The following is a 112921-nucleotide window of genomic DNA, read 5'->3' on the forward strand; positions in this document are numbered from 1 at the left end:
CAACCTCGCCATTGCCCGCGAGGTACTGCGCTCGCACGCCGACGATATCAACTGATTGCGGTAGTTTTTTTGCCTGGAAAAGCCCGTTCGCCGTTGTGAACGGGCTTTTTACATGAAAGGCCAAGTGGAGCCCGGGCGAGTAGCAGCGTGGTGGGCTTAGCCGGCACCCGGAAAATTTCGTTAAGCGAAGCTCAACTATCCTCGCCATGCAGAAGACTTTGAAACGCTATTCCGCCACGCCTGTTCGTCGCGCCGCTACCTTTTGGCCCACCGTCGGCTTTGCCACCCTGGCCGGCATGCGCAGCATGAGCGCCCCGGCCTTTCTGAGCCATTACCTGTCGCGCCAGCCCCACGCAGGGCTGGCGGGCTCGCGGCTGCACTTTCTGCAAAAGCCCGTCACGGCCGGGGTGCTCAAGGTGATGGCGGCCGGCGAAATGGTGGCCGATAAGCTGCCCAACACGCCCAACCGCATTGCGCCCGAGGTGCTGGCCGGCCGGCTGCTGTCGGGGGCGCTGGTGGGGGCGGCCTGGCACCGGTCGCGCCACGGCAGCGCGTTGGGCGGCGGGCTGCTGGGGGCCGCGGTGGCGTTTGCGTCCACCATCGTAAGCTACGCGCTGCGCACGGGCATCAGCGAAAAATCGGGGGTGCCGGTGGCGCTGGTGGGCGTGGGCGAAGATGCCCTGGTGCTGGCCGGCGGCGCGGCCTTGATTGGCTCGCGGCGTCCGGCTGCCAGCGAGTGGCGCCCGCTGTAAGGCGCGGTCAGGCCTTTTGCCGGCCGCCCAGCACCACCAGCACCACGGCCACCACGATGAGCGCGGCGCCGCCCAGCATTTGGGGGTTCAGCACCTCGCCGGCGAAGGCCCAGCCCAGCAGCACGGCCACCACGGGGTTGACGAAGGCGTAGGTGCCGGCCAGGGCCGGCTCTACCACGCGCAGCAGCCAGATGTAGGCCGTGAAGGCTACAATGGACCCGAACGTGACCAGGTACGCAAACGCCACCCACGACTTGGCCGTGACCTGCGCCAGCTCGAAACCAGCCGCCTCGCCCTTCAGCAGGCCCACCACCAGCATGGCCAGGCCGCCGCACAGCATCTGCATGCCGCCCGAGATGAAGGGCGACGCCGCGGGGCGGTGGTTTTTGGCGTAGAGCGAGCCGATGGACCACACCAGCGAGGCCAGCAGCACCGCAAACACGCCCAGCCCGGTGTGGCCGGGCTGCTTCACGGCCGCGGCGTGGGTGTGGGCCACCAGCAGGTACATGCCCGCCATGCCGGCGGCCAGCCCCAGCGTCACCCACTTGGTGGGACGGGGCGAAAGGCCGCTGGCCCAGCCCAGCACGGCCAGAAACATGGGCACCGTGGCCACCAGCAGCGCCGTGATGCTGCTGGGCAAATACACCACGCCCAGCGTGGTGCCGCCGTTGCCGAACCCCAGCAGGCACACCCCAATCACGGCCGCAAAGCCCCAGCCCTGCCAGGTAGGGGCCGGCTCGCCACGCCAGCGCATGAACAAGTAGAGCAGCCCGCCCGCCAGCGCGTAGCGCGTGCCGGCCATGAGCAGCGGCGGCATGCTGGCCACGGCAAACTTCATAACCAGATAGGTGGAGCCCCAGATGAGATAAACCAGCAGGAAAGCGGAAATCAGCGCGGCCCGCGAAGGCGCGGCCGGAGTAGTATCGGACATGAATAGGTTGGAAGGAAATGGGAGCAAAAGTACGGCCTGCCCTTCCTGTCATCCTGAGCGTCGCGAAGGACCTTCTCACATCAGAACGACTGCTGCCTAAGCGTGAGGAGGTCCTTTGCGGCGCTCAGGATGACAGAAAAGATGAACGGATACCTTGTCGGGCGCTTATTCCTGCCGCTCGTTGTTGCTTTGTGTAATGAAGAACAACCTCCTGCTGGCGCTGCTGCTACTGACCGGTGCGGCGCGCCCCGCCGCCGCCCAGCTGCTCCAACCCAAGCCCGCCTTCACCCGCGCCGACTCGCTCCGCGGCAGCCTGACCACGCCGCTGCGCACTTGCTACGACCTCAACTACTACCACCTCGACGTGAAGCTGGACCCGGCCAAGCGGTTCATCAGCGGCTCTAATCTGTTTCGCTTCACTGCCACGCAGGATTTCACGCGGCTGCAGTTCGACCTGTTTGCCAACCTGCAGGTGGAGAAGGTGCTGTACCACGGCAAAGAAGTGCCCTTCACCCGCGAGGCGAATGCGGTGTTTGTGACGTTCCCGAAATCCATTGCCAAGGGCAGCCGCGACGAGTTCACGGTCCAGTATTCAGGCAATCCCACGGTGGCCAAAAAAGCGCCCTGGGACGGCGGCATGGTGTTCACGCAGGATGCCGCCGGCAAGCCCTGGGTGGCCACCGCCTGCCAGGGCACTGGCGCCAGCATCTGGTGGCCCACCAAAGACCAGCAAGCCGACGAAGTAGACTCCATGCTCATCAGCATCAGCGTGCCCACCGGCCTGAAGGACGTATCGAACGGCCGCCTGCGCAAAACCACCAAGCTCAAGGACGGCTACACGCGCTTCGACTGGGCCGTGCGCAACCCCATCAACAACTACGATGTGGCCCTGAACGTGGGCGACTACCAGCACTTCTCTGACTCATACCAGGGCGAGAAGGGACTGCTCACGCTCGATTATTGGGTGCTGCCTGAGAACGTGGCCAAGGCGAAAACTCAGTTTGCGGCCAATGTGAAGCCCATGCTGAAATCGATGGAGCACTGGTTCGGGCCCTACCCGTGGTACCAGGACGGCTACAAGCTGGTGGACGCCCCGCACTTAGGCATGGAGCACCAGAGCGCCGTGGCTTACGGCAACAAGTACCAGAACGGCTACCTCGGCCGCGACCGCAGCAACACCGGCTGGGGCGCGAAGTGGGACTTCATCATCATCCACGAGAGCGGGCACGAGTGGTTCGGCAACAACATCACCACCAAGGACATTGCCGACATGTGGGTGCACGAGGGCTTCACCTGCTATTCCGAAGGGCTGTTTGTGGAAAGCCAGTTTGGCAAGCAGGCGGGGCAGGAGTACATCCACGGCCAGCGCCGCAACATCCAGAACGATGGCCCCATTATCGGGCCCTACGGCGTGAACCAGGAAGGCTCGGGCGACATGTACGACAAGGGCAGCGCCATGCTCAACACCATTCGCACCCTCCTGAACAACGACGAAAAGTGGCGCCAAACCCTGCGCGGCCTTTCCCGCACCTTCTACCACCAGACCGTGACCGGCCAGCAGGTGATGGACTACCTCAACCGCGAAACCGGTCAGGATTTCACCAAAGTATTCGACCAGTACCTGCGCCACGCCAGCATTCCGACGCTGGAAATCCGCCTCGAAGACGGCAAAACGCTGGCCCGTTGGGTGAGCGAGGTCGAAAAGTTCGACATGCCCGTGCGTGTGCGGCTGAAAGGCGGCGAGTACCAGTTCATCAAGCCCACCGCCCGCTTTGCGGAGATGAAGGAGCTGGCCGGCGCCACCCGCGAGACGCTGGAAGTCGACATGTTCAACTTCTACATCGGGGTGTTGGTGGATTAAGTCGACCCGACAAACAGAACGTCATGCTGAGCGCAGCCGAAGCATCTCGCGTGAGTAATCAATACCGATTGCAACGAAGCGAGCGAGATGCTTCGGCTGCGCTCAGCATGACGTTCTTTTATTAAGCACACTTCTCAAACTTACTTCCCCCGCCGCCGCTGTGCCGTACCTTCGCCCGAGCGTACAATCATAGAATATCCCCTCATGAATCAATACGACGTCACCGTCATCGGCTCCGGCCCGGGCGGCTATGTAGCGGCCATCCGTTGCGCCCAGCTCGGCCTCAAAACGGCCCTCATCGAGAAATACCCCACCCTAGGCGGCACCTGCCTCAACGTGGGCTGCATCCCCAGCAAGGCCCTGCTCGATTCCTCCGAGCACTACCATAACGCCCACTCGGCCTTCGCCGACCACGGCATCGGCCTCGACAACCTGCGCGTCGACATGAACCGCATGATTGACCGCAAGGCTGGCGTGGTGAAGGCCAACGTCGACGGCATCGCCTACCTGATGAAGAAAAACAAAATCGACGTCCTCACCGGCGTCGGCTCGTTTGTCGACGCAACCCACATCAGCATCGCGCCCCGCGAGGGCGGCGAGGCCCAGCAGATTGAAACCAAAAACGTCATCATCGCCACCGGCTCCAAGCCCACGGTGCTGCCGTTCATTGCCCAGGACAAGGAGCGCATCATCACCAGCACCGAGGCCCTGAACATCCGCGAAGTGCCCAAGCACATGATTGTGATTGGCGGCGGCGTCATCGGCCTCGAAATGGCGTCGGTGTACGCCCGCCTCGGCGCCAAAGTGTCGGTGGTGGAGTTCATGGACAGCATCATCCCGACCATGGACCGCGGCCTGGGCAAGGAGCTGAAGCGCGTGCTGGGCAAAATCGGCATCGAATTCTTCTTCTCGCACAAGGTGACCGGCGCCACCCGCGACGGCGACAACGTGACCGTGACGGCCACCAACGCCAAGGGCGAGGAAGTGAAATTCGAAGGCGACTACTGCCTGGTGGCCGTGGGCCGCGTGCCCTACACCGCCGGCCTCAACCTGGAGGCTGCCGGCGTGCAGATGGAAGAGCGCGGCCGCATCAAGGTCGACGAGCACCTGCAAACCAACGTGCCCGGCATCTACGCCATCGGCGACGTCATTCGGGGCGCCATGCTGGCCCACAAGGCCGAGGAAGAAGGCGTGTTCGTGGCCGAAACCATCGTGGGCCAGAAGCCGCACATCAACTACCTGCTCATCCCCGGCGTGGTGTACACCTGGCCCGAAGTCGCCGGCGTGGGCTACACCGAGGAGCAGCTCAAGGAGCAAGGCAAGGCCTACAAAGTGGGCTCCTTCCCCTTCAAAGCCAGCGGCCGCGCCCGCGCCAGCGGCGACACCGACGGCTTCGTGAAGGTGCTGGCCGACAAAACCACCGACGAAATCCTGGGCGTGCACATGATTGGCCCGCGCATCGCCGACCTCATCGCCGAAGCCGTAACCGCCATGGAGTTCCGCGCCTCCGCCGAGGACGTGGCCCGAATGAGCCACTCGCACCCCACCTACGCCGAGGCCATGAAAGAAGCCTGCCTGGCGGCTACGGAGAACCGGGCCATTCATATGTAATTGTTGACGCCCTGCGGCAGAAACGGCAAGAGGCTGAAGCTACGGGAGCTTCAGCCTCTTGCTGTTTCTAGCAAAGTAGATTGCTATGCCAAAAGCCAGAATCGCCAGTTTTCCCAATACCGGTTGTAATGTTTAGTAAAAGATTCGAATTGGGTTTCTACTGGTAAACCTAGCTTTTGGGCAGTTGAATTATAAGCGGTGCTGTCGGCAAAGGGTTGGTAGTGTCTTGCCGCTAAGTCATAGGTGAAGTATCGACCGTCATTCATTTTTGCACAGAGTATATCGTTGGAAACCTGGTAGGAAACAACCTCAGTAATTACATCCGATTGTTTAGTCATTGAAACAGGTTCAAAATAGGCCGTTCTACCATTCAACTCCTCCATTGCCAGGCCATGCCCTAAGGGAATCCGAGCGTAATCGCCCAAGCCGTGATTACCCCAAGGAGTGTTTGCAATTAAGCAGAGGGCCAGAGAAGCCGCTAATCCGGTTTGCCACCAAACCCGCTTGCCATTAGAAGTGAATTTTGCCAGCCCTGAATCTGGCGAGAACCTAGCCCACACGCTGATTAGAACGAGGAATAACGTGGCGTAAACCGACGCCTGTACCGCAACCTTAAACAGCGTAAAAATCAGCCCAAATACGTATTCCATTAGGCAACTGTAGTGAAGGGCTTAGAAAGCAATGCCACAGACGCAAATGTAGAGTCAGGCTAACCGCATCCGAACCACCAGCGGCTTCCGGATGCCCGCCAACCGGTTCCGGACTACAAACCTTTGCTTCCGGACGCTCGCCAATCGTTTCCGGACGCCTGCCAACCGCTTCCGGACCGCAAACCTTAGCATCCGGAGCCTCGCCAAACGCTTCCGGATGCCCGCCAACCGTTTCCGGACACTTGCCAGTCGTTTCGGGACCACAAACCTTCGTTCAGGACGACAAACCTTTCATCAGGACGATAAACCTTCGGCCCGGACCACAAACCTTCGGCCAGGACCACAAACCTCCGCACGATTTGATATGCTTACTTTTGAAGCATGTCGCCCCAGTCCCTCACGCCCGCTAACGCCCCCGTCGCCATGGGCAGCTTCAACGTGTACGCCCGCGAGCAATTCATCAGCGACAAGGTGGCGTTTGGGCGGCGCGACTACTACAAGATTTCGCTGCTCACCGGCAGCAGCCGCTACAACTACGCCACCCGCGGCGTGCTGATTGACCGGCCCGCGCTGGTGTTTTCCAACCCGCTAATTCCTTATTCCTGGGAGCCCGTTTCGGAAGAGCAGGGCGGCTATCTGTGCATGTTCACCGAGGAGTTTCTCATCGTGAACGACCGGGCGGCCAGCCTGCAGGAGTCGCCGCTGTTCCGGCTGGGCTCCGACCCGGTGTACCTGGTAGACGAGACGCAATACGCCGACCTGAGCTACTTCTTCCGCAAGATGCTGCAGGAGATGAATTCGGGCTACGTGTACCAGCAGGAAGTCATCCGCAACTACCTCAACCTGCTCATCCACGAGGCGCTGAAGCTGCAGCCGCAGGCTAGCTACTACCAGCACCCCAACGCCGCCACGCGCATCGCGGCCCTGTTTCAGGGGCTGCTGGAGCGGCAGTTTCCCATCGACTCGCCCGCCCACGGCCTGAAGCTGCGCACGCCTGGCGACTTTGCCCGCCAGCTCTCGGTGCACGTCAACCACCTCAACCGGGCCGTGCGCGACCTCACCGGCAAAACCACCTCCGTGCACATCGCCGAGCGCGTCGTGCGGGAGGCCCGCGCCCTGTTGCAGCACACCGACTGGAGCACCGCCGAAATCGCCTACAGCCTGGGTTTCGAGTATCCGACCTATTTCAACAACTTCTTCAAGAAGCAAACCGGCACCACGCCCTCGGCCCACCGGGCACTGGTGGGCCAGCGGCCGGTAGTTTGAATTTCTTACTCTTTCGTTTGAATCCCGTTAGGGCGCCGCGGCGGGGGAGGGGATTTTTGTGCTGTTCTACTAACCCAGTCAAAACCCTCTCATGAAATACGCCCTCATCACCGGCGCTAATAAAAGCATCGGCTTCGAAACCGCCCGCCAGCTGCTCCAACACGGTTTTTACGTGTACCTGGGCAGCCGCAATCTCGAAAACGGCCAGCAGGCCGTGGCCCGGCTGCACGCCGAAGGCCTCAGCCAGGTCGAGCCCGTGCAAATTGACGTCACCGACGCCGCCTCGGTAGCCGCTGCCCGGCAGTCCATCGGCCAGAAGACTTCCGGCCTCGACGTACTCATCAACAACGCCGGCATCAGCGGCGGCGGGGTGCCCCAAACCGCCATCGATACCAGCGTGGCCACGTTCAAGGAAGTGTACGACACCAACGTATTCGGCGTGGTGCAAACCACGCAGGCCTTCCTCGACCTGCTGCGCGCCGCGCCGGAGCCCCGCATTGTGAACGTGACTTCGGGCCTGGGCTCGGTGAGCCTGAACGCCGACCCCACCTGGAAATACTACGCCGTGAAGACGGCCGCCTACGGTTCCTCGAAGGCCGCGCTCAACATGTACACCATCGTGCTGGCTTACGAATTGCGCGATACCCCGTTCAAAGTAAACGCCGTAGACCCCGGCTACACCGCCACCGATTTCAACCACCACAGCGGCCCCGGCACCGTGCCCGATGCGGCTGCCCGCGTGGTGAAAGCCGCCCTGTTGGCTTCGGACGGGCCCACCGGCCAGTTTTTCAGCGACGACAACGCGCCCGAAACGGGCATAAGCCCCTGGTAATTCTAGCTCAGAGCGCAACGAAAAGCGGCCGAAGCTTCTGTAGTTTCGGCCGCTTTTCGTTTTAGAAAAGGCAGTGCTTAGAACGCTAGGACGCGGCCTTTGGGGTCTTCGCCGTATTGGTTTGGGCCGGGCGTACCTTCGGTGCAGGCCAGCACCAGCAGCCAGATAGCGCCCACCAGCGGCACGAAAACAATGAGTGTGAACCAGCCGCTCTTGCCCACGTCGTGCAGCCGCCTAACGCCCACGGCCAGGCCCGGGATGAACAAGGCCACGGCCAGTAGTCCGGAGATGGCGCCGCCGTTTGCGCCCGTGAGTGCGTAGTCGGCCACGGCGGCCACAATCGAGAAAAGGAAGTTGAACTAGACGAACATCCAGTATTCTTTGCGGCGGGAGCGGCCGGTGAACACGGCGTATTTTTTTAAAGCGAGTAAGAAGTAGTCCATTGGCAATCTGGGGTAGCAAATCCTACTCGTAAGGCTTTTCGGTAACGCCCCGTTTTTTTGCGTGGGTTCTGGGCTCCACTGCCTCAACCGGCCGAGGCGCCGGTTGAATGCCGGAGAAAAGTACGCAACCGAATTCAGTTCGCAATATTGTGTCCCGTCGTTATCACGATTTGTTAACCAGCCCGGCCCCATGTCCCGCACCGATGCCTTCGCCCAAACCCAGCCCGCTAGCCGCGCCGCGTGGCGGCAGTGGCTGGCCGATAACCACGCCAGCGCCCCCGGCGTGTGGCTGGTGTACTGCAAAAAAGCCAGTGGCCTGCCCAGCCTGAGCTACGCCGAAGCCGTGGAGGAAGCCCTGTGCTTCGGCTGGATAGACTCGCACCCGCGCAAGCTCGACGCCGACCGCACGCAGCTGCTCTTCACCCCGCGCAAGCCCCGCAGTGGCTGGAGCAAGGTAAACAAAGAGCGGCTGCAGCGGCTCGAAGCTGCCGGCCAGCTCATGCCCGCCGGCCTCGCCGCCATTGCCCGTGCCCGACAGAACGGCGCCTGGGAAAGCCTCGATGCTGCCGAAGCCGGCGATGTGCCGGAGGACCTGGCCGCCGCCCTGGCCTCTGATGCGGCCGCGGCCCGGCATTTCGCCGGCTTCGCGCCCTCGGCCCGCAAAGCCATTCTCACCTGGGTGCTGAGCGCCAAGCAGCCCGAAACGCGCGCCCGCCGCGTGGCCGAAACCGTGCGGCTGGCCGCCTTGGGCAAGCGGGCGAATATGGACCGGGAGTAGGGCAGAAGATTGAGGCAGAACGTCCTGCCGAGCGCCGCCGAGGCATCTCGCGTGGGATGGTAATCAAAAACGTCAGACGATTGGTTTACTGCTGCACGCGAGATGCCTCGGCGGCGCTCGGCAGGACGACTTTTAGCTTCCCGGCGTTCCTTTGGCTTCCTTTTCCCCCGCCGCACCCGCTTCCCTTGCCGCTCCCGTCCCTCATGCTTTCCGAACCCACCTACCTCACGGCGCGCATGGCCGCGCCCATGATTGAAGCCCACTTTGCCCGGCACCACGCCGCCAGTCTGGAAGATGCCGACCGGCTGGCCGCGCCGCCCGAGGCGCAATGGGTAGAGGCCGTGATTGACGTGGCTTTTTGGGCCAGCCTGCGCCGCGAGGAAGGCCACCCGCCCCGCATTTCGCTGGCTTTGCTGCCGCCCGAGCAAATTCGGCGGCCGCTGCTGTTTGGCCACAAGCGCCGCCTCACGCCCTACAACCTGCTCAAGCTGGCCCCGGCCGTGGAGCAGCCCGGCATTCACCTCGGGGTGTGGCATGATGCCGATGGCCTCTACATCTGGGGCACGGCCAACACCATTCCGTCGCTCTGCTTCGTGCTCGAAGTAGTGGAGCCGGGCCTGCTGGTGGTGAAGCACCGCCGCCTGGGCGGCTTCGGCAAGTACGTGAACGTGGCCGTGCTGCGCGGCGACCACCTGCAGCTGGTGGATGAAGAGCACGGCGGCCTGGCCGATTGCCCCGCCCTGCGCGCCTTTCTGCCCGGCCGCAGCCTGCCCTCAGCCGGTTCCGGCGAGGTCGACAACGTGCTGCTGGAGCTGGCTGCTACCATGCGCGCCCACGGCCGCGGCGGCCTGGTGCTGGTGGTGCCCCCCGGCTCCGACAAGTGGCAGGAATCGGTGGTGCACCCGCTTTCGTACCCGGTGGCGCCGGCCTACAAGGGCATCACGCTGCGGCGCCGGCCGGGGCAGTCGCGCCGCCGCCGGCAAGACCAGCTGCACCGTAGCATCGGCGTGGTGGGCGGCTTCACGGCCGTGGACGGGGCCACCGTCATCACCCAAGACTACCACCTGCTGGCCTTCGGGCCAAGGTGACGCGCGCCGCCAGCAGCACGCCCGTGGAGATGATGACCCTCACCGAGCCCGTGGTGGGCAGCGAGCCCCGGCAGTTGCACCCGGCCCAGAACGGCGGCACCCGCCACCTGGCCGCGGCCCAGTTTGTGCACGACCAGCACGACGCCATTGCGCTGGTGGCTTCCATGGACGGCTTTTTTACGGTCTTCGCCTGGTCGGAAGATTTGCAGCAGGTGCACGCTCACCGCATCGATGTGCTGCTGCTTTGAGGCAGCACAGGCGAGCTGCATCCGGCGCTTTTGTGGTTAGCTTCGCTGCCTGATTTCACGCCCGAGCTCTACTGTCCGATGCCTTTTTCTACACGCCGCTACGCTCTTTCTGTATTGATGCTGTTGGCTGCGCGCCAGGGATTTAGCCAGGCCGCCGCTCCGGCCGCGCTGGCGCAGGCTGCTAAGCTGGAAGCCGAAAAGAAATACGAATCGGCCTACCAGGTGCTCGACAAAGCGGACCCCAAAAACCAGCAGCCCGCCGTGGTGCTGCAAAAGGAAAAGCTCCTGCTCAGCTATTACCTCATTGCCCTCAACTTTCAGGGCTTCGGGCTGAAGGACCTGGCCGCCGGCGAAACCGTGGAGCGCCTGCGCGGCAAGGAGGGCAACTACAGCATGCACCTGCTCGACATTCCGCAGACGCTGACGCGGCTGCAGAAACAGTTTCCGCAGGATTACCGCCTCAGCCAGGGCCTGGGCGACTATTATTACCGCGCCACGCTCTGCCACTGCGGCGAGCAGGACAAGACCGAAGCGCAGCTGCTGGATTTGGTGATTGAGCACTACGGCCGGGCCCATGCGCACCAGCTGGGCGATTTCATGACGTATTATGCCGTGGGCTACGGCCACCTCGCGCAGGGCCGGGCCCAGCCCAGCGTGGCCCCGTTTGAAAAGTCCATTGCCCTCAATCCGCAATACCCCGACGCGCCCTATAACCTGGCGTATGCCCTGCTGCAGCTGAAAAAGCCGGCCGAAGCCATTCCCTACGCCCAAACCTCGCTCCGGCTCTACACCGACCCCGCCCTGAAGGCCGACGCCGCCCGCATGCTCGGCGAACTCTACCAGCAGCAACAGCAGCCCGCCGAGGCCAAAAAGGCGCTGCTGCAAAGCCTGGACCTGCAACCCCAGCACTACGCCACGGTGCGCAGCCTGCTGGAGCTCGCCGTGACCACGCACGCGGCCGACGCCACCGCCTGGGCCACCCGCCTCTACCGCCTCAATCCGGCCGACGACCAGATGTTTTCCGACATCATGGACATCTACCAGGCCCAAAACCAGTGGGCCGAAGCGGAAGCGTTTTTCAGCAGCCAGCTGCCCGCAGCGCCGAAAACGCCCGCGGCGCAGGGCCTGCTGCACATGTACCTGGCCATCCTCAACATGCAGCTCAAGCGCCCGCAGGTGGCCCGCCCGCATTTTCTGGCTGCCCAAACCCAGCTGAAAAAAGTGGCCAAGCCCGACAACCCGCTGTTTCAGATGATTGAAAAAGGGCTGGCCGAGAGCAAGCCCTAGCCGCAGCTTTGCCTCAAGCCAGCAGCCAAAAGCGCCAGCCGCCCCAGTACTGCGCGTAGTGCGCAGAAAACGGCCGTAACTGGCGGCTGAGCGGCAGCTGATGCCCCGCGGCGTAGGCATTGTAAACCGTGCTGTCGGGAAAGGTTTGGCGAAGGTTCGAGCCGAGGTCGTAGGTATAGAACAGGTTGTCGTCGGCTTGGGCGCAGAGCACGTCGTCGGCCAGTTGATAGGCCACAACTTCGGATTGGTCGATGGCGCGGACAGGCTCGAAGTAGGCCATGGTGCCGTTGATTTCTTCCATGGCCTCGCCGTGGCCCAGTGGGATGCGGGCGTAGTCGCCCAGGCCGTGGTTGCCCCAATACGTGAGCGAATACAGGAACAAGCCCACCGAAATCAGAAACCCGTAGCGCCACCAAAACCGCTTGGGCCGAGTGCTGGCCCGGGCAAACGGGCTGGCAGGGTCCACCGTGCGCACAAACCTGGCCACTTGCAGCAGCAAGGCGGCGTAGACCGAGGCCAGCACCGAAATTTTAACTACCGTGAAAACGAGGTGAACGAGAACTTCCACGCGAAGGCAATGAATTATGGAGCAGCAACGGCACTCGCCAGACCAGATAAGCCAACTGCCAACTGCCGGCGGCGCAAATAAATCGGAAACATTACGGGCCCTGCTTGCGAATACACTAATTCGCCGGCCGCGTCCCAGCCCCCGGTGTTGCGTTTACTACGCCATGGCTTTCCCACTGCAGTTTTTTCTGGAAACCGTTGTTTTACCGAACCTTCTCATGGCCAAGAACAAAAAGAAAAAGCACAAAAAAGACGACGCGTCAGAAGATATTCTGGACGTCGCGGCCTTGTCCATCAGGAAGTTTCGCAAGGTGACCAAGGAAATTGGCAGGCTCAGCACCGGCCAGAAGCTGGTGGGGGGCATTGCGCTGGTGGCCGCTGGGCTGGCCTACCTGGCCTCACAGGAGGAAGAAGGCGCCAGCCCCGAGCAGGCCGATGAGGCGGCGGCGCCGAAGCTGCACGCCCACCGGCCCGAAGCCGACGATGATACCGACGACTACGAAACCGAAGGCCCCCGAGGCACCACAAACCCCGCAAAATCACCAAAGTCCGCCCCAAGCCCGGCCCGGAAGTCTAGCCCCGCCGGTCCTCACGCGTAAGTCATTCGTTCTAACCCAACCCCGTCATGAAAAAGACCAAGAAAAACAAAGCCGCCAAGAAAGCCACCCTGCTGGGCGGCGCCTCCAAGTCGCTCAAGAAGCTGGGCAAAGGCAAAGGCCTCGGCAAGCTCAGCACCACCCAGAAAGTGGTGGGCGGCGCCGCCCTCGTGGCCCTGGGCCTGAGCTACCTCTCGAAGCGCCGCGCCGGCAAAGCCGCCGAAGCCACTGCGCCCACCAGCAGCACCAGCGCCACCTCCGACGCCCTGGCCGCCGAAGAAAGCCTGGCCGCCATGGACGGCAACGCCTAAAGCGGTGCAAAGACGCACTATTTTGCGTCTTACCGGCCCAAACGCAAAAAGGCTGACGCTCCGCGAGCGTCAGCCTTTTTCTATTCATCGAAGTACGGCGCTATTCGGCGGCCGGTGCGGCAGGGGGCGGCGTGGCGCCGCCGAGGCGCACGCGCACGGCGTTGGGGCCTTTAGGGCCCATTTCCACCTCAAACGTCACTTTGTCGTTTTCGCCGATGGTGATGCCGCCCAGGCCGTTGGCGTGCACAAAAATGCTTTCCTGCGTTTGCGAGTCGCGAATGAAGCCGTAGCCTTTCGAGGTATTAAAGAACGTTACCGTGCCAGTGCGCAGGGTGTCCTCGGGCTCGCGGTCTTCCTGCTTGCGCACGCTGATTTGAATCTCCTCGTCCTTGATGACGCGCTTCTTGGTGGGGTCGGGCGGGGTGGAGGTGATGTTGCCGTTTTCGTCAACGTACGCAAACATCTCTTCCAGGGCCGCGCCGGATTTGGCGTTGGCCTGGCGCTCGGCTTTGCGCTCCTCCTTCTCGGTTTTTTTCTTGGCGCGCTTCTTCTCGTTGTCTTTCTTACCAAATGTCTCTTGAGACCTACCCATAGTGTTGTGCTGCTAAATCATTGTGACTGTTTCCCGCCTCGGCACGAAGCGAGGAACAGCGGAGTGGATTGCGACGAAGATACGCAATAATTGAGGCGCATCCGCGGCCCCGCTTACCGGGGCGAATGCCACCGTGCCTTTCGCCAGGCTTCCTGCTGCGGGGGCTTGAGGAACGTCCAGGCCACGAGGCGGCTTTTTTTCTGGCCCTGGGCCATGTCGATGGTCCGCACGTCGGTGGCGCCGGCCGTTTTCAGGGCGCGGTACACACCGGGCAGGGTATCTTTTTTCGAGACTAGCGTGGTGTACCAGTAGGCGGAAGTGGGCCGCCGGGCGCTCTCCTGCACCATGCGGCGAATGAAGCCCGCTTCGCCGCCCTCGCACCACAGCTCGTTGTTCTGGCCGCCAAAGTTCAGGGCCGGGCGGGGGCCGCGGCCGGTGCCCAGGCCCGTGGCTTTGCGCTGGCTGCCGGCCGCGGCCTCGGCCGCCGAGGCGTGAAACGGCGGGTTGCACATCGTGAGGTCGAACACCTCGCCGGCCTGGATGAGGCCGTCGAAAATGCGGGTGCGGGCGGGCTGCAGGCGGGCCTCGATGGCGCCGGCCAGGCTGGGGTTGGCGGCTTCAATCTGCTGGGCGGCCCGCACAGCCACACCGTCCACGTCGGAGCCCACGAAGTGCCAGCCGTACTCGCGCCGGCCAATGATGGGGTAAATGCAGTTGGCGCCCACGCCCACGTCGAGCACCGTGATGTCCTGGCCGGGCGGCATCACGCCGCCGTTGCTGTCGGCCAGCAGGTCGGCCAGGTAATGCACGTAATCGGCCCGGCCGGGAATGGGCGGGCACAGGTAGCCTTTGGGAATATCCCAGAATTCGATGCCGTAGAACTGGCGCAGCAGGGCCTTGTTCAGGGCCTTCACCGCCGCCGGGTTGGCAAAGTCGATGGAGAGGTTGCCAAACTTGTTGGGCTGCACAAACGCAGCCAACTCGGGCGAGGCCGTGCGCAGCGCCGGGAAGTCGTAGGGCGCGCGGTGGGGGTTGCGCGGGTGCAGTTGGTCTTTTTCGGTGGGCGCCGCGGGGGCGGCAGGAGTGGGAGCAGGTTTTCTCATGTCAGGGCGTGCCAGCGGCAAGCGTTACGTTAGGTCGTTTTGTATAAATACCAGCCCTCGCCCAAGGGCCGCAGCATGATGAGGCGCTCGGGCGTCATGGCCGGCAGCTGGGCCGGCTGGGGCTGGTAGAGCAAGCCTACCGTGCTGTTCACCTTGCCGCCGATGACAAACTCCAGACAGCTGGCGCAGCCGGTTTCGCGGCGGGTCACGCGGCTCAGGTACAGCTTGCGCAGCAGGGCGTGCACGGCGGGGGCGGCGTTGGCGGCTTTCTCGCCGGCGGCAAGGCTGTCAGCAACAAAGTAGTTGCCGGCCTGCACCAGGCGCAGCAGCTTGCGAAAATCGGCCTTGTTTTTCCGAAAGTGGGCGGCGATGTCAGCATCGGCGGCCGTCCACAGGCGCAGGTTGCCCACCGTGAAGGCGTGGCTGGCGTCGGGGTGCTTGCGGTCGTACTCGGCCACTTCGGCGGGGGGTAGGGCCGAGAGCAGTTCCACCATGGGCGGCCCCAGGTGCGTCATGGCCAGGTTGCGAATGGCTTGCAGCTTCCAGGTAGTGCCTTCTTTGGCAAAGTGCAGATAGAAGTCGCGGTGTTCGGCGGAGTCGCGCAACTCCACGGCCACCACGGCGGTGCTGTCGGTCTGGTTCAGCAGCTCGCAGCTGCGCTGCAGCCGGGCCGGAATCTGCTGGCCCAGGGTTTCCTGTTTGGCCTGGCCGGCGGCCTCACAGCAGAGGTAGTCCTTCATGTCGGCCCAGCCGGCGGGGGCCACAAACCGCTCGGCAATTTGCAGCGGTTGGAGGGGCGCCGGTGGGGCCGTCGGGCCAGGAAACCACAGCCACAGCAGCAGGAATACGTGTTTCATTGGAAAGCCTAACCCCAAAGTAGAACGGGAAAATTCCGCCGGGCCCGGCGGGCACCACGCTAGCGCCGGCCGGCCGGGCCCGTGCCGCGTCCACCGGTCTTGCCGGTCCGGGGCGGTCGGCTGCCCCCCGCCGACGGCCCCGGGCGGCCGCTCGCGGGCCGCGCCGGGCCGGCTTTGGCCGGGCGCTTGCCGGCTGCCCCGGGCCGGGCGCCCGCGGCGGCGGGCTTGTCGGGGCGGGGGCCCCACCAGCCGGTGCCGGAGGGGTTTTGGGGCGAAGGCGGCGGTTTTTTGTAGGGGCGCCGGGGCGCGGCTTCGCCGGTGGGGGAGGGCGCGGCGGCGTTGGCTTTGGTGGCCGGACGGGGGGCGGCCGGGCGCGGCGCGGCGGGCCGGCTGCGGCGGCCGCCGGATGCTTCTTCGGTGCCGCTCGACTTCTCCACCATTTTCATGATGCCGGCCAGCTCCTGCGGGGTCAGCTCGCGCCAGTCGCCCACGGGCAGGCCTTTCACCGTTACGTTCATGATGCGCACGCGTTCGAGCTTGGTCACTTCGTAGCCAAAATGCTCCACCATGCGGCGGATTTGGCGGTTCAGCCCTTGCACCAGCGTGATGCGGAAAATGTAGGGCGTTTCCTTCTGAACGACGCAGGGCTTGGTGACGGTGCCCAGCATGGGGATGCCGCGGCTCATTTCGTCCAGCATCTGGTCGGTGAGAGTGCGGTTTACCGTTACCACGTATTCCTTTTCGTGCTGGTTGCCGGCCCGCAGAATCTTGTTCACGATGTCGCCGTCGCTGGTCAGGAATATCAGGCCCGACGAGTCCTTGTCGAGCCGGCCGACGGGGAAAATGCGCGCCGCGTGGTTCACGTAGTCCACGATGTTGCCGCGCACGCCGGGCTCGGTGGTGCTCGTGATGCCCACCGGCTTGTTGAAGGCCAGGTACACGGCGTCTTCGGCCTGCCGGGGCTCCAGCTTGTGGCCGTTCACGCTCACGCGGTCGCGCGGGCGCACCTGGTCTCCTACTTTGGCGGGCTTGCCGTTGAGCAGCACCAAGCCCTGCTCGATGTAGCGGTCGGCCTCGCGGCGCGAGCACAGGCCGCTTTCGCTGATGAACTTGTTGAGGCGGATGGCGGAGGCGGCGGGCATGCTACTGAAGGGGTTCGTGGGCTGGCAAAGGTACGGCCACGCTACCCGGCAACCCGGCCGGGGCCGGGACGTTAGGAAAAGCTCATCCTTTCCCCAGTCACCTTATCACATGTCTGATAAACCCACCATTTTCCCGCCCCAAAGCCAGGACGCGGGCGCCGGCAAGCCCGGCCTCGAATACAAGATGACCCCCGAGCCCGAGTTCATCCGCGACGGCTATAAAGGCGCCGACAAACTCAAGGGCAAAGTAGCACTCATCACGGGCGGCGACTCCGGCATTGGCCGGGCCGTGGCCGTGCATTTCGCCGTCGAAGGCGCCGACGTGGCCATCAGCTATTTCCCCACCGAGCAGCAGGACGCCGAGAAGGTGCAGGAACTGGTGCAGGCCCACGGCCGCCGCTGCTTCCTGCTGCCCGGCGACCTCAAAAGCCCGGCCTTCTGCCAGGAAATCGTGGACCGCACCGTGGCCGAGCTCGGCGGGCTCAACGTGCTGGTGAACAACGCCGCCGAGCAAAACTGGCACGATACGCTCGAAGACATCAAGGACGAGGAACTCGACAGCATCTTCAACCTCAACATCATTGCCATGTTCCGCATCTCGCGGGCGGCGCTCAAGCACCTCAAGGAAGGCGACGCCATCATCAACACGGCTTCGGTGAATGGCTTCAAGGGCAACGAGATGCTATTGGACTACACCTCCACCAAAGGCGCCATCACGGCCTTCACGCGGGCATTGTCGCTGCAGCTTGTGAAGAAGGGCATCCGGGTGAACTCGGTGGCGCCGGGCCCCATCTGGACGCCTTTCATCACCGGCGTGGGCCTGCTGAAGCTGCCGCTGTTTGGCCACGACGTGCCGATGGGCCGCGCCGGCCAGCCGTCGGAAGTGGCGCCGGCCTACGTGTTTCTGGCGTCGGAAGACGCCTCGTACTTTTCCGGCCAAACGCTGCACCCCAACGGCGGGTCGGTGGTGAACGCCTAACCGGCAGCCAATAACTTCCGGGCAAGCGCGTCCGTATCAGGCGGCAAGAATAGCTGCATGGCTGTTTTAATTTTCTTAATCTCCGCTTACATGAACATCAAAGTATTGGGCCTATTGGCCGCCGCCACGCTGGCTACCGCTGCCTGCTCGCAGGAAAAGAAAGAGGAAACCACCGTGACCACCACCGACGGCACCACCGCCACCGTGCTGCCCGACACCATGGCCGCCCACGACGACGCCCGCCGCCTGGCCGCCCGTGTGGCCGAAGACCTCAAGCTGACCGACACCGTGCTCGTGACCCGCATCGAGCGCACCTACTACACCCGCGGCCGTCGCCTGGGCGAGCTCGACACCCGCTACACCACCGACACCACCGGCCGCTACGCTGCCGTGCGCCAAATCAACGACGAGGCCGACGAGCAGGTGCGCACCACCCTCAACAACCCCTATTACTACAACACCTACTCGTCGAACCGCGCCAACTACGGCGAGGGCCCCTATTCCATTACCCCGGTAGTGGTGACGGAGCGCCGCACCACGAGCAGCGTGGGCCAGGGCTCGGGCGTGAAAAAGGTAGAAAATGAGCGCGACGGCGACCACAAAGCCAAGTATATGAACGGCGCCAAAGTGAAGCGCGACGACGACGGCTCGGTGAAAATCAAGCGCGCCGACGGCACCAAGATTAAAATCGACGAAAACGGCAACCGCACCGTGAAAAAGGGCCTGTTTAAATAGCCCTTCACCGAAAGCAAAAAAGCCCGTTCCTCAGCAGGAACGGGCTTTTTTTGCTGAAATACGGGCGGCGGCTATTCGTGAAGTATCTGCCGGACGTGGTGTTCTAGGTGCAGCACGTAGTCGGCCACCACCCAGCCGAGGGTGACGGGGTTGTTGTGCAGCGAAAAGCACTCGGTGGCCAGCAAGTGAGCCGGAATATGGGCCAGCAGGTGCCGGATGAGGCGGTTGTAGCTCGTCCAGAGGGCCAGCAGGTCGGCGGCGGGCAGATTGCGGTAGTGCGCGGCCCGCACCCAGGCGTCCTGGTCGTAGGCCAGCAGTTTGAGCGGCGCGGGCGCCACCTGGGCCAGCACGAAGCGCCGGTGGTTGTTGGCGGCCGAGTCGATGAGGTGGCCCAGAATTTCCTTTTTGCACCAGCGGCCCGGCCCCGGCAAGGCCAGCAGCTCGGCTTCGGACCACTGGCCCCAGTGCCGGGCCAACAATTCCAGCTGGGCGTCGAGCGTGGCAAGGCTGTGGGTTAATTCCATAACCGCAATATAGTCCGCTGGGCCCATTAAGCTGAAGCGTAATTCGTTACCAGCGCAGCGACCACGACGCCCCCGTGAACGGGCCGTAGGTGTAGGGCGCCATCTGGCCCTGGCGATACCAAGGCCGGCGCTTGGGCGGGCGCACCCAGCCGGTGCCGGGCGCGGCCGGGTCGGTGGGCGCGTCTTCCACGCGGGTGCGGCCGTTGCGCACCGCAATTTTGGCGAAGCCGTAGCCCAGCGCAATGCCGATGGGATAGTCGGAGGCCCAGTGCACGCCGTTGTTGAGCATGGCGTAGCCCAGCAGGCCCATCAGGCCGTAGCCCACGGGGCGCACGAAGTGGTATTCGGGGTAGTTTTCGGCGATGACCGTGACCGTGGCCATGGCCGTGGCCAGGTGGCCGGTGGGAAAAGCGTCGTAGTTGGGCACGAAGCTTTGGTAGCGGTTGTACGACGGAAACAGGTGCCACTCGCCCCGGTCTTTGGTGGCCACGTAGGGGCTCTGGCGGCCGGTGAGGCGCTTGAGGGTTTGCACCACCAGGCCGGTGCTGAAAATGGCCTCGCCCAGCTCACTGGAGGTGCGCAGGGCGCGGTTGTCTTTCTTGATACCGCCGTAAATCCAGAAGCTGCTGGCCACGGCCAGGTGCGTCCAGCCGTCGCCGAGGTAGTAGAAGGTGCTGTTGAGGTTGTCGGGCACGTTGAACTCGAACGGCAGGTTGGCCGAACCGATGCGGAAAGGCACGTAGAACAGCGTGCGTTGCGTGCTTTTGGGCGTGAGGCCCAGCTGCCGGCCCACGTCCTGGCTCCAGTCGATGATGGCCTGGTCGGCCACCCACAGGCCCACCGAACTCACCACCAGGCCCATGAGCGTGCCCTTGTTTTCCTTGCGGAAAGCGTAGCCGGGAAACTGGCTCAGGTCGCGCGGGATGTTGAGTGCCCAGCGGAAGGGTTTGGGCTTGTCGTAGTGCCAGGTTACGCCGGGCGCCACGGTGTAGTCGGTGATGCGGCCGTTGGCGTCGCGCGGGTGAATGTGCGGCAGCGTGTCGTTGAGGTCGGCATGCTCTGCGGGCATCGTCTCGCTCAGCATCACCCGGCTGGTATCGGCAGGAGCGCCGGGGGAGTCGGCGGTTGCCCCAATCGGGCGAGCCAGACTAGCGGCGGCAGATAATAAACTGAAAAACAGGATGGCAGGCAGCCGCAAGCGGCCAGGGTAATAAGACTTCACGTAACAGATACTTTGTAACAACAACGGCACTTGCCTATCACCTCCGCCAGGCAGCGGGAGGCAACAAACGGAAACCGGCGCCGGCCGGTTTGGCTAACGGGCCGCAAAGGTAACACCTGCGTCACGAAGGGGATACCGCTGGGCCAGGGCCAACCGCGCTGACGGATGAGAAACCGAAATGTTGTGCAAGCCGCGTATCTTTCTGCAAAGCCGTGCTATAGTGGGCGGCCTTTTCATTTTCCAAGCCCATGCAACCTGCTGCTTCTGAGCTAACCGCGCCTGCCGCTGTGCCCGCCGCCAATCCTTACCAAGCGCAGTTTGACGCGCTGCGCCAGCGAGCCCCCGCGCTGCGCCAGGAGGGAGTGGCCGCCCGCCGCGCCCGCCTGCAGAAGCTGCAGGACTGGCTGCACGCCCACCGCGCCGAGATTCAGCAGGCGCTGTATGCCGATTTCCGCAAGCCCTCGGCTGAAACGGACCTCACCGAAATCTGGACTTCACTGGTCGAACTCAAGCATACCAGCAAGCACCTGAAAAAGTGGATGGCGCCGCGCCCGGTAGGCACTAACCTGGCCTTGCTGGGCACCCGCTCCTGGGTGCAGGTCGAACCCAAGGGCGTGGTGCTCATCATCTCGCCCTGGAACTACCCGTTTTACCTGGCCGTGGGCCCGCTGATTTCGGCCATTGCCGCCGGCAACGCCGTGCTGATAAAGCCGGCCGAGCAAACGCCCGCCACCTCGGCCCTGCTGCTGCAGCTGGTGGAAGAACTGTTTCGGCCCGATGAGGTGCTGCTGGTGCAGGGCGATAAGGAAGTGGCCACCGACCTGCTGAAGCTGCCCTGGGACCACATTTTCTTCACCGGTAGCCCCGAAGTGGGCAAGATTGTGATGCGCGCCGCGGCTCAGCACCTCAGCGGCCTCACGTTGGAGCTGGGCGGCAAAAACCCCGCCGTGGTGGACGAAACCGCCAACCTGCGCGACGCGGCCGAGAAAATCGTGTGGGGCAAATTCCTCAACAACGGCCAGACCTGCGTGGCCCCCGACTACCTGCTGGTGCAGGAAAACGTGCAGCCCGCCCTGCTGCGGGAGCTCACCGCCGCCATTGAGCGGGCCTACAATCCCACCGGTGCCGGCATCGAGCGCAGTGAGTCCCTGGCCCGCATCGTGAACCAGCACCATTTTGCTCGCTTGGCGGGCCTGCTCGAAGACGCCCAGACCCGCGGCGCCACCGTGGCCGCCGGCGGCACCGTCGACGCCCTGCAGAACTACATCGAGCCCACGCTGCTCACCAACGTGCCGGCCGGCGCCCGCGTGCTGGAAGAGGAGATTTTCGGTCCGCTGCTGCCCGTGCTCACGTTTAAAAACATTCGCGAAACCACGGCGTACATCAACGCCCGGCTCAAGCCGCTGGCCCAGTACATCTTCACCACCAGCGCCGAAAACCGCCGCTACCTGCTCTCAACCACCTCGGCCGGCGGAGCGGGCGTGAACGAAACCGTGCTGCACTTCGCCCACCCCGAGCTGCCCACCGGCGGCGTAGGCAATTCAGGCCTGGGCAAGGCGCACGGGCATTCGGGCTTTCTGGCGTTCAGCAACGAGAAGGGCGTGATGCGGCAGCGCGTGGGCTACACCGGCATCAAGGCCATGTACCCGCCCTACACCAGCAAGGTGCAAAAGCTGATTGGCTGGCTGGTGAAGTACCTGTAAGGATGGATTTTCAAGGTCAGGTAGTGTGGATAACCGGCGCTTCGGCCGGCATCGGCGAGGCGCTGGCGCGGGCTTTTGCGGGGCAGGGCGCCCGCCTCGTGCTTTCGTCCCGCAACGAGGCCGAGCTGCAGCGCGTGCAAGCCGCCTGCGCCCCCGCCGAAGCCTTGGTGCTGCCCCTGGATTTGGCCGCGCCCGACACGTTTGCGGCGGCAGTGGCCGCGGTGCAGGCCCGCTTCGGGCACATTGATTTGCTGGTGAACAACGGCGGCATCAGCCAGCGCAGCCTCGCGCTGGATACTAGCCTGGCCGTGGACCGCCGCCTGATGGAAGTCGACTATTTCGGCCCGGTGGCGCTCAGCAAAGCCGTATTGCCGGGCATGCTGGCGCGGCGGGCCGGGCGCATTGTCGTCATCAGCAGCCTGGTGGGCAAGTTTGGCACGCCTTACCGCAGCGCTTACGCGGCGGCCAAGCACGCGCTGCACGGCTTTTTCGATTCCTTGCGGGCCGAGATTTACACGAGCGGCGTGGGCGTCACCATCATTTGCCCCGGCTTTATTCACACCGGCGTGTCGGTGAATGCCCTGACCGGCGACGGCCGCGCGCTGGGCGAGATGGACGAAGCCACGGCGAGCGGCCTGGCCCCCGCCGACTTTGCCCGGCAGGCTCTGCGCGCTATTGCCCAGGACCGCAACGAAGTGGCCATCGGCGGCCGCGAAACCTGGGGCCTGCTGCTGAAGCGCCTGGCCCCGGGCCTGTTTGCGCGGGTGCTGCGCCGGGCCCGGGTGCGGTAGCGGTTAGGCCGCAGAAACCATGGCTCGGCACTGAGCGTGGCCGGCTGGTTTATCTTTGACCACACCCTTGCCCGATAATCTATGGGACAGTCCCATTCCCACCGCCTCTACACTCCGGACGAATACTTTGCGCTGGAGCAGCAAAGCGAGGTTCGACATGAATACTTCGACGGTGAAGTATTTGCCATGGCAGGCGGCACCAAGGCCCATAACCTGATTACGCAAAATATTACGCTGGCCCTGCGAGCGGGGCTGCGCGGCCGGGGCTGCCAGGTATTTATGGAGGACGTGCGGCTGGCGGTGCAGGAATCGTTTCACTACACCTACCCCGACGTGGTGGTGACCTGCGACCCCGAGGACCGTCGCGACCCCTATCTCGTGCGGCAGCCCGTACTCATCGTGGAAGTGCTGTCGCCCTCCACGGCCGAGTATGACCGCAGTCGTAAATTCAACCAGTACAAGAAGATACCTGCACTGCGGCACTATATTCTGGTGTCGCAGACGGCGTGGGTGCTGGAGTGGTTTCGGCGCGATGACCTGGGCCAGTGGGTGCACACCGTTTTTAGCGACCCGGCCGATGTGCTGGAAATCCCGGAATTGAACCTACGCCTGCCGCTCGCCGAGGTGTACGACGACACGGACGTAGCCCCTTTGCAGCTCACGCCGGAACCGGGACTTCCACGGTAGCCCGCCGCGCTATTTCTGCCGCTGCTGCATCTCGGCGGCTATTTTTTGCTGAGTGCCCTTGGTTTGGAGAAGCTTGAACTTGGCCGGGCCCACCACCGTGCGCAGCTGCTGCTGCGAGCTGATATTAATGCGCTTGAGCTCGGCCAGCAACTGCGGCGACTTGGGCGCAAACTTCTCCTTGGCTGCGTTCGACTCGGAAAGCGTGCCGTTGAGGATGGTGCGCACGCGCAAGGTCTGGTCGGGAGTGAGCTGGAGCTCGGTGCCCATCACATCGGCCAGGTCGCGGGCGGCGGTGGGCGGCGCGGGCGAATCGGGCGTGCGCACGGTTTCGACCACGGGCGCGGGCTTGTCGCGGTGAAAAATAGAACAGCTGGCGGCGGTCAGCGACAACGACAGCGCAAGGAAAAGGCGAATGGAGCGCATACTAAAGAAATGCAATATTCTCCCAGTACGCAGGAACCCGCGCCGGGGTACACGCCCGGCAGAAAGTTGACCGGCGCGCCTGCCCCGCTAATAGTGGCGAGGCGGGCGCCTGGGGTAGCGCAGGGGCAGAGGGGAATACCGGGTTTTGTAGCGGCGGTACTGCTCGGGCGTAAGCAGGCGCTGCTGCGCGGCGCGGCCGCTGTCGATGACCTGCTCCGGCGTGGGGCCAGGCTGGCCAGTGGGGCGGTCGAAGGCCGCCCGGTACGCCGCGGACGTCTCTTCGTTTATTTGCTTGAGCCGCGCCACCTGCGCCGGGGTAGTGCCCGGCCCCAGCACGCGGTAGACGTTTTGCGCGCAGTTGCCAAACAGCAGCACCGCTAGCAGCGGCAGCAACAGCATATAGGGCAGAGGTGGGCGTTTCATAAATGCCAAAATAAGACTGAGCGGTATAGAAGCGCGTATTCGCGTCTCTACACCACCTCGGCGCGGGCCTCAACCGAGCGGCCCGCCTTCATGCCCTGCGCCGTGAAATGCGCCAGCGCCATGATGGTGAGCATGGGGTTCACCCCGCTGCAGGCCGGAAAGGCCGAGCCGTCGGCTACGAAGAGGTTATGCACCTCCACGGTTTCGCCGTTGAGCTTGAGCGGGTGCGTGGCGGCATCGCCGCCCATGCGGCAGGTACTCATCTGGTGGGCGCTGTATAGGCCGAACTGGTTGGACTTCCAGCTCAGGTGCGGCAGCTTGTCGAGCACCTCGGGGTTTTGCAAAACACCGTCCTTGGCGTGAAGCGTGGGCAGCGTGCCGTGGGGCAAATACACCTGCGTGGCGCCGGCCGCCACGTGAATGTGGGCGGCGGCGCGCACGCCCTCCAGCATGTTGGCGCGGTCGAAATCCGAAAGGGCGTAGTCAATCAGCGAGGCGCCGTTTTTGTCGATGGTTACCCGGCCGCCGTCGCGGTCACGCGTCAGCACGATGAAGGAGCCCAGGTGGCTGGCGTCGCGCAGCAGCTCGTGGTGCTGCTGGCCCGACAGCCAGGGCAGCACCATGCTCAGCAGGCCGGGGTGGGTGGGAGGCGTTTCGAGCTTGGCGCCGAAGTTGGTGCCGTGCAGCTGGGTGTAGGTATCGTTCACCACGCTCATGCTGGGGCCGTGCCAGGAGTTCATGGCCTGCGGGTAGCGGGCGCCCACCACCACGGTGGGGTGCAGGTGCAGGTGGCGGCCCAGGTGCGGGTGCTTCAGGCCGGAGCGCAGCAGCAGGGCCGGTGTTTGAATGGCGCCGCCGGCCACCACCACGCGCTTTGCCTTTACAATGATGCGGATTTGCTGGCCTTTCTCCGTCGTGTGCACGGCCTCGGCGCCGGTGGCGCGGCCGTTGGCAATGGTCACGCGGTCAACTTTGGTGTCGGCCAAAATGCGGGCGCCGTGCTCGAACGCCGTGAGCAGGTACGTATTCAACGTGCCCTGCTTGATGCCGTGGGCGTCGCCCAGCGTGGTGTAGCCCAGGCTGCGAAAATGAGTATCAGAGTCGGAGAGGCCCTTTTCGTTGCGCGGAATCAGCTTCACTTCCTGGCCCAGCTTGGTCGAGCCGTCCCACAGGGCCTGGTTCTGGCCGTTGTGGCGGGTGTAGTTGGTGTTCACGCCAATGGTGCGGGCCACGGCGTTGAGGCTTTCCTTGAATTCGAGCGTGGTGAAGTGGGGCGCGTCGTGCTCGCGGGCCCATTCCTGCAGCACGTAGTCGGGGGTGCGGAAGGCGCCGGCCCAGTTCACGGTGGTGCCGCCGCCCAGGCAGGCGCCGGCCAGAATGCCGATGCTGCCGTCCTGCGTGCTCAGCGTGCCTTTGGCGTCATAGAGCTTGCCCAGCATGTCCACTTCGCGCTGGGTAAAGTCGCAGCCGTGGCAGTAGGGGCCCTTTTCAAGCACCAGCACATCCTGCCCGGCCTGGGCCAGTTCGCCGGCCACCACACCGCCGCCCGCGCCGCTGCCAATCACCAGCACATCGCACTCGTAGGTGGTGGCCTCGGTGGGCCGCAGGGTGCGAATGGGCTTGGGCGTGTCCACGGGCTTCTCGTCGGGGCCGGGGTAGCCCAGGCGGCCCCAGGCCGCCGGCACAGCGGCCATGCTGCCACCGTAGTACAGCAGCGTGCACAGCTTACGCAGCGCCTGAAAGCCCTTGCGCAGCTGCGGCACGTTGGAGCTGGCCCAGCTTTGCAGCAGCTGCTCGCGCTGCGCGGGCTCCAGCTTGCGGAAGGGCTTGAGCGGCCCGAACCACGTCAGGCCCAGCAGCGGCTTTTCCAGCAGGTCGAGCAGCTTGCCAAATTCCGCCTGCGCGCCCTCGGGCTGCTCCCGAATGGCGTCCTGCAACTTGTCTAGGTTCACGCCCGCAGAGCCGGAAGGGCTGCCGTCCGGCAGCGGCGGGATAAAGGTGTCAGCAAGAGCTTGCAGAACGGCGGAACGGTCGGGCGTGAGCGAGAACATGAGGCGGGAATTTTGGAGCGTAAAAGGTAGGAAATTTTCTCCAACATGTTAGGCGTGCCGAGTAGTTTTTGAGGGTAGGAGGAGGTAAGTAAGTAGGAAGGAGCCCGTCATGCTGAGCGCAGCCGAAGCATCTCTACCGAGGAAGTAATCATGTACTCTCGCAGTAGAGATGCTTCGGCTGCGCTCAGCATGACGGGCTTTCAAACCAACATAGCGCCCGACCTTTGCGGCCCGCGCCCTCGTACCCCGCACCATATTGCCCTGAAATCCCATGCCCCGCCTCATCCAAACGCCCGAAACCACGTACCGCGTCCACTTTCAGGACTGCGACATGATGGGCCACCTCAACAACGCCCGCTACTTCGACTACTTTCTCAATGCCCGCGAAGACCACACCTCGGAGCACTACGCCCTCAACATGGGCCACCTGGCCCAGGAGCAAAAGGCCGCCTGGGTCATCACCAAGCACCACATCAGCTACCTCAAGCCGGCCCGGCAGGGCGCCAAAGTCCGCATCCTGAGCCAGCTCATTCACTTCGACAACTCCAACCTGGTGCTCGAAATGCAGATGCGCAGCGAAGACGGCCTGCGCCTGCTGGCCCTGCTCTGGTCCGAAATGGCCTACGTGACCATGCCCGCCGGCACCCGCACCGACCACGCCAACGCCATGATGAACCTGCTCGAAGACCTCGACGTGGAAGACGTCAGCTACGACCCCGACGGGTTTGATGAGCGCGTGAAAGAAGTCCGCCAGCAACTCAAGAAGCAGCGGCGCGGCGCGGGGGCCGACGAGTAAAGCGTTGTTTTTGTTAAAGAGAGAACGTCATGCTGAGCGCAGTCGAAGCATCTCTGCCGCGCAAGTAATCTGATTACCGCGGCACGCGAGATGCTTCGACTGCGCTCAGCATGACGTTCTTTTTATTGTGGCTCGACCAGTGCGTTCCTCTAAAACGCTACCTGGTACTGCATCACGTACTCGCCGCGGCGGTCGGTGGCCGTGACGTCGCCATTGGCCTGCGTGGTGAAAACAGGCCGGTTTTGGTAGTTAAACGACAGCTTGCTGAGGTTGCCGAGGATGAGCCAGTTCACGCCCACATCGAACACCATTAGGGGGTCGGCGAGGCGGTCGTACTTCGACCACTGGCCCTGGGCGTAGGGCTGCAGCGTGCCCAGGCTGCCGAGTAGGTTTTGGCGGAGCAGGTAGCCGGCCTGGGCGTAGAGCGTATGGCCGGTGCCCAGCAGGGGAACATTGTTGCCGGGGCCGTTGAAGGAACCCTGGCCGGCGCGCACGCCGTTGGCCGGGTTCATGGCGCCCACGTTGCGGATGTAGCCGGGGCCGAAGTCGTAGCGGTAGTAGCCGCCGTAGGCCGTGATGGCCGTGCCCTTGGCGGCGTTCACCGGCGCGTCGTAAAACGCGTCCACGGCCCAGAGCGTCAGGGCCTGGGTGATGGTGTCGCCGGCCGGGCCGCGGCGCCACATGGCCTCGCCCTGGCGCACCAGGCCCGCGCCGAGGTTGAACAAGCGCTTCTTGCCCAGGTAGGTGCCCGCGTTGCCGGCGCCGGCGTTGCTCTCCTGGTCCAGAAACTGGTACATGAAATAGCTGTGCACCACGGCGTGCGGGTTGCGCGTCGAGTAGGTCGAGTTCTGCGAAATGGGGTCGGGCACGGCGGTGGCCGTTTGCGTCACAAAGGGCTGGCCCACCGACACGCGGTAGTCGAGCTTGCCCAGTTTGCCCTTGGCGTACACGCCCATGCGCCGCAGAAACTGGTCGTTCACGTCGTTGGTGGCCTCCTGAAAAATGGGCAGGTCGAGGCCCAGTATCGACGCCGTGGAGGAGTTGGCGTAGCGCGAAGGCCCGTTCCAGCCGTTGAGGCCGATGCCCAGGCTCAGCTTCTTTTTCACAATGGCGTAGTCGGCCGTGGCGTCGTGAAAAAACGCCCCCGTCTTGCGCGTCGACAGGTACGAAAAGTTGTTCTGGCCGAACTGCAGAAACAGAAACAGCCGCGGCGTGAGCTGCCCGCTCAGCACCAGGCGCAGGCGGCGGATGCCCACGTCGGTGGTGTGGCGCTCCAACTGCCCGTTCACGGTGGTGCCGGGGTTGCTTTCGTTGAAGCGCGCCCAGGTCTGGGCCAGGAAGTTGAGCTTGAGAAAAGTGGTGCTGTCGGGCGAGAGGTAGGTTTTCAGCCCTTCCTTGAGGCCGGGCGGAGCCGATGGGGGCGGCAGCGTGGGAGCCACCTGGGCCAGGGCCGAACTTCCCAGCAGCAGCGCCGGTAACAACAGAAGTCTGGGGCCGGCCGTCAGGCCTCGCGTAACAAAAGACAACATTAACGTAATGGAAAGGAAGGAGAAAGTGTGGGCTGGCCGCCGGAGCTTTGCCACGCGAAGAAGTCCCGTTGGGCGCGTGGTGGCCGGCCCAAAGCTACGGCGCCTGGCGCCCCCGGTCCGCCCGCCTCGCCCGCGCCAAGGGCCAGGGCCGCCTGCAAACAGACTTCCGGGCCCAAAACAGCATTGCCGGCAAAACCCCCGAAAAAGGCTTTGCCGGCAATATCACGGCCTTGGTCGGGCCGCTGGGGGCGCCGTGCAGTTAGCGCTGTGCCCAGGTGTTGTCTTTCTCGTTGGCATCCATGAAGATGCCACCTTGCAGGGCCACGGTTTTGGCGGCTTTGGGCAGGGTGATGGTGGCCAGACGCTGGTTGGCCTGCCACACGGCCGGCGACTGGTGCAGGGTGGCCTTGCTGCCGTCGGCGTATTCCACCACCACGTCGAAAGGCACGGCGAAGCCGCCGATGTTTTGCACCGTGAGGGTGGTGCCATTCACAGCGCCCACGGCCAGGTCGATGTAGTTATTGGTGAAAAACCAGTTCTGGAAAAACCAGTTGAGGTCCTGGCCCGAGGCGCTGCTCATCGAGTTGAAATAGTCCCACGGAATGGGGTGCTTGCCGTGCCAGCGGGCCATGTACTCGTGCAGGCTCTTCTTGAATAGGTCGTCGCCGAGCATGTCTTTCAGGGCGAAGTAGCTGAGCGAGGGCTTGCCGTAGGCGTTGTTGCCGTAGCCGGCGCGCAGCTCGCTGCTGGGCGTGATGATGGGCAAGTCCTCGGCGGTGCTGCGGTCGTTTATCCAGCGGCTCACCCGGAACTGCTTGTAGAACTCGTCGGCGGTGGCGGCGCCGTTTTCGGCGGTGTTGATGAGGCGCTCAAACGTGGTGGCCCAGCCTTCGTCCATATAGGCGTAGCGGCTCTCGTTGATGCCCATGTAGAAGGGGAAGTAGGTGTGCGCGATTTCGTGGTCCTGCACAAACTGCGCAAACTTGGGGTCCTTCTGCGGGCTGTCGTTCACCATCATGGGGTATTCCATATCGGCAAAGCCCTGGAAAGCCGTCATCTTGGGGAAGGGGTAGGGGATGCCCGGCCAGTTCTTCGGGTCCGAAAACCAGCCCAGGGCAAACTGCCCGTTCTTCACCGACTCACGGAAATCGACCGTGGAGTCGGCGTAGGCGGCCTGCATGCTGGCGCGGCGCTTGGCTTTGGCATCCACTACCACGCTGGCGGCGTCCCACACGTAATGGTCGCTCAGGCCCACGGTCACGTCCGAAATGTCCTTCGCGGTCCAGACCCAGGTGTTCATCGCCTGCTGGTTGGTGATGCTTTTCTTGGCCAAATCGGCGGCCGTGGCCACGTGAATCACCTTGTCGCTGGTCATCGACTGCTTCAGGCGCTTGGCGGCGGCTTTTTGCAGCACCTGGTCGGGGTTTTGCAGCGTGCCGGTGGCCCACACAATGTAGTTGGCCGGCGCCTGCACGCGCAGGGTGTAATCGTTGAAATCGTTGTAGAACTCCTTGCTGTCCACAAAGGGCAGCCGGTCCCAGCCGGCGTAGTCGTCATACACCGCAATGCGCGGGTAGAAGTAGGCCAGGAAGTAGGTGGTGGGGTCAATCATGCCCTCGCGGCCGCTTTCCACCGAAATGGGGTAGTGCCAGGCCACGGCAAACTTCACCGAGTCGTGCGGGGCCAGGGGCTTGGGCAGGCGCACGCCCGGCGCGGTGCCCAGGTTGGCCGGCATCGGCTTGAGTTGGCCGCCCACCAGCAAGGTGTCAATCACCACGCCCGAGGTGAGGTAGTCGGGCGAGGCGTCGCCGTCGCGCGAGGCGCCGGGCTTGTGAATGTTCTGGATGATGCGCAGCACCACCTGGCGCAGCGTGTCGGGGCTGTTGTTGAAGTAGGTGATGGTTTCGCGGCCGCGGATGTCGCGGGCCGGCGGCGCGGCCTGCACCGTGATGTTGTAGCGGGCGCGGTTCTGCCAGTAGTTGGGGCCGGGGCGGCCGTCCATGGCGCGGGTGCCTTTCTGAAAGGCCCGCTGAATGTCGCGGGGCTGATACAGCGGGGTGGTTTGGGCGGCGGCGGGGGCGGCCAGGCCCGCCGCGAGCAGCAGGCCAAGTAAGGGTCGAATCATAGCAGGGACAGACGGCGGGGAGGAGGTAGGCGTTGCACGAAGCGAAAGCAAAGATGGGCGAGCCGGGTTCAAGTTGTAGCGTGGACGCTGCGAGTCCGCGCATCGTTGCAGGGAGGTTCTGCCACGCGCGGACTCACAGCGTCCGCGCTACAGTGTAGTCCGTCTTGGTCGATACAATGGTCGGGTTCGGCGGCTAGACGTGGCCCTGCGTCTTTCGCTGCCGGTAGCGTCGGGCTTTTCGGTGGGCTTGCGCGTACTTTTCCGGTTCACAGCTGCTATGTAGATGCTCGCTCCGAATCTTTTCCTGGCCTCGATTACGCCGAACAAATCACCCCGGCCGCTGCGCGTCATGCTTTCGCTGCTGCTGTGGCTGTCGGTATTATTTCCCGCCGCTGCCCAAACCACGGTAATCAAAGAAGACACCATGGCCGTGGACACGGCCACCGTCCGCGACGATTCTTACCGCCTCGAAGTGGGCTACACCACGCTCAGCGGCATTTCGGGGCAGGTGCGCAAGGTGTTCGACACGCGCGGCCTGGCCGAAGACCTGCCCGACATGGTGGAAAACCTGAAAGCCATTCAGTACACGCTGAAGCAGAAAGGCGAAGTGGTCGACCTCAAGCAACTGCAAATGTGCCAGCTCATGCTCGTCACCATGCAGGAGCAGTTGGGCGAATGGCGCACCGCCCTGAGCAGCGCCAACCAGCAGTTGACCGAAATGCAGCAGCGCCTCAGGCGCCTGCCCGCGGCGCGGCCCCGCATCCCCAGCCCCGACGCCACCGCCCTGGCGCTGGAGCGCGCCGACTCGGCCCTACAGGCGCGGCAGCAGCGCATCGGCGGCCTGCTGGCCAAGCGGCTGACCAAGGTGAAGCAGCTGCAAACGCAGGTGGCGGCCAGCTACATCCAGGGCATGGAGCTGCAGGACGAGGTGGGCGACCAGATGCGCCGGTTTGGGCGCACCAACATCAAGGCCAACTACCCGCCGCTGTGGGAAGCCGCTGCCACTCCCAAGGCGCCGGCCGACCCCAAGGCGCGCAAAGCCGGGCAATACCGCCGCCAAATCATCGGCTACTACTTCGCCAATAATTGGGACAACTGGGCCTACATGGCGCTGATTGGACTGGTGTTCTACGGCTGGGTCACGTTCAACTACCGGCGGGCCAAAAAGGAAGGCCTGGTCATCACCGAGTCCTTCCGCTACCTGCGGCCGGGGCCAGTGGCGGCCACGCTGGTGGTGATGTGCAGCCTGGCGCCGGTGCTGGAGCTGCACCCGCCGCCCGTGTACCTGTCGCTGCTGCAGCTGTTGCTGCTGGTGGGGCTCACGGCGGTGTTTGCCCGCAGCTGGCCGCGGCGCCTGTTTGGGGCATGGTTGGGGCTGGTGGCGTTTTTTGTGTGGCTGAGCATCACCAACGCCAACGCGGCCACCGGGCTGGGCGCGCGCTGGGGGCTGCTGGGCCTGAACGCGCTGGCCGTGGGCATTGGCACGTGGCTGCTGTGGCGCCTGCGCCAGACGCTGCAGAAGCTGCGGTTTCTGGTGCCGGTGGCGGGCCTGTTTGTGGCGCTCAATGCGCTGGCCATCGTCTGCAACGTGTTGGGGCGGCTGAGCCTGGCCAAGATGTTCAGCACGGCGGGCATTTTCGGGCTCACGCAGGGCGTGGGGCTGGCCGTGTTCATCGAGCTGTTCACGGAGGCGTTTCACTTGCAGGTGCTGTGCAGCCGCAATGCCACCGGCGGCACGGGGCATTTCGACTACTCCACCATCGAGCCCCAGCTCATGCGCCTGCTCACGGGGCTGGCCGGGGCGCTATGGCTGGTGGTGTTCACCTCCAACCTCAACGTGTACAACCTCATCTACGGCTATTTTGAGCACCTGCTGACGGCGCCGCGCCTGCTGGGCAGCACCGAATTCACCTACGGCAACATCCTGCTGTTTTTCGTGATTCTCTACATATCGGCCCAGCTGCAGCGCTACATCGGCTATTTCTTCGGCGACGTGGGCGAATCTGACAGCGTCGACTCGCGGCAGCGGGGCTCGTGGCTGGTGGCGCTGCGGCTGCTGCTGGTGCTGGTGGGGTTTGCGCTGGCCACGGCGGCCACGGGCCTGCCGCTGAGCAAAATCGCCATCGTGTTTGGGGCCCTGAGCGTGGGCATCGGCCTGGGCCTGCAAAGCATCGTGAACAATCTGGTGTCGGGCATCATCCTCATTTTTGAGCGGCCCTTCCACGTCGGCGACTTTATTGAGGTCGCCGGCAAGTCGGGGCGGGTGCAGGACATCGGCATCCGCTCCAGCAAACTGCTGTCGCTCACCGGCTCCGAAATCATTTTGCCCAACGGCGACCTGCTGTCGCAGCACGTCATCAACTGGACGCGCACCAACGACCACATCCGGGTGGATTTGTCGCTGAAAATGACGGCCACGGCGCCCGAGGTCGACCTGCAAGCCAACCTGCAAACGGCCCGCGAACTCATTCAGGAGGAAATCAAAAACAGCCCCTACACCTTGCACAACCTGCCGCCCGAAATCCTGCTCAGCAGCATCAACGGGCAAGTGTACGAACTGAAAATCCTGTTCTGGATTACCAACATCCGGCAGGAGCAGCTCACCAAGAGCGAGATTCTGGCGGGCATTTACCGGCGGTTTCAGGCCAAGGGCTTGCAGTTGGGGTAGGGGCGGCACCGGAGTGGGGCCAAAAGCGCCTGAAATGAAGTAATTTACCTGCTGGTTGATTTCACCGCTGGCCCGGTTCGGTCAGCACTATCCTCCGGCGCTATGATATACCAAGTAACGTTGCCGCACCCCGCCTTGCAGCCCTACGTGAAGGAGTATCTGCTTTGCGACTTTGATTTCCGCGGGCTGGCCGAGATTCCGACCAAGCTGCTGCCGGCGCGGGCCGAACAGAGCATCATTTTCTATCCGGGCGAGGCCTTCACCAAGGTCAATTCGGCCCTCAACAAGCGTATGGTGATGCCCCACACGCTGCTGCAAGGCCAGCCACTCACGGTGTGGCATCACTACTACCCGCGCACGTTCAGCCTGGTGAAGGTCATTTTTCAGCCGGGCGGGCTGTTTCACCTGCTGGGCGGCGCGCCCATGACCGAATTTACCGACGCGGCCATCGACGCGGAATGCGTGTTTGGGAAGGAGATGAGCGAGGTGATTCAGCAGTTGATGAATACGGTCCGCTACGCCGAAATGCTGGCCGTGGTGGACGCTTACCTGAGGCAGAAATTTGCCCGGCTGCGGCGGCGCCGTGAGCCCATCGACCAGCTGGGGCGTTGGCTGCAGGCCGACGGCCCGGTGGCGTCGCTCGACTACCTGGCCCGGCAGGCTTGCCTGAGCTTCCGGCAGTTCGAGCGCAAGTTTCGGGAGCGCATGGGGGTGAGCCCGAAGCTGTTTATGCGCATTGCGCGCTTCAACCGGGCTTATGCCCTGAAGGAGCAGGCGCCGGCCCGCGACTGGCTTGACATTGCGCTGGCCTGTGGCTACGCCGATTACCAGCACATGGTGAAGGATTTTAAGCAGTTTGCGGGCGTCACGCCCACACTCTTTGTGGAGGCCGAAGCGCGCTCGCCCGAGCACATTCTGCTGCTGCGTTAAAGATGTCGTTTTTTGACCACCACCGTGCTTCCCCGCGCTCATAGTTTTGCTGGCATCATTCGCTTTTTGTTCGCAAACGCCATGGAAACGGAATCGCGCCGCGCCGCCCTCAAAAACCTTTCAGCCTCAGTACTTGGTATGGCCCTTCTCTCTTCCGATGCCTTGGGTGCCGCCGCGGCCGCGCCAAAAAAGCCGTTCGTGGTGCGCCACGCCGACGCTCGCTCCAGCGAGCATTACCACCTGATGGGGTTCGACCTGTACCTGAAGGTGTCGGGCAAGGACTCGAACGGGCAAATGGCCATGTTTGCCGGCACTTACCGCAAGCACGACGGCCCGCCGCTGCACGTGCACTACGAGCAGGACGAGGAGTTTTACATCACCGAGGGCGAGTTTCTGGTGCAGGTGGACGAGGAGAAGTTCACGCTGCGGGCCGGCGATTTGATTTTTCTGCCGCGCAACATTCCTCACACCTTTCTCACGCTGAGCGACACCGGCCGCATGGTATTCATGACGCACCCGAGCGCCGGCACCGAAATGCTGTTTAAGCAACTGGCCGCGCTGCCGCCCACCGCCACGCTGGACGATGCCCAGAAAATTCACGTGGCAAACGGCTGCCGCATTGTGGGCCCGAAGCTGACGGTGGGGTAGGAGAGTGGTTTTGGACACCGTGGGCAATGCGTCGGCGCTGCTACCTTCGCTTCATGCCCACGAAAGCATTTTCGCCGCTGCTGTTTGCGCTGCTCTGCGCCCTTGGCCCCGCCGCCCGGGCGCAGGAAGACCGGGCCTTCAAGGTCTATCAGTTTCCGGCCAACATGATTCCGCGCATCGACGGCAAGGCCGACGACTGGGCCACGTTTCCGAAAGAGTACGTGGTGGGCACCGACCAGCTGCGCGAAGACTCCGGCCGCTACGCCAAAGCCGATTCCACCAACCTCGACGTGAAGGTGCGCGTGGCCTGGGTGGAGGGCCTCAACCGGCTCTACTTCCTCTACGAAGCCACCGACGATTACTGGGATTTCAGCCTGCCGGGCCTGCACAACGACACCTTCGAAATTGTGGTCGACGGCGACCTCTCCGGCGGCCCGCTCACGGCCGAAATGCACCCCAACCAGGACTTGCCGCTGATGGAGCGATACTTCGCCTTTCACGGCGTGCACGCCCAGAACTACCACATTTTCATGCCCGCCGAGGGCAAGGACTGGGCCCTGGCCTGGGGCAGCCAGCCCTGGATTAAACAGCTGCCCTATTCCAACATCGCCTACCGCTACGACTTCCGGCCCGGCCAGCGCGGCAAGCTCACGGCCGAGTTCTGGATTACGCCCTTCGATTACGCCGGGGCCGAGGGCCCCGCCCGCGCCGTAGAATCGGTGCTGACGGCGGGCAAGAAAATCGGCCTCACCTGGGCCGTCATCGACTACGACGACGTGCAGGACGAAACCAAAAAAGGCTTCTGGAACCTGTCGAAGAACCACAAGATGTACGGCAACTCCAGCCTGGGCACCGTGTTCACGCTGCTGCCGCTGGCCGAGCAGTACCTGCCGAAACTGGCGGCACAGTGGTCCTTCAGCGTCACGGACATGGCCCGCCGCCAGGTCACCTTCCGCGACGAAAGCCGCGGCCCCATCAAGCGCTGGCACTGGGACTTCGGCGACGGAACCACCTCTACGGAGCCAAGCCCCGTGCACCGCTACCAGGAAGCCGGCAAATACATCGTGGTGCTGGACGTGGAAGGCCCGGCCGGGAAGGCCAGAATGGCCAAGGTGTGGGACGTGGCGGTGAAGTGACGTCCCGCCATAGCCCGCAGCGGGTCGGGGCGCCTGCTGCAGCCGCGCAAAAAAAAACTACCCGCCGCCTTATTTTTACGCTCCACATCAACCAAGGGAGTCATTTTCTACGTTGCTGCAGTGAAAGTAAATAGCTTATAAGGCCTTTGCTGGTGATAGCTACCTGTTTAACGCACTGCTGTTGTGCTCGGTAAGGGGCTGACTCCTTTGTTGTTTCCGCAGATGATACATATTGTTTACATGAGCCGGGCCGTGCGTCCGCTCTCCGACCAGGACCTGCAGGCGCTGCTCGACCAGTGCCGCCACGACAACGCGGCGCGCCACGTTACGGGCGTGCTCTTCTATAGCCACGGCAACATTGCGCAGCTCATCGAGGGCGAAGCCGACGTGCTGGAGCCGCTGTTCGACGTCATCTCGCGCGACGGCCGCCACTCCAACGTGGTGAAGCTCGTCGACAAGCCCATCACCACGCGCAGCTTCGAGGACTGGTCCATGGCTTTCCATCCGCTCGAGCCCAGCGGCTTTGAGGCGCTGCAGGGCTTTTTGCTGCCCCAGCACGTGCCGCCGCCCCCCAGCACCCTCAGCATTGCCGACGCCATGCTCGTCGATTTGGTGCGCCTGGCCGTGTTTGGCGCCGATGCGGCCCCGACTGAATCGGAGCCGGCGCATGCGTAATCCCACTGCGCTGAACCAGCGCCGGCGTCCCGCCCATTCTCCTTCTTACTCCGCGTTGGGCCATGCGTGAGCAACAGCTGCAAGACGTCCTCCGGCGCATTCCGGCCGGCGTGGCCACGTTGCAGGGCGAAGCCCTGCGCTTCGGCTTCGTGAACGAGGCCATGCAGCTTGTGCTGGGCGGGCCCGTGCAGGAAGGCCAGCCCGTGGCCGAGCACCCCGGCACCATTCCGCCCGATTTGCTGGAGGTGATGCAGCAGGTCTTCCAGTCGGGCCGGCCCTACGTGGCCAAGGCCTACTGCATTCCCCTGCCCGGCGCTGATGGTGAAAAGCCCACGCCGCGCTACTTCGACATTGCCCTGGAGCCCGTGCGTGAAGGCGATGCCCCCGTGAGCGGCCTGCTGCTCTTTGCCGTGGACGTGACCGCGCAAGAAGAGTCCCGGCAGCGCGCCCACCAGCTGTCCATCGAAACCCGCCGCCTCGACACCCGCCTGCGGGTGCTCACCGAAACCGTGCCCCAAATCACGTTCACCGTCGATGCGGCCGGCAAGTACGAGTACGTGAGCCCGCAGTGGTACTACTTCACGGGCCAGCCGCCCACGGCTGACCTGAACGCCATCTGGCCGCTGCTCATTCATCCCGACGACCGCCTGCGCGTGCTTTACCAGTCCGATTCGGCCCGGGCCGCCGGCATTGGCTGGAGCTACGAGTACCGCCTGCGCCGCCACGACGGCCAGTACCGCTGGCTGCTGAGCCGCGCCCTGCCCGAGCTGCACGCCCCCGACCAGGCCGTGTTCTGGCACGGCGCCCTCACCGAAATCCACGACCAGCGCGAGCTGGCCGAAGCCCTGCGCCGCGGCGAGGCCGAGCTGCGCTTCCTGGCCGACAGCATTCCGGAGCTCATCTGGACGGCCACGGCTGAGGGCTTCATCGACTACTACAACGAATACACGGCCGAGTATTCGGGCCTGACCAAGGAGGAGCTGGGCCCCACCGGCTGGATAAACCTGCTCGACCCCAGCGAGCAGGCCGGCGCCGCCCGCCGCTGGGTGCAAAGCATTGCCTCGGGCCAGCCCTACGAGGGCCTGTTTCGGATGCGGCGGCACGACGGGCGCTACCGCTGGCACATCATCCGGGCGCGGCAGCTCGCCGACGAGCGCGGCCCGCGCTGGTTTGGCGCCTGCACCGACGTGGACGACCAGCACCGCCTGCGCGAAGTGCTGCAAACCCAATACGACGAGCTGGCCCGCACCAACCGCGACCTCGACACCTTCGTGTACACGGCCTCGCACGACCTCAAGCAGCCCGTGCTCAACCTGCGCGGCCTGTTTGACGAACTGCGCCGCACCGCATCCTTCGATGACCCGCAGGAAAGCCAAATCGTGCACATGGTCGACGAGGCCCTCGGCCAGCTCGATACCACGTTGCAGGAGCTGGCCGCCACCGTGCAAGACCAGCGCGGCCTCTCGGCGCCCGTCGAAACCCTGGACCTGCGCAGCGTGGCCGACGAGGTGCTGCTGGGCCTGCGCGCCCAGGTGCAGGAGTCCGAGGCCGCGGTGGAGCTGGATTTCTCGGCCGCGCCCACGCTCATCTACGGCCGCGCCAACCTGCGCAGCATCCTGCACAACCTGTTCAGCAACGCCCTCAAGTTTGCCGACCCCGCGCGGCCCCTGCACCTGCGGGTGCGCAGCGACCTGAGCGCCACCGGCCAGCCCCTCCTCACCGTGCAGGACAATGGCTTGGGCATGGAACTGCCGGGCCATCCGGCGCCCATCTTTCAGCCCTTTGCGCGGCAGCACCCGCACATTGCGGGCGCGGGCGTGGGCATGTACCTGGTGCAGCGCATCGTGGCCAGCCGCGGCGGCCACCTCGACGTGACCAGCACCGTGGGCCAGGGCACTACCTTCACGGTGTATTGGTTCGAGGCCTGAAAAGCCTAAGCCATAATCTTGCTTAACCAAATGCGTCGCAGGGCGTACAGAAAAGGGCCGGGAGTATTCCCGGTCCTTTTCTGTTTTTTACTTTCCAATAACACCATGAGCCTTTTCAGCAGCGACAAACTCAAGGGCAAGAAAATTGCCATCATTGCCACCGACGGCTTCGAGCAGGCCGAACTCGACGAACCCAAGAAATACCTCGAAGGCGAGGGCGCCGAAACCCACGTCATCTCCCTCAAAAGCGGCTCCATCAAGGGCTGGGATGGCCCCAAGAAAGACTGGGGCAGCAAAGTCGATGTCGACAAAGTCATCACCGACGCCCGCCCCGCCGACTACGACGCCCTGGTGCTGCCCGGCGGCCAGATGAACCCCGACATCCTGCGCGTCAACAAAGACGTGGTGGCCTTCGTGAAGGAATTTGCCGGCTCGGGCAAGGTGCTGGCCGCTATCTGCCACGGCCCCTGGCTGCTGGTGGAGGCCGACGTGGTGCGCGGCAAGCGCGTGACGAGCTGGCCCAGCGTGCACACTGACCTTAAGAACGCCGGCGCCCTGTGGGAAGACTCCGAAGTGGTAACCGACCACGGCCTCATCACCAGCCGCAAGCCCGAAGACATCCCCGCCTTCAACAAGAAAATTGTGGAAGAAATGCTGGAACCCCAGCACGGTGGCCACAATTAAAAAGCGCTTTGTTGGCAGAGTCTGTTGGTCATTGCGAGCGCAACGAAGCAATCCGTCCTGTGCTCAGCGACTAACCGAATAATGTAAAAAGCTCCATTAGAAAGCCCCGGCACTGTGCAGTGCCGGGGCTTTTCATTTTTCAGAATCTGTCACACCAGAAGGCTTGTCGCTGAGCACAGGACGGATTGCTTTGCTGCGCACGCAATGACCGGATTTTCCTATCAGCCTATTTCTGGCTCACAATCCACTTGTAGATGTCGGCCGGCGTGTCGGGGTTGAAGGCCGCAGCGGCGGCATCGGCCGGCGAGTCGCTGGCAAACTGCAGGGTGTGGTTGAGGTTGGGGTAGCGTAGCTCAGCCACCTTGGTGTTGGTGCGCAGGCCTTTGCGCAGGGCCGTCAGGTTGAGGGTAGCGTTTACTTCGCGGTCGGCTTCGCCGTGTAGCAGCAGCACGGGGCACTTCACCTCTGGCAGCGCAGGCTGCGGGTCGAAGCTCAGGAAGCTGCGGTAGGCGGGCGTGGTGAGGGTTTGCACGGTGGTTTGCACGTCGGCCGGGGCAATGCCGGGGTAGCGCTGGCGCAGCATGTTGCTGAGAATGGCCTGGGCCTGGCTGTTGTCGGGGGTTTGGCGCACTATTTCCAGCATGGCCCGCTGGTGCTTGACGAGGCTTTCCTCGTCGCGGCGCATGGCCGCTTTCTGGCGCAGGCGCTGCTGGTCGAGGTAGGTTTGCACCTGGGCGGCGTTGGAGCCGTGCGCGCGCAGCTTGGCGGCTTCCTGCTCGGCGGCGCGCATGGCGCGCTCGTACTGGTGCAGGCGGGCCAGGTCGGTGGTGTCATTGCCCAGCACCTTGCCGTACATCACCGGCTGGGCAGCCAGCAGCTCGCGGCCGGGCACGCCGGCGGCAGCCACGGCCACCACAAACGTGGGGGCCAGCGGCTGGGCGCCGGCCAGCAGCGCCACGTTGGCGCCCTCACCGTGGCCAATGAGGCCAAGGCGCGTCACGTCAATCTGAGGGCGGGTGCGCAGGAAGTTCAGGGCCGCAATGGCGTCGGTCGAGCGCTCGGCCAGGGTGGTGGCAGTGGCCGAACCGCCCGAACCACCGTGGCCGCGCTCCTTTAGGCGCAGCACGGCCACGCCCTGGCTCACCAGGTAGTCGGCCAGGCCGTTCATCATTTCGCTGTTGGGCGAGTGGGGGCCGGCGGCGTCGGCGCCGCGCTCGGGCAGCAGCACCGCGGCCGGAAACGGGCCGGGGCCTGAGGGCAGGCGCAGCAGGCCGTTGAGGCGCACGCCACCAGCCGGGCTGGTCACGGCCACGGCCTCTACGCGGTCAAGAGGCTTGGCCAGTGAGTCGACACGGAACAGGATGCAGAAGGCGGCGAGGGCAAGTACGAATAGGCGCATAGAAACAACTTAGCAGCGGGAAAATAGAAGCTGCTTTTCCCATTTTTGGGCTAAACAGCGTGCGCAAAATTCAGCCGTGTGCAGAGGCGACGGGCTTTTTTAAGCCGAACCGGTGGTTTTTGTCGACTTACGGCTTCATTTTCCAGCCGAGAATCTACGAAGTTTTTCCCATATCGGGTTTTGATTCTCATTATGGGATTGCGCAAACGGCAAAACGTTGCCACCGTAATTGCTCCAGAGTTGGCAGTTCAATTTTTGTAAGGCTACATTTAAGCGCCTGAGCCGCGGTGTTTTCCACCGCTGCGGCCGGGCTGCTTCGCCGGGCATTTCGTCCGGTTGTTCGGTTCTCTACCAACCCGTTTGCCTCCGGCGATGCGCCGGTCCCATGATAGGTTGGGTCAACGTCACATTCTGCCCGCCGGTTTCCGGCTGCCAGTCTTGCAATTGCGGCCTCTGCGCTGCCTGGGCCGCGCTGCGGTACGCCGGTGCAGCTGTTTCATCCCTGCATTCACCCAATCTGCTTGCCTATGAGAAAACGCTGATTTTTTGCCGTCGGTGCCGCGTTTTGCAACGCTTTGTTCATCTCTTTTTCTACTTGTTCGCTTATGAAATACGCTTACTCCTTCTTCTCCGGGCGTGCGCTGGCCCGCTGGGCGTTCATGCTGGTGCTGGCCCTGGGCGGGGCTACCAGCGCCCGGGCACAGGCCGACGAACCAGCCGCCTGGCCGTTTGCGCCCACAACCAATTGCTATCCTGCCTGGGTAAAACGGCCCGTGGCCCCTGGCCAGCTGCAGGCACCGGGCACTCCCACCCATACTCAGGCACCAGGTAGGGGCAAGGGCTTAGCTGGCCCGGCTGTAGTAACCCCAAGCTCAACCTTTGGCGGGGCTTTCACCCCCCAGGGAAGCCTCAAAATACTGATTGTTTTTGTGGGGTTTACAGAGGATATAGGTCCGATTCCTAGAGGGAATTGTGGTAGTTATTCTTCGCCAGAGTGGTCGCAACTTGCGGCTGTGGGAAGTGGTATGAGTGAAGGTGAAACCTTTCCAGCCAATTACACCGACGTTTGCTACACCAATCCCGCCCAGTTCAGCTTGGGCGCCACCGACCAGAGCGTGTCCAACTTCCTCTACCAGATGTCGCGCACTTCTCCCAACCCGTTGAAAGTAACATTCGGTACCCTGCCGAAGCGGGTAAACATTCCGGCGAGCGGCCGGGCCTTTGGAGATTTCGATGGGTATGCGCAAGATGCCATTAGCGCTGCCCACGCGCAGTTTCCAGCTTTCAACTGGGGCCAGTACGACCAGCGCACCAACAACCCGGGTTTCGGCTATGACAACAGCACCACCGGCCCCGACGGCGAATTGGACTACGTTATTTTCTGCTTTCGCGTGGGCTGCCATCCCTCCATCCGGCAAGACGACGGCGTGGCGGGCGTGCCCTTTGCCACCATTCCGGCCAATGCCAGCCATCCTGCCTACGCCATCACCACCGGGCACTGCCAGGCGGGCAGCACCCTGGGGTGGCCCTCGGTGCTGCACCAGCTGGCGCATACCCTCTACGGCGCACCGCACGTGCTGGGCGCCAACAGCACCACCGGCAACCACTACTACGGCACCCTGGGCTGGAGCATGATGCAGAACGCGGCCACCTCGTTTTCGGCCGCCGCCTGGGAGCGCTGGTACCTGGGCTGGACGGAGCTAACAACCGGCCCGGCGCAGGTCAGCAGCGACATCGGGCCGGGCCGGCTTGCGCCCAACGGCACCTATGTGCTGCGCGACTACGTGACCACCGGCGACGTGATGCGCCTGGAGCTACCCAACACCAACCAGTACCTGTGGCTGGAAAACCGGGCCAAAAACGGGCCGCTGGACCGGCGCAACGGCTACGTGCTGGCGCCCGACGGCAACGCTTACCTGCCGGCGCCGCAGGGCCTGCTGGCCATGGTAGAGAACATGAGCCCCAGCCGGACATCTTTTGTTGGCCCCTTCAACATCGCTCAGGTGAACGGGCTGCGGGTGGTGTCGGCCGAAGGCAACTTCGATTACCGTCCCTCTGGCCCCCTCTACACGGTGAACAACCATTTGCACGGCAACCGAACATACAACTACCAGCTACGCGAAAACACCGGCCCGCCCGTGCTGCACAACAACGCCACCGGCGGCCACAGCGAAATCACCAGCATTCGGGGAAACCGCGACGGCGACCGGCGAATTCGCTACGACTCCGGCACGGGCAACGCCGACATGACCGTAGGCAACGAATTTACCCCCTTGTTTGTAGTCGATGACCTGATTACGGACGGCCTGTTTGGCCCGCACGTGGGCACCCGCACGGTCGGGTTTCGGTACGCGCTCGACACCAACCCTATGATTATTCCGCACCAGACCTACGACCCGGCCAACGAGCGGCAGTCGGTCATTCCGCTCAGCGGCTTGTCGGTGGAAATAACCGGCTACGATGCGGCCTCGGGCGACCTCACGCTGCAGGTGCGCTACGACAACACCGCCGTGACGCACGACACCCGCTGGACCGGTACCCTGCAAACCTTCCCGGTGCCCGGGGCCACGGCCGGACGCGAAATCTACCTCGACGGAGCCACCCTGACCCTGGACCGCAGCGCCACCCCGCAGCGCGAAACGCCGGGCCCGCACGACGATTTCGTGAACGACACCGAGCTGCGCCTCGGTACCGGCACCAGCCTGGGCGTAGCCAACGGCGGCGTGCTGCGCCTGACGGGCGCCGGCACCACGCTCTACCTGGAAGATGGCGCCCGACTGGTGCTCGACCCTAACAACGCCCGGCTGTAAGCCCAGGCGGGCACCACCATCAGCATTGCCGACCGCAACGACTTGGAAGACAACGGCAACTTGGTGCTGCGCACCGGCAGCCAGCTCATTGTGCGCAACAGCGGGACCGTCATCGACGGCACCAGCCTGCGGGCTTCCCAGCCGGTGGTGTTTCCCAACCCGGGCACGGGCACGGCCAGCTTTTCCTGGCCGGCGGCCACGGCTCCCGCATCGCGGGCGGGCTATCGGTACCAGCTCACCGATTTGCAGGACCACGTTGTGCGGCAGGGACGGGTAGAGCCCAGCGGCAATGCCCTGACCGGGCTGGCGCCGGGGGTGTATTTGCTCGTCACGCACGGGCCGGCTGCCCCGGCCCGCACGCAACGGGTAGAGGTACGATAAGGGCCACTTACTTTTCTTTCGCCATGCGCTACTTCCTGTTTTTTCTGCTGTGCCTGCCCCTGGGGGCGCGGGCGCAGGTGCTGCCTTGGCTGCGAGCCTACGGCACCACGGCCAACGAAACCGGCGGTTACGCCGTGCCTATGCCCGGCGGGGGCTACCTACTCGCCGGGCAGCAGCCCTACGCCAACGGCTTTGCCAGCCGCATCTACCTGGTGCGCACCAATGCCGTGGGCGACACGCTGTGGACCAAACGCGTCTCGCCGCCTTACGCTTTATTACCAACTCTTTCAGGGGCGGCGGCCGATGCCAACGGCAACCTGCTGTTAACTGGTTACGAAAACGGAAGAGGCAACCAGACGGGCTTTGCCGTGAAAGTAAATTCTTCCGGCGACACGCTCTGGACTCGCACTTACCGTCCTTTGCTTCAATTGGGTGCTACCGGTCAAAGTTCGGCTCAACCGGCAGTTATCGCAGCAGATGGCCACTATTTGTTCCTAAGAATTGACAGCGATTACTTAACGGGACCTCCCTATGTTGTTTCAACGGTAAATCTGTATAAGGTTAATAGCGCGACAGGGAACGTCATGTGGTCGTTTAATCTCAGCAATTTTTTGACAACTGCGGGCCTAGACATGGCAAACAGATTATATAGCGACCCCGCGGTATCGGGAAGCAGTGTCATAATGCTCATCGAAGGGACATTAGGAGGAAATACTAATGGGGTAAAAGGATATTTACTATTCAATGCTGCCAACGGAACATCGGTGCAGTTTAAAAGGCGTGATGGACTTTATGCCTTAGATAATTACCCAACCGCCGCAGTAGAACGCGACGGCAACATCGTCATGGGCCGGCGCCAGAACATCACCAAAATCACGCCCACTGGCGACACCATTTGGCGCACGGTGGCGCCCAACCGCTACGCCAACCGCAGCTGGGACGCGCGCACCATTGTAGAAGACGCGCAGGGCAGCCTGCTGCTGGCCGGCGACTCTGAGCTTCAGACCGGCGGGGCCGGCGGCAGCAGCAACCAGATTCACCTGGTGCGCTTCACCGGCGCCGGGCGCCTGGTGAGCGACACCATGCTGTTTCGGGCCGGCGACAATTACGCCCGCTCGGCGATGCTGGCGCCCAACGGGCGGGGCCTCGTGTTCAGCGGCTACACCACGGCCGGCCCCCGGGGCGGCTCCGACCTGCTGCTGGGGCTCTACGACGGCTTTCGGCCACTGGCCACCGCCCCGGGCGGGGCGGCGGTGGCCCCGCTGCAGGCCTACCCCAACCCCGTGAGCGGGCCCACCGCTCGGGCCACCGTGGCGCTGCCGGCGGCCACGGCGGGCGGGCGGCTGGTGCTCCACGACGGGCTGGGCCGCTACCTGGGCGCCCAGCCCGTGGCCCCTGGCGCTCGGCAGGCCGCCGTGGAGCTGGCCGGGCGCCCGCCCGGCCTCTACCTGCTGCGCTACGAGCAGGCCGACGGCCGCCGCTACCTCGTGCGCCTGCTGCGCGAGTGAGGCAGGTGCTGGTACTGGCTCCCGAACAGCAACGCCCCGCCGGCTTCGGCGGGGCGTTTTCGTTGCATTCGGAATGAGGCCGAGGGAAAGCAGGTGCCGGCCTGCTACTGCAGCCACGGCAGCCAGCCGCGGCCCTGCCAGTGCAGCCACCCCCACATCAGGGCATCGAACACCAGCAAAAAGCCACCCTGCAGCCACAGCGAGCGGCCAAAGCCGAGGAGGCGGGCCGAGTGGGCTTCGCCGAGCAGGGCCGCGCGGGCGCGCAGGTAGTAACCGGTCATCACGTAAGCCACGTCGAGCCCTGCGTTGAACAGGAACAAGTTTTCGTTGAAAAGCTGGGCCTGCACCACGTCGGCCAGGCGCAGGCCGGCCGGGGCGGTGGGCTGTAGGTGGTAGATGCCCCAGGCAGCCAGCAGGCCGTTCACCAGCGCCCAGCCCACGTTCATGCCGTGGAAGTAGTAGGCGGGCCGGCGCTTGTCGGCGCGCGACAGGTAATGGCCGCTCACCAGCAGGTTGAGCAGCACCCAAGCGGCCAGCACGGCCAGGCCCCGGCCCAGCAGGGCCTCGCGGGCCTGGTGCACGGCCGCCACATCGAGCGCAAGAAACATAGGCGGCTACAGCAAATGAGAAACCCAGGCCGGCGCCAAGGCCGCTAGTGCTTAAAGCCGAGGCCCAGGTACACCTGAAACACCTGGTTGCGGATGTTGTTGTCGGCCACGGTGGCGCCGGACTTGCTGTTGTACTGCAGCACGGTGCCGTCTTTGTAGATTTTGCCCAGGCTCCAGTCGAAGCGGGCGCCCAGCTTGGCAAAGCCCAGGCGGGCTTCGGCGCCGGCAATGGCGCCGTAGTCGAGGCTGTTGTAGCCGCGGTCGGAGAGGCTCACGGTGGCGTCGCCGTCGCGCACGTTGGTGAGCAGCGACACCTGCGGCCCCACGTGAATGCTGAGGGTTTCGGTGAGGTTGCCTACGAACAGGATGGGCAGCTCCAGGTAGTCGAGGCGGGTGTCGCGGGTGGCGGTGCCCAGGTAATCGGTGCGGTAGCCCTTGCGCGAGTACAGCAGCTCCACCATCAGCGAGGCGAAGTTGTTGAAGCCAAACTGCCCGTACACGCCGGCGTGGAAGTCCTTGAGGTTGTCGCGGTTGGTGAACAGGTCGGCGCCCGCGCCCTGGATGCTGGCCAGGTTGTAGCCGCCCTTGATGCCAAAGCCGGTGTTGCGCGACTCGGTGCCGTCGCTGGCGGCATAATCGGTGGAAGAGCCCACGCCGGGGCCCTGCTGGGCGCGCACGGCGGGCGCGGCCGCCAGGGCCAGCGCAAATACGAATACGGCTTTTTTCATGACAATAGAAAGTAAAATGGCCTCATAGCAAACGGCCGTTTGCGCCCAAAGTTGCCCGCGTGGCCTGCCGCATCAGCAAAAAAGGAGGCCCCTTCCGGAACCTCCTTTTTTTGCAAGCCAAACGCTAAGCAGCCGCAAGGCCTTATTGCGTGAAGCCAAAGCCCAGGTACACCTGGAACACGTTGTTGTACACCTTGGCGTCTTTAGCAATCTTGGTCAGGCCCAGGTTGTAGCGGGCGCCCAGGCGGGCCGGGCCGATGCGGTATTCCAATCCGCCCACGCCCGAGAGGTCGAAGCTCTTGAATCCGTTGTCGTTGATGTCGAGGTCTTTGTCGCCCGACACCACTTTGGTCAGCACCGAGGCCTGCGGGCCGATGTGGAAGCTGAAGGCGTCGGTGATGTTGCCCACGTAGAGCACTGGCACCGACAGGTAATCGAGGCGCAGGTTGTCGACGCCGTCGGTGAACTTGGTGCCCTGGCGCGAATACAGCGCTTCTACCTGAATGGAGGAGAAGTCGTTGAACCCAAACTGCCCGTAGAGGCCGGCGTGGAAGGTGTTGGAGCTACTGCGGCCCGAGCCGGCGTCGTCACCGTACACGTTGGCCAGGTTGTAGCCGCCCTTCACGCCAAAGCCGGTGTTGCCCGATTCGGTGGTGGCGCCGCCGGTGTAGTCTTTGGAAGAAAGCGCGCCGCCCGGCGCTGCCTGGGCAAAAGCAGCCGGAGACGAAGCCACGGCGAGCAGCAGAAACAGAAGAATCTTTTTCATGAGTGAAAGAAAGGGGTAAGGGAAAGCAAAAGCTCGGGAAGATGACTATTCCCGCTTGCCCCTATACTTTCCCGGGGCCAGAAAGTTGCCGCGGCTGCGCAGTACGGCCAAATAAAATGACCACCCGGTGCGCTTTGCCAGCCGTCGGGCCTTACCTTTGGGGCCGCGCAGCCGCTAGGCCGCGCGCATTCTGGGGTGTTAGCTCAGTTGGTTCAGAGCGCCACCCTGACACGGTGGAGGTCGATGGTTCGAGCCCATTACACCTCACGGGAAGCCCCTATGCAGCGCGCGTAGGGGCTTTTTCTATGGTTGGCCCCCGGTTTTGCCCCCGGTGCTGGGTTTTTCAAGCGCGTTGGATGGGGTTAGTTGGCGGTGATTCGCAGTTGGACGGGCAGGGCTTTGTGGGCGGCGCATGCACCAGCCCCACGCGGGGGCGCAGGTGGCCGCTTTGAGGGCAACGCACGTACTCGAACACGGCGGTGTAACTGCATTTAATATACCGGATTGGCCGTATCATAGCGGGGGCGCTGCTACTCAGCGTGGCCGTGCTGGCGTAGCGGTTGGTGCATAATGCCGGCGATGAGCTGCGCCAGCGCAACGCCGAACTCCAGCAGCGCAACGCCAACAGCATCTGGGGCAAGCATTGAGGTGCGGGCCGTACTTTCGCGGCCCTTATGGCAGCAGCAACCTACCTCTTCAAAGGCCTCGACGGCTACGCCGGCTTTCGCCACGGCCGGGAATACGAATTGGAGCTGGCTGCGATGGAGCCGAACGATGAGCGGCCCACAGCGGAAATCGTGGTAATTAACCCGGTGTCGCGGCTCTACGCCTACCACCGCAAGGAGGAGTTCAACCTGTTGTGGACCCGCAAATAGAATGGGCTACGGGCGGTTCGCGTTTGAGCTAGGCGCGCCCCGTGCAGTTGCAGCTGGGGCTCGGCTTCCATCAGGTGCAGTGGCACGGGTGGGTGCTGGTGCCCACGCCGGGCGTGCGGCGTCGAGAGGCCGTGTACTGGCTGGGCCCCGCTTTTTGGGACTGCTGCTGGGAGTCGGAACTGTTTGGGCTGGGCCAGCGCCCCGACCACCACAAGACGTAAAACGCTCCGACTACCCGGCCAGGGCGTTTCCGGTTTCAGCTTATCGCCGGGCCTGGCGGGCGCACACGGGGGAGGCAGAAGTCTAAGATGCGCAATTCTTTAACACAATTACCCCCCTCAGCAGGGCTGAAACGCGCCAATACGGTCGCGTTACGGGGATGCACACCACGTTGTCCCGCTTAAGTACCAGTCGCAATTAGCCCAACATTGTCCTTTTGGTGGGGCGAAAGGCAGGTAACCTTTGGGCCTCAACCTTACCCCTTACCAACGCATATGAAAAAGGTAACACTTCCCCTCCGCCGCTTGCTCGGTTTTGCAAGTCTATTGCTTGCCGCAAGCGCTTTGCTGCTTTTCTCGGCGCCAACTTCTACGGCCGGTAGCCCTGCGGCCACGTTTGAAAGCTGCAGGAACATATACACGCTCAACGGCTATTACGAAGTGTGCCGCGAAACGAGTGTGTATATTGACACGGATGACCAATGGATTAACGAGGCTCCGGAAAACAGCACGTGGACATGGCACCCAAATAGCCCGGGCGCCCCCAGCGACCCCATGCCGGGCGCCGGCGGCCCCTGCACCAATTGCACCCCGCCCGCTCCCTGCCCAACGTGCCCGTGCCCACTCAACGACCCTAATTGCCATGATACTCCCACTTTTGACTAATTGGGAGTTTTAATAAAAAAGCCAAAAGCCCAAGCGGATTCGCTTGGGCTTTTGTTTGTAGGAGTTCTTACTGTCAAAGCGCAGGGAGCACGGCATTTCTCTCCGTAACGGATAGGCTGCCGCAGTAGTGAAGGATTTGCGCCCCAGCTAACTGGTAGGGCCGGTATCCACCCAAGCTTCTACTACCTGTTGTACCGAACCTGGGACGGCCGAAAGAATGTCGTACCCTGTGGCGGCCTCGATGGCGTCCACGCTGGTGCGGTAGGTGCTCCACGGACAATACTGGCTCCTAAAACGCAGGTCGCAAGTCATTCCCCTGGGTCATGCAGAAGGCGGAATGCGAGGCATTTTTCACTGCGTTGGGCGACAGCACCAAAGCCAGCAACTACTTTGCCGAGTGCCAAAACGCAGTGGGTACCGCAACCAAGGGCTTTCGGCCCGCTCCTTCACGGGTCGGGTACCCTAGCTTGGCCACCAACGCCATACCACCAATACTTGTCCTGAAGTGGCTGCCCAGGGGCCATGTCGCGCGTTGCGGAACGGGCTCTGCGCAATTAATTATGGAGATGAGATGCAAGAACAGCGCACGTTGCTGGGCGCCCTTGCTACCTTGCTTTCATTATGCTTCAACCTCTCCGCGCGTTTACCTGGGGGCTGACCGGCCTACTCGGCTTCCTTTGCATTGTAGGATTGGGCTTACTGCCCGCGCAGGCCCAGGCGCCGCCCTACACGTGGGCCGCGGGCGTGGGAACAACCTCCCTCGGGCAAGTGGGCACGATAGACCGCCACGATTGCGACGTCACCACCATTGCCACCACCGCCGGCGGACAAACCTACGTGACCGGCAGCTTCAAACGGTCCGTGGAATTTGGCTCCACCACGCTGACCAGCGCCGGCGAGCAGGATATTTTTCTGGCTAAGCTCGATGCTTCCGGCCAGGCCCTTTGGGCCGTGCGCGCCGGCGACCGCGGCGACGATGCGGGCTTCACCGTGACCGTAGACGCGTTAGACAATGTGTACGTGGCCGGGTATTTCCGATATTCAGCCACTTTTGGCGCTTTTGCGCTCAACAGCGGCAGCGCCATTTTGGGCTTTTTGGCTAAATATGACTCCCAAGGCGTGTGCCAATGGGCCACAACCATTCCGCCGGCATTCAACATCACCGCTGTGGCAGTTGACGCCGCCGACAACCTGGTGCTCGCCGGCACCTTCTCAAATACCACGGTGCAGTTTGGCGCAATCACCCTGCAGGGCGTACCCTTGGTTGAAAACGCGTTTGTAGCCAAGCGGAGCGCGCAGGGAAATTGGCTCTGGGCCGTTCGCACCGGAAGCCGCAGCGGACGCGTGGCCCTAGATGCGTCGGGCAACGTGTATTGCACCGGTAATTTCGGCCTGACCAACAACTTTGGTCGTTTCACGCTGACGGCTAATGGCTTGCAGGATGGATTCATCGGCAAGCTGGACCCGGCTGGCAACTGGCTCTGGGTGCGTAGCGCCGGCGGGCCCGGCTATGACTACGCCGGCGGCGTTGGCGTCGACTATGCTGGCAATGTATTGGTTACCGGCGGGTTTGGGCAGCCGTCGGCCACCTTCGACTCCATTACGATACCGAATAGGGGCAACGGCAATTTTGACGGCTACGTGGCCAAGCTCGACCCAAATGGCAACTACTTATGGGCCAATGGGCTAGGTGGCACCGACAACGACGTGACCAGTGATTTGGTGGTAGATGACGACGGCAGTGCCTACGTGGTGGGGTCGTATCAGGACTATGGCATTGGGGCCACGTTTGGCAGCATCGTGATGCCCAATCTGGGCCGGCGGTTTGGCCAGTTTTTCGTGACCAAACTCAGCCCCACGGGCGCCTTCAACTGGGTGGCCACCACCAGCAGCGGCACCTACGACGAGTTTGGGCAGAGCGTGGCCCTGGACCACCGGGGCGGGGTCTACGCGGCCGGCTTTTATGCCGGGCCCAGCATCGGGTTTGGCCCCAACACGCAGGTGGGCAACCCCGGTGCTCATACCGGTTTTCTGGTCAAGATTGGCGACAGTCCCCTGGCGATAGTTGTCGGCTTGTCACCGCCTCAAGGCGCGGCGGGTACCCCCGTCGCAATTCGCGGGGCCCGCCTGGCCGGCACCACGGCGGTTTATTTCAACGGCGTGCCGGCCGCTTCCTTCACGGCTACCTCGCCCACTACGCTCACCGCCATAGCGCCACCCGGCGTCACCACCGGGCCCGTGAGTGTGCAAACAGCCGCCGGCGCGGGCCCGGCGGGCTTGGTTTTTCAGGTGGGCACCGCAACGAGCACCGCCGGCCCCAGAGCGACCAGGCAGGATTTTTGGCCTAACCCCGTGCCGGCAGGGGGCCGGTTGCAGCTGGGAGGGTACGGCAACGGCTCGGCTTCGGTGCCGGTCCAGGCAACGTTATATACCTTATTGGGCCAGGTCATGGCGGTGCGCCGCATTTCGCCAACCGGAGAAGTGGCGGTAGGAGAGGTGCCCAGTGGCAGCTACATCCTGGCCGTGAGTGCGCCTGAAGGCAGGGTATTTCGTTACCCGATTCAGGTTCAGTAAACAGCCGATGATGCGCCCGGCTGGGCTGTTGCGGCGGCTCAGGTCTTTTGAAGTGAGTTCCGGCAGCGAAGACACAAGCAGGCAACGCCCATCTGCACAAAAAAGCCCGTCCGGCAACCGGACGGGCTTTTTTGTGCAGATGGGCCGAGCGAATTACGCGCCCAGCTTCTTTTTCAGGTTAGTGTCCAGCGCTTCCAGGAACTCCTCGGTGTAGAGGTAGTCGCGGCCGTGCTCCACCTTGTTGCCGTGGATGCAGACGGCGAGGTCCTTGGTCATCTTGCCGCTTTCCACGGTTTCGATGCACACTTGCTCCAAGGCGTGGCAGAAATTCACCAGCTCCTGGTTGCCGTCGAGCTTGCCGCGGAACTCCAGGCCGCGCGTCCAGGCGAAGATGCTGGCAATGGGGTTGGTGCTGGTGGGCTTGCCCTTCTGGTGGTCGCGGTAGTGGCGCGTCACGGTGCCGTGGGCGGCTTCGGCCTCCATGGTGTTGCCGTCTGGCGTCACCAGCGTCGAGGTCATCAGGCCGAGCGAGCCGAAGCCCTGGGCCACGGTGTCGCTCTGCACGTCGCCGTCGTAGTTTTTGCAGGCCCACACGAAGTTGCCGTTCCACTTCAGCGCCGAGGCCACCATGTCGTCAATCAGGCGGTGCTCGTAGGTGATGCCGGCAGCCTGGAACTTGGCCAGGTAATCGGCTTCGTAAATCTCCTGGAAGATGTCCTTGAAGCGGCCGTCGTACTTCTTCAGGATGGTGTTTTTGGTGCTCAGGTACAGCGGCCAGCCCTTCATCAGGGCCTGGTTGAAGCAGGCGTGGGCAAAGCCGCGGATGCTTTCGTCGGTGTTGTACATGGCCAGGGCCACGCCGTCGCTCTTGAAATTGAACACTTCAAACGACTGCGCCTCGCCGCCGTCTTCGGGCTGGAAAGTGATGGTGAGCTTGCCCTTGCCTTTGGTCACGAAGTCCGTAGCGCGGTACTGGTCGCCGAAGGCGTGGCGGCCAATGCAAATCGGAGCCGTCCAGTTGGGCACCAGGCGGGGCACGTTCTGCATCACGATGGGCTCGCGGAACACCGTGCCGTCCAGGATGTTGCGGATGGTGCCGTTCGGCGACTTCCACATCTGCTTCAGGTTGAACTCCTTCACGCGCTCCTCGTCGGGGGTGATGGTGGCGCACTTGATGCCCACGCCGTACTGCTTGATGGCGTTGGCCGCGTCGATGGTCACCTGGTCGTTGGTTTCGTCGCGGTATTCAATGCCCAGGTCGTAGTACTTGATGTCGAGGTCGAGGTAGGGCGTAATCAGCTTGTCTTTGATAAACTTCCAGATGATGCGCGTCATTTCGTCGCCATCGAGCTCCACTACGGGGTTGGCTACTTTGATTTTGGTCATGAACTTGGGGAGGTTAAAAAGAAATAATGGGCGTGTAAGTCGAGGAAAGCCGCTGTTCCGGTGGGCCCGGTTTGGCAGCGGGGCCCAAAGGTAGCAGCGCCGGAAAGCTATTACCCCCTGTTGGCCCCGAAATCACACAATGGTTTGTGTAGCGCCAACCCGCGCGCCACGAGGGCAGTGGGAGTGGCCGGCAGCCCGCCCCCCGGCCATTGCGGCGCTTACTTTGTTGCCGCATGATGCTGCCCATTGCCTTCGCGCCCACCTACGCCCACCCGCTGCCCAGCGGCCACCGGTTTCCCATGCTCAAGTACGAGCTGCTGCCCGAGCAGCTGCTGCACGAAGGCACGGCCACCGAGGCCGACTTCTTCACGCCTCAGCCGCCGCCCGACGCCGACGTGCTGCGGGTGCACGACGCCGACTACTACCAGCGCCTGCGCCGGGGCCAACTCACGCGGCAGGAAGAGCGGGCTACCGGCTTTCCGTGGTCGGCGGCGCTGTTCGAACGCGAAGTCACCATCCTGGGCGGCACCATCGAGGGCGCCCGCCGGGCCCTGAAAACGGGCGTGGCGCTCAACATTGCGGGCGGCACTCACCACGCCTTCCGGGCGAGGGGCGAAGGGTTTTGCCTGCTCAACGACCAGGCCGCCGCTGCCGCCTGGCTGCTGGCCCACGAGCCCACGGTGCAGAAAATCCTCATCGTCGACCTCGACGTGCACCAGGGCAACGGCACGGCGGCCATCTTCCAGCACGAGCCCCGGGTATTCACGTTTTCGATGCACGGCGGCCGCAACTACCCCGCCCGCAAGGAAGCCTCCGACCTCGACCTGCCGCTGCCCGACGGCACCGACGACGCTACCTACCTCCGGCTATTGGCCAATACCCTCCCACGCCTGCTCGACGAGGTGCGGCCCGATTTCGTGTTCTACCTCGCCGGCGTCGATGTGCTGGCCACCGACAAGCTGGGCCATCTCGGCCTCAGCCGCGCGGGCTGCCGCCAGCGCGACGAACTGGTACTCGGCCTCTGCCACCGGCACCGGCTGCCCGTGGTGGTGTGCATGGGCGGCGGCTATTCCGAGCGCATCGCCGACATCGTGGAAGCCCACGCCAACACGTTCCGCGTCGCGGCCGGGTTGTGGGCATAAAGGCCTGGCTACTTCAATAGCACCACCTGCCAGCGAAAAGCCCAGCGCCAGCGCAGCTCATAGCGTGTGATGCCGGCCCGGGCCAGCAGCGCCTCCCAGTCCTCGCGCCGAAAGGCCCGCGCCACCGACAGCGGGGCATCGTGCCGCACCAAATAGGAACCGCCCAGCAGCCGCGTCAGCCACTTAATGCTGTGGTAGGCCAGCCAATGCCGGTGCAGGTCGTTGATGACTACAGCCACCTGCGCCTGCTCCTGCCACTGCCGCAACAGCGTCACCAGTTCATCGTCGGTGAAATGGTGGCAAAACAGGCTGCACGTCAGCACATCGAAATTCTGCGCCTGAAATTCGGGCGAGAAAATATCGAACTGGCGGAAGCTGATTTCGGGGTAATCCTGGCTTTTGGTGGCCGCGTAGTCCAGCATGAACTCGTTGGCGTCAATTCCGACCAATTCAACGTTGAGGCCCTTTTTGCGGGCCCAGCGGGCCACCTGCCGCAGGGTGTCGCCGCCGCCGCTGCCTAGGTCGGCCACGCGCAGCGGGCGGCCTGGCGGGAAGCGCGGCCACAGCCGGCTCAAGGCATTGAGCACCGGCTGGTAGCCGCCCAGCCAGGTGTTGATGGTTTCCAGCTCGTCGAGGTTCTGGCGCAGGGCCTCGCTGGCCAACGTCAGGTCATCCATCAACTCCGGGCCGGATGCGCGTTGTGCGAACATCTTCAGTGAGCAGTGAACAGTTATCAGTTAGCAGTGAACAGTTATCAGTTAGCAGTGAACAGTTTTGCTGCCCGGCCTATTTTTTCCTGTCGCAGTTGCGCCGCAACGCTTAGCGGCTCACTGTCTACTGCTAGCTGCTCACCGCCAACTGCTACCTGTTCACTGTTCACTGCCAGCTGCAACAGCATGGCCTCCATGGTCAGGCCTGGGCCGAAGGCGAAGCTGAGCACCGGTGCGCCGTGGTCGGCGGGCGTGGCGTGGGCCAGCACGTCGCGCAGCACATACAGCACCGTGGCCGACGACATATTGCCGTAGTCGCGCAGCACGCGGTAGGCGTGGCGGTTATCATCACGGGTCAGGCCCAGCTCGGTTTCAATGGTTTCGAGAATCTTGCGGCCGCCCGGGTGAATGGCGAAGTGCCGGATGTCGTCGAGTTGCACCGGCAGGCTGTTCAGCAGCCCGTCCGTCAGATTCCGGATGCCGCGCTGAATGAGCTTGGGCACGTAGCTGCTTAGCGTCATCTCAAACCCGAAGTCGTTGATGTGCCAGGCCATGTCGTCGTGCCCGTCGGGCTCCAGGCCGCAGTGGAAGGCTTGCAGCGCCAGGCTGGGCGCCAAGTTGGGCAGCGGCTCGGCTTGCACCAGGCAGGCGGCGGCGCCATCGCCAAACAGGGCGTTGCTCACGAGGTGGTCTTCCTCCGGGCTTTTCTGAAAGTGCAGCGTGCACAGCTCCACGCTCACGATGAGTACGCGGGCCGCGGCATCGGCCAGGCAAAAGGCGTCGGCCAGCTTCACGGCGTTCACGGCCGCGTAGCAGCCCATGAAGTTCACGCAGGTGCGGCGCACGTCGGGCCGCAGGCTCAGCGCCTGCACCAGCTCAATGTCGAGCCCCGGCGCATACATGCCCGTGCAGCTCACCGTGATGAGGTGCGTGATGCTGTTCGCTTCCACGTCCGGCACTTGGCGCAAAGAGTTGCGCACGGCTTCCACGGCCAGGGGCAGGGCTTCGCGGCGGTAGGCCGCCATGCGCTGGCCCACGCTCGGGAAGGGCTCCAGGTCGGGCGTGTTGGGAAAGAAGGTGTATTCGCCGTTGGGCCGGCCGTAGTCGGGCAGCACCGAGTAGCGGTGCTCGATGCCCGACACTCGGTACAGCGCCCGCAGCTTGCGCGTGTCGGCGTCGCCAAATCCCAGCGCCTGCGCCATAAATTCCGCAATCTGCGGCTGAGCAATGCGATGAACGGGGTTGGCCGTGCCAATGGCACCTAAATAACTCGGCATGCGGGAAAGGAATTACGGACGAAAGAGCAGGGGTAACGCCGGCGCCCGGACCCTTGCCCCGGCATCGACTCGCCTATTTACGGGATAACAACCGGTTTTGCGCCGGACCGGGCCAAAATCGAGCTAATAACTTTTTGGCGTAGGCCCGCGGGGGCTAAAATTCCCGGCCGTGGGTGCGCCGCATCAGGGCCTGCACCGCGCCCGGCCAGTGGCGCAGCCCGCCCACCACCAGCTCGCTCAGCACCGGCCCGCCAAACAGCCGCTGCACCGCCCGCCCCACCCGCAGCCGCGCGCCAAACTGGGCCTGCCAGGCCCGGGAGTAGGCCGCCTCCATGGCCGGGCGGGTGGTGGTGTGGGCAAGGAAATCGTGCGCCGCCGCCGCCGCCAGCGCCGCGCCGTGCAGCGCCATGGCCATGCCGTTGCCGCACAGCGGCGTAATCAGGCCGGCCGCGTCGCCCACCATCAGGATGTGCTGCTCCACTGGCTGCTTGGGCGCAAATGAAATCTCGTTGATGACTTCCGGCTGCGGATACAGCACTTCGGCCGTGTCCAGAATCTCGCGCAGGCGCGGGTTGCGGGCCAGCACCGCGGCTTCCATGGCCGGAATGGTGCCGTGGCGCCGCAGGTTCTCGCGGGTGGTGAGGTAGCAGAAGCACAGCTTGTCCTCTTCAATGGCCGAGATGCCGGCGTAGCCGTCGGCAAAATTGTGCAGCGCTATCACGTCGCGCGCAAAGCCCGGCAGGCGCAGGTGGTATTTCACCCCCAGGTAGGGCGAGCGCTGCGCAAAAAAGCCGCGCTGCAGCTGCCGGTCGAGGTTGGCGCGCTTGCCGTAGGTGCCCAGCACCACGCGGGCCGTGAGCTGGCGGCCGTCGGCCAGGGCCACGCGGTGCTGGTTGGTGGCGGCGTCGTAAGCCACGTCGGTCACCGTGCTTTTCAGGTGAAAAACGACGCCCTGTGCCTGCGCGGTTTGGTAGAGAAAGTCGTCGAGTCGGTAGCGGCTCACCCCAAAGCCGCCCAGGTCGAGCGGCGCCGTGAGCGTGCGCCCGCCCGGCGACGACAGCTCAAACCGCCTGATGGCCGCCGGCCCCAACGCGGCCGGGTCGGCCCCGAGGCGTCGCAGGTAGGGGAGGACTTCGTTGCTCACGTATTCGCCGCACACCTTGTGAAAGGGATACTGCTTGCGCTCCACCACCGTCACCTGGTGGCCCCGCGCCGCCAGGTCGAGGGCCGCGGCCAGGCCGGCTAACCCACCGCCAATCAAGAGAATATCCACCTAATTGGTCGGTAAAATGAGAACAATGGGAGCGAAATTGCCGTACTTCATCGAGGTTTTCGTATATACGGCTGGCCCTAAAGATTTGGCCGCCGTATCTTTGTCAACTAAAATCACCCTTTTTCGTTATCCTGCTTAGCCTTCCGCGCTTCCTTTCCCACCTTAAGTATACTATGATGCAACGCTACTTTCTATCCCTGCTGCTGTGCCTGTGCTTCGGCTTGGCGCCGATGCTGCGCCTGCCCGCCGCCTCGGCTGCTGCGCTGAGCCGCCCCGGCCAGCAAGGCGCCAAACCCGGCAACGACGAAAAAACCCTGGTGGTGTACCCCAACCCCAGCACCGGCATCGTGCACCTCACCATCAACAACCTGCAAGGCAAAAAAGTCGAGCTGAGCGTGCTCAACGTCATCGGCTCGGTGATGTACCGCGAAACCCTCACGGAACTAAACGACCGGTACACCAAAATGCTCGACCTCAGCAAATTTGCCAACGGCCTCTACTACGTGCGCCTCGAGTCCGACAACACCAGCCAGATGTGCAAGCTCGTGATTCGCTAGTTTGGTCGTAGCACTACAAATAAAAAAAGCAGCCTTCGGGCTGCTTTTTTTGTGTCTGGCAACAAGGAGGTTATTTCACCCGCACCGGTTCCGGGGCGAGCATCTCCTTCACGTTGTTGACGGTGCTATAGGCCATAATGGCCGTGAGTACCAACAGGCCGAGCATGAAGATAAACATAAGACTAAGGTGAATTCGGGTGGAAAAAAGGCGGCCCGGTCAGGAAGCCGCCGCTGGGTATTCAACCCCAAAACGCGGAGGCGGGTTTCAACAACATTTCGGCATTTTACGCCTAGGCCTGCTCCGGAAACTCGGCCCGTAGCGCGGCCATCACTTCTTCCGTCACGGCGCGCACTTGGGCTACCTTCTGTGCCGCTAGCGCGGGCGCGGGCGCCGTTTCGCCGTAGGCCTCAATCTCGCGGATGACGTGGCGCAGGCTTTCCACGCCCAAGCCGTCGAGGGAGCTTTTGAGGTGGTGGGCGGCGTCGCCCACGGCTTCCCAGTCGGGCTTGGTCAGGGCCTCGTCGAGGGCGGTGAGAATGGCCGGCGTGGTCTCGATGAAGGCCCAGGCCAGGCGGCGCACAATGGCTTCGTCGTGGCGCACCAGCTGGCGCACATTGCTCAGGTCGTAGAGGGGGGCTGCAGAAGGCATGGAATCTGAGAGTTGATGAGGTGAGGCGGATTCGGGGGCGGGGCGGTGCCGGGCCAGCACCTCCTGCATGATTTCGAGCAACTGCTCTTCGCGATAGGGCTTGGCCAGGTAGCCGGCAAAGCCCGAGGCTTTGAGGCGTTCGGCCTCGCCGGCCTGGGCGCGGGCCGTGAGGGCGATGATGGGCGTGGCGGCCCGGGCGGCGTCGGGGTGGGCGCGCAGGGCGCGGGCCGCGGTTTCGCCGTCCATGCCCGGCATCTGGATGTCCATGAGCACGAGGTCGAAGGGCCGGTGTTCAAACAGCTGGATGGCGGCCGGGCCGCTGGCGGCGGTGGTTACCTGCCAGCCCCAGTTGCGCAGCACGGTTTCGGCCAGCAGGCTGTTCACCATGTTGTCTTCCACCAGCAGAATGCGGCCGGCCGCGGTTTCGGTGGCGGCCGGCGCGGCGGGGGCCGGTTCCGGCTCGGGGGCAGCCACCGGCACCGGCTGCAACGGCAGCGTGAAGGAGAAGGTGCTGCCCTGGCCCAACTCGCTGCACACGCGCAGGACACCGCCCATGAGGCCCACCAGCCCTTCCGAAATGCTGAGGCCCAGGCCCGAGCCGCCGTATTCGCGGTCGGTGCTGGCCGTGGCCTGCGTGAAGGGCTCAAACACTCTGTCGAGGGTTTCGGGTGGTATGCCCACGCCCGTGTCGCGCACCGTGAACTGCAGCCACACGGTGCCGGCGGGTGCAGCGGACTGGGCGGGGCCGGGCACCCTGCGGCAGCGCAGCTGCACCTGTCCCGTCTCGGTGAATTTAATGGCGTTGCTGACCAGGTTGAGCAGCACCTGGCGCAGCCGGTGGGCATCGCCCAGCACCTGGGGCAGTTGCGCGGGCTTGTCAATGCGCATGCGCAGGCCCTTTTCGCGCGCTCGGGGCCGCAGCAGGGCCGCGCAGCCTATTAGTAATTCGCTGGGGCTGAACGGAGTGAGTTCGGCGCGCAGCTTGCCGGCGCCGAGGCGGGCGGTGGTCAGCACGTCGTTCAGCACGTTCAGCAGGTGCTCGGCCGACTCGGCCAGCAGGCGCAGGTAGTCGTGCTGGCTGCGGCTGAGCGTGGTCTTCGCCAGCACCCCGGTCAGGCCCAGAATGCCGTGCAGCGGCGTCCGAATCTCGTGGCTCATATTGGCCAGGAAGTCCTGCTTGGCTTGGGCGTCTACCTGGGCTTCGCCAATGGCCTGCTCCAGCGCCTGCTGCGTGCGCTTCAGCTCGCTGATGTTGCTGTCCACGCCCAGCACCTGGGCCGTGCCGTCGGCGCGCTCAAACAGGCGCTTCACGCTGCTGAACCACGACACCGTGCCGTCCGGGTAGGTGTACGACTCCTCAATGGTCAGGTCTTCGCCGGTGGCCAGCACTTGGCGGTCCTGCTCTTGATAGCGGGCCAGCTCGGCGGCGGTCACCGCTGGGGCATTGGCCGGGCCAAACCGCACCAGTTCATCCGGCGTCAGCCCGTAGAGCTCGGCCAGCGCGCGGTTGGCCAGCAGGTAGTTGCCGTAGCCGTCTTTGAGGTAGATGGGGTGGGGCAGGGCGTCAATCACCTGCCGGAACAGACGGTGCTGCTCGGCCAGCCGCTCGCTGGCCGAGCGGCGATGGGCGTCGGTGGCGCGCCGGTCGGTGATGTCTTCGGCCACGCCAATGATGCTCGTAACGGCGCCGTCGGCCCCGCGGGCAAACGGCGTGTGGCTGCTGCGCAGCCAGCGCAGGGAGCCGTTGCGGTGGCGAACCGAATATTCCAGCGTCAGCACTTCGCCGTCGGGCAGGCGGGCCACGGCGGCCCAGTGCTCGCGCAGGCGCTGCTGGGCTTCGTGGGGCAGCAGGCCCGGCAGCAGGGTGCCGTCGGGAAATGCCAGCAGTTCTTCGCTGGTGTAGCCCAGCACCAGCTCGATGCGACGGTTGCAATACGTGTTGCGCTCCAGGCGCAGGTCGTAGATGTAAATCAGGTTGGGGACCAGGTCCACCACCTGGCGCAGCAGGTGGCGGTTGTGGCGCAGCTCTTCCACCGTCGCGCGGTGGCGGCTCACGTCTTCGGCGCTGCCCATCAGCTCGCGCACCTGCCCGTCGGGCGTCCAGGCGCTGGCGCGCACCCGGATGCGGAGCCAGCGCCAGCCGCCGTCGCGGTGGCGCACGCGGCAGTCCCAGGTCAGGTCGCGGTCCTGGGCGAGCAGCACGTTCAGGTTGCTGCTTTGCGCGTGGGCCAGCGAGCTGGGGTGCAGCAGATTGGGCCCCAGTAGGGAACCCTGGCTCAGCAGGTCGTGAGCCGTGAAGCCCAGCACGGTTTCGCAGTGGCGGTTGCAGTGGAGCAGCCGGAGGTGCTGCACGTCGTAGCTAAACAGGATGAGCGGCACCTTGTCGGCCAGCCCGTTGCCGAAGAGCGGCGCCTCGGGCCCCGGCAGGGGCCGGGGCGGGGTTTCCGAATGGGCTTCCCGCGCCGCTGCGCGCCGGACGGCCGGCACCGGGGGGCGGCGGGCCAGGCGGGGAGAACGGGAGCGGCGCATCATCGGGATAGCAGAAGGAGACGGGGGCAGAACGGAAAGGCAATGTACGGCACGGGCGGCGCGCCCGCGGCCTAGCCCACGCGCAGCTCCTGTTGCTGAATCATGCGGTAAATGGTTGACTTGCCGATGTGCAGGCGCGCCGCCACCGCCAGCACGTCGCCGTCCATCTCGTCGAGGCAGCTTTGCACAATGGCCGTGGTCTGTTCGCGCAGCGAGAGCTGGCTGCCCGGCCCGATGGTGGTGGCCCGGCCCGCGCGCAGGGGCAGGTCGTCGCCGTCAATCAGCTCGCCGTCGGCCAGCACCGCGGCCAGTTCCACCACGGCCTTGAGCTCGCGCACGTTGCCGGGAAAGGGGTGGGCGCGCAGCCGGTCACGAGCCTCGTCGCTGAGCTGGCGCGGCGGCAGGTTGTTCACCTGGCAGAAGTCGCGCACAAAGGACTCGGCCAGCAGCAGCACGTCGGTGCCGCGCTGGCGCAGGGGCGGTAGCGCAATGGGCAGTCCCAGCAGGCGGTAGTACAGGTCTTCGCGGAAGCGGCCGGCTTGCACTTCGGCCAGCAGGTCGCGGTGGGTGGCCACAATCAGGCGCACGTCGAAGGCCACGGTCTGGTTGCCGCCCACCCGCGTCACCTCGCGCTCCTGCAGCACGCGCAGCAGCTTGGCCTGCAGGCTGGGCTCTAGGTCGGCAATCTCGTCCAGAAACAGGGTGCCGCCGTTGGCTTCTTCCAGCCGGCCCACGCGGCGCGCCACGGCCCCCGTGAAGGCCCCTTTCTCGTGGCCGAACAGCTCGCTTTCCACCAGCTCGCGCGGTATGGCGGCCATGTTGACGGCCACAAACGGCTGGGTGGCCCGGCTCGACTGGAAATGAATAGCCTTGGCCACCAGTTCCTTGCCGGTGCCGGTTTCGCCGCTCACGCTTACCGTGATGGTGGTGCGGGCAGCCTTGGTAATCAGCGTGTGCACGTGCTGCATGGTGGGGTGCTCGCCCAGCAGCGGCTGGCCGGCGCCGTAGCGCGCCCCTATCTGCCGGCGCAACTGGTTGTTTTCGCGGCGCAGGCGGGCTTGTTGCTCCACCTTGCCCACGATGTTCCAGAGGCGGTCGAGGGTGTTTTCGTCCTTCACCAGGTAGTCGTAGGCGCCCTGGCGCAGCATGCTCACGGCGGTGCCCACGTCTTCCTGCCCCGAGATGACGAGGACTTCCACGCCGGGCAACCGCTCTTTTATCTGGCGCAGCACCTGCTCGCCTTTGGCGTCGGGCAGGGAGTAGTCGAGGGTGATGAAATCGGGCTGTTCTCCTAGCTGCTCGAGGCAGGCCTTGGCCGTGGCAAAACGATGCACGGTGTGGTTGGGGTTCTGGCCCAGGCGGTGCACCAGCAACTCGCCGTACCACTCGTTGTCTTCCACCACGAAAATCTTAAACGGTAGAGTAGGCATCATAGAGGAAAGAAGGTTCGAAATGAAGCAGGGCTCAGCTGCTATCTGGCTAAAACCTCAGCCAGAGCAGGTATTTACGCGCGTGGGCAGCATTGGAAAAGTTATATTGCAAAAATAAGCTAAAATCAACACGCTTGTTAAAATAACTGACAAAATGAGGCATATACGAGGTGAAATGCGCTTCGGATTGCGCGCAAATTTTCTTATTATTCTAGTTTTAGGAACAAAATCCCAAAATGAGACAAATAAAAAATACGGCAAAAAAACTATGTAGTTGATTCTTAGGCGAGCAGTGGAGCTACGGCTTGATGGCCGCGGAATTGCATGAATTGGTACGGCAGGGTGCCAAACTTTTAAATATTTTTTACGACTATCATGCAAATCGCTACTCCCACTGCTGCTTCATTGGTCCGGCTGCGGACCTGGTTGCTGGCCGCCCTGGTCTTTTCGCTGGGCACGGGCGCCGCGCTGGCCTCCACGGTGCCGGCTTATTCCACTACCAACATCTATTCTAACTACACCACTTACCAAAGGACCATTCTGGGCGTGGAAAGCGGGGTGCAGTACCCCGAACGGGCGGCCGATGCGGACCTGACCAATTTCGCCGTGCTCAACACTTTTCTCAGCGTGGCCTCGACGGCCAGCATCCGGCTGGGGCTGAGCGGGGCGGGCGGCTCGGCCGGCGACCGCGCCGGAGTGCTGGTGAGCAACGCCACTACGTTCTCCAACCCGCTCAACCTGAGCTTGGTGAACGTGATGGTCCTTTCTACCTATAACGGCGCGCAGTGGCAGGAATCGTGGCCGGTGTCGGCCGAAGTGGCCCACGACCTGCTGCTGGGCAGCACGCGGCCCACGCAGTTGGAGTTTGTGGCCAAGGCGCCCTTTACGCACGTGCAGCTCGACGTGGGCGGCCTCACCACGCTGTCGTTTAAGCTCAACATTCACTACGCCTACGCCGTGCCATCGCTGGTGCAGCCGCAGGCCAAAGGCGCCTTGTCGCAGTTCACCGCCAGTGGCGCGGACCTGTCGCAGTACTACGGCGCGGGCACTTCGAATGCGGGCGTGCTGAGCGCCTGCGTCGGGGCCGGCGTGAGCAACCCCGAGCGGGCCGTCGACAACGACCTGACCAACTACGCCACCTTCAACAGCCTGGCCACCGTGTCGTGCCCGGCCGCGCTGTCGGTGAAGCTGGCCAGCAACCTCGACGCCCCGGGCGGCTACTACGCCGGCTTTGTGATTGGCAACGACGACTTGCTGGATTTGAGCATTTTGTCGGGCTTGCGCCTGAGCACCTACCGCGACGGCATGCCCACCGGCGAAACCGCCACCGGCGCCGAGCTGCTGGAGCTGCACGCGCTGCCCGATGGCAAGTACCAGGTGAGCTTCCGCACCAAGCTGCCTTTTGACGAGGTGAAGATTGAGCGCATTGGCCTAGTGTCGGTGCTCGACGACCTGAAGCTGTATTACGGCTTTGGCGTGGAGCCCCGCGCCTTTGAGGGCAGCACGCATGTGCAGTCGGACTTTCCGGTGGGCCAGACGTCTGGCAAGTACACGACCAGCACCACCGGCATTTGCGTGCTCGGGCCCTGCGGCGTGACAAACCCCCAGGGGGCGGCCGACAACGACCCCAACACGGTGGCTACCCTGAACATCCCCACCGGCCTGCTCACCAGCGCCGAACTGAAGCTGGTGCTGAACGGCACCGGCGCCGCCGGCAACCGCGCCGGCATGGTGGTGGGGAACGGCACCGGCCTGCTCGACGCTACGCTGCTCGACCAGCTGACCCTGACCACCTACGACGCCGATGGCAGGTTGCTCGAAAGCGCTTCGGGCAGCTCCTTGCTCGCGCTGACCCTGCTGCCCGACGGCCGGCAGGAAATCTCCTTCCTCACCACCCGCCCCTTCGCGTCGGTGCAAATCACCGCTACGGCTGGCGCTTCGCTGCTCACCAACTTTCCCATTCACTACGCCTTCGCCGACGACAAAACCGGCGGCATCCCGTCCATCATCACCCCGCTGCCCGTGCAGCTGACGTCCTTCGGCGCCAAGTGGGCCAACAACGGCGCCGACGTGATGTGGACCACCGCATCGGAGAAAAACAGCAGCCATTTTGTGGTGGAGCGCTCCACCGGCGTCGACGTGCCGTTTGCGGCCGTGGGCCAGGTGGCCGCCGCCGGCAGCAGCACCCGCAGCCTGAGCTACCAGCTGCGCGACGCTGAAGCTGGCGCGCTGGGCGTGACCACGGTGTATTACCGCCTGCGCCAGGTAGACCATGGCGGCAGCAGCACGCTGTCGTCCATCGTGGCCGTGGCCGTGGGCAAGTCGGCCGCTACGGCCCCGCAGCTCGAAGTATACCCCAACCCCGCCACCGATGCCCGCGCCGTGCTGGTGCACTGCCCCAACCTGCCCGCCACGGGCGGCGTGGTGCAGGCCTACTCGCAGTTGGGCCAGCTGGCGGGCCAGGTGGCCGTGCCCAACGCCGCCACCAACGTGGCCATGCCGGCCCTCGCCCCCGGCCTGTACCATGTGGTGCTGCGCGGCGCCGCCGGTCAGACGCTGGCCACCCAGCGCCTGGTGGTCGGGGCTCGCTAACCACACCTATTCTTTCTGCAATAAAAAAGAAGCCCTGCCGATAGTATCGGCAGGGCTTTTGCGTCGAAGGGGAAATGCCGTCGGCGTTGCTATTGGGCGGCGCTGCGAAGCAGGCGGATGGCCGGGCCGCCCGTGGCGGGGCGGGCCAGGTAGAGGCCGGCGGGTAGCCCAGCGGCGGGCTGCCAGCGCACCGAGCCGTCGGGCTGGCTGCGCACGGTGGCCACGGCGCGGCCCAGCTGGTCGCAAATGGTGAGGGTCTGGGCGCCGGGCGTGCTCAGCTGAAAGTGCACTTCCTGGGTGAAAGGAGTGGGGTAGGCGGCGATATGTGAGACCGCGCCGGCGCGGCTGGCCAGCGGCCCGCTGGCCGACACCCGGAAGGTGAGCAGTTGCGTTTCGCTGCCTTTAATGGGGCAGGCGTCGTCTTCAACCGTCACGCCCACGCGGTAGAGGCCGGGCGTAGTATTCAGCGGCGGCGTGAAGGTGAGGCGGGCCTGGCCGTTGCCGAGGTTTTGCAGCGTGGTGCCGGGCATGGCGTTGTAGTCCAGGGTGAAGGCGAGGGCCTGGCCGGCATTGCGGTCGGTGGCCGTGACCAGCACCGAAACCGGCTCGCCCGTGATGGCCGGAATGACCTGGCCCAGCGTCTGCGTGGTGGTGCGGGTGCCAGTTTGCACCGTGAGCAGCGGGCTCACCACGGGCAGCAGGTTGGTGCCGCAATCATACACCATGAAGTACAACTCGCGGCGCGTGGTGCCGATGAGCACGTAGCTGCCGTTGAGGCGCCGGTACTCGCTGATTTTAACGGCTGCGGCGTATTTGTTGACCCCGGTGGCCGGGAGCGCCGTGCCGTTGTAGATACTGGGTTGCAGGCTGATGGTGCCCGTGCGCGCATCGAAGCGGAAGCGAGGGTTAACGCCCGATTTGGCCGGGCAGGTACCCACCGTGTCCATGTCCACCGCAATAGGCAGCGTAGCGCTGTAATTGCTAATGGACATGGGCTGGTACACGCACAAGGGGTTGCTGCTGAGCACGGTGGGAGTGGACGCCGGGTACGGATTAAACGTGATGGGCGTGTTGCAGGCTTCCAGGGGCGTTTCGAGCGAGTACACCAGCGAGTCGCCGTCGGGGTCGAAGGCGTTGTTGCTGAGGGTGGAAAGGCGGTGCACCGGCACAAAGAAGGCCGGCTGCACGCTGCTCACCGGCGAACTGTTGGCAATGGCCAAGCCCGTGGTGCCGGGCACAGGCAGCAGGTTGCTCAGCGTGGCCTCGAAGTAGAGGTCGCCGGGATTGGCAATGTTAGCGGTGGAGGGGCGGGCGTTCTGGGCGGTGCTCAACACCCAGCGCGCGGCCGGCGGCAGGGTCACGGTAGCGGTGTACGTGAAGGCTTCAGTGTTGGTGATGGTGCTGTTGCACACGCCGTTGAGGGTGGCGCAATACTGCCGGGCCGCCACCCCGGGCCCCACCTGCACAAACGGCGCCGTGACGTTGGCCGTCGTGTTGCACCCGCCGGAGCGGCATTCCAGCGTGAAGGGCGACAGCAAAATGCCGGAACAGTCGCGGTAGATGTGCAGCGTGACGAGGTAGCGGTTGTTGCCGAGGGCCGCGTAGGTGAGGTCGCCGCCTTGCATGTGGCTGGCCGCGGCCGGCTTGGCCCAAAGCAGGCCAATGAGGGCGAACGCCCAGGATAAACGTAGCATTTTTTTCATGTGAAAAGGGAAAATGGAAAAGGTGAAAAGACAGGTAGCACGAGGAAACCGCCAGCCAAGCCACAACTGGCTGGCACAGCGGCGTTAGAATGTTGCAATAATAGAAGAATTATATGCTCAAACATCATTCCAAAAAATCCTGATTGTCAATGCCAAAATCTTGTGGATGCGGCCCCTCGGATAATGATAACCAAGACGTAACATTGCGACGGTGCCCCCGCAATGCCGGGGTCGGAATTTTGCGGACACCGTTCATCATCTCACCCCCACCATCTTTTTTTATGAAGCAAACCCTTTTACGCATGGGCAGCGTGGCGCTGCTCGCGGCCCTGGCGGTTTCGTGTTCGCGCGAGGCGCAGGTGGCCCCGGCCGCCGGTCCTACCGCGGCCGTGGTAAACCAGGACGCCACCCGCGACAACAACCTGGCCATGGGCAACCCCAGCGGGGCCGTGACCGATGCCACCAACTCCCCCAATAACTACCTGATGACCAAGACCCAGTACAGCCTGTCGTATAGCCGCGACAAGGGCAAGCCGAACTGGGTGAGCTGGCACCTGAGCAGCGCCTGGCTGGGCAGCACACCCCGTCAGGACAACTTCTCGTCCGACGCCACACTGCCCAGCACCTGGTTTCACGCCACTAGCAGCAGCTACACCGGCTCGGGCTTCGACCGCGGCCACAACTGCCCCTCGGCCGACCGCACCGGCTCGGTGGCCGACAACTCGGCCACCTTCCTCATGACCAACATGATGCCCCAGGCCGCCAACAACAACCAGCAAACCTGGGCCAACCTCGAAAACTACGAGCGCACCCTCGTGGGCCAAGGCTACGAGCTCTACGTCATCTGCGGCAGCTACGGCAGCGGCGGCACCGGTGTGAACGGCTACGCCACCACCATTGCCAGCGGCAAAATCACCGTGCCGGCCCGCTGCTGGAAAGTTGTGGTGGTGTTGCCCGAAGGCAGCTCCGACGCCAGCCGCGTCACCACCAGCACGCGCATCATCGCCATCGACACGCCCAACACCACCAGCATCAGCTCCAGCTGGGGCAGCTACCGCACCACGGTGGATGCCATTGAGCAGGCCACGGGCTACAACATCCTTTCGGCCGTGAACAGCACGGTGCAGGCCACCATTGAAGCGAAGGTCGACACCGGCCCCACGAGCTGATAGCGCGCCCAGCTGCCGGATACGGCTTCCGTTTTACCAACTCATAAAGAGGCGGTCCGGCAACAGAAAAGGCCATGAAATACAAGGTATTTCATGGCCTTTTCTGTTGCCGGACGGGAAGGAGTGGTATGAACTACTCCGCACGCGAAAGCTAAAGGTACGGCGGCTTGTGGCTGCAAAGCAATGCGTTACGCAGTGACAAGTTTTTTTTGGCCCGAAATAAATAGCCCGAAATACCCGCTGATTAGCCAGTTAGGGCGAAAACACCACCCGAAAAATTCCGCACAATTTAAAGTTAACATTACCGGAGGTTGGCCGGGTGTAATGCTTTCTTAATTTTGCGTCGTGCTTCACCCCAAACACCCGTTGATGAAGCGCGGGACCTTGCTCAGCAGCAGCCCGCGAGAAGACCGGAAGGTCTGTGCCGCCATCGGTTTCTGCGATTTTTCTGCTGGTATTGCCGCTGTTTTTCTGGGTTATTGCCCCGCTGCCGTTTCGGATTCCGAAACGGTTTTTTTATGCGCGTCTGGTTCGGATAGATAATTATTCCGGCGCCTCGGCGCTGTTCCATCACTCCTGTTAATGCAAGCGGCTCGGCCCGCGGCCGGCACCCCGCCCGACAACCGCCAACGAGCCGCTGATAACTGAAAGAAACTATGAAACTCGGCGCCATTACCTTACAAAACCCCGTGTGCCTGGCCACCGCTCCCTGGGACCTGGCCGGGGACGGCTGCGAGCACCTGGGCGCGATTTTCACCAAAACCGTGACCATGGAGCCCCGCCCGGGCCTGCCCGGCGACGAAGGCATCCTGCAGGTGGCCGACCAAACCCTGCTCAACCGCACCGACATTCGGACCGAAGGCGCCGAAGGCCTGGTGCACGAGCACCTGCCGCGGCTGCGCCGCTTCGGCGTGCCGGTGTTTGTGAGCGTGACCGCGCCGGGTGTGCCGGGCTTCCGCAAGATTGCGCGCTACCTGCAGCGCGAAGCCGGCGAGCAGATTGCCGGCCTCGAAGTGTACATCACGGCGCCGCACTCCGGCGCGGGCCCCGACATCACGGCCCGCTACGTGCGCGAAGCCACCGAGGCCGTGCGCAACGAGCTGCGCGACAACGCGGCCGTGGTGGTGAAGCTGCCGCCGTGGCCCGACCATATTCGCGGCTTGGCCCTGGGCGCGCAGGAAGGCGGCGCCACCGCGCTGGCCGCCACCAACACCCTGAAAGTGCTGCACTTGCCCGCCGACCCCGGCGCCGCGCCGCTGGTGGGCGGCCTCTCGGGCGAGGCGCTGCGCCCGCTGGCCCTGCGCTGCGTGTGGGAGCTGGCCAACGACGACAAGCTGCAGTTGCCCATTTTGGGAACTGGCGGTATTTTCACTCTTCGCGACGTGCAGGATTACCTGCGCGTGGGCGCCCAGGCCGTGCAAGTGGCCAGCGGCGAATGGCTTTCGCCGGGCCTCACGGCGCGGCTGGCGGCCGAGGTGGCCCACACCGCTTCTGCTACTCGATAATTGCGCTCCACACTCATTTCCAAAATTCCCACCACCGACCACGCTGCCATGCAAAAGCTCCTCTCCCGTGTTCAAGCTGCTAACTCCCTGCTGTGCGTGGGCCTCGACCCCACGGGCGACGATGCCACCGCGGCCCAGCGCATTCACGAAGTAATTGCCGAAACCGCCGCCTACGCGGCCGCTTTCAAGCCCAACCTGGCTTTCTTTCTGAGCCGTGAAAACGGCGTGGCCCTGCTCCAGCAAACCGTCCGCAGCATCCCCACGGACATTCCCGTGATTCTGGACGGCAAGTTTGGCGACATCGCCAACACCGCCGAACAATACGCCCGCTTCGCCTACGACGTGGTGGGCGCCGACGGCGTGACCGTGAACCCCTACATGGGCGACGACACCATCCGGCCCTTTGCCCGGCCCGGCAAGGTGGTTTTTTCGCTGGCCAAAACGTCCAACAAGCCCGTGCACGGCCTGCAGGACGCGGCCATGACGCGCGGCGGCTCCATCAGCGACTGGGCGGCCCGCCTGGCTCGCCTAATGGACGAAGAACTGACCGAAGCCACCGTGGGCCTGGTGGTGGGCGCCACCGAGCCGGCCACCGTGGCCAAGCTGCGTGCCGCCTGCCCCGAGCAATGGTTCCTGGTGCCGGGCATTGGCGCACAGGGCGGCGACTTGTCGGCCACGCTGCGCGCCGGCCTCCGTGCCGATGGCAGCGGGCTGCTGATAAACTCCTCGCGGGGCATCTGGCAGGCCAAAGACGCCGGCGCCGCTGCCCGCGAACTGCAAGAACAAATCAACGAATTTCGGGCCGTGACGAGCCCCCAACATGCCTGACCCGAAAAGCCGCTTCCCCGCGGCTTTTTGCGTTTTCGAATCTCTGTAACCATGACCCCAACCACCGACACTCCTTCGCCCATTGCCCTCGATGCCGAACTGCTGGAGCAGCAGCTGCGGCAAGAAGACGCCCTGCTGCGCGGGCACTTCCGGCTGTCGTCGGGCCTGCACTCCGATACCTACGTGCAGTGCGCCCGCTTCCTGCGCCGCCCGGAGCTGGCCGCGCCGGCCGCCGCCGCGCTGGCCGGCCAGATTCAGGCCGCCGACCTGCAGCCCGACGTGGTGGTGGGCCCGGCCATGGGCGGCGTGGTGATTGGCTACGAACTGGCCCGGCAGCTGGGCGTGCCCGGCATCTTCACCGAGCGCGACGCCGACGGGCAGATGACCCTACGCCGAGGCTTCACCATTGAGCCCGGCGAAAAAGTCATCATCGCCGAAGACGTGGTGACCACCGGCAAGAGCACGCTGGAAGTGGCCCGCGTGCTGCGCGAGCTGGGCGCCGAGGTGCTGGGCGTGGCCTCGCTGATTGACCGCACGGGTGGCCAGGGCGGGCTGGATTTTCCGCACTTCGCGCTGCTGTCGGTGCAAGCCGCTACTTACCAGCCGGACGCTTGCCCGCTCTGTGCGGCCGGCGTGCCGGTGGTGAAGCCCGGCAGCCGGCCGGAGAAAGCGTTTTAGAGAATGAAAAGCCCAAACGCCCAGCTTGAACGTCATGCTGAGCGAAGTCGAAGCATCTCTACCGCTTCGTTGTGATAGTAACTAATTAGTTGTGCAGTAGAGATGCTTCGGCCTCGCTCAGCATGACGTTCTGATATCTTCGATGTCCGATACCAATCCCGACACCACCCAAAGCACCCACACCATTCAGCTCACGCTGAAACCCGGCCAGCACGACGGCGACGGCCAGCGCGTGGCCGAAGCCGCCGCCCGCCACCTCGGCCTGCGCACCGGCCGCGTGCGCAGCGCTGCCATCTATACGGTGCGCTACCCGTTGAGCGAAACGCAACTCAGCGACTTCGCCACCCGTTGTCTCGCCGACCCGGTGCTGCACGACGTGCGCCTGAATGAATTAACTGGCGCCGAAGGCTATGCCACCTACATCCTGGTAGCTCGCCGCCCTGGCGTGACCGACGACGAAGGCACTTCGGCCCAAAATGCCCTGGCCGACATCCTGAACGAGCCGCTGGACGTGCACACCCAGCACATCTTCAGCAAGAAGCTCTACCTGCTCGAAAACGACTTGCCGGCCGACGACCTGCGCCGCATCGCGGAGGAGCTGCTCGGCAACAAGCTCATCAACTGGCTGGAAGTGGGCCGCGTGGCCGACGGCATCCGCGACTACACGCCGCGCCCCGGCGGCGGCGCCGAAGCCATTACCGAAGTCGTTTCGCTGACGGGCCTGAGCGACACGGAGCTGCTGCAGTTGTCGAAGGACAACATCTACGCGCTGAACCTGGAGGAAATGCGGGCCGTGCGCGACTACTTCGCCGCTGCTGAGACACAGGCGGAGCGGAAGGCAGCAGGCCTGCCCGCCGACCCCACCGATTGCGAGCTGGAAATCATTGCCCAGACCTGGTCGGAACACTGCAAGCACAAGGAGTTTGCGGCCGTTATCAACTACAAGGACACCGAAACGGGCGAGGAGAAGCAGATTGATTCGCTCTTCAAAACCTACATCAAAAACGCCACGTCGGAAGTGGACCGCCAGCTGCGCGCCAACGGCAACGACTGGCTGATTAAGGTGTTTTCGGATAATGCCGGCGCGGTGCGCATCAACCCCGATTCATTGTTCGTGTGGAAGGTGGAAACGCATAACTCGCCCTCGGCCATCGACCCGTACGGCGGGGCCATCACGGGCATTTTGGGCAACAACCGCGACCCATTGGCCACTGGCATCGGGGGCGCGCGGCTGCTGTTCAATACCAACGTGCTGTGCTTCGGCAACCCTGAATTTGAGGGACAACTGCTGACTGGTCAGCTGCACCCGCGCCGCATTCTGGAAGGTGTGCGCAAGGGCATCGAGGACGGCGGCAACAAGTCGGGCGTACCTACCGTGAACGGCGCCATTGTGTTCGATGACCGGTACGCGGGCAAGCCGCTGGTGTACTGCGGCACCGGCGCTGTGATGCCGATGCAGTTTGCGGGCAAAGATTCCTGGGAAAAAATCATTGATGCCGGCGACCGCATCATCATGGCCGGCGGCCGGGTGGGCAAAGACGGCATCCACGGCGCCACGTTCTCGTCAATCGAGCTGGACGAAACTGCGCCCGCCACAGCCGTGCAAATCGGCTCGCCCATCACCCAGAAGCTGGCGATGGATTTCCTGCTGCTGGCCTCGCGCCGCGGCCTGCTGAAATGCAGCACCGACAACGGCGCGGGCGGCCTCTCGTCGTCCGTGGGCGAGCTGGCCGGCATCTCGGGCGGCGCGGTGGTGGAGCTGGAGCGCGTGCCGCTGAAGTACCCCGGCCTGCGGCCTTGGGAGATTTTTGTGAGCGAGTCGCAGGAGCGGTTTACGCTCGTGGTGGAGCCCGGCAAAATGGCCGAAATCACGGCGCTGGGCCAGGAAATGGAAGTGGAGCTGACCGACATCGGCTTCTTCACCGCCGACGGTTTCCTGGATGTGCGCTTCGACGGCGCCCCGGTGGCCCGGCTGAACATGGAGTTTCTGCACGAGGGCGTACCGCGCAAGGTGCTGGAAGCCGAGTGGACCAAACCCGCCGCCGCCGAGCCGGAGATTCCGGCCGCTACCGACTACACCGCCACGCTGGGCCAGCTGCTGGGCTCGCTAAACATCTGCTCGCGCGAATCGGTCATTCGGCAGTACGACCACGAGGTGAAGGGCCGCACCATTGTGAAGCCCCTGATGGGCGCCACCGGCCAGGCGCCGCAGGACGCGGCCGTGGTGCGTTTCAATTTTGAGAGCTGGGAGGGCGTGGCCGTGAGCAACGGCATCCTGCCGCGCTACGGCGATTTGGACGCCTACCACATGTCGGCTGGCTCGTTCGACGAGGCCGTGCGCCAGATTATTGCGGTGGGCGGGAAGCTGCCGAACCTGACGCCCGGAGACGGCATTTTCTGGTCGGTGAACGACAACTTCTGCGTGCCTGATTCGGTGTACGATGCCGCCAGCAACCCCGATGGCAAGCAGAAACTGGCCAAGCTGGTGCGCATGTGCGAGGCCCTGCGCGACGCCACGGCGGCCTACTGCATCCCGCTCACCAGCGGCAAGGACTCGATGAAAAACGACTTCAAGGCCGACGGCGTGAAGATTTCGGTGCCCCCCACCGTGCTCTACTCGATGACGGCCAAGATGGAAGACGTGCGCCGCGCCATCACCTCCGACTTCAAGCAGGCCGACGACGTGGTGTACCTGCTCGGCGAAACCTACGACGAGCTGGGCGGCTCCGAGTTCTACGCCCTGCACGGCCAGTTGGGCGCCAACGTGCCCAAGGTTGACTTCGCGAAAGCCAAAGCGCTGTACACCCTCATCGGCCAGGCCAACGACCAGAACCTCATTCAGTCCTGCCACGACCTGAGCGACGGCGGTTTGGCCGTGGCCCTGGCTGAGTGCACCTTCGGCTACGACTGCGGCGCCAGCATCGAGCTGCCCGAAAAGGGCCTGCCGCTGCCGGTGCAATTGTTTTCGGAGTCGCACTCGCGTTTCCTGGCCACGGTGGCGCCCGAAGACGTGGTAGCGTTTGAGCAGCTGCTGGGCCAGCGGGCCACCCGCCTGGGCCTGGTGACCAAAGAAGTGCGGCTGCTGGTGCAGCACGCGGGCCGCACCGTGATTTCGGCCGATGCAGCGACGTTGCGCAGCATCTGGAGCAACGGGCCTGTTAATCAGCTCCTCAGCGTGGGCGAGGTGGCCCATCTAAACCACCCGCCTTCCGTGTAATGGCACAAGACGAACACCTATTGGCCCAAAACACCTTAGAAATGGTACAAGAAGCCCAAGAGGCAGCACATAAAGTTCAATCGGAGGTACAAGAATGGACTGCCGGCGCGGTCGTGCGCGCCCTGATTCTGACTGGTTTCGGCATCAACTGCGAAGAAGAATTTGCGGCGGCCTACCGCCTGGCCGGCGCCGAGCCCACCATCGTGCACCTCAACCAGGTGCTGCACGGGCAGGTGAGCATTCACGAGTTTGACGTGCTGAACTTCCCCGGCGGCTTCTCCTTCGGCGACGACCTGGGCTCGGGCGTGGTGCTGGCCAACAAGCTGCGCTACCGCCAGACCGGCCAGGACGGCCGCACCCTGCTCGATGACATCAAGCAATTCATCGCCGACGGCAAGTTTGTGCTCGGCATCTGCAACGGCTTTCAGGTGCTGGTTAAGCTGGGCCTGCTGCCCAACCTGGGCGGCGACGTGACGCCCGAAGTGACCCTGACCCACAACGCCAGTGGCCGCTACGAAGACCGGTGGGTGACGCTCCGCGCGAACCCCAAATCGAACACGCCCTTCCTCAAAGGCATCGACACGTTGGAAGTGCCCGTGCGCCACGGCGAAGGCCGCCTCGTGATTCCAGACGCCGCCATGCAGCAGCGCATCGAAGCCGCCGGCCTCAACTGCCTGAGCTACCTCGACGCTAACGGCGACGGCACCCACGTGTACCCCTTCAACCCCAACGGCGCGGCCCTGAACTGCGCCGGCCTCACCGACCCCACGGGCCAGGTGTTCGGCCTCATGCCGCACCCCGAGGCGTTTTTGTCGGCCTACAACCACCCGGAATGGGCCCGGCGGCGGCGCCAGAATCCGGCCGCGAGCGAAGAAGGCGAGGGCCTGCAAATCTTCAAAAACATCGTGGCGCACATCACCCAAAAGAATGCTGACGCCGTGCCCACCGCGCAACCCGCCACCCCAAACCAGGCTCTCCCGAACCGCAGTTAAATGAACACCCTCACCCACTTCGCTTCTCCCCAACTTCCGTTGCTGCACCGCGGCAAAGTGCGCGACAGCCTCCGTGCGCCCAGCGGCGACCGTCTCATCATCGTGACGGACCGTCTTTCGGCGTTCGACTCGGTGCTCGAAACGGCCATCCCCCACAAGGGCGCCGTACTCAACGGTCTGGCAAACTACTGGTTTGAAAAGACGGCGCACATCATCCCCAATCACGTTATCAAGCTCGTGGATGCCAACGCCATGCTGGTGAAGGAGGCCGAGCCCATCAAGGTAGAAATGGTGGTGCGCCAGTACCTGACGGGGTCGATGTGGCGCGGCTACCAGGCCGGCCAGCGCACGTTTTCGGGCGTGACGGTGCCCGATGGGATGACCAAGCACCAGCCCTTCCCGCAGGCCATTGTGACGCCGACCACCAAGGAGGAATCGGACCGCGAAATCACGCCCGACAACCTGGTGAGCGAAGGCTGGGTGACCAAGGAGCTGTACGACCAGATGGCGGTGAAAAGCCAGATGCTGTTTGCCGTGGGCTCGCAGCTGCTGGCCGAAAAGGGCATCATTCTGGTCGATACCAAGTACGAGTTTGGCCTGCTGAACGGCAAGCTGATTCTCATCGACGAGATGCACACGCCGGACTCCTCCCGCTTCTGGGCGGCGGCAGACTACGCCAAAAATCCCGAAACGGCCGAGCAAATGGACAAGGAGTACGTCCGTCAGTGGCTCATTGCCAACAAAAAAGACGGCCAGTACCCGCGCGCCCTCACCCCGGAAGTAGCGCAGGAAGCCAGCCGCCGCTACCTCGACATCTATCAGCGCATCACCGGCGAGGCCCTGCCCACGGCCGACACCCACGGCCCCGACGCCCCCCACACCGGCCGCCAGGACGCCCGCGCCCGCATGCTGGCCAACCTCGTGCAGGCCGGCCTGATGAAGGACGCCTGGGTGAACATTGTGATGGATTCGCTAGCTGACAAGGAGCATTGCGAGCAACTCCGCCGGCAGTTCGACGGCTACGACGTCTTCACGCAGCTGCGCGTGGCTTCGGCCCTCAACTTCGGCGAAGCCCTTGCCGGCATGGCCGAAATCTGGAACAACAGCCTGGAGCCCGGCGTCGTCCTCGCCGTGGCCGGCCTCGGCGGCGCCCTGGCGGCTACCGTGAACGTGCCCGTGATTTCGTGCCCACCCTACAAGGACTACGCCGAGCTGGCTATGAACCTAAACTCGTCGGTCATCATGCCCAGCGGCACGCCTAACCTGACGGTGGTGCGCCCCGACAACGCCGCCCAGGCCGCCCTGCGCGCCCTGAACATCCCCCGCCTCCGCGAGCGCCTGAGCAAGGACATCCTCGCCACCAAAGCCAAGCTGAAAGCGGCCGACGAAGAGTTGCGGGTGCTGTAAGAAACTGCTGAATGAAGACGGTAGAAGAATTATTGGCTGGCTATGCGCTCAATGACGGAGAAATATGCTCTCTGAAGCTGGACGTGGACTATGCAGCCAATAATTATTTGCATCGGCAAGCTGCTTTAGAAGTGTTGATTCGCAAAGAAGCTGCTCATAATAAATGGGTGCCCTGTCTGTTGAAAATTCAGTTGAGTGGTGTGCACAGAATTGTCATCAGCGAAGACTTTGAATTGAGCCGCTATTCAGACGTTGTTTTTAAGGAAATAGAAGAGAGGAAATACTACCTCTCTTTCGACCCCTATGGCAACTTGGGTGAGCCTCATGAAAACGACAACTTGGTATTTGTAGCAAGTTCAGTAAGTGTGGAAGAGGGCGTAATTCAAGATAGATTTTAAGTTCAGAAGACATTGGCAGCCTCTAAAACCCTTCTCCTCCTTGGCTCCGGCGCGCGCGAGCACGCCCTGGCCGAAAAGCTGACCCGCGACGGGGCCACGGTGCACGTGCTGCCCGGCAACGCCGGCATCCCGAACAGCCAGCCGGGCTTCGACCCGCTGGATTTTGAGGCGGTACGCGCCTTTGCGCAAGCCCACGACTCCCGGCTGATAGTGGTGGGGCCGGAGGCACCGCTGGCGGCCGGCATCACCGACTTTTTTGCCGGGTCCGATATCCAGGTGTTTGGCCCCACGCGCTCGGCGGCGCGGCTGGAAAGCTCGAAGGTGTGGAGCAAGGAATTCATGCGCCGCCACGGCGTGGCCACGGCGCAGGCCTGGCCCTTCCGGAGCGACAACATTGCGGCGGCCCGCGCCAAAGCGGCCGAGCTGGGCGGGCACGTGGTAATAAAATACGACGGCCTGGCTGCCGGTAAGGGCGTGTACGTGTGCTCATCGCCGGAAGAAGCCGAAGCGGCGTTCGACGACCTGCAAACGAGCTATTCGGGCTGGTTTTCCTTTTTGCTCGAAGAAAAGCTGACCGGCCCCGAAATCAGCATCATCGGCCTCACCGATGGCCACGTTATCCGCCTGCTGGCCACGTCGCAGGACCACAAGCAACTGCTGGCCGGCGACCAGGGCCCCAACACCGGCGGCATGGGCGCCTACTGCCCCGTGCCCTTCGCCGATGCCAATGTGCTGGCCGCCATCCGCCGCGACATCGTGGACCCCACCCTGCGCGGCCTGCAAAACGAGCAATTCGAGTTCCGGGGCTTCCTGTACTTTGGCATCATGCTCACGCCCACCGGCCCCAAGCTGCTGGAATACAACGTGCGCCTCGGCGACCCCGAGGCCGAAGTGCTGCTGCCCGCCCTCGACAGCAGCCTGATAACGCTCATTGAAGCCACCCTCAACGGCACCCTGGCCCAGCAGGGCGTGAAGCAGCGCCCCGGCGCCTTCGTGGGCGTGGTGCTGGCCTCGGGCGGCTACCCGGCCCCCAAGTTTCCCACCGGCTTCCCCATCACCGGCCTCGACAACCTGCCCAGCGGCGTGCGCGCCTACCACGGCGCCACCCGGCGCAACGATGCCGGCGAACTGGTGACCAACGGCGGCCGCGTGCTCGTGCTCTCGGCCCACGGCCAGGATGTGGAGGAAGCCACCGCCCGCGCCTACGAAGCCTGCGCCCGCGTCACCTTCGAGGGCGCCTACTTCCGCCCCGACATTGCCCAGCGCCCCGCGCCGGTGCTAACCCCCGAAGCCGTAAATTGAGACCGGAAGCCCAACTGAAACTCATGAAGCTCCTCGACTCTTTTGAGCAATTCAAGCAGTCCGCTTTCTCTTTCGGAGAAGGGCCGGAGGGGAGGAAGGCGCGCTTGGCCATCCTGCTCTCGGGCCGGGGGTCCAACATGCTGGCACTGCTCGAAGCCACCAAAACCGGCGTACTGAAAGACCTGGCCGAAGTGGTGGTGGTGTTCAGCAATAAGCCCGACGCTTTCGGCCTCGAAGCAGCTGCCGCTATGGGCTGTGCCGTGGCCTCGCTGCCCAGCCAGGGCCGCAAGCGCGAAGCTTTCGATGCCGAAGCCGCCGCGCTGCTCCAACGGTACCGGCCAGATTTGGTGGTGCTGGCGGGATATATGCGCATCTTGTCGCCGGCCTTCATTCAGCCGTTTGCGGGCCGCATTATCAACATTCACCCCGCCGATACGCATCAGCACCAAGGGTTGCACGCTTACGAGTGGGCGTTCGAGAATAAGCTGCCCGAAACCAAAATCACCGTGCATCTGGTTGACGAGGGGCTCGATACCGGCCCCATTCTCGCTCAGCAAACGGTGGATTTGCGTGGGGCCGATACCCTGGCCGAAGTGGAGCGCCGCGGCCTAGCCGTGGAGCACGAGCTGTACGCGGAAACACTGGCGGAATTAATAACTCATACCATCAGAACGTCATGCTGAGCGCAGTCGAAGCATCTCTACCGCGCAAGTAATCAATACAGTCGCAACGAAGCGGTAGAGATGCTTCGACTGCGCTCAGCATGACGTTCTGGATAGTCGCTTTTAACTCGAAATACTCAATCCCATGTGCGGAATAGTAGGTTTTCACGGTCCCGATAACGTTGTAGGCGATATGATTGTCGGCCTCACTGCCCTGCAGCACCGGGGGCAGGACGCGGCCGGCATCGCCACCTTCGACGACTCGTTTCACCTGTGCAAAGGCCAGGGCCTCGTCAACGACGTGTTCAAGCCCAAGCACGTGAAGAAGCTTAAGGGCAACATCGGCATCGGGCACGTGCGCTACACCACCCAGGGCGCCAACGACTCCGACCTGGCCCAGCCCTTCACCACCAGCTACCCCTTCGGGCTGGCCATGGTGCACAACGGCAACGTCATCAACTTCCGCGACGTGGCCAAGCGCCTGCACGACAAGTACCACGTGCTGCCCAAAACCACCAACGACCTTGAGCTCATCATGTACACCTTCGCCTCGGAGCTGCGCGTGAAAGACCTCGACCACATTTCGGTGGTGGACATTTTCGATGCCGTGGAAACCACGCAGGAGCTGGTGAAGGGTGCTTACGCCACCATCACCGTCATTGCCGGCCACGGCCTGCTGGCCTTCACCGACCCGCTGGGCATCCGCCCGCTGGCGTTGGGGCGGCGCGACACGCCCAATGGCCCGGTCTACGCCTTCGTGTCGGAAAGCACCTGCTTCGATTACCTGGACTTTGAGTTTGTGGAGAATGTCGGCCCCGGCCAGGCCATTTTCATCGACAACAACTACCAAGTGCACCGCAAAAACCAGTATGCGCTGCCTAAGAACTTCTGCGCCTTCGAGCAGATTTATTTCGCCCGCGAAGACTCCGTGATTCATGGCCGCCTGGTGGCGCGCGAGCGGGTGCGGCTGGGTAAAATCCTGGCCCGCAAAGTGGTTGATGCCGGCCTGAAGCCCGACATGGTGATTGACGTGCCCAGCTCGGGCTACTTCGCCGCCTCCGGGCTGGCCGAGGCCATTGGCGTGCCCTACCGCCGCGCGCTGGTGAAGAATAACCACATGGGCCGCTCCTTCATCGTGCCCACCCAGGCCGGGCGCGAAGACGTGGTGAAGAAGAAGCTGAACCCCATCCGCGAGTTCGTGCAGGGCAAAAAGGTGGCCGTGGTGGACGACAGCATCGTGCGCGGCACCACCTCGCGCCGCATCGTGCGCCTGCTGCGCGAGGCGGGCGCTTCCGAGGTCTACTTTATTTCGAGCGCACCGCCCATCGTGTCGCCCTGCATCTACGGCATCGACATGGCCATGAGCACCGAGCTGATTGCGGCCAACTACACCACCGACGAAATCTGCCGCTACATCGAAGCCGATAAAGTCATTTACCAGGATTTACAGGATTTGGAGGAGCTGTTTGCCGAAGAAAAAGGCCACGGCGGCAGCTGCTTCGCCTGCTTCTCGGGCAAGTACCCGACGGGCGACGTGACGCACTACCTGCGCCACATTCAGGAGGAGCGCGCCAGCCACCGCGGCGACAAAAAGGACAAGAAGTCGGTGAGCGCCAAAGCGCCCGCGCCGACGGAGCATTAATCCTCTGCTAAAAACAACGAATGAAGAACGTCATGCTGAGCGCAGCCGAAGCATCTCTACCGCAGTAGTAATCAATTACTCTCGCGGTAGAGATGCTTCGACTGCGCTCAGCATGACGTTCTGGTTAGCTTAATCAATACCGATAGTTTCCCCATGTCCACCACCAACAACCCCGCCGGCTACTCCATCGAAGAAGGCAACGCCGCTTCCCGCAACGCCTACGGCTGGGCCAAAAAGACCTTCGCCAACCGCGCCGGCAAGCCCGGCGAAGCCGCCCAGGACCTCGACGGCGGCTTTGCCAACGAAATTCGGTTCGGCAACGCCCGCCTCGGCATCAGCTCCGACGGCATCGGGACCAAGATTGAGGTGGCCGAGCGCACCGGCCGCTACGACACCCTGGGCTTCGACCTCGTGGCCATGACCGCCGACGACCTCATTGTGGCCGGCTTCGTGCCCACCAACCTCTCCAACATCATCGACGTGAACCACCTCGACTACGACGTGGTGGACCAGATGATGCGCGGCCTGCACGACGCCTGCAACTTCGCCCAAATCGCTATTACGGGCGGCGAAATTGCGGAGCTCGGCAACCGCATCGGCGGTTGGCCCGGTGCGAAAATGAACTTCAACTGGTGCTCCACGGCCATCGGCAGCCTGCACCCCAGCCTGGCGCGGCCCCTGAGCGGGCACACGGCCCAGGCCGGCATGGCCGTGGTGGCCATACAGTCGCCTTCGTTCCGCTCCAACGGCTACTCGCTGGCCCGCAAAACGCTGACGCGCCTCTTTGGCGACAACTGGCACGAGGCGCCTTATGACGGCCCCGACGCCGACCAGTACCCCACCTGGGGCGACGCCATGCTCGCGCCCTCGCTCATCTACTCGCCCGGGGTGGCAGCCCTGCTCGACGCCGGCCTGCCGCTGCACGGCGCGGCCCACATCACCGGCGGCGGCGTGGCCGACAACTTCCAGCGCGTGCTCAAAAACGGCCTTGGCGCGGTGCTCGACAACCTGTTTGAGCCCCTGCCCGCCATGCAGCGCCTGCTTGAAATCGGCGACCTCAGCCCTGAAACCGCCTACCTCTACTGGAACATGGGCACCGGCATGCTGCTGGTGACCGAACCGGCGTCGGCGGCGGCCGTGGTGGCCTCGCTGCAAGCCAGCGGCTACGCGGCGCAGGTGGCCGGCCACCTCACGGCCGAGCGCGGCGTGACCTTGCGCGTGCGGGCCGGAGAGCTGCGCTACGCCTAGCAGCATCGCCTGCCCGCAACCACGGCCTGCCTCGCGGTTCGGGGCAGGCCGTGGCAATTATATAGGGATGCTTGCGTAATGCGGGAGGGTATTTGCCGTTATTTGTGCTCAACGGCATCTCTTTGGCATGAAACGTAAACGACTCCTCAACGGCGCGGCCCTGGTACTTGGCTTGTTGGGCGTGTATTTCAAGCTCAACTGGTGGGCGGGGGCCAATGCGCTGCTGCTGTCCGGCTTCGGGGCGTTGTTGGGTTCGGTGCTGGGCTTCACGGCCCGCGCCAATGCCGAAGCCGGCACTTCCTACGTGCTCAACTACGTCATGGTGGCCACCCTCACGCTGGGCATTCTGACCGTGGTGTTCCGCCTGATGCACTGGTCCGGCGACGGCCTGCTGGTGTGGGCTTCCGACGGCCTGCTCCTGGTGCTGGTCATCATGCTCATCTTCTCCAAAAACCGCGTGGTGTCCCACCAGTTCGTCACCGTGCTGGCCATCTTCTTCACGCTGGTCATTGCGCTGCTCAGCTTTGTTCCAGGCCACCAGCCGGCGCCGCGCACCCAGCCAGAGCGTGCGGCGCAACAGGAAGAAGCCTGGTTGGAACTCGATTAGGCCGGCCGCATTGCGCGCGCCGCTAGTGCGCCGCAGCTACGCCCCGCGCACCGGCTTTTTTTCCAGAATCAGCTCCGTGCGGTACTCGCAAAGCGTTTTTTCCAGACCCACCGGGAAAATGTGGGGGTTGAGGAAGCGCCGGATGCTGGGGTCGAGGCTTTGCACCTCGCGCTGGGCGTGGGCGCGGCTTTCGGCCAGCGTGGGCAGGTCGAGCACGCGTTTGCCCTGGCGGAACACCGGCTCCAATAGCTCCTTAAACTTGGTTTCGGGCTTGATGGCGAGGCGGCGCGTGAGGTCGGCCGGGTCGATGAGGATGAGCTGGTCGGGGAGGGGCTGAGCGGTGTTGTAGAGCATGTCGGCGCGGGGCTTGCCGTACTCGTTGAGGTAGCGGCGCACCTGCAAAATGCCCGGAATGCTGGTTTTGGCCACCTGCTCCGAGAGCTTGATGGTGAAGTCCCAGCCCGAGTCGTCGGCTTTGCGCAGGGCGGCCAGCTTGTACACGCCCCCCAGCGCGGCCTGGTTGTAGGCCGTCACGAGCTGAGTGCCCACGCCCCAGGTGTCGATGCGGGCGCCCTGCTGTTTGAGGCTGGTGATGAGGTTTTCTTCCAGGTCGTTGCTGGCCACGATGCGCGTTTCCGTGAAACCGGCCTCGTCCAGTACCGCCCGCGCCTCGCGGCTGAGGTAGGCCAGGTCGCCCGAATCGAGCCGGATGCCGGCCAGCTCGTGGCCCTGCGCCCGCATGTCGCGCGCCACCGAAATGGCCCGGCGCACGCCCTCAATCGTGTCGTAGGTATCGACCAGAAACACCGAGTCGTCGGGAAAAGCCTGCGCGTAGGCCGAAAACGCCTGCGTCTCGTCGCCAAAGGCCTGCACCCAGCTGTGGGCGTGCGTGCCCTTCACCGGAATGCCGTAGCGCTGCCCGGCCAGCACGTTGCTGGTGGCATCGGCCCCGCCCAGGTAGGCTGCCCGGCTGGCCCCCATGCCGCCATCGAAGCCCTGGGCGCGGCGCAGGCCAAACTCCAGCACCTGGTCGGAAGGCCCGGCGGCCTCCCGAATGCGGGCGGCCTTGGTGGCAATCAGGGTCTGGAAATTGATGAGCGTGAGCAGGGCCGTTTCCAGCAGCTGGGCTTGCAGCAGCGGCCCGCGCACGCGCACCAGCGGCTCGTTGCCAAACACCACGGTGCCTTCAGCCACGGCGTCGATGTCGCAGGTGAACTTCAGCTGGCGCAGGTAGTCCAGAAAATCGGCCGGAAACATGACGGCGCCCTTGCTGCCGCGCAGGCTGCCGAGATAGGCCAGGTCGTCTTCGGAGAAATGCAGGTTTTCGACCCAGTCCACGGCCAGGGCCAGGCCCGCCGCCACCGCGTAGCCGCCCGCGAAGGGTGCCTTGCGGAAGTAGAGGTGAAACACGGCCTCGCGGTCCTGCATGCCCTGCTGCCAGTAGCCGTAGGCCATGGTGAGCTGGTACAGGTCGGTGACGAGGGCGAGCGAGGGCGCGTAGAGGCCGGAAAGGGGGGCTGTGTTCATACCGCGAAGTAACAGCGGGGCGGGACTTTTTGCTTTTGGGGGCTGGGCGCAAGGGCCCGCGCGGCCCTACCTTGGCGGCCCCATGAGCAAGAAACGCGCCGCTGCCCCCGCCACCACGCCCGAAAAAAACGCCCCCAAACTGGTCCGCTCGCTCGACGTGCGCTGGCGGCTGGGGCTGGCGCTGCTGGTGGGCGGCCTGGCGGCTTGGCTGCTGCCCTACGCCCTGGCCCCGTGGATTTCGGCGGCCGAAATTGGCCCGCTGGCCCGCACCGTCATGGGCTGGGTCGGGTTTGGGGCGGCCGATTTGGTGCAGGTGCTGCTGGGCATGTGGGCGGCCGATACCGAAGACATTCGCTGCGTGGCCGCCACCGAAGACCTGCCCCGCACCCTGGGCTTCGTGCTGGTGCTGGCGGCGGCCCTGGCCAGCCTGGGCGCGGTGGTGGGCCTGCTGCATTCGCTCGACAAGCTGCCGCCCCATGTGAGCACGCTGCACGTGGCACTCAGCGTGGCCGCCGTGGTGCTGGCCTGGCTGCTGGTGCACGTGGTATTCACGCTGCGCTACGCCCACACGTATTACGACCAGGACGAGGAAACTGGCTGCGACGTGGGCGGCCTCGTGTTCCCCGACGACCAGGGCGACGCCACCCGGCCCAAGCTCAAGCCCAACTACATCGACTTCGCCTACTTCTCCTTCGTCATCGGCATGACGGCCCAAACTGCTGATATCGCCATTGCCAGCCGCGAACTGCGCGGCGTGGCGCTGCTGCACGGCTGCGTATCGTTTCTGTTCAATACCGTCATCGTGGCCCTCACCATCGGCACCGTGGGCGGCCTGCTGAACTAGCGGTAGAGGAGCAAATGACTTTGCTCGTTCGCTATTTACCTCGGCTGCCTAAGAAATAAGCCCCCGGCTCACGGCCAGCTTGATGAGGGCGGCGGTGTTCTTGGCCTGGGTTTTGGCGATGATGTTTTGGCGGTGGGTTTCGATGGTGCGCTTGCTGGTGAACAGCTTGTCGGCGATTTCGCCGTTGGTGAGGCCTTCGGCGATGAGCTTGAGCACTTCCAATTCGCGGGCCGTGAGGTCGGCGCCGGCGTGGGCGGCGCCGTCGTCGGTGGTGGCGCTGCTCACGCCCGAGGAGTTGGCCACGGCCTTGTAAAGCATATTCAGGCCAATTTCGGTGCACAAAAACGGGCTGCCGGACGCCACCGTCCGAATGGCGTAGGTGATTTCGCTGATGGCCGCGTTCTTCAGCACGTAGCCCAGGGCGCCGGCTTCCAGCATGCGGGCCACATAGTTTTCGTGGTCGAGCATGGTGAGCACCAGCACGTGTACCTCCGGGAAGCGGCGGCGCAGCTCGGGCATGGTGGCAAAGCCGTCCATGACGGGCATTTGCACGTCCATCAGCACTACGTCGGCGGGCGTGGTTTCGAGTATGGCCAGCACCTCGGCGCCGTTGCTGGCCTCGCCCACCACGTCAAGGTCGGCATCGGCGGAAAGCAACGCCCGGATGCCGTCGCGCAGAATGGTGTGGTCGTCGGCTAGCAGGATGCGGGTCATGGCGGGGGAGGGGGTTAACGGTGTCGGAACGGGCAGCGAACAGCAAAGTTGGGCCCGGTAGCGTATACGGAAGAAGGGGCTCCGTATTTGTACCATTTCGACGACTCACATCCCGCTTTTTTTAGGGATTTATACGGCTTTTGTTACCGGATTTAGGGTTCAGCTTCGCGCACCCTGTAATTTCGGGTTGCTAAAAACCAAATTTTTAGTAGTTGGTTGTGCCAACGGCTCACTTCGGTTCTCTGGTTTACTGCTATGATTCGCCTGCTTCTCTCCGATGGCCACGCTCCTGCGCGCGAGGCACTCCGCGCGGGTTTGGTGGCAGCCGGGGGCATCGAAATAGTGGGCGAAGCCAGCCACGGCGATGAGCTGCTGGCCCTGCCGGGCACCGCCGCCCCCACAGTTGTGCTGCTCGACCTGAGCCTGCCCGGCCCCGATGCCTTTGCCCTGCTGCCGGCCCTGCGCGGCCAATACCCGCAGCTGCGGGTGCTGGCCCGCGGCGAGCTCAGCAGCGAGCAATACGTGGCGCGGGCCTTCGACCTGGGCAGCCACGGCTACGTACTCAAAAACGCGCAAATGCAGGAGCTGACCCACGGCTTGTCCGCCGTGGCCGCGGGCCGCCCCTTCTTATGCTCGGCCATTGGGCTGGCTCTGCTCAGCCGCCTCTACACCGGCACGCCCGCCGACGGCGACGCCGCCCGCCTGGCCCTGGGCCTGAGCAAGCGCGAAATGGAAGTGCTGAGTCTGGTGGCCGAAGGCCTCACCAACGCTGAAATTGCCACCAAGCTGTTCACCAGCAAGCGCACGGTCGAAACCCACCGCCAGAACATCATGGACAAGACCCAGACCCGCAACACAGCGGCCCTCATCCGGCTGGCGGCCATTCAGGGGCTACTGCCGAGCTGAGGTCAGGTAGTGAGTTTAACGGGGTTGCGGCGCAGCTTGCGCCAAGCAAAACAGCAAACTCGCCGCCTCACTATTTCACTGCTTCACCGCTGCTCTGCGCGGCGATAATAAATTCGGCCAGCTCGCGGAAGCAGCCGTGGCCGCCGGCGGTCTGGCAGTGAAAATCGGCCGCGGCGCGGGCAAAGGAGGTCGCATCGCCGGGACAAGCCGAAAAGCCCACCATGCCCAGAATCTCGAGGTCGTTGGTGTCGTCGCCGATAAAGGCAATCTCGTGGGCGGTCAGCCCGGTGCGGGCCATGATTTCGCGCAGGCAGGCAGGCTTGTCCTTGATGCCCAGGTGCAACTCCTCGATGCGCAGCTTGGCCGCCCGCGTGCGCACCGACGGCGACACCTCGCCCGTGACGATGCCCGTGGCAATGCCGTGGTGGCGCAGGCGCTCCACGCCCATGCCGTCGCGGATGTTGAAACGCTTCATCTCTTCGCCGCGCTCGGAGTAGTACACGCCGCCATCGGTGAGCACGCCGTCGCAGTCGGTGAGCACCAGGCGCACGCGGCGGGCGCGGGCAGTGAGGTCGGCTAGTTTCATAAAAGCAAGAAAAGCAAGAAGGGGGGAATGCGGGAAAGCGCCGGCCAGGCGCCAATTCGGGCGCAAGAACGGCACAGAATGATAAACCAGCGCCGCCCGCGAATTGGGATTATCCCGCAATGACTATCTTAGCTGTAGTTAACTTATCCGGCTTGTATCATATGAAGAATTACTTGACTATCGTGGCCCTTGCGGGCAGCTTGTTACCGTTTCAATCCCAGGCACAGCACCGCGACGCGTTGATTGCCGCCGAAAACGCGTTTGCCGCCCAAGCCATGCAAGCCGGCACCCGGGCCGCCTTTCTGGCCAACAGTGCCCCCACCGCCCTGGTGGCCGAAAACGGCCGGCTGGCGAACGCCCAGGAAGTGTGGCAGGCCCGCCCGACCCAGGAGAACACCCGCCTGCTGTGGTACCCGGTGCTGGCCGATGTGGCCCAGTCGGGCGACGTAGGCTACACCACCGGCCCCTGGAACATCTTGAAAAACAACCAGCCGCAGACCAGCGGCGAATATGTGACCGTGTGGCGCAAGCAGCCCGATGGCACCTGGAAATTTGCCGTCGATATGGGCATTGTGCGCATTGGCAGCTCCCCGGCTAAGGCGGCTACTGTGCCGCAGCCGCGCCTGCAGGTGGCGGTGGCCACGCCCAGTATGGCCCCCTCCAGCGTAGTGCTCGATGTAGACCGCCGCTTTGCCGAAGCCGAATTGTCGAAGCCCGGCGCCACCTACCAGCAATACCTCAGCGCCGAAGCCCGCCTCTACCGCCCGGGCCTGTCGATGATGCAAGGCGCCGCGGCCGTGGCCAACATGAAAAATCTCGATTCGGGCTATGCCTTCGCACCCACCACCGGCTACCTGGCCGCGGCCGGCGACCTGGGCTACGTGGTGGGCACGCTGCGCCGCTTTGCCACGGCCAAGCACCCCGAAGAAAACGGCAGCTACCTGCGCATTTGGCGCCGCGAGGCCGTGGCCGGCTGGCGCCTGGTGCTGGAAGTGTTCAACCTGACCAATGCACCGGTAGACGCGGCCGCAGTGCCTACGCAGGCGCCCGACAACGTGAGCGGCAGCGCCGGCCCGGCTAAGCGGGCCCAGTAAGAAAAATCTGTCTGTAAAAACCCTCGCTGCACCCGCTGCGAGGGTTTTTTTGTATCTTTTGGGAAGCTGCCGCTGGGCTTGAGTGAGTGGACGCGTAAGGCCTTGGAAGCTGGCGCGTCTAGCCAGGTATGGCGCAACATTCGCTAGCACCCCGTTTCTTACTCTCTAGTTTTCAGCCCATGAAGAACTACATGTTACTGGCGCTGCCCCTCGGCGGCATCGTGCTGGCGCTGGCCTCGGCGGCCCCTGCCCCAGAAGCGCCAGCCCGGGTTCCGGTGGTGGTAGAGCTGTTCACATCGGAAGGCTGCTCCAGCTGCCCCAGCGCCGACGCGGCCCTGCGCGAGCTGGAAAACGCCCAGACGGTGCCCGGCGTCGAGGTCATCGCCCTCGGCGAGCACGTGGATTACTGGAATCGGTTGGGCTGGAAGGACGTGTTTTCGGCTCCTGCCTACACCGAGCGCCAGCGGCGATACGCCCAGGGCTTCGGCACGGGTTCCTACACGCCCCAGGCGGTGGTGGCCGGCCGCTACGAGTTTGTGGGCAGCCGCACCGGCGAGCTGGCCGCCACCGTGGCCAAGGCCGCCCGAGCCCCGCAAGCCGCGCTGAGCGTGGCCGTGAGCGGCGGCCGGGCCCGGGTGGAGGTGCGCAGCCTGCCCGCCCACACGCCCGCGGCCGAGGTGCTGCTGGTCATTACCGAGAAGAACCTGGCCTCGCAGGTGGGGCGGGGCGAAAACTCGGGCCGCTTGTTGCGCCATGCCTCGGTGGTGCGCCGGCTGCTGCCGCTGGGCCGCGTGAGCGCCGATGGCACCTTCGCTGCCACCACCGAGCTGTCGCTGGCGTCCGACTGGAAGCGCGCCAACCTGCGGGCCGTGGCCTTGGTGCAGGAAACAGCTTCGCGCCATGTGGTAGGCGCCGCATCAGCCGCCGTGCCGGAATGAGGCACAGTGTTGCGGCGCCGCCGGCGCGTATAGCCCCACCAATCCGGGCGCTGACGTAATCTTGCAGCGCAACTTGTGCCTTTTGCCTGCATGACCCCAGCCACCCCCGTTCCGGCGCTTTGGCCCGACCGTTTCGGCGACGAGCTTTACCGCTTCGCCCTCAGCCGTGTGAGCGACGCCGACGTAGCCGAAGAGCTGGTGCAGGAAACCTTCCTGAGCGCCCTCGATGGCCTGGCCACGTTCCGGGCCGAAGCCTCCGAGCGCACCTGGCTGTTCGTCATCCTGCGCCGCAAAATCATCGACCATTACCGGCGACAGGCCCGCGCCACCCAGGTCAGCCTCGACGAGCTGAGTGAAAACGGTGCCACCGAAGCCGACTTCTTTACACCTGAAAACGGCCACTGGACGGGTCCGCAAGCCCCCGCCAGTTGGCTCAACGCCGACGCGGCACTGGAGCAGCAGGAGCTGCACGAAATCCTGCAGCGCTGCCAGGAGCGCCTGTCGCCGCAGCAGGGCGCCGTGTTTGCCATGCGGTTTGTGGAGGAATTATCGGCCGAAGAAATTTGTCAGGAGCTCGGCCTGAGTTCGGCCAACTACTGGGTCATCGTGCACCGCGCCAAGCTGCAGCTGCGCCGCTGCCTCGAAAAACACGGCCTCGGCGAGAATTAAGAATTGATTATGCTACGACTCATTACCTGCCAACACGCCACGCTGCTGCTCGAAAAGCGCGCCGACGGTGCGCTCCCGAAAGAGCAGCGCGCCAGCCTGTGGCTGCACCTGCGCTACTGCCCCTACTGCAACCGCTACGCCAAGCAAACGGTGCTCATTGCGGAGTGGGCCCGCGCTGCGGCTTCCAGCCGCGCCCAAGCCAGTGTAACCCTGTCGGAGGTTGCTAAGGAGCGCATGCGCCAGCGTTTGCGCGCGGCCGGGTAGCCGTCCGTCATGGCTACAGCCGCGAAGCCGCTCGTCCTGCCAACCTCCAAACCTTTATATCACAAAAAGCCCCGACACTGCGAAGTGTTGGGGCTTTTTACATTATTCGATTGGTCGCTGCGCACTGAACGGTTTGCTCCGTAGCGCACGCCATGACGGCGGCTCCTGGGCAACGCCCAATTTAGGCGCCCGTCGGGGCCAGGCGCACCACCAGGCCGTCGGTGCGGGGCGTGAGGCGAATCTGGCAGCTGAGGCGCGAGCCCAGGTGCACCACGGGCAGGGTTTCAAGCATGTCGAGTTCGGCGTCTTCGGGCTCGGGCAGGGCGGGGCCGGCCAGCACTTCCACGTGGCAGGTGGCGCAGAGGGCCATGCCGCCGCAGGTGGCCATGATGTCGTAGCCGCTGGCTTTGAGCAACTCCATCAGGCTCAGCCCCATATCAGTGGGCGCCAGAATTTCGCGGCGCTGGCCGGGAGCTTCTTCAACGTAGATGCGGATATCTTCTTCCATAATGTGGGTGATTGGGGCACAAAAGAACGTCATGCTGAGCACAGCCGAAGCATCTCTACCGCGTAAGTAGTCGGATTTACTATTGCGGTAGAGATGCTTCGGCTGCGCTCAGCATGACGCTCTGGGATACCAGACTACATAGACGGTGCCCCATTGACGGTGGTGTACTTCAGCGTGTACTTTTTGTCGGGGAAAATGTATTTGAAGGCGCCCTGGCACATGAGCGCGGCCTCGTGGAAGCCGCACAGAATGAGCTTGAGCTTGCCGGGGTAGGTGTTGATGTCGCCGATGGCAAACACGCCGGGCAGCGAAGTACTGTAGTCCAGGGTATCAACCTTCACGGCATCGTTCTCAATTTCCAAGCCCCACTCGCCGATGGGGCCGAGCTTGGGCGTGAGGCCGAACAGCGGAATGAAGCAGTCGAGCGGCACCGTCTCGGCCTGGCCGTCGTTGCCGGTAATGGTCACTTCCTTCAGCATGCCGTTGCCGTGCAGGTGCGTCACGTTGGAGCTGAGCACGAGCTTGATTTTGCCGGCCTCGGCCAGCGTCTTCACTTTTTCGGCCGAGTCGGCGGCGCCGCGGAAGGTGGTGCCGCGGTGCACCAGCGTCACGTCGGAAGCCACGTTGGCGAGGAAGTTGGTCCAGTCGAGGGCCGAATCGCCGCCGCCGGCGATGACGATTTTCTTGTCGCGGAAATGCTCGGGGTCGCGCACCATGTAGTGCACGCCGCGGCCGCCTTCAAACTGCTCCAGGTTCTCCACGGCGGGCTTGCGGGGCTCAAACGAGCCCAGGCCGCCGGCAATGGCCACGGCCTTGCAGTGAATTTCGGTGCCGTCGGTGGTGTAAAGCTGAAACGAGCCGTCGTCGAGCTTCTGGAATTGTTCGACCCGTTCGCCCAGCGTGAAAGTGGGGTGGAAGGGCTCAATCTGCTTCATCAGGTTGTCGACCAGGTCGCCAGCCAGGATTTCGGGGAAGCCCGGAATGTCGTAAATCGGCTTTTTGGGGTAAATCTCGGAGAGCTGGCCGCCGGGCTGGGGCAGGGCGTCCACCACGTGGCAGCGGAGCTTGAGCAGGCCGGCTTCGAACACGGCAAACAGGCCCACCGGGCCGGCCCCGATGATGCAGATGTCAGTGGAAATGGGAGTGGGCATAAGGGGTATAAAGTGCCTTTAACCGGGCGTCGGGTTTGAAGCGGCTACAACGTAGGAAGCCGTTGGGCAAAGGTACGGCCACCGGCCGGGGCCGCCAACGCGGGCCCGGGTTATAACAGCACTCCTCCGTAAATCGTTGGCTAAAAGCCCGCAAAAACCCTGCGGTGCGCCGGTGTCAGGCGGCCGTGCCGGTGCGCAGCTGCAGCTCGTCGAGGAACTGCGTGGCGTCCCAGATGTCGAGGAAATACTCGACGGGCATGGCCTGGCTGGTGGTCACGGCGTCGGTATGGCGGCGGGTGGGCAGGCCGGGCACGTGCACCTCGGCCACCAGCGTCACGCCGCGCTGCACAATGAGCTGCTCCACGGCCTGAAACTCGGCCAGCAGGCCCACGCCGTGTCCGTTCACCACCTGCATGTCGCTGAGAATGACAAAGCCCGGGCTGACTTCGGCCAGGGCGGCCTCCCAGTCTTCGCGGTAGTGGGGGAGGGAAGTGGCGCCGCGCATCTGACCAAAATTCTGGTAGAAAATTCGGTTTTGGGCGGGGTCAACGGTGAGTTGATACTCGGGACGGAAAGCAATTATGCGCATTAGACAACACAAACCAAACAACCATTTCCGGCCATTTTTTACACAATGTTACTAGAATTTGAAGGAAAGGTGCAATAAATGAGCTCGGCTTGGGGACAACACCCCAAAATCAACCCCAAAATAGCTACACATGAGGTAAACTAAGTTGAAGGTCGGAACGCGCCGCAACTGAACGGCAAAGACAATACCGCGGAAGCCGCCGCGTTGAGCGGCACTGGTTTTCGGCCGTGGGGCATTTCGTTGCGTAATGCCTATACTTCGCCCCAAAACCTTGCCTAGCGCTTACTCTATGCCGACATCTGTTTCCGCGGAGCCCCTGGCTTTGCGTTTTTTTCGTGGCTTCCGGCTGGCCGGAGTGTTGCTGGGAACTGCCCTGCTGGCGAGCTGCGGTGGTTCTGAGCCCGCCGAAACCACCGCCTCCAAGCCCACCAAAGGCGCCAAACCCGCCACCACCACGCCCGCCGAAGCTGAAGCCGCCCCGCTCAACGTGAGCGTTTTTCTGGAATACTCGGGCGGCATGAAGGGCTTCGTGCCGCGCGGCGGGGCCGACAAGCCACCCACGGAGTTTCAGCAGCGCATCGGCGCGCTCATCACCGAAACGCAGGTGAACGGCGCCGTGGCCAACCGCAAATACTACCTCTGCGAAAACGCCGCGCCCAAGGCCGTGCCCTTCTCCGAACTGCGCAACCTGGTGCAGGGCAACGTGACCCAAGCGGCCCTGGGCACCGAACTGCCGCAGATGCTGGAAGGCATTCTGGCCCGGCCGCAGGCGGCGCAGGAGGTGAGCGTGGTGATTTCCGACTTCATTTATGGGCCCGAAGACCGGTCGGCGTTTTCGCAGCTGCCCAACCTGATTCGGACGTCCATCGCGCCCGTGAGCCAGAAGCAGCTGGCCGTGGCCGTATTTGGCGAAACTTCGCGCTTCTACGGCAGCTACTTCCCGGCCGTGAAAACGCCGGTGCCGAAGCGCACGCTCAACGGCGAGAAGGTGCCGTACTACGTGTGGGTAATCGGCCCGCCCGCGCTGGTGGCGCGCTACTCGGCCGAGGTATTCAAGAATGCCCCGGCCCAGCAGGCCTTCTTCGGGTTGAAGACGAGCACGCCGGCTTTCGCGCCCGTGCTGGTGAAACTGACCGACCCCAAACTGAAGCCCAGCGGCAGCGTGTACGCCGAGGATAACGGCCTGACCATGAAAGTGTCGGACGACCCGGCCGAATTTACGGTGGGCCTGAATCTGAAAGAATTGCCCGCCGCGTGGCAGCAACCGGCGTTTTTGGCCCAACATCTGCAGGTGCGCTTGCCCAACGGTCAGGCCGCCGTGGTGCCCAACTCGGTGCGGACGCTCACCGAGGACCAGCAAAGCGGACAGCCCGTGCTGGCGCCCTACACCCACGCCCTGCGCCTGCGCGTGACCAAACTGGCGGCCCCCACCGCCACGCTCAGCCTGGCCCTGCCCGCTCCGGAAACGCCGGATTGGGTGAGTGCCTGGAGCACCGCCAACGACAATACGCCCGCCCCGCGCACGTTTGGCCTCGACCAAATCCTGACGGGCGTCCGGCAGTCGTACCCCACGCCCTTGCCGCCCGTATTTACGGTGCAGCTTCCGCTCAAAAACGATAAATAACCCGCCTTCTTTTTCATGCAAACCTTCTTCACCAGCCTGTATTCGGCCCTGATTTCCATCTTCCAGAGCCAGCGCCCGGCCGACTACGGCCTGTACAAAACCGACATTTTTTCGCTCGTGGGCTGGAGCACCCTGGGCGTGGCCCTGCTGCTGGTGCTGGCGTATTACTACGTGTTCAACTCGGCCTTGCGCACGGGCATGTTTCGCACCACGCACTGGGTGCTGACGCTGGCCCTGGCCGCGGGCCTGGGCGTGCTGCTGGCCAATACCCTCAGCAAAAGCCACGGGGCCGAGCCCAGCAGCTACCTCGGCTACTTTATGGTGGTGAACATGCTGGTGGCCGCGCTGTGGTTTTTCCTTTTCTCCGTGCTGCTGAAGCGGTGGAGCACCTACGCGCGCACCACGCCGTTTGTGGGGCCGTTTTAGTTTTTCCGCCTGTCGTTCTAAGCAGCGCGAAGGACCCTATCACAACTGAATAGTTTGTAGTAATTACTGTTCCAAACGTGATAAGGCCCTTCGCTCCGCTCAGAACGACAGGCGATTTCATCTGATTACAACCAGCTATGTCCAAACTATTCATCTTTGCCGTGGGCGGCACCGGGGCCCGCGTGCTGCGCTCCCTTACCATGTTGCTGGCCTCGGGCGTGCGCATTCCGAACTGCGACCAGGTGGTGCCCGTCCTCATCGACCCCGACACCCAGAACGGCGACGTGACCCGCACCGTGGCCCTGCTCAAGCGCTACGCCCGCATTCACGAGGCCCTGTACAGCGACGGCCAGAAGGAAAAAAACGGTTTCTTCAGCCAGCCCATGAACACACTGGCCCACCTGAACACCAGCGGCGGCGGCGAGGAGCTGCGCGACTCGTTCGTGTACGACTTCGGCGGCATCAGCCAGCCCTTCCGCGATTACCTCAAATACAACGACCTCTCGGTGGAAACGCAGGGCCTGGTCGACTTGCTGTTTACGCAGGATAGCCTGGCGGCCAACCTTGACGTGGGTTTCCGCGGCTCGCCCAACGTGGGCTCGGTGGTGCTGAATGCGGTGGTGCAGAGCAAGGAAATGCGCTACCTCGCCCAAAGCCTGCAGGACGGCGACCGCGCCTTTTTCATTAGCTCGATTTTTGGGGGCACCGGCGCGGCCGGCTTCCCGCTGCTGGTGAAAAACCTGCGCGACACCAACTCAGCCCTGGCCCACCCGGAGGTGCGCCGCCGCATGAAGGCCGGCGCGCTGGTGATGCTGCCCTACTTCAAATTGCAGGAGCCATCGGCCGATGAGAAGGCCGCCGGGCAGGATTTCATCGACTCCAACACCTTCATCACGAAGACCAAAACGGCCCTTTCGTACTACGCTGACAACCTACAGGGGCTGGAAGCCATGTACTACCTCGGCGACCAGCCCGGCCAGCCGCTGGCCAACCACCCCGGCCGCGCTGAGCAGCGCAACCAAGCCCACCTGCTGGAGATGCTGGGCGCATTGTCCATCCAGCACTTCATGGAAGTGCCCGACAACCAGCTCGACGGCAACCAGCCGCTGTTCCACGAATACGGGCTGAAATCGGACAGCACCGACGTGGACTTTGCCCAGCTGCCCAGCGACATGCGCCAGGAAGTGGCCCGCCCGCTCATTCAGCTGCACTACTTTGCCCGCTACTTCCTTAAGCACACGCCTGAGGACGAAAAAGCACCCTACTACGAAGCCGGCGACCTTTCGGCCCAATTGCGCAACAACCGCGCCCTGCGCGAGCTGTACGACTTTTTCGGCGAGTACAATGAGTGGATTCGGGAGCTGGGCGTGAACCAGCGCCGCTACACCGCCATTCGGGCCGAGGAAATGGATTTCAACAAAATGGTGGCCGATAAAACGGTGGAAACCGGCATTTTCAGTAAAGGCATCACGCCGGGCTACTTCCGCGACGAGCTGACCAAAGCCGTGGGCAAAGCCACGCTGAAGAATCCCACCGAAAACGAGGCCCTGCGCTGGATAGTGAAGGCTTTTGAGGAAGCCACCGGCGAGATTCTGGACAAGAAGCTGCAGTACTCATAGGGCCGCCTTAATCAAACTCTGAATAATTAATGGACTGTCCTGCTGAGCGCAGCCGAAGCATCTCTACTGCATTGGTAACCAATGTTGATGCAACGAAGCGGTGGAGATGCTTCGGCTGCGCTCAGCAGGACAGTCCAGATTCGTCTGTAAAAACAAACAATGGCTAAAATCCTGCGCCTACACGATACCGGCTCCAGCACCCACGAGGGCTGGGGACCGACTGGAAAAATTGGCCCCCACGAAGTGGAGCGCCTGCGCGACCCGCAGGGCGGCCGCGCCGCCAAAGTGGCTGTGTCCATTCCTTCGCCGTTTGCCCGCATGCACCTGGTCGAAACCGCCCTGCGCTTTGTGACGCAAGGCGGGGCCGCCCAGGATTCCGTTTACCACCAGCTGGTGAGCCACTTTTGGGACGTGTGGGAGATGGTGTTCAACTTCCACCAGCGCAAGCTGGCCAGCCAGCGCCTGCAAATCCGGGCCTGGCGCAAAGACGAGGAGCTGGCTAAGCTGCGCCAAAACCCCGCCACCCGCCCGCTGGCCGATGTGCTGAGCCTGTACCTCGACGGCCGCTTCGCGAAGCTGACCGAGATGCATCTGATTTATTTCCCCGGTGCCAATGGCGTGCCGCAGCTCATTGGCGGCACTTCGCCGCTCACGCTGTTTTTCCCGGCGCCCAACGTGCGCCCGCTGCCGGTGCAGCGGCCCCAGGGTGGCGGCTATTATTTCGACAACCAGTACGTGCCGCTGGAGGCCCGCGAAGCCGCCTTTCGCGACTACGTGTACCAGCTGTTCACCGGCGACCCGGCCTTGACATCGCTGGCCCCGCTGGTGCGCGACACCCTCGACCGCAGCCTACTGCAGAAATGGGCCCTGGAAGGCAGCGCCAATCTGAGCAATTTCCCGGTGCTGACGGATGCGTCGAACAACCAGATTGACGTGGCCGGCGTGCTGCTGCGCGTGCGCCCCGACGAGGGCACGGTGCGCAATTCGGACTTGTTCATCCGGCCCAGCCGGCCGGGCGTGGCGGGCCCGTTGCCCATCGTGCTGCGGCCCGGCCTGAAGGCCGTGGGCAAGCGCTACTTCAACGAAACCATGTTTGCCGACAGCGGCGCCATTGTGCCCGCTGCCGATGCCCGCCCGCTGAAGGAGCGCACCCTGCCTGGTCCGGAGCTGCCGTACCCGTACCTCACGGTGAACGATTTGCTGGAGGAAACGCTGCTGACCGTGCCCTACGAAGTGGACGATACGCGCTTTTTCAGTGGTAACCTGAAGATAGCGCCGGGCTTTAAGCCCAGCAACTGGCCGCTGCTGCCGCTCAAGCCGACGTATTTCGACTACTTCACGGCCCAGGATTTGGCCGAGCACCTGACGGTGGAGATGGACTCGGCCAGCGTGCGGGTGCGCCTGCGCGTGCCGGTGAGCGGCGGCGGCGACGTGGACTACGAGCGCGCCTACTACCCCAATCCGCAGGGCGACAACATCGGCCGCCTGCTGGTGACCAACGTAGCGCTGTCGGTATTCCCCTTCGTGAAGGTGATTGACGCACCGCAGTTCAACGATTTCTACAAAGTGATGCTGGTGGATGCCAACAACATCGACCCGAGCATGGTGACCAAGAAAGTCGACCTGAAATTCTGGGCCAATGGCCACCAGCTCAGCGAAACCGGCACCGACCAGAGCGCCACCCGCTACGAGCGCACCCCCAAAACCAGCCAGGACGAAGGCAGCACCTACTACGAGGTGCGCGGCACCCATTTCGACTACCTCGAAGTGCTGAACCCGGCCCCGGCCGAGGGCCGCGCCCTCATCATTCCGCGCTGGCCCGAAGTGCGCCAGGGTACCAAGGAGTACCGTTTTGCCATCGATTTCGGCACGACGAACACCCACGTTGCCATGCAGGACAGTCCCGGCCAGGAGCCCAAACCATTCAGCTTTGGCCTGACCGATACGCCGGTAGCCCTGCTCAAAAAGAGTACCGCCGAGCCCGACCGTACTGCCTACGAGCGCCTGTACCGGGGCATCGACGATGACCCGGCCAACTTCGTGCAAATCAAGCGTTGGCAGCAGTACCAGGAGCGTGAGTTTGTGCCGCCCATCATTGGCGCCGACAATTCGCCCTACGCTTTCCCGGCCCGCACCGCCACCTACGAGGCGGCCAACTACGCCACCCAGGAATTGAGCGTGCTCGGCAACATCAACGTGGCCTTCGGCATCATCACCGAGGAGCAGCGCCGGCCGAATTACCACACCAATCTGAAGTGGGATAATTCGCTGAACATCGCCAACACCAACCGCGTGCGGGCGTTTTTCAAGGAAATTCTGCTGCTGTGCCGCGCCAAGGTGGCCCTGAATGGTGGCAACCTCGCGGCCACGCAAATCACCTGGTTTGCCCCGCTGAGCTTCAGCACTTACCAGCGCAATCTGTACCAGCGCGAGTGGGATACGATTTTCCACGACGTGTTCAAGACCACCAATTCTATGCCCTGCATGGTGGAGAGCACGGCGCCTTACTACTACCTCACCCGCCGCAACATCGTGACGCTGGGGCCGGGCGAAAACGCGGCCTTCATCGACATCGGCGGCGGCACCACCGACGTGCTGCTTTACGCCGACCGCAAGCCGGTGCTCAGCACCTCGTTCCGCTTCGCCGGCAACGACCTGTGGGGCGATGGCGGGGCCGAAGTACGCGGCTCGAAAGACAACGGACTGGTGCGTTTTGGTGTGGCTGGGGTGCAGAGTGCGGTGCTTTCGCCCGCCGCCCGCCGGGCGCGGGAGTACGTGCTGGTGGCTGAAAGCACCGATAATTTCGGCTCCGAGGACGTAGCCAGCTTCCTGTTTAATTACGACCAGTTGCTGGGCTTCAGCGAGCGGCTGCTGCGGGCCGAGCACCTGCGGGTGCTGTTCTACCTGCACTTCGGCGCCCTCATCTACCACGTGGCGCAGGTGACGGTGGCCAACGGCCAGCAGCTGCCGCGCTACCTGTGCTTCACCGGGCGCGGCAGCCTCTACGTGCGTCTGCTGGCGGCCGGGGCCAACCTGCAGCCGGTGGAGAAACTGGCCCGCCTCATCATGGAGAAAGCCACTGGGCAGCCCGTGCCGGCTGATTTCCGCATCAAGCTGGCCGACGACCCCAAGCAAACCACCGCCAACGGCGGCGTGCTGGCCACCGGCCAGATTCCGCAGGACCCGCCCCTGGTGCGCCCCGTGGGCGTTGCGCCCGATGCCGAGAACCCGCAGGCCGACAAAGGCGAGCACCACCTCGAAGCTGCTGCCGTAACTGATGAAATCAAGCAAGCGGTATTAAGCAATGCCCGCGCCTGCCTCAAGCTGCTGCTCGAAGACCCCGAGCTAAAGCGCGTGCAGGCCGACCTGGGTGTGAAAAACGACCCCGGCCTAGTGATGAGCACGCTGGAGCGCAGCCTCGGCGATTCCTTCAATCTCTACCGCCAACAGTACGCCGACGTGCTGCGTGACGGCGACACCATTCCCGAGACGCTGTTCTTCCTGCCGTTCAAAAACGCCCTGTATGAACTATCCAAGGTGCTTCATGATGCGCAGCCGCTCAACTAGCCCGGTGTGGCGGTGGGCGCTGCTTCTGCTGCTGGCTCTAGACCTGGGCAGCGGAGTGGCGGCGCGCGCCCAGCCCGCTGATTCCGACTTGCCGGTAGCGAGTGTGCCAAATTCCAAGTGGCCTTGGATGCTTGGGCTGATGGCAGGTGGTATTATAATAGGTGTGCTGGGCGCGCGGTGGTTGACCCGGAAACCTCGCAGGGTAGTTGGGGTCATCCCCCCGCGTCCCATACCAAAAAAACGAGCTGAAAATGTGCCCAAAGCAGCAACACAAACTTTTGTTCTTCCTGCAACCCAAAGTCCTCCCAAACAGGTGTCAATTCAGTCGATGAGCAAAATACAGGGCCGCGAGCCACGTCCTTCAGTACCTTACAAATCTTCTCCAAAATCATTGAGAAAACCGGACGAAATTCTGCAGTCATCATATGAAAATCAGCCTATAAAGTCAGAAAATACTGTAGAGTGGGTTACAACGATGTCCACGCCCCCAGCTATTCAGGAGTTAATTAATTCAACTCCTGATGAAACTGTCAATATCAATGACACAGGCCGTTCCCCTGTAATTGTTCCTCCAGATAATGCTAAAATTCAGGCCGGTCAAGGAGGATGGTCTATGCCTCCCACAAAGCCATATTCTCATGAAGAAACGCAGAACTAAACAAGAGAGTAAAGAGTCAGAGTACGATTGGAAGGTACCACACCGTCGTTCAGAGATGGACTCATCTCATTATCCTACGCCCATGAAACAGGAAGAAGAATTGCTGAAACCCGGCCAGACTCTTGAATGGCCTGCACCCACCTCCACGCCACCCGCGATTCAAGAACTAATAGAAAATACCGCGCCAGAAGTATCGGTAGAGAAAGTCCCTTTGGCGGCTACTGGGCCAGTGCGTTACTTCGGCCCGGCCCCCGACGTGCCCAGCATTGAGCACCGCAAACTCAGCCCCAACCCGCTGCCGCAGATGCCGCTGCTCATCACGCTGCCGCACACCGACGCCGATACCGCGCAATTCTCCTTCAGTCCGCAGGCCGACCAGTCGCGCATCATCGGCAATGGTGTGCGGGAGTTGAAGGAGTTTTTTACGTTTGAACTGCCGCCTACGGAGCAGTTCACGACCATTAAAAACCTGACCCCCGGCAAGCTCGAAAAGCGCGACGATGCCTGGCACGTGGTGCAGAAGGCCAGTATTGCGCTGAGCTAATGATTGGCCCGAACGAGGTAGAGACGCAATGTTTTGCGTCTCGTCGTTGAACAATGACGCTCGAACATTGTGGGCGGCCCGGTTTCGGCCATTCAACGACGATAAGCAAGATGTTGCGTCTCTACCTTCGCTGTAAATCCAACCTATGCTCTTAATTGAAATCTTACTCATCCTGGCCCTGGTGGCTTGGCAGGGCGTGGTGTTCTTCCGCAACCGCCAGCTCACCGCGCGGGTGGGGGCCATGTACCCGGCCGCTGGCTCAATAGCCGTGCAGCCCATCCCGTTCACGGCCGCTGACCCGGACCGGAACTTCGACGTGCAATACGACGCGCTGATGACGCGCGACGCCTCGCCGGAATTTGGCCAAATCATCGTAGACACCAACGAATACCTGCTAAATAACCGCGGCGCGGCGGCCGATTTTGGCATTCTGAAAGACATTTCGGAGCGCCACGCCGAGGCGCTGGACGAAGAGATTCAGGCCCAGATTTCGACGCCGCTGTACCTGGGTCTGCTGGGCACCTTCACGGGGGCCATTCTGGGGCTGGTGTCGCTGGTAGGCAATCCTTTTGCGGAAGCCGTGGCCGACCCGGCCAAAGACACCTCGTTCAGCAACAACGACGTGCAACACTTCCTGGGCGGCGTGCTCATTGCCATGATTGGCAGCTTGTTTGGGTTAGCTTTTACGCTGGCCGGCAACCAGCTGCTGAAGCAGGCCCGAGCCCGGCGCGACCGCAATAAAAACGCCTACTACACCTTTCTGCAGAAGGCCCTGCTGCCCAAGCTGAACTCCGACATGCAGGCCGGCATGGCCAATCTGAAATCAGTGCTGGACACGTTTAATACCGAGTTTTTCAGCCAGATTCAGAACGACTTCTTCAGCAAGATTCACGAATTTACGCCGCTCATAGCCAGCATAACCGAGAACGTAAGCGTGCAGAAGCGGTTTCTGGAGCAGCTGGAGAAAATTGGCTATTCCGAGCTGGCCAATGCCACGATTCGGGTATTCGACCGGGTGGATGAAAGCGCCCAAACGTTCGAGAAGTTCCTGGGCTATCAGCAAGCCCTCAACAACACCGTGACGCACGGCGCCGAAGTGGCGCAAGTCATCACGGCGCTGCTCAACCGCCTCACGGCCCTGGAGCAGGGCCTGGCCAGCGTGCCGCAGTACCTGCAGCAGCACGACGACGCCCTGCGCCAGCAGGTGGCTTTCTTCAGCCAGCACGGCAAGCTACTGGCCGACCTGGGCGCCCAAATCCGTCAGGGCGTGAGCGAGGGCGTGCACCGCATGGACGTGGAGCTCGACGGCCGCCTGCTGGAGCTGCAAAAAGAAGCCACCGAAGCCCATGAGCAATGGCAGCGCCATTTCCGTGAGCTGAACCAGAACAACGTGTACCAGAAAATCACGGAGTACCTCAACCCCTTCACCCAACTGCCGGCCCAGCAAAAGGACCTCAACGTGCTGCAGGAGCGCCAGGCCAACCTAGCTGCGCAAGCCATGCAACGCATGGAAGCCCGCCTGCTGGCCGACTCGCAGCTGCAACAGGCCCTGTTGCAACAGGTAGACCGCACCAACAAGGTGCTGGAGGAAATCACCAAGCCCAACTGGTTTCAGCGAAATTTCCTGGGCAAGAAGTAACTACTCCGTCATGCAGAGCGCAGCGAAGCATCTCGCTCGGAGCGAGCCTGATTACTGCCCCACGCGAGATGCTTCGCTGCGCTCTGCATGACTTTCTACCACCTCCAGTAATACCAGCAATAAACCCACTATGAAAGAAAGCAAGGACTTCTTCTGGCCCAGCTACGTGGACCTCATGACGGCCTTGTTCCTGACCATGCTGGTGCTGTTCGTGCTCAGCTATAAGCTGTTCAAAGACAAGCAGCGTGATAACGACAAGCTCATCTACGACCTGAAAGTGCAGGTGCAGGAAAAGCGCAAGCTCGACGAGATAAAAGCGGCCCTGAAGCGGCTGGAAAGCAATTACTTCATCTACAACGAGCGCTACAAGCGCTACGAGCTCAACTTCCCCGTCACGTTCTCGCCGCAGAGCGCCGTGCTGCCCGCCGAGGCCCAGGCGCCGCTGGTGAAAGCCGGCCGCTTCCTGCTCAGCCAGATGCAGGCCATCAAAAACGACGACAACGTGCAATACCTCATTGTGGTGGAAGGCCGTGCCGCCAAAGACCTGCGCTACCCCGCCAACGACCCGCACAACCTCGACGGCCCCGCCGTTCGGCAGCTCAGCTACAGCCGCGCCCTAGCCGTGATTCGGCTGTGGGAGCAGGCCGGCCTACGTTTCCCCGCCAACCTGGAAGTGGTGGCGGCGGGCAGCGGCTTCCGCGGCGCCGGGCGCTACACGGGCAGCCAGGAAGCGCTCAACAAACGCTTCATCATCCAGGTGCAGCCCAAGATTGGCTCGATTGGGAAGTAGTCGAGAACGGTGTAGAGACACAAGTATGCTTCTCTACGCCGTCTCAGGGCACTTTTTCGACTACAAAATGGCCTCAATGGCCGCCAGCTCCTCCGCGCTGAATGTCAGGTTCTCCAGGCACTTTAGCGAGTCGTCGAGCTGCTCAGGCTTGCTGGCGCCGATGAGCACGGACGTCACCCGCTCGTCCTTCAGTAGCCAGGCTAGGGCCATTTGGGCGAGGCTTTGCTGGCGGGTTTGGGCCAGTTCGTTGAGGCGACGTACCTGGTCGAGGCGTTCGGGCGTGAGGTTTTGCTCGGTCAGGAAGCCCACGCCTTTGGCCACGCGCGAGTCGTCGGGGATGCCGCGCAGGTACTTGTCGGTGAGCAGCCCCTGGGCCAGGGGCGAGAAGGGAATGCACCCCACGCCTTCCTCGCCCAGCAGGTCGAGCAGGCCGTTTTCGACCCAGCGCTCCAGCATCGAGTACTTGGGCTGGTGAATGAGGCAGGGCGTGCCCAGCTCCCGCAGCAGCCGGATGGCCTCGGCGGCCTGCTCGGGCTCGTAGTTGCTGATGCCCACGTAGAGGGCCTTGCCCTGACGCACGATTAGGTCGAGCGCGGCCATGGTTTCGGCCAGGGGCGTGTCGGGGTCGGGGCGGTGGTGGTAGAAGATGTCGACGTAGTCCAGGCCCATGCGGCGCAGGCTTTGGTCGAGGCTGGACACGAGGTACTTCTTCGAGCCCCATTCGCCGTAGGGGCCCTCCCACATGTGGTAGCCGGCCTTAGTGGAGATGATGAGCTCGTCGCGGTGGGCCGCGAAATCTTCGCGCAGGATGCGACCGAAGTTCGTTTCGGCCGAGCCGGGGGAGGCCCGTAGTTGTTGGCCAGGTCGAAGTGCGTAATGCCGCGGTCGAAGGCCCGGCGCAGGATGGCGCGGCCGTTTTCGAGCACATCCACGCCGCCGAAGTTGTGCCACAGACCCAGCGAGAGGGCGGGCAGTTTCAGGCCGCTACGCCCGCAGCGGCGGTAGGTCATTTCCTGGTAGCGGGCGGGAGCAGGCTGGTACGGCATGGTGGGGCGAATCGAAAAATAGCGTAATGAAAGAACGTCATGCTGAGCGAAGTCGAAGCATCTCTACCGCAATAGTAAATAGATTACTCTTCGCGGCAGAGATGCTTCGACTTTGCTCAGCATGACGTCCCTAATTTATCAATATATGCTAAGCGCTAGTAGCGGCGGTTGATGCAGTTCAGGTCCTCAAAGGCCTCTTTCAGGCGCGCTACGAAGGTTTCTTCGCCTTTGCGCAGCCACACGCGCGGGTCGTAGTACTTCTTGTTGGGCGAGTCGGCGCCGGTCGGGTTGCCGATTTGGCCCTGCAGGAAGCCTTCGTTTTTCACGTAGTTGTCCTTAATGCCCTGCCAGAAGGCCCACTGCAGGTCGGTGTCGAGGTTCATCTTGATGGCGCCGTAGCTGATGGCCTCGCGGATTTCCTCGCGGCTCGAGCCCGAACCGCCGTGGAACACGAAGCTGATGGGCATGGCCTCCGCGATGTTGTGCTTCTGGCGCAGGAACTCCTGCGAGTTGTGCAGAATCTTGGGTTGCAGCTTCACGTTGCCGGGCTTGTACACGCCGTGCACGTTGCCGAAGGCCGCCGCGATGGTGAAGCGCGGGCTGATGGCGCTCAGCTGCTCGTAGGCGTAGGCCACTTCTTCGGGCTGGGTGTAGAGCTTCGAGGAGTCCACGTCGGAGTTGTCCACGCCGTCTTCCTCGCCACCGGTCACGCCGAGCTCAATCTCCAGCGTCATGCCGATTTTGGCCATGCGCTCCAGATAGCGCTTGCAGATTTCGATGTTTTCCTCAATCGGCTCTTCCGACAAATCCAGCATGTGCGAGCTGTAGAGCGGCTGGCCGTGCTGCTGGTAGTACTTCTCGCCGGCGTCGAGCAAGCCGTCAATCCAGGGCAGGAGCTTTTTGGCGGCGTGGTCGGTGTGCAGCACCACGGGCACGTCGTAGAGAGCGGCCATCAGGTGCACGTGGTGGGCGCCCGAAATGGCGCCGGCGATGCTGGCCTGCTGCTTGTCGTTGGGCAAGGATTTGCCGGCGTAGAACTGCGCGCCGCCGTTCGAGAACTGAATCATCACGGGCGAGTTCACCGCCTTGGCGGTTTCCAGCACGCCGTTCACGGTGTTGGTGCCGGTCACGTTCACGGCGGGCAGGGCGTAGGCGTTGGCCTTGGCGTTTTCGAAAAGCGCCTGCACTTCGTCGCCGTGCAGCACGCCGGCCCGCAGGCCGGTAAGGGTTTGGTCAGCCATAAAAAGGAATTGATGCGGCGGGGCCGCGGTGGGAAGAGCAGGTGGAAAGACCGGGGCCGCGCCGGCGGCGTCCCGGGCAGCAAAGTACGGTCGGGGCGGCGGAACCTAAAAGCGGCGCGCCGTGGGAGCGCCGCTGGGGCAAAAAAAGAGGCCGGCCGTTGCAGCGGCCGGCCTCAGGGGCATCACGCACATTCCCCCACACAACGGGTCATTCGGCGGTCATCAGCTTGCGCAGGCGATACACGCCGTGGCGGTTCGTGACTTCCAGCTGGTATTCGTAGTCGCCGGGGGCCAGGCCCAGGCCTTCCAGGTTCAATTTGATGCTTTGGGTGCCCGCGCTGCGGCCCTTGCGCACCACGCCGGCCACCTTGCGGCCCAGCAGGTCGAAGAGGTCGAGGCGCACATCGGCGGCCGTGGCCAAGGTGAAGGGCACGGTGGTTTCGCCCACAAACGGGTTGGGGTAATTCTGCTCGAGGATGAACTGGCCGCCGGTTTCGCGCTCGGAGCTGCGCAGGGCCAGCCGCTCGGCTTCGCTAATGGCAGGCTCGGGCGAAACCGCGCAGCCGCTGCTCATCGTGGCCGTGTCGAAATATGTATCGTGGGGGAAATCGGTCATGGGCCGAACAACAGAGAAGAAGGTAAGCGGGAGCCAGCAGCAATTTCGCAGCGTAATTTAATCACGTCTTCGCCGACAAACAAATATTCAGCAATTGCGATAACCAGTCAGACCTCAACTCGATGATTGGGTTTAAAACGTCGCCGAGCTGGCCAATAATCGCCGCCAGTGCCAGAAGGACGTCTACAACCGCCGCCGCGACCCCGAAACAGGCCTACAGCCGCTTCAGGCCGGCCGTGGCGGCCGCGTCGCCGGGCCGAATTAGCAGAGCCTTGATGTAGAGGGCACGAGCCTCGGCTTTCTTGCCAAGGTTGAGGTAGGCCCAGGCCAGCGAGATGTTGGAGTCGTAGTCGAAGGGGTAGAGGTTCACCACGCGCTCGAAATAGCGGGCGGCCTGCCCGTAGGCCTTGCGGTTGAGGTAGATGACGCCCGTCCAGTAGTTGGCTTGGGTGTTTTGGGGGTCTACTTTCAGAATGTCGGTGTAGAGGCCCAGCATCTTTTCCACTTGCCCCAGCGCGTTCAGGGGCTTGATGAGGCCGAACTTGGGTTCGAGGGCGTAGGGACGCTGCTCCACGGCCTTCTGGTAGTGGGCGGCCGCGGCGGTGTAGTTTTTGGCCAGAAAATACAGCCAGCCCAGGCGCAGGTTCTGCTCGTAGGTGCCCGTGTAGAGGGCCTTGATGGGCGCAATGGCTTCGGCGTAGTCGGCCTTGGCTTCGGCGGCATAGCTGCTGGCAAAGGCGGCCGACTGGTCCTGGGCGCGGGCCGCGGCCGGGGCCACGCACGCCAGCGCAGCGGCGGAAAAAGTCAGCTTTACCAGGTCCATGTGAGGGCGGTGCTTAGGGAGTTCAGGGAATAGTAGCGGCCGTCGACGCTGTCGCGCCGGTGTTCGGCGCCGTAGCTCAGGCGCAGCGACAGCGGGCGGCTCAGCAAAATAAGCAAGTTGGCGCCGCCGCGTTCGTTCACGGGGTCGAGCAGGTTGTACACGTAGGTGCCGTCGAGCTCGGCCAGCACGGGCGTCAGGCCCAGGCCCGCGTAGGCCTCCAGCCACACGTGGCGCTGCAGCCGGCCGCCCACGCCCAGCACCCCGTGCGGGTAGCTGCGGCCGTTGGAGCGCAGCACGCTGGCCCGCCCGTAGGCGTAGAGGCGCAGGTTGCCGAGCGGGTACACGGCCAAGCGCAGGTCAGTTTGCACGCGGGCCGTATCGGTGAGGGTGCCGGCGTACACGCCCACCTGGGCCGTCCAGTAGGGCCGCGCATAGGCCACCGATGCATAGCCCAGGTTGTCGGCGCGGTTCGCGAGCAGGCCCAGGTCGCTGTTGAGGTGGTTGTAGCCCAGCAGCACCCGCCAGCGCGGGGCCAGCTGCCCGGCCAGCAGGGCGTGGTACTGCACCTGGCGCAGCGGATAGAAGTTGCCGCCGGGCCGCCGGCGGTCGGGCAGCTCCACGGTCTGGCCGAAGTAGCTGACGTTCTGGTTCAGGCCGATGCGGGAACCCAGCCGGCTGCTAACGTCGAGCCGGAAGAAGCCGGCGTCGCCCCGGTGAGTCGAGTTGCCGTGTTGGCCGCCGGCCTCCACTTCCACCTGCGTCACGGCCTGGAAAGGCATCAGGTGCAGGGGGCGGCGCAGCGAGTCGGGCAAGTGCCCGGCCAGCAGCGCGGCCGGGCCAGACTGGTTGAAGTCGAGGTAGGCCAGCGCCAGGCCGTAGCGGGCGGCGGTGTCGAGCGGGTTTTCGCGCAAGGCGCGGCCGTAGTGGCGAAGGGCCTGCGCCGGCTGCTCGCGGGCCAGCGCGGCCTGGCCCAGGTGTCGGCGCAGGGTGGGGTAGTCGGTGCCGGCCCGTAGCGCGGCGCGGCCCACCGAGTCGAGCTCGGCCCAGCGGTACTGCGTGGCCAGGGTTTGGGTGAGGCTGTCGGTGGGTTGAAAGTCGAGCGGCTGGGCCAGCTGTTGGGCCGGCAGCAGCCGGGGCAGCACCAGCAGCAGCCACGCGAGCAGCACGCCGCGCCACCAGCCCGCTCGCTGCCCGGCAATGCCTGCGGGCCTCGCGCAGCCGAAATCCACAAAATAGAAAGGCTGTCTCATGTGCCGGCTACTGAACAGGTGAGGAACAGTTCCAACACGTTTCGCTTTATGCGGATGCTGGCCAGGGCGCCTTCCCGGAAGACCAACTCGGCCGTTTGCTCCGTGCGTTCGCGGCCAAAATAGCTCACTGTGACGCGGCTGCGCAGCAACACTCGCCGGCCAGTCGTTTCGCCCACCCACTCCACTCCAAAGCGCGGCCGCAAAAACCGGTAGAAAGGCGCCAGCAGGTCCTGCGCCCAGGTCAGCGCCGCGTGGCGCACCACCGTAAGCGGGAAGGTGTCGTGCACGATTTTGTCGTGCACGATGGCCAGCGGCACGCGGTAGGCGGCCTGGTAAAACAGGTACAGCCACGAGGCCTCCGACCCGTAGAAAGCGGTGAAATAAAACACCGATTCATCGCCCGCAAAGTAGGCCACCGCCCCCGTGGTCTGGCAGCGCAGGTAGGGCAGGTTGTAGGCATCGGTAAACACCTCCCAGCGCTGGGGTGGCAGCTCGGGCGCATCGGCGTTGCGCACGTCGAGGGCGTAGCCGGGCGGGAAGCGCAGGGCCTGGCTGAGCAGCTTGTTGAACGCGGGCGGGCGCACGGTTTCGCCCGCCACCGGCACCGCAAAGTGGTGCAGTTGCGGCTGCATCCGCGGCGCAAAAGATGCCCTTGGCGCCGCGGTGGCCGGGGCCAGTAAGGACGGCAAACTTTCCTCTCTTTCTTTCCGGGTACCAACAGCTTCCCGCCGCATTTCTGCCAGCCGTGGCGCCGTGGCAGCTGCTGGCGCCAGGCTTTCGCCCGCCGGCTCGGCCACGTAGTACGCCAGCGGATAGGCCAGCGTGCGCGAGCCCACGTACGGCGTGGCCTGCACCTGGAAGTGCAGGTGCGGCTCGGGCGAGCGGCCCGAGTTGCCGCAGGTGCCAATGATGTCGCCGCGGCGCACGTGGTCGCCCACTTTCACGGGCACGGAGTGGGCGCGCAGGTGCGAAAGCTGGGTGTAGAGGCCCGGCGCGTGACGCAGCACCACGGTGTTGCCCCAGTTCTGGGCCGTGTTCACTTCGCCAATAGCGTTGTCTTCGATGTGCTGCACGACTTCCTCCACCACGCCGTCGGCCGGGGCCAGTACGGGCTTGTTGTAGGCGTAGAAATCGGACAGCGAGAGGCCGGCGCCGTGGTAGGAGCGGCCGTCGGCGTCAAAAATGGCAAAATCCAGCGCAGCGCCCCAGTCGCCGAGGTGGGTGGGGCCACCGCTGGCATAGCCCTGCGTGCAGCGCCACGCACCCAGAAAGGGCAAGGTGAGCGCCACCGCGCCCTGATGGGCCAGGCGCACGCGGTCGGTGGCGAAGGCGTAGAGGTTGCGCTCGGGTGAGTAGCGCTGCACGGGTGTGAGCACCAGCCCCGCGCCGGGCCGCTCGCGCAGCAGCAGCACGTACAAAAACAGCAGCGCCGTGGCGCAGTAGGGCAGCGAGAGCGTGGGCAACCCCAGCTTGTCGAGCAGGGCCGTGAGGCCGGCCAGCAGCACCACCGTTACGGGCACGCTGCCCAAGGCCCAGCCGTAGCTCGCCGCCGAAGGGATGACAAACACGCTGCCCACCGCAATGGCCGCCACCATGTAGTTGGCGCCCAGGTTATACTCATTGAGCCCGCCCGCCGCCGGGCCCACCAGCTGGCCCAGCCCAACCGCCACCAAAAACGCCAGCCCCGACAGCGAAAACGCAATGCGCGAGTGCCACAGCAGCCCGCCCGCCACCAGCAGCCCGGCCAGAGCACTGTCCTGAAACAGCACCGCGCCCAGCGCCCGCAGGTAAGTAGCCAGCAACGGCGGCCAGGGCCAGTCGGCCACCCACTGGGCCAGGCCCACCAGGCGCGGCCCGCCCACCGCGTACACGTCGTTGAGCCAGTACACGCTGCCCTCGGCGGGCGCCAAGTGCAGTAGGGGGCTGCTGCCCGGCATCAGCAGCCACACCGTGAGCAGAAAAGGCAGCGACAGGAACGGCAGCCCGCGCCCGCCCAGCCAGCCGCCCAGGGCCACGCTCAGCAGCAGGGCCAGGGCGGCGCCCACCACCACCAGCCCCGCCAGCGCCCAGCCCGGCTGGTAAAAGGAAGCCAGCGCCAGCCCGGTCAGCAGGGAGTTGAAGCTGTAGGCGCCCACATCGGTCCATTCTCGATTGAAGCCGCCCAGTCGGGCCCCGGCCACCGCCAGCGCCGCGCCCGCCAGCCCCGCCACGCCCGCCGCCGGGTGGCTGAACGTGACCAGCAGCAGCACCGCCGCAAACCCACGGTGCTGCGAGAAAAACAGCATGGAGTAGCTGTGCAGCACGGCGCGAAGGAAGGAGATAGTGGCAATCGTTGTCATTGCAAATGCGGCGGCACCAGCTCCAATTGCTGCAGATATTCCAGTGTCTCGGCCGCCCGAATGAGGTGCGCCTGGCCCCCCTGGTCAATCAGCACCACGTTGGGGCGCAGGTTGATAAACTGCTGCCACTGGCTCATGTTGTAGGCGCCCACTTTGTGCACCAGCACGTGATGGCCGGGCGCGAGCAGGGGCAGGGGAATGCTTTCGCGCAGCATGTCGATGTTCATGCACAGCGGGCCGTAGAGCACGGTGGGCTCGGTGACGGTGGAGAATTCGCGGGTGGGGCTGATGTGGTGGTCGTACCAGAAAGACGTGAAAAGCAGGTTCACGCCAAAGTCGAGGATGGTGGCGCGGCGGCCGTCGGCCAGGCGCTTATTCGCCAGCACCGTACCGATGAGCGAGCCCGCGTCGTCGACCAGCGCGCGGCCGGCTTCCAGCACCAGCATCGGCAATGCGCCGGACTTGAAGCCCGCGCTGAGCAGTGCCCCGGTAATGGCTTCGGCATATTCGTCCAGGCTCGGCACGGTGTCGGAGGCGGGCAGGTAGGCCCCTTTTAAGGTATTGGTGGAAGGGAATCCTCCCCCAAATCGAGATACTGAATGGTCGTGTTCAATTCCCGCTCGCAGCGCAGGGCCAGCGCCGCCAGCTTGGTAGCCGCCACGCCGTAGGGTGCCGTCTGCAGAATGTAGGTGCCGATGTGGCAATGCAGCCCCACCAGCGCCAGCCGCCCCGAGGCCACAATGCGCGTGAGCGCCTGCCAGGCCTCCCCGTTTTCCAGGTTGAAGCCGAACCGGTCCCACTGCGGCACAATGCCCGTGTCGAGGTTCACGCGCAGGGCAACGCGGGGGCGCTGGGCCCGGCCAGCGGCCACGTCCAGCAGCAGGTGCAGTTCGTCGGCGTGGTCGAGGTGAACGACGGCATCGACCTCGCAGGCGCGCTCCAGGTCAGCGCGCCGCTTGCCGGGGCCGTTGAAGAGAATGTGCGCGCCGGGCACGCCGTTGAGCAGGGCTTTTTCCAGCTCCATGCCGCTCACCACCTCAGCCCAGGCGCCCTCTTGGTGAAAGGTGCGGCACACGGCATTGAGGTAGTTGGTTTTGTACGACCACGCCAGCTGCACCTGCGGGTAGCGCGTGCCAAAGGCCCGCATCGCCGCCTGGTAGCTGCGCCGCAGCTGCCGCTCGCTCAGCACAAACAGCGGCGAGCCGAACCGGGCCACCAACTCGGCCACGGCCACGCCGTCAATCGCCGTCACAGCGCGGGCACCGGTGCGCGGCCCGAACTTATTCAGGGCGCCGGCCGTGAGCTTGCGGAGGGTAGGACGTTCGTAGGGAAGTTTCACTTCTTTTGGTAGGATTTTTAGAACGTCATGTAGCGCGCAGCGAAGCATCTTGCCTAGAATAACTAATTATTGGTTGCACGCGAGATGCTCCGCTGCGCTCTGCATGACGTCCTTTTGCCGCTTTTTAATGGCGTCAAAGTTCGCCCAGCGCTGCTACTTGCTGGAACTCGGTGTGGTCGGTAATCAGGTCCCAGGCGTAGCGCACGAACATCTTGCCCACGGCGTACTCCTCCATCATGGTCACGGGCAGGCCCAGGGCCAGGCGGAGCAGAGCGGCGGGCTGGTTCTGACCTGCGGCGGCCGTGAGGTAAATCCAGGCCGGAAAACGGGGGTTAATTTCCATGATGAACAGTTCGCCGCTGGCCGTGCGCATAATTTCCAACTCGAAGCCCCCGCGCCACTTCGTCACTTCGGCAAAGCGGCGGGCCAGGGCTATGAGGGCCTCGTCTTCGAGGGTGATGCCGGCCCAGGCCTTGCCCTTGTCGGTGATGGTGAGCTTGCGCATGGGCACCACGCTCAGGGCGCGGCCGTGGCCGTCGCCCAGCCCGGCGATGTTGATTTCCTGGCCCGCCACAAACTGCTGGGCGATAAGTGGCACGCC

At 63.7% G+C, this 112921-nt stretch carries 101 protein-coding genes, 1 tRNA gene and 2 pseudogenes (2 of these 104 cut by a window edge); 63 read left to right on the forward strand and 41 right to left on the reverse strand.

From position 1 onward, the window contains the following. Together MUN81_RS05375 and MUN81_RS05380 are read left to right on the forward strand one after the other, a co-directional pair. On the forward strand, positions 1-55 hold the end of the coding sequence (locus MUN81_RS05375) for a hypothetical protein (protein ID WP_245115682.1). 326 nt of this gene lie to the left of the window's left edge; only the last 55 of its 381 coding nucleotides appear in the window; the start codon falls outside the window, past its left edge; its stop codon occupies positions 53-55. 151 nt (positions 56-206) lie between these two features. Continuing rightward, positions 207-752, forward strand: a complete 546-nt coding sequence (locus tag MUN81_RS05380; RefSeq protein WP_245115684.1) for a DUF4126 family protein — start codon at positions 207-209, stop codon at positions 750-752. A gap of 7 nt (positions 753-759) precedes the next feature. Here the strand turns inward: MUN81_RS05380 and MUN81_RS05385 are convergent, their stop codons facing one another. Then, a complete protein-coding gene (locus MUN81_RS05385) occupies positions 760-1683 on the reverse strand; it encodes an EamA family transporter (protein WP_245115686.1) in 924 nt (307 codons plus the stop codon). Between the two features lie 196 nt (positions 1684-1879). Between MUN81_RS05385 and MUN81_RS05390 the strand changes: the two genes are divergently transcribed. After that, a complete protein-coding gene (locus MUN81_RS05390; RefSeq protein WP_245115688.1) occupies positions 1880-3544 on the forward strand; it encodes a M1 family metallopeptidase in 1665 nt (554 codons plus the stop codon). A gap of 204 nt (positions 3545-3748) precedes the next feature. After that, positions 3749-5155: a dihydrolipoyl dehydrogenase gene (gene lpdA / locus MUN81_RS05395; protein ID WP_245115690.1), complete on the forward strand. Its 1407-nt coding sequence runs from the start codon at positions 3749-3751 to the stop codon at positions 5153-5155. Positions 5156-5238: 83 nt separating this feature from the next. Here lpdA and MUN81_RS05400 read toward each other — a convergent pair whose 3' ends face one another. Then, positions 5239-5805 carry a hypothetical protein gene (locus tag MUN81_RS05400; protein WP_245115692.1) on the reverse strand — a complete coding sequence of 189 codons (567 nt, stop codon included), beginning with the start codon at positions 5803-5805 and terminating at the stop codon, positions 5239-5241. A 381-nt stretch (positions 5806-6186) separates the two neighbouring features. Here MUN81_RS05400 and MUN81_RS05405 point away from each other — a divergent pair, with 381 nt between their 5' ends. Continuing rightward, on the forward strand, positions 6187-7071 hold the full coding sequence (locus MUN81_RS05405) for a helix-turn-helix domain-containing protein (protein ID WP_245115694.1): 885 nt from the start codon (positions 6187-6189) through the stop codon (positions 7069-7071). A gap of 91 nt (positions 7072-7162) precedes the next feature. Continuing rightward, on the forward strand, positions 7163-7903 hold the full coding sequence (locus tag MUN81_RS05410) for an SDR family oxidoreductase (RefSeq protein ID WP_245115696.1): 741 nt from the start codon (positions 7163-7165) through the stop codon (positions 7901-7903). A gap of 77 nt (positions 7904-7980) precedes the next feature. Here MUN81_RS05410 and MUN81_RS05415 read toward each other — a convergent pair. Further along, positions 7981-8250, reverse strand: a pseudogene (locus MUN81_RS05415) (DUF805 domain-containing protein); the annotation flags it as partial. A gap of 286 nt (positions 8251-8536) precedes the next feature. On the opposite strand from MUN81_RS05415, the gene MUN81_RS05420 reads away from it, so the two are divergent. From MUN81_RS05420 to MUN81_RS05435, 4 genes are all read left to right on the forward strand, one after another. Continuing rightward, the gene (locus tag MUN81_RS05420) at positions 8537-9124 is read left to right on the forward strand and encodes a YdeI/OmpD-associated family protein (protein ID WP_245115700.1); all 588 of its coding nucleotides are present in this window, start codon (positions 8537-8539) and stop codon (positions 9122-9124) included. Between the two features lie 203 nt (positions 9125-9327). Next, on the forward strand, positions 9328-10212 hold the full coding sequence (locus MUN81_RS05425) for a putative sensor domain DACNV-containing protein (RefSeq protein ID WP_245115701.1): 885 nt from the start codon (positions 9328-9330) through the stop codon (positions 10210-10212). Continuing rightward, on the forward strand, positions 10209-10460 hold the full coding sequence (locus MUN81_RS05430; protein WP_245115703.1) for a hypothetical protein: 252 nt from the start codon (positions 10209-10211) through the stop codon (positions 10458-10460). The genes MUN81_RS05425 and MUN81_RS05430 overlap by 4 nt, the downstream gene beginning before the upstream one ends. A gap of 117 nt (positions 10461-10577) precedes the next feature. Further along, positions 10578-11747 carry a tetratricopeptide repeat protein gene (locus tag MUN81_RS05435; RefSeq protein ID WP_245115705.1) on the forward strand — a complete coding sequence of 390 codons (1170 nt, stop codon included), beginning with the start codon at positions 10578-10580 and terminating at the stop codon, positions 11745-11747. Between the two features lie 13 nt (positions 11748-11760). On the opposite strand, the gene MUN81_RS05440 is transcribed toward MUN81_RS05435, so the two are convergent. Further along, positions 11761-12315 (reverse strand): hypothetical protein, encoded by a 555-nt coding sequence (locus tag MUN81_RS05440; protein ID WP_245115707.1) that lies wholly within the window; start codon positions 12313-12315, stop codon positions 11761-11763. A gap of 217 nt (positions 12316-12532) precedes the next feature. Between MUN81_RS05440 and MUN81_RS05445 the strand changes: the two genes are divergently transcribed. Both MUN81_RS05445 and MUN81_RS05450 read left to right on the forward strand, forming a co-directional pair. Then, positions 12533-12913 carry a hypothetical protein gene (locus MUN81_RS05445; protein ID WP_245115708.1) on the forward strand — a complete coding sequence of 127 codons (381 nt, stop codon included), beginning with the start codon at positions 12533-12535 and terminating at the stop codon, positions 12911-12913. Between the two features lie 26 nt (positions 12914-12939). Further along, positions 12940-13221, forward strand: a complete 282-nt coding sequence (locus MUN81_RS05450) for a hypothetical protein (RefSeq protein WP_245115710.1) — start codon at positions 12940-12942, stop codon at positions 13219-13221. Positions 13222-13321: 100 nt separating this feature from the next. On the opposite strand, the gene MUN81_RS05455 is transcribed toward MUN81_RS05450, so the two are convergent. The 4 genes from MUN81_RS05455 to rluF all read right to left on the reverse strand — a co-directional run bounded on the left by MUN81_RS05455 (position 13322) and on the right by rluF (position 16915). Further along, positions 13322-13813 carry a cold shock domain-containing protein gene (locus MUN81_RS05455; RefSeq protein WP_198976308.1) on the reverse strand — a complete coding sequence of 164 codons (492 nt, stop codon included), beginning with the start codon at positions 13811-13813 and terminating at the stop codon, positions 13322-13324. 113 nt (positions 13814-13926) lie between these two features. Next, positions 13927-14916 carry a 23S rRNA (adenine(1618)-N(6))-methyltransferase RlmF gene (gene rlmF, locus MUN81_RS05460; protein WP_245115712.1) on the reverse strand — a complete coding sequence of 330 codons (990 nt, stop codon included), beginning with the start codon at positions 14914-14916 and terminating at the stop codon, positions 13927-13929. A 29-nt stretch (positions 14917-14945) separates the two neighbouring features. Beyond that, entirely contained in the window at positions 14946-15773 is an 828-nt protein-coding gene (locus MUN81_RS05465) for a hypothetical protein (protein WP_245115714.1), read from the reverse strand. A 59-nt stretch (positions 15774-15832) separates the two neighbouring features. After that, a complete protein-coding gene (gene rluF, locus MUN81_RS05470; protein ID WP_245115716.1) occupies positions 15833-16915 on the reverse strand; it encodes a 23S rRNA pseudouridine(2604) synthase RluF in 1083 nt (360 codons plus the stop codon). A 109-nt stretch (positions 16916-17024) separates the two neighbouring features. Here rluF and MUN81_RS05475 point away from each other — a divergent pair, with 109 nt between their 5' ends. Together MUN81_RS05475 and MUN81_RS05480 are read left to right on the forward strand one after the other, a co-directional pair. Beyond that, the gene (locus tag MUN81_RS05475; RefSeq protein ID WP_245115718.1) at positions 17025-17894 is read left to right on the forward strand and encodes an SDR family oxidoreductase; all 870 of its coding nucleotides are present in this window, start codon (positions 17025-17027) and stop codon (positions 17892-17894) included. 90 nt (positions 17895-17984) lie between these two features. Further along, entirely contained in the window at positions 17985-18629 is a 645-nt protein-coding gene (locus MUN81_RS05480; protein ID WP_245115720.1) for a hypothetical protein, read from the forward strand. 71 nt (positions 18630-18700) lie between these two features. On the opposite strand, the gene MUN81_RS05485 is transcribed toward MUN81_RS05480, so the two are convergent. Then, a complete protein-coding gene (locus tag MUN81_RS05485; RefSeq protein WP_245115722.1) occupies positions 18701-19153 on the reverse strand; it encodes a DinB family protein in 453 nt (150 codons plus the stop codon). A 46-nt stretch (positions 19154-19199) separates the two neighbouring features. After that, a complete protein-coding gene (locus tag MUN81_RS05490) occupies positions 19200-20351 on the reverse strand; it encodes a phosphatase PAP2 family protein (protein ID WP_245115724.1) in 1152 nt (383 codons plus the stop codon). Between the two features lie 272 nt (positions 20352-20623). On the opposite strand from MUN81_RS05490, the gene MUN81_RS05495 reads away from it, so the two are divergent. The 3 genes from MUN81_RS05495 to MUN81_RS05505 all read left to right on the forward strand — a co-directional run bounded on the left by MUN81_RS05495 (position 20624) and on the right by MUN81_RS05505 (position 23556). Then, positions 20624-22078 (forward strand): aldehyde dehydrogenase family protein, encoded by a 1455-nt coding sequence (locus tag MUN81_RS05495; RefSeq protein WP_245115725.1) that lies wholly within the window; start codon positions 20624-20626, stop codon positions 22076-22078. 2 nt (positions 22079-22080) lie between these two features. Next, positions 22081-22869: an SDR family oxidoreductase gene (locus MUN81_RS05500; protein ID WP_245115727.1), complete on the forward strand. Its 789-nt coding sequence runs from the start codon at positions 22081-22083 to the stop codon at positions 22867-22869. A gap of 81 nt (positions 22870-22950) precedes the next feature. Further along, positions 22951-23556, forward strand: coding sequence for a Uma2 family endonuclease (locus tag MUN81_RS05505; protein WP_245115729.1), 606 nt, complete (start codon positions 22951-22953; stop codon positions 23554-23556). 9 nt (positions 23557-23565) lie between these two features. Here the strand turns inward: MUN81_RS05505 and MUN81_RS05510 are convergent, their stop codons facing one another. From MUN81_RS05510 to MUN81_RS05520, 3 genes are all read right to left on the reverse strand, one after another. Continuing rightward, entirely contained in the window at positions 23566-23979 is a 414-nt protein-coding gene (locus tag MUN81_RS05510) for a hypothetical protein (RefSeq protein ID WP_245115731.1), read from the reverse strand. An 87-nt stretch (positions 23980-24066) separates the two neighbouring features. After that, on the reverse strand, positions 24067-24402 hold the full coding sequence (locus MUN81_RS05515) for a hypothetical protein (protein ID WP_245115732.1): 336 nt from the start codon (positions 24400-24402) through the stop codon (positions 24067-24069). Between the two features lie 47 nt (positions 24403-24449). Continuing rightward, a complete protein-coding gene (locus MUN81_RS05520) occupies positions 24450-26453 on the reverse strand; it encodes an FAD-dependent oxidoreductase (protein WP_245115734.1) in 2004 nt (667 codons plus the stop codon). Positions 26454-26724: 271 nt separating this feature from the next. Here MUN81_RS05520 and MUN81_RS05525 point away from each other — a divergent pair, with 271 nt between their 5' ends. Beyond that, positions 26725-27249 carry an acyl-CoA thioesterase gene (locus MUN81_RS05525; RefSeq protein ID WP_245115736.1) on the forward strand — a complete coding sequence of 175 codons (525 nt, stop codon included), beginning with the start codon at positions 26725-26727 and terminating at the stop codon, positions 27247-27249. Positions 27250-27398: 149 nt separating this feature from the next. On the opposite strand, the gene MUN81_RS05530 is transcribed toward MUN81_RS05525, so the two are convergent. Continuing rightward, complete coding sequence (locus tag MUN81_RS05530) at positions 27399-28778, reverse strand: hypothetical protein (protein WP_245115738.1); 1380 nt, start codon at positions 28776-28778, stop codon at positions 27399-27401. Between the two features lie 47 nt (positions 28779-28825). On the opposite strand from MUN81_RS05530, the gene MUN81_RS05535 reads away from it, so the two are divergent. Beyond that, positions 28826-29041, forward strand: a complete 216-nt coding sequence (locus MUN81_RS05535; protein ID WP_245115740.1) for a hypothetical protein — start codon at positions 28826-28828, stop codon at positions 29039-29041. Here the strand turns inward: MUN81_RS05535 and MUN81_RS05540 are convergent. Beyond that, entirely contained in the window at positions 29038-30903 is a 1866-nt protein-coding gene (locus MUN81_RS05540; protein ID WP_245115742.1) for a M1 family metallopeptidase, read from the reverse strand. The genes MUN81_RS05535 and MUN81_RS05540 overlap by 4 nt on opposite strands. Positions 30904-31252: 349 nt before the next feature. Here MUN81_RS05540 and MUN81_RS05545 point away from each other — a divergent pair, with 349 nt between their 5' ends. The 7 genes from MUN81_RS05545 (at position 31253) to MUN81_RS05575 (ending at position 39572) form a co-directional block, all read left to right on the forward strand. After that, a complete protein-coding gene (locus tag MUN81_RS05545; RefSeq protein WP_245115743.1) occupies positions 31253-33571 on the forward strand; it encodes a mechanosensitive ion channel domain-containing protein in 2319 nt (772 codons plus the stop codon). A gap of 102 nt (positions 33572-33673) precedes the next feature. Beyond that, positions 33674-34501: a helix-turn-helix domain-containing protein gene (locus MUN81_RS05550; RefSeq protein WP_245115745.1), complete on the forward strand. Its 828-nt coding sequence runs from the start codon at positions 33674-33676 to the stop codon at positions 34499-34501. A 138-nt stretch (positions 34502-34639) separates the two neighbouring features. Next, a complete protein-coding gene (locus MUN81_RS05555) occupies positions 34640-35149 on the forward strand; it encodes a cupin domain-containing protein (RefSeq protein WP_245115747.1) in 510 nt (169 codons plus the stop codon). A 53-nt stretch (positions 35150-35202) separates the two neighbouring features. Next, on the forward strand, positions 35203-36285 hold the full coding sequence (locus tag MUN81_RS05560) for a PKD domain-containing protein (RefSeq protein WP_245115749.1): 1083 nt from the start codon (positions 35203-35205) through the stop codon (positions 36283-36285). A gap of 222 nt (positions 36286-36507) precedes the next feature. Continuing rightward, positions 36508-36960: a BLUF domain-containing protein gene (locus MUN81_RS05565; RefSeq protein ID WP_245115751.1), complete on the forward strand. Its 453-nt coding sequence runs from the start codon at positions 36508-36510 to the stop codon at positions 36958-36960. A 62-nt stretch (positions 36961-37022) separates the two neighbouring features. After that, positions 37023-38888, forward strand: coding sequence for a PAS domain-containing sensor histidine kinase (locus tag MUN81_RS05570; protein ID WP_245115752.1), 1866 nt, complete (start codon positions 37023-37025; stop codon positions 38886-38888). 105 nt (positions 38889-38993) lie between these two features. Next, positions 38994-39572 (forward strand): type 1 glutamine amidotransferase domain-containing protein, encoded by a 579-nt coding sequence (locus MUN81_RS05575; protein WP_245115754.1) that lies wholly within the window; start codon positions 38994-38996, stop codon positions 39570-39572. Between the two features lie 226 nt (positions 39573-39798). On the opposite strand, the gene MUN81_RS05580 is transcribed toward MUN81_RS05575, so the two are convergent. Next, on the reverse strand, positions 39799-40971 hold the full coding sequence (locus tag MUN81_RS05580) for an alpha/beta hydrolase (RefSeq protein WP_245115757.1): 1173 nt from the start codon (positions 40969-40971) through the stop codon (positions 39799-39801). 1025 nt (positions 40972-41996) lie between these two features. On the opposite strand from MUN81_RS05580, the gene MUN81_RS05585 reads away from it, so the two are divergent. From MUN81_RS05585 to MUN81_RS05595, 3 genes are all read left to right on the forward strand, one after another. Further along, the gene (locus MUN81_RS05585) at positions 41997-43781 is read left to right on the forward strand and encodes a hypothetical protein (RefSeq protein ID WP_245115759.1); all 1785 of its coding nucleotides are present in this window, start codon (positions 41997-41999) and stop codon (positions 43779-43781) included. 42 nt (positions 43782-43823) lie between these two features. Continuing rightward, complete coding sequence (locus MUN81_RS05590; RefSeq protein ID WP_245115761.1) at positions 43824-44162, forward strand: hypothetical protein; 339 nt, start codon at positions 43824-43826, stop codon at positions 44160-44162. 845 nt (positions 44163-45007) lie between these two features. Next, positions 45008-45670, forward strand: a complete 663-nt coding sequence (locus MUN81_RS05595) for a hypothetical protein (protein WP_245115763.1) — start codon at positions 45008-45010, stop codon at positions 45668-45670. Positions 45671-45774: 104 nt separating this feature from the next. Here MUN81_RS05595 and MUN81_RS05600 read toward each other — a convergent pair whose 3' ends face one another. From MUN81_RS05600 to MUN81_RS05610, 3 genes are all read right to left on the reverse strand, one after another. Continuing rightward, positions 45775-46278 carry a hypothetical protein gene (locus MUN81_RS05600; protein ID WP_245115765.1) on the reverse strand — a complete coding sequence of 168 codons (504 nt, stop codon included), beginning with the start codon at positions 46276-46278 and terminating at the stop codon, positions 45775-45777. A 44-nt stretch (positions 46279-46322) separates the two neighbouring features. Further along, on the reverse strand, positions 46323-47006 hold the full coding sequence (locus tag MUN81_RS05605; protein WP_245115766.1) for a porin family protein: 684 nt from the start codon (positions 47004-47006) through the stop codon (positions 46323-46325). A gap of 142 nt (positions 47007-47148) precedes the next feature. Then, positions 47149-47772, reverse strand: coding sequence for a porin family protein (locus MUN81_RS05610; protein ID WP_245115768.1), 624 nt, complete (start codon positions 47770-47772; stop codon positions 47149-47151). 192 nt (positions 47773-47964) lie between these two features. Here MUN81_RS05610 and MUN81_RS05615 point away from each other — a divergent pair. The 4 genes from MUN81_RS05615 to MUN81_RS05630 all read left to right on the forward strand — a co-directional run bounded on the left by MUN81_RS05615 (position 47965) and on the right by MUN81_RS05630 (position 52105). Continuing rightward, a tRNA-Val gene (locus tag MUN81_RS05615) sits at positions 47965-48039 on the forward strand. A 407-nt stretch (positions 48040-48446) separates the two neighbouring features. Then, a complete protein-coding gene (locus MUN81_RS05620) occupies positions 48447-48647 on the forward strand; it encodes a hypothetical protein (RefSeq protein ID WP_245115770.1) in 201 nt (66 codons plus the stop codon). A 41-nt stretch (positions 48648-48688) separates the two neighbouring features. Beyond that, positions 48689-48868, forward strand: coding sequence for a hypothetical protein (locus tag MUN81_RS05625; RefSeq protein ID WP_245115771.1), 180 nt, complete (start codon positions 48689-48691; stop codon positions 48866-48868). 1284 nt (positions 48869-50152) lie between these two features. Further along, a complete protein-coding gene (locus MUN81_RS05630) occupies positions 50153-52105 on the forward strand; it encodes an IPT/TIG domain-containing protein (RefSeq protein WP_245115772.1) in 1953 nt (650 codons plus the stop codon). Between the two features lie 153 nt (positions 52106-52258). On the opposite strand, the gene MUN81_RS05635 is transcribed toward MUN81_RS05630, so the two are convergent. Continuing rightward, a complete protein-coding gene (locus tag MUN81_RS05635; RefSeq protein ID WP_245115773.1) occupies positions 52259-53491 on the reverse strand; it encodes an NADP-dependent isocitrate dehydrogenase in 1233 nt (410 codons plus the stop codon). Positions 53492-53727: 236 nt separating this feature from the next. Here MUN81_RS05635 and MUN81_RS05640 point away from each other — a divergent pair, with 236 nt between their 5' ends. Further along, positions 53728-54633: a histone deacetylase gene (locus tag MUN81_RS05640; RefSeq protein WP_245117364.1), complete on the forward strand. Its 906-nt coding sequence runs from the start codon at positions 53728-53730 to the stop codon at positions 54631-54633. 8 nt (positions 54634-54641) lie between these two features. On the opposite strand, the gene MUN81_RS05645 is transcribed toward MUN81_RS05640, so the two are convergent. From MUN81_RS05645 to MUN81_RS05655, 3 genes are all read right to left on the reverse strand, one after another. Continuing rightward, entirely contained in the window at positions 54642-55343 is a 702-nt protein-coding gene (locus tag MUN81_RS05645; protein ID WP_245115775.1) for a methyltransferase domain-containing protein, read from the reverse strand. Positions 55344-55387: 44 nt separating this feature from the next. Next, positions 55388-56620, reverse strand: coding sequence for a type III polyketide synthase (locus tag MUN81_RS05650; protein WP_245115776.1), 1233 nt, complete (start codon positions 56618-56620; stop codon positions 55388-55390). A 154-nt stretch (positions 56621-56774) separates the two neighbouring features. Next, a complete protein-coding gene (locus MUN81_RS05655) occupies positions 56775-57893 on the reverse strand; it encodes an FAD-dependent oxidoreductase (protein WP_245115777.1) in 1119 nt (372 codons plus the stop codon). Positions 57894-58066: 173 nt separating this feature from the next. On the opposite strand from MUN81_RS05655, the gene MUN81_RS05660 reads away from it, so the two are divergent. Then, positions 58067-58450 (forward strand): T9SS type A sorting domain-containing protein, encoded by a 384-nt coding sequence (locus MUN81_RS05660; RefSeq protein WP_245115780.1) that lies wholly within the window; start codon positions 58067-58069, stop codon positions 58448-58450. A 290-nt stretch (positions 58451-58740) separates the two neighbouring features. Here MUN81_RS05660 and MUN81_RS05665 read toward each other — a convergent pair whose 3' ends face one another. Both MUN81_RS05665 and MUN81_RS05670 read right to left on the reverse strand, forming a co-directional pair. Next, entirely contained in the window at positions 58741-61632 is a 2892-nt protein-coding gene (locus MUN81_RS05665) for a PAS domain-containing protein (protein ID WP_245115781.1), read from the reverse strand. A 68-nt stretch (positions 61633-61700) separates the two neighbouring features. Next, positions 61701-63062, reverse strand: a complete 1362-nt coding sequence (locus tag MUN81_RS05670; protein WP_348533166.1) for a sigma-54 dependent transcriptional regulator — start codon at positions 63060-63062, stop codon at positions 61701-61703. Between the two features lie 372 nt (positions 63063-63434). Between MUN81_RS05670 and MUN81_RS05675 the strand changes: the two genes are divergently transcribed. After that, positions 63435-65651, forward strand: a complete 2217-nt coding sequence (locus MUN81_RS05675; RefSeq protein ID WP_245115782.1) for a T9SS type A sorting domain-containing protein — start codon at positions 63435-63437, stop codon at positions 65649-65651. Positions 65652-65740: 89 nt separating this feature from the next. Here MUN81_RS05675 and MUN81_RS05680 read toward each other — a convergent pair whose 3' ends face one another. Further along, positions 65741-67345: a hypothetical protein gene (locus MUN81_RS05680; protein WP_245115784.1), complete on the reverse strand. Its 1605-nt coding sequence runs from the start codon at positions 67343-67345 to the stop codon at positions 65741-65743. A 290-nt stretch (positions 67346-67635) separates the two neighbouring features. Here MUN81_RS05680 and MUN81_RS05685 point away from each other — a divergent pair, with 290 nt between their 5' ends. From MUN81_RS05685 to MUN81_RS05745, 13 genes are all read left to right on the forward strand, one after another. Further along, the gene (locus MUN81_RS05685; RefSeq protein ID WP_245115785.1) at positions 67636-68523 is read left to right on the forward strand and encodes a DNA/RNA non-specific endonuclease; all 888 of its coding nucleotides are present in this window, start codon (positions 67636-67638) and stop codon (positions 68521-68523) included. Between the two features lie 656 nt (positions 68524-69179). Further along, on the forward strand, positions 69180-70028 hold the full coding sequence (locus MUN81_RS05690) for a hypothetical protein (protein WP_245115787.1): 849 nt from the start codon (positions 69180-69182) through the stop codon (positions 70026-70028). A gap of 48 nt (positions 70029-70076) precedes the next feature. Continuing rightward, on the forward strand, positions 70077-70856 hold the full coding sequence (gene pyrF / locus MUN81_RS05695) for an orotidine-5'-phosphate decarboxylase (protein ID WP_245115788.1): 780 nt from the start codon (positions 70077-70079) through the stop codon (positions 70854-70856). Positions 70857-70907: 51 nt separating this feature from the next. Beyond that, entirely contained in the window at positions 70908-71534 is a 627-nt protein-coding gene (gene pyrE, locus MUN81_RS05700) for an orotate phosphoribosyltransferase (RefSeq protein WP_245115789.1), read from the forward strand. Positions 71535-71676: 142 nt separating this feature from the next. After that, positions 71677-74751 (forward strand): AIR synthase-related protein, encoded by a 3075-nt coding sequence (locus tag MUN81_RS05705; RefSeq protein WP_245115790.1) that lies wholly within the window; start codon positions 71677-71679, stop codon positions 74749-74751. 113 nt (positions 74752-74864) lie between these two features. Continuing rightward, positions 74865-75743 carry a phosphoribosylformylglycinamidine synthase subunit PurQ gene (locus tag MUN81_RS05710; protein WP_245115792.1) on the forward strand — a complete coding sequence of 293 codons (879 nt, stop codon included), beginning with the start codon at positions 74865-74867 and terminating at the stop codon, positions 75741-75743. Continuing rightward, the gene (locus tag MUN81_RS05715) at positions 75744-77150 is read left to right on the forward strand and encodes a phosphoribosylaminoimidazolesuccinocarboxamide synthase (protein ID WP_245115795.1); all 1407 of its coding nucleotides are present in this window, start codon (positions 75744-75746) and stop codon (positions 77148-77150) included. Between the two features lie 11 nt (positions 77151-77161). Continuing rightward, on the forward strand, positions 77162-77548 hold the full coding sequence (locus MUN81_RS05720) for a hypothetical protein (RefSeq protein ID WP_245115796.1): 387 nt from the start codon (positions 77162-77164) through the stop codon (positions 77546-77548). Between the two features lie 12 nt (positions 77549-77560). Further along, positions 77561-78850: a phosphoribosylamine--glycine ligase gene (purD, locus tag MUN81_RS05725; RefSeq protein WP_245115797.1), complete on the forward strand. Its 1290-nt coding sequence runs from the start codon at positions 77561-77563 to the stop codon at positions 78848-78850. A gap of 23 nt (positions 78851-78873) precedes the next feature. Then, entirely contained in the window at positions 78874-79533 is a 660-nt protein-coding gene (purN, locus tag MUN81_RS05730; protein WP_245115799.1) for a phosphoribosylglycinamide formyltransferase, read from the forward strand. 124 nt (positions 79534-79657) lie between these two features. After that, on the forward strand, positions 79658-81154 hold the full coding sequence (gene purF, locus MUN81_RS05735) for an amidophosphoribosyltransferase (RefSeq protein ID WP_280638266.1): 1497 nt from the start codon (positions 79658-79660) through the stop codon (positions 81152-81154). Positions 81155-81307: 153 nt separating this feature from the next. Beyond that, positions 81308-82402, forward strand: a complete 1095-nt coding sequence (locus tag MUN81_RS05740; protein WP_245115803.1) for an AIR synthase-related protein — start codon at positions 81308-81310, stop codon at positions 82400-82402. A gap of 127 nt (positions 82403-82529) precedes the next feature. Continuing rightward, on the forward strand, positions 82530-83009 hold the full coding sequence (locus MUN81_RS05745; protein ID WP_245115805.1) for a hypothetical protein: 480 nt from the start codon (positions 82530-82532) through the stop codon (positions 83007-83009). A 36-nt stretch (positions 83010-83045) separates the two neighbouring features. Here the strand turns inward: MUN81_RS05745 and MUN81_RS05750 are convergent, their stop codons facing one another. After that, on the reverse strand, positions 83046-84536 hold the full coding sequence (locus MUN81_RS05750; protein WP_245115807.1) for a nicotinate phosphoribosyltransferase: 1491 nt from the start codon (positions 84534-84536) through the stop codon (positions 83046-83048). An 82-nt stretch (positions 84537-84618) separates the two neighbouring features. On the opposite strand from MUN81_RS05750, the gene MUN81_RS05755 reads away from it, so the two are divergent. Further along, positions 84619-85380: a DUF1345 domain-containing protein gene (locus tag MUN81_RS05755; RefSeq protein WP_245115809.1), complete on the forward strand. Its 762-nt coding sequence runs from the start codon at positions 84619-84621 to the stop codon at positions 85378-85380. A gap of 48 nt (positions 85381-85428) precedes the next feature. On the opposite strand, the gene MUN81_RS05760 is transcribed toward MUN81_RS05755, so the two are convergent. Next, complete coding sequence (locus MUN81_RS05760; RefSeq protein ID WP_245115811.1) at positions 85429-86094, reverse strand: response regulator transcription factor; 666 nt, start codon at positions 86092-86094, stop codon at positions 85429-85431. A gap of 255 nt (positions 86095-86349) precedes the next feature. Between MUN81_RS05760 and MUN81_RS05765 the strand changes: the two genes are divergently transcribed. Beyond that, on the forward strand, positions 86350-87000 hold the full coding sequence (locus MUN81_RS05765; protein WP_245115812.1) for a response regulator transcription factor: 651 nt from the start codon (positions 86350-86352) through the stop codon (positions 86998-87000). A 70-nt stretch (positions 87001-87070) separates the two neighbouring features. Here the strand turns inward: MUN81_RS05765 and MUN81_RS05770 are convergent, their stop codons facing one another. After that, positions 87071-87586, reverse strand: a complete 516-nt coding sequence (locus tag MUN81_RS05770; RefSeq protein WP_245115813.1) for an HAD-IIIA family hydrolase — start codon at positions 87584-87586, stop codon at positions 87071-87073. Positions 87587-87747: 161 nt separating this feature from the next. On the opposite strand from MUN81_RS05770, the gene MUN81_RS05775 reads away from it, so the two are divergent. The 4 genes from MUN81_RS05775 (at position 87748) to MUN81_RS05790 (ending at position 90551) form a co-directional block, all read left to right on the forward strand. After that, positions 87748-88680 (forward strand): DUF4440 domain-containing protein, encoded by a 933-nt coding sequence (locus MUN81_RS05775; protein WP_245115815.1) that lies wholly within the window; start codon positions 87748-87750, stop codon positions 88678-88680. Between the two features lie 179 nt (positions 88681-88859). Continuing rightward, positions 88860-89618, forward strand: a complete 759-nt coding sequence (locus MUN81_RS05780) for a DUF1223 domain-containing protein (RefSeq protein ID WP_245115816.1) — start codon at positions 88860-88862, stop codon at positions 89616-89618. Positions 89619-89708: 90 nt separating this feature from the next. Continuing rightward, complete coding sequence (locus MUN81_RS05785) at positions 89709-90287, forward strand: sigma-70 family RNA polymerase sigma factor (protein WP_245115818.1); 579 nt, start codon at positions 89709-89711, stop codon at positions 90285-90287. Positions 90288-90296: 9 nt separating this feature from the next. Continuing rightward, a complete protein-coding gene (locus MUN81_RS05790) occupies positions 90297-90551 on the forward strand; it encodes a hypothetical protein (protein WP_245115820.1) in 255 nt (84 codons plus the stop codon). A gap of 181 nt (positions 90552-90732) precedes the next feature. Here MUN81_RS05790 and MUN81_RS05795 read toward each other — a convergent pair whose 3' ends face one another. The 3 genes from MUN81_RS05795 to MUN81_RS05805 form a co-directional block, all read right to left on the reverse strand. After that, positions 90733-91059, reverse strand: coding sequence for a 2Fe-2S iron-sulfur cluster-binding protein (locus tag MUN81_RS05795; RefSeq protein ID WP_245115822.1), 327 nt, complete (start codon positions 91057-91059; stop codon positions 90733-90735). A gap of 134 nt (positions 91060-91193) precedes the next feature. Next, positions 91194-92210: an NAD(P)/FAD-dependent oxidoreductase gene (locus MUN81_RS05800; RefSeq protein WP_245115824.1), complete on the reverse strand. Its 1017-nt coding sequence runs from the start codon at positions 92208-92210 to the stop codon at positions 91194-91196. Between the two features lie 175 nt (positions 92211-92385). Continuing rightward, the gene (locus MUN81_RS05805; protein WP_245115826.1) at positions 92386-92799 is read right to left on the reverse strand and encodes a hypothetical protein; all 414 of its coding nucleotides are present in this window, start codon (positions 92797-92799) and stop codon (positions 92386-92388) included. A 322-nt stretch (positions 92800-93121) separates the two neighbouring features. Here MUN81_RS05805 and MUN81_RS05810 point away from each other — a divergent pair, with 322 nt between their 5' ends. From MUN81_RS05810 to MUN81_RS05845, 8 genes are all read left to right on the forward strand, one after another. After that, entirely contained in the window at positions 93122-94423 is a 1302-nt protein-coding gene (locus tag MUN81_RS05810) for a hypothetical protein (protein ID WP_245115828.1), read from the forward strand. Between the two features lie 15 nt (positions 94424-94438). Next, a complete protein-coding gene (locus tag MUN81_RS05815; RefSeq protein WP_245115830.1) occupies positions 94439-94849 on the forward strand; it encodes a hypothetical protein in 411 nt (136 codons plus the stop codon). A gap of 137 nt (positions 94850-94986) precedes the next feature. Further along, the gene (locus MUN81_RS05820) at positions 94987-96468 is read left to right on the forward strand and encodes a hypothetical protein (protein WP_245115832.1); all 1482 of its coding nucleotides are present in this window, start codon (positions 94987-94989) and stop codon (positions 96466-96468) included. Between the two features lie 159 nt (positions 96469-96627). After that, entirely contained in the window at positions 96628-100035 is a 3408-nt protein-coding gene (locus tag MUN81_RS05825; protein ID WP_245115834.1) for a hypothetical protein, read from the forward strand. Beyond that, entirely contained in the window at positions 100013-100693 is a 681-nt protein-coding gene (locus MUN81_RS05830; RefSeq protein ID WP_245115836.1) for a hypothetical protein, read from the forward strand. The genes MUN81_RS05825 and MUN81_RS05830 overlap by 23 nt, the downstream gene beginning before the upstream one ends. 229 nt (positions 100694-100922) lie before the next feature. After that, complete coding sequence (locus MUN81_RS05835) at positions 100923-101237, forward strand: hypothetical protein (RefSeq protein ID WP_245115838.1); 315 nt, start codon at positions 100923-100925, stop codon at positions 101235-101237. Positions 101238-101382: 145 nt separating this feature from the next. Then, entirely contained in the window at positions 101383-102876 is a 1494-nt protein-coding gene (locus MUN81_RS05840) for a hypothetical protein (RefSeq protein ID WP_245115840.1), read from the forward strand. A gap of 130 nt (positions 102877-103006) precedes the next feature. Then, positions 103007-103666 (forward strand): hypothetical protein, encoded by a 660-nt coding sequence (locus MUN81_RS05845; RefSeq protein ID WP_190928005.1) that lies wholly within the window; start codon positions 103007-103009, stop codon positions 103664-103666. 60 nt (positions 103667-103726) lie between these two features. Here MUN81_RS05845 and mgrA read toward each other — a convergent pair. The 9 genes and pseudogenes from mgrA to MUN81_RS05890 all read right to left on the reverse strand — a co-directional run. Then, positions 103727-104712, reverse strand: a pseudogene (gene mgrA / locus MUN81_RS05850) (L-glyceraldehyde 3-phosphate reductase). 155 nt (positions 104713-104867) lie between these two features. After that, positions 104868-105953 (reverse strand): class II fructose-bisphosphate aldolase, encoded by a 1086-nt coding sequence (gene fbaA / locus MUN81_RS05855; RefSeq protein ID WP_245115842.1) that lies wholly within the window; start codon positions 105951-105953, stop codon positions 104868-104870. Positions 105954-106161: 208 nt separating this feature from the next. Beyond that, positions 106162-106569 (reverse strand): T9SS type A sorting domain-containing protein, encoded by a 408-nt coding sequence (locus MUN81_RS05860; protein ID WP_245115844.1) that lies wholly within the window; start codon positions 106567-106569, stop codon positions 106162-106164. Positions 106570-106783: 214 nt separating this feature from the next. Then, on the reverse strand, positions 106784-107392 hold the full coding sequence (locus MUN81_RS05865; protein WP_245115847.1) for a tetratricopeptide repeat protein: 609 nt from the start codon (positions 107390-107392) through the stop codon (positions 106784-106786). Continuing rightward, a complete protein-coding gene (locus MUN81_RS05870; RefSeq protein WP_245115849.1) occupies positions 107380-108642 on the reverse strand; it encodes a tetratricopeptide repeat protein in 1263 nt (420 codons plus the stop codon). Before MUN81_RS05870 ends, MUN81_RS05865 begins: the two co-directional genes overlap by 13 nt. After that, positions 108639-110981, reverse strand: a complete 2343-nt coding sequence (locus MUN81_RS05875) for an urea transporter (protein ID WP_245115850.1) — start codon at positions 110979-110981, stop codon at positions 108639-108641. Before MUN81_RS05875 ends, MUN81_RS05870 begins: the two co-directional genes overlap by 4 nt. After that, positions 110978-111505 carry a hypothetical protein gene (locus MUN81_RS05880; RefSeq protein ID WP_245115852.1) on the reverse strand — a complete coding sequence of 176 codons (528 nt, stop codon included), beginning with the start codon at positions 111503-111505 and terminating at the stop codon, positions 110978-110980. Before MUN81_RS05880 ends, MUN81_RS05875 begins: the two co-directional genes overlap by 4 nt. Positions 111506-111534: 29 nt before the next feature. Further along, complete coding sequence (locus MUN81_RS05885; RefSeq protein ID WP_245115854.1) at positions 111535-112320, reverse strand: hypothetical protein; 786 nt, start codon at positions 112318-112320, stop codon at positions 111535-111537. A 133-nt stretch (positions 112321-112453) separates the two neighbouring features. After that, positions 112454-112921, reverse strand: partial view of an ATP-grasp domain-containing protein gene (locus MUN81_RS05890; RefSeq protein WP_245115856.1) — the 3' portion only. 591 nt of this gene lie beyond the right edge of the window; the window shows 468 of its 1059 coding nt (coding positions 592-1059); its start codon lies beyond the right edge, outside the window; the stop codon is at positions 112454-112456.

Source organism: Hymenobacter sp. 5317J-9 (genome assembly GCF_022921075.1).
Classification (GTDB): domain Bacteria; phylum Bacteroidota; class Bacteroidia; order Cytophagales; family Hymenobacteraceae; genus Hymenobacter.

Excerpts from the sequence above, each read along its gene's own strand:
- MUN81_RS05380 (WP_245115684.1), top strand. The coding sequence starts at position 207 with ATGCAGAAGACTTTGAAACGCTATTCCGCCACGCCTGTTCGTCGCGCC.
- MUN81_RS05385 (WP_245115686.1), bottom strand. The coding sequence starts at position 1,683 with ATGTCCGATACTACTCCGGCCGCGCCTTCGCGGGCCGCGCTGATTTCC.
- MUN81_RS05390 (WP_245115688.1), top strand. The coding sequence starts at position 1,880 with ATGAAGAACAACCTCCTGCTGGCGCTGCTGCTACTGACCGGTGCGGCG.
- lpdA (WP_245115690.1), top strand. The coding sequence starts at position 3,749 with ATGAATCAATACGACGTCACCGTCATCGGCTCCGGCCCGGGCGGCTAT.
- MUN81_RS05400 (WP_245115692.1), bottom strand. The coding sequence starts at position 5,805 with ATGGAATACGTATTTGGGCTGATTTTTACGCTGTTTAAGGTTGCGGTA.
- MUN81_RS05405 (WP_245115694.1), top strand. The coding sequence starts at position 6,187 with ATGTCGCCCCAGTCCCTCACGCCCGCTAACGCCCCCGTCGCCATGGGC.
- MUN81_RS05410 (WP_245115696.1), top strand. The coding sequence starts at position 7,163 with ATGAAATACGCCCTCATCACCGGCGCTAATAAAAGCATCGGCTTCGAA.
- MUN81_RS05420 (WP_245115700.1), top strand. The coding sequence starts at position 8,537 with ATGTCCCGCACCGATGCCTTCGCCCAAACCCAGCCCGCTAGCCGCGCC.
- MUN81_RS05425 (WP_245115701.1), top strand. The coding sequence starts at position 9,328 with ATGCTTTCCGAACCCACCTACCTCACGGCGCGCATGGCCGCGCCCATG.
- MUN81_RS05435 (WP_245115705.1), top strand. The coding sequence starts at position 10,578 with ATGCTGTTGGCTGCGCGCCAGGGATTTAGCCAGGCCGCCGCTCCGGCC.
- MUN81_RS05445 (WP_245115708.1), top strand. The coding sequence starts at position 12,533 with ATGGCCAAGAACAAAAAGAAAAAGCACAAAAAAGACGACGCGTCAGAA.
- MUN81_RS05450 (WP_245115710.1), top strand. The coding sequence starts at position 12,940 with ATGAAAAAGACCAAGAAAAACAAAGCCGCCAAGAAAGCCACCCTGCTG.
- MUN81_RS05455 (WP_198976308.1), bottom strand. The coding sequence starts at position 13,813 with ATGGGTAGGTCTCAAGAGACATTTGGTAAGAAAGACAACGAGAAGAAG.
- rlmF (WP_245115712.1), bottom strand. The coding sequence starts at position 14,916 with ATGAGAAAACCTGCTCCCACTCCTGCCGCCCCCGCGGCGCCCACCGAA.
- MUN81_RS05465 (WP_245115714.1), bottom strand. The coding sequence starts at position 15,773 with ATGAAACACGTATTCCTGCTGCTGTGGCTGTGGTTTCCTGGCCCGACG.
- rluF (WP_245115716.1), bottom strand. The coding sequence starts at position 16,915 with ATGCCCGCCGCCTCCGCCATCCGCCTCAACAAGTTCATCAGCGAAAGC.
- MUN81_RS05475 (WP_245115718.1), top strand. The coding sequence starts at position 17,025 with ATGTCTGATAAACCCACCATTTTCCCGCCCCAAAGCCAGGACGCGGGC.
- MUN81_RS05480 (WP_245115720.1), top strand. The coding sequence starts at position 17,985 with ATGAACATCAAAGTATTGGGCCTATTGGCCGCCGCCACGCTGGCTACC.
- MUN81_RS05485 (WP_245115722.1), bottom strand. The coding sequence starts at position 19,153 with ATGGAATTAACCCACAGCCTTGCCACGCTCGACGCCCAGCTGGAATTG.
- MUN81_RS05495 (WP_245115725.1), top strand. The coding sequence starts at position 20,624 with ATGCAACCTGCTGCTTCTGAGCTAACCGCGCCTGCCGCTGTGCCCGCC.
- MUN81_RS05500 (WP_245115727.1), top strand. The coding sequence starts at position 22,081 with ATGGATTTTCAAGGTCAGGTAGTGTGGATAACCGGCGCTTCGGCCGGC.
- MUN81_RS05505 (WP_245115729.1), top strand. The coding sequence starts at position 22,951 with ATGGGACAGTCCCATTCCCACCGCCTCTACACTCCGGACGAATACTTT.
- MUN81_RS05510 (WP_245115731.1), bottom strand. The coding sequence starts at position 23,979 with ATGCGCTCCATTCGCCTTTTCCTTGCGCTGTCGTTGTCGCTGACCGCC.
- MUN81_RS05515 (WP_245115732.1), bottom strand. The coding sequence starts at position 24,402 with ATGAAACGCCCACCTCTGCCCTATATGCTGTTGCTGCCGCTGCTAGCG.
- MUN81_RS05520 (WP_245115734.1), bottom strand. The coding sequence starts at position 26,453 with ATGTTCTCGCTCACGCCCGACCGTTCCGCCGTTCTGCAAGCTCTTGCT.
- MUN81_RS05525 (WP_245115736.1), top strand. The coding sequence starts at position 26,725 with ATGCCCCGCCTCATCCAAACGCCCGAAACCACGTACCGCGTCCACTTT.
- MUN81_RS05530 (WP_245115738.1), bottom strand. The coding sequence starts at position 28,778 with ATGTTGTCTTTTGTTACGCGAGGCCTGACGGCCGGCCCCAGACTTCTG.
- MUN81_RS05540 (WP_245115742.1), bottom strand. The coding sequence starts at position 30,903 with ATGATTCGACCCTTACTTGGCCTGCTGCTCGCGGCGGGCCTGGCCGCC.
- MUN81_RS05545 (WP_245115743.1), top strand. The coding sequence starts at position 31,253 with ATGCTTTCGCTGCTGCTGTGGCTGTCGGTATTATTTCCCGCCGCTGCC.
- MUN81_RS05550 (WP_245115745.1), top strand. The coding sequence starts at position 33,674 with ATGATATACCAAGTAACGTTGCCGCACCCCGCCTTGCAGCCCTACGTG.
- MUN81_RS05555 (WP_245115747.1), top strand. The coding sequence starts at position 34,640 with ATGGCCCTTCTCTCTTCCGATGCCTTGGGTGCCGCCGCGGCCGCGCCA.
- MUN81_RS05560 (WP_245115749.1), top strand. The coding sequence starts at position 35,203 with ATGCCCACGAAAGCATTTTCGCCGCTGCTGTTTGCGCTGCTCTGCGCC.
- MUN81_RS05565 (WP_245115751.1), top strand. The coding sequence starts at position 36,508 with ATGATACATATTGTTTACATGAGCCGGGCCGTGCGTCCGCTCTCCGAC.
- MUN81_RS05570 (WP_245115752.1), top strand. The coding sequence starts at position 37,023 with ATGCGTGAGCAACAGCTGCAAGACGTCCTCCGGCGCATTCCGGCCGGC.
- MUN81_RS05575 (WP_245115754.1), top strand. The coding sequence starts at position 38,994 with ATGAGCCTTTTCAGCAGCGACAAACTCAAGGGCAAGAAAATTGCCATC.
- MUN81_RS05580 (WP_245115757.1), bottom strand. The coding sequence starts at position 40,971 with ATGCGCCTATTCGTACTTGCCCTCGCCGCCTTCTGCATCCTGTTCCGT.
- MUN81_RS05585 (WP_245115759.1), top strand. The coding sequence starts at position 41,997 with ATGAGTGAAGGTGAAACCTTTCCAGCCAATTACACCGACGTTTGCTAC.
- MUN81_RS05595 (WP_245115763.1), top strand. The coding sequence starts at position 45,008 with ATGGGCCGGCGCCAGAACATCACCAAAATCACGCCCACTGGCGACACC.
- MUN81_RS05600 (WP_245115765.1), bottom strand. The coding sequence starts at position 46,278 with ATGTTTCTTGCGCTCGATGTGGCGGCCGTGCACCAGGCCCGCGAGGCC.
- MUN81_RS05605 (WP_245115766.1), bottom strand. The coding sequence starts at position 47,006 with ATGAAAAAAGCCGTATTCGTATTTGCGCTGGCCCTGGCGGCCGCGCCC.
- MUN81_RS05610 (WP_245115768.1), bottom strand. The coding sequence starts at position 47,772 with ATGAAAAAGATTCTTCTGTTTCTGCTGCTCGCCGTGGCTTCGTCTCCG.
- MUN81_RS05620 (WP_245115770.1), top strand. The coding sequence starts at position 48,447 with ATGGCAGCAGCAACCTACCTCTTCAAAGGCCTCGACGGCTACGCCGGC.
- MUN81_RS05630 (WP_245115772.1), top strand. The coding sequence starts at position 50,153 with ATGCTTCAACCTCTCCGCGCGTTTACCTGGGGGCTGACCGGCCTACTC.
- MUN81_RS05635 (WP_245115773.1), bottom strand. The coding sequence starts at position 53,491 with ATGACCAAAATCAAAGTAGCCAACCCCGTAGTGGAGCTCGATGGCGAC.
- MUN81_RS05640 (WP_245117364.1), top strand. The coding sequence starts at position 53,728 with ATGCTGCCCATTGCCTTCGCGCCCACCTACGCCCACCCGCTGCCCAGC.
- MUN81_RS05645 (WP_245115775.1), bottom strand. The coding sequence starts at position 55,343 with ATGTTCGCACAACGCGCATCCGGCCCGGAGTTGATGGATGACCTGACG.
- MUN81_RS05650 (WP_245115776.1), bottom strand. The coding sequence starts at position 56,620 with ATGCCGAGTTATTTAGGTGCCATTGGCACGGCCAACCCCGTTCATCGC.
- MUN81_RS05660 (WP_245115780.1), top strand. The coding sequence starts at position 58,067 with ATGATGCAACGCTACTTTCTATCCCTGCTGCTGTGCCTGTGCTTCGGC.
- MUN81_RS05665 (WP_245115781.1), bottom strand. The coding sequence starts at position 61,632 with ATGATGCGCCGCTCCCGTTCTCCCCGCCTGGCCCGCCGCCCCCCGGTG.
- MUN81_RS05670 (WP_348533166.1), bottom strand. The coding sequence starts at position 63,062 with ATGATGCCTACTCTACCGTTTAAGATTTTCGTGGTGGAAGACAACGAG.
- MUN81_RS05675 (WP_245115782.1), top strand. The coding sequence starts at position 63,435 with ATGCAAATCGCTACTCCCACTGCTGCTTCATTGGTCCGGCTGCGGACC.
- MUN81_RS05680 (WP_245115784.1), bottom strand. The coding sequence starts at position 67,345 with ATGCTACGTTTATCCTGGGCGTTCGCCCTCATTGGCCTGCTTTGGGCC.
- MUN81_RS05685 (WP_245115785.1), top strand. The coding sequence starts at position 67,636 with ATGAAGCAAACCCTTTTACGCATGGGCAGCGTGGCGCTGCTCGCGGCC.
- MUN81_RS05690 (WP_245115787.1), top strand. The coding sequence starts at position 69,180 with ATGAAACTCGGCGCCATTACCTTACAAAACCCCGTGTGCCTGGCCACC.
- pyrF (WP_245115788.1), top strand. The coding sequence starts at position 70,077 with ATGCAAAAGCTCCTCTCCCGTGTTCAAGCTGCTAACTCCCTGCTGTGC.
- pyrE (WP_245115789.1), top strand. The coding sequence starts at position 70,908 with ATGACCCCAACCACCGACACTCCTTCGCCCATTGCCCTCGATGCCGAA.
- MUN81_RS05705 (WP_245115790.1), top strand. The coding sequence starts at position 71,677 with ATGTCCGATACCAATCCCGACACCACCCAAAGCACCCACACCATTCAG.
- MUN81_RS05715 (WP_245115795.1), top strand. The coding sequence starts at position 75,744 with ATGAACACCCTCACCCACTTCGCTTCTCCCCAACTTCCGTTGCTGCAC.
- MUN81_RS05720 (WP_245115796.1), top strand. The coding sequence starts at position 77,162 with ATGAAGACGGTAGAAGAATTATTGGCTGGCTATGCGCTCAATGACGGA.
- purN (WP_245115799.1), top strand. The coding sequence starts at position 78,874 with ATGAAGCTCCTCGACTCTTTTGAGCAATTCAAGCAGTCCGCTTTCTCT.
- purF (WP_280638266.1), top strand. The coding sequence starts at position 79,658 with ATGTGCGGAATAGTAGGTTTTCACGGTCCCGATAACGTTGTAGGCGAT.
- MUN81_RS05740 (WP_245115803.1), top strand. The coding sequence starts at position 81,308 with ATGTCCACCACCAACAACCCCGCCGGCTACTCCATCGAAGAAGGCAAC.
- MUN81_RS05745 (WP_245115805.1), top strand. The coding sequence starts at position 82,530 with ATGAAACGTAAACGACTCCTCAACGGCGCGGCCCTGGTACTTGGCTTG.
- MUN81_RS05750 (WP_245115807.1), bottom strand. The coding sequence starts at position 84,536 with ATGAACACAGCCCCCCTTTCCGGCCTCTACGCGCCCTCGCTCGCCCTC.
- MUN81_RS05755 (WP_245115809.1), top strand. The coding sequence starts at position 84,619 with ATGAGCAAGAAACGCGCCGCTGCCCCCGCCACCACGCCCGAAAAAAAC.
- MUN81_RS05760 (WP_245115811.1), bottom strand. The coding sequence starts at position 86,094 with ATGACCCGCATCCTGCTAGCCGACGACCACACCATTCTGCGCGACGGC.
- MUN81_RS05765 (WP_245115812.1), top strand. The coding sequence starts at position 86,350 with ATGATTCGCCTGCTTCTCTCCGATGGCCACGCTCCTGCGCGCGAGGCA.
- MUN81_RS05770 (WP_245115813.1), bottom strand. The coding sequence starts at position 87,586 with ATGAAACTAGCCGACCTCACTGCCCGCGCCCGCCGCGTGCGCCTGGTG.
- MUN81_RS05775 (WP_245115815.1), top strand. The coding sequence starts at position 87,748 with ATGAAGAATTACTTGACTATCGTGGCCCTTGCGGGCAGCTTGTTACCG.
- MUN81_RS05780 (WP_245115816.1), top strand. The coding sequence starts at position 88,860 with ATGAAGAACTACATGTTACTGGCGCTGCCCCTCGGCGGCATCGTGCTG.
- MUN81_RS05785 (WP_245115818.1), top strand. The coding sequence starts at position 89,709 with ATGACCCCAGCCACCCCCGTTCCGGCGCTTTGGCCCGACCGTTTCGGC.
- MUN81_RS05790 (WP_245115820.1), top strand. The coding sequence starts at position 90,297 with ATGCTACGACTCATTACCTGCCAACACGCCACGCTGCTGCTCGAAAAG.
- MUN81_RS05795 (WP_245115822.1), bottom strand. The coding sequence starts at position 91,059 with ATGGAAGAAGATATCCGCATCTACGTTGAAGAAGCTCCCGGCCAGCGC.
- MUN81_RS05800 (WP_245115824.1), bottom strand. The coding sequence starts at position 92,210 with ATGCCCACTCCCATTTCCACTGACATCTGCATCATCGGGGCCGGCCCG.
- MUN81_RS05805 (WP_245115826.1), bottom strand. The coding sequence starts at position 92,799 with ATGCGCATAATTGCTTTCCGTCCCGAGTATCAACTCACCGTTGACCCC.
- MUN81_RS05815 (WP_245115830.1), top strand. The coding sequence starts at position 94,439 with ATGCAAACCTTCTTCACCAGCCTGTATTCGGCCCTGATTTCCATCTTC.
- MUN81_RS05820 (WP_245115832.1), top strand. The coding sequence starts at position 94,987 with ATGTCCAAACTATTCATCTTTGCCGTGGGCGGCACCGGGGCCCGCGTG.
- MUN81_RS05825 (WP_245115834.1), top strand. The coding sequence starts at position 96,628 with ATGGCTAAAATCCTGCGCCTACACGATACCGGCTCCAGCACCCACGAG.
- MUN81_RS05830 (WP_245115836.1), top strand. The coding sequence starts at position 100,013 with ATGATGCGCAGCCGCTCAACTAGCCCGGTGTGGCGGTGGGCGCTGCTT.
- MUN81_RS05840 (WP_245115840.1), top strand. The coding sequence starts at position 101,383 with ATGCTCTTAATTGAAATCTTACTCATCCTGGCCCTGGTGGCTTGGCAG.
- MUN81_RS05845 (WP_190928005.1), top strand. The coding sequence starts at position 103,007 with ATGAAAGAAAGCAAGGACTTCTTCTGGCCCAGCTACGTGGACCTCATG.
- fbaA (WP_245115842.1), bottom strand. The coding sequence starts at position 105,953 with ATGGCTGACCAAACCCTTACCGGCCTGCGGGCCGGCGTGCTGCACGGC.
- MUN81_RS05860 (WP_245115844.1), bottom strand. The coding sequence starts at position 106,569 with ATGACCGATTTCCCCCACGATACATATTTCGACACGGCCACGATGAGC.
- MUN81_RS05865 (WP_245115847.1), bottom strand. The coding sequence starts at position 107,392 with ATGGACCTGGTAAAGCTGACTTTTTCCGCCGCTGCGCTGGCGTGCGTG.
- MUN81_RS05870 (WP_245115849.1), bottom strand. The coding sequence starts at position 108,642 with ATGAGACAGCCTTTCTATTTTGTGGATTTCGGCTGCGCGAGGCCCGCA.
- MUN81_RS05875 (WP_245115850.1), bottom strand. The coding sequence starts at position 110,981 with ATGACAACGATTGCCACTATCTCCTTCCTTCGCGCCGTGCTGCACAGC.